The organism is Rhizobacter sp. P2_H3, from assembly GCF_056403355.1.
This window is the reverse complement of the sequence record NZ_JBFUFQ010000003.1, coordinates 1-85,884: the sequence shown is the minus strand read 5'-3', so window position 1 is coordinate 85,884 and position 85,884 is coordinate 1. Positions and strand designations below refer to the sequence as shown.

Sequence of the window (85,884 nt, the reverse complement as noted above, 5' to 3'; positions counted from 1 at the left end):
GCGCCGTGCGCACCGAACCGGCCTCGGCCGGGCTGCTGCTCGCGAGCCTCGGCCGCTGGTCCGACGGCGCGCGCGGGCTGGGGCCTTTGCAGGCCTGGCTGTGGCGCGACGGCATGCCTGCGCTCGCGCTCGAATGCGCCGGTGACGCGCCGTGTGCGCTGCTGGTGCAGCTGGAGCCCGCGGCATGAGCGCGTCCGAGACCCCGACCGGATCGCTGTTCGCGCACCACGCGCTGCTGCCGCAGGGCTGGGCCGACAACGTGCTGCTGCAGTGGGACGACGCCGGCACGCTGACCTGCGTCGAGGCCGGCCTGTCGCCGCCAGCCGGCACCCGGCGCGTCGACGGCGTGCTGCTGCCCGGCCTGCCGAACCTGCATTCGCACGCGTTCCAGCGCGCCTTCGCCGGCCTCACCGAACACCGCAGCGCCGAGCAGGACAGCTTCTGGAGCTGGCGTGCGCTGATGTACGGCTTCGCGCAATCGCTGACGCCCGATGCGCTGCAGGCCATCGCGACGCAGCTCTACATCGAGATGCTGCAGGCCGGCTACACGGCGGTCTGCGAATTCCACTACGTGCACCACCAGCCCGACGGCCGCGTGCACGCCGATGCGGCTGAGATGTCGCTGCGCCTCGCGGCCGCCGCGCGCGAGGCCGGCATCGGCCTGACGATGCTGCCGGTGCTGTACCAGGCGAGCGGCTTCGGCGGCAAGCCGCCACTGGCGGAGCAGCGCCGCTTCCTGAACAGCGTCGACGGCCTGCTGTCGCTGATCGGCCGGCTGCGCCACGACGGCGTGCGCGTCGGCGCGGCGCCGCATTCGCTGCGCGCGGTGTCGCCCGAGGCGCTGCGCGACCTGCTCGGCGGCCTGCATGGCGCCGACGCCAGCGCGCCGGTGCACATCCACGTGGCCGAGCAGCAGCGCGAGGTCGACGACTGCCTCGCGTGGAGCGGACAGAGGCCGGTGCAGTGGCTGCTGGCGCATGCGGCGGTCGACGCACGCTGGTGCCTGGTGCACGCCACCCACCTCGATGCCGCCGAGCGGCGCGCGCTGGCACGCAGCGGCGCGGTGGCCGGCCTGTGCCCGAGCACCGAAGCCAACCTCGGAGACGGCGTGTTCGATGCCGAGTCCTTCATCGCCGATGGCGGGCCGTGGGGCATCGGCTCCGACAGCCACGCCTGCGTCGACGCGGCCGAGGAGCTGCGGCTGCTCGAGTACGGCCAGCGGCTGACGAAGCAGCGCCGCAACGTGCTCGCGAGCGCCGCGCACCCGCAGGTGGCCGATGCGATGTGGCTGTCGGCGGTGGCCGGCGGTGCACGCGCCAGCGGCCGCTCGATCGGCGGCCTGCGCGTGGGCCAGCAGGCCGACCTGGTGCACCTCAGCGCGTTCGACGACGCCGGCCTGAGCGCCTCGCAGCGTCTCGCGAGCCACGTGTTCGCGACGCATGGCGCCCGTGGCGTGCGCGACGTGTGGGTGGCCGGACAGCGCCGCGTGCACGAGGGGCAGCATGCAGGCGCCGGGCGCGCCGCCGAGGCCTTCATCGCCGCGCGCACCCACCTGCTGGAGAACCGATGACCGACCTGCTGCTGACCAACGCACGCATCGTCGACGGGCTGGACGAATCCTGCACGCCGTCGGCGCCGGGCTTCGTCGCGATCGCGAACGGGCGCATCGAGCGCGTCGGCCCGATGTCCGCGCTGCCGGCCGGGCTGCGGCCGCGCGCCGAACGCGATGCCGGCGGCGCCTTGCTGACGGCCGGCCTGATCGATTGCCACACCCACCTCGTCTACGCCGGCGACCGCGCGCGCGAGTTCGAGCTGCGGCTGCAGGGCGCGAGCTACGAGGAGATCGCGCGCGCCGGCGGCGGCATCCGCTCCACCGTGCGCCAGACGCGCGATGCGACGCCCGAGGCGCTGTTCGACGCCTCGGCCCGCCGGCTGCGCGAGCTGATGCGCCACGGCGTGACGACCGTCGAGATCAAGTCCGGCTACGGGCTGTCGCTCGATGCCGAGCGCAAGTGCCTGCAGGTGGCGCGCCGGCTCGGCGAGCGCTTCCCGATCGACGTGCGCACCACCTTGCTGGCCGCACACGCGCTGCCGCCGGAGTTCGAGGGCCGCGCCGATGCGTACATCGACGAGATCGTCGAGCGTCTGCTGCCGGCCATCGCGCGCGACGGCCTGGCCGATGCGGTCGATGCGTTCTGCGAGACGATCGGCTTCACGCCCGGCCAGACGCAGCGCGTGTTCGAAGCGGCGCAGCGCCATGGCCTGCCGGTCAAGCTGCACGCCGAGCAGCTGTCGAACCAGCACGGCGCTACGCTGGCGGCCGACTTCGGCGCGCTGTCGGCCGACCACCTGGAGCATGTCGACGAGGCGGGCGTGATCGCGATGGCGCGCGCCGGCACGGTCGCCGTGATGCTGCCGGGCGCGTACTACTTCCTGCGCGACACGGTGGCGCCACCGATCGCGCTGTTCCGCCGGCACCGCGTGCCGATGGCGGTGGCCACCGACTGCAACCCGGGCACCAGCCCCGGCACCCACCTGCCGCTGATGATGAACATGGCCTGCACGCTGTTCCGCATGACGCCGGCCGAGGCGCTGCTCGGTGTCACCCGTCATGCGGCGCGGGCGCTGGGCCTGGCGGCCACGCATGGCTGCATCGAGGTCGGCAAGCAGGCCGACCTGTGCCTGTGGGACGTCGATCACCCGGCCGCGCTGAGCTATGCGATCGGCGCGAGCCCGCTACGCGCCTGCTTCCACCGCGGTGTCGAGCGCGGCCTGCAGCATCCGCTGTAGCAGCGGCCGCACGCCGGCCGCGAGATCGGGACGGAAGCCGAACGGCGCCGGCTCGTCCATGTAGGTGGCGTGGCACATCTCCATCTGCAGCGCATGCACGCCGCGCGCCGGCTCGCCGTAGTGGCGCGTGATGTAGCCGCCCTTGAAGCGGCCGTTGCTGACCTGCGTGTAGTCGCGCTGCCCGGCGAGCACCGCCTCGACCGCCGCCTGCACGCGCGGTGCGCAGGCGCGCCCCTCGTCGGTGCCGAGGTTCAGGTCAGGCAGCTTGCCTTCGAAGAAGCGCGGCAGCCTGCTGGCGATCGAATGCGCATCCCACAGCACCGCCACGCCATGCAGGTCGCGCAGCCGCTCCAGCTCGCCGCGCAGCGCGACGTGGTACGGGCGCCAGAAGCGCTCGCGCCGCGCCTCGACCTCGGCCGCGTCGGGCTCCTGCCCCGCGCGGTACAGCGGCTGCTTGCGGAAGGTGTCGCGCGGCACCAGGCCGGTCGTGTCCTGCCCGGGGTAGAGGTTGGTGTCTTCAGGCGGCCGGTTCAGGTCGATCACGTAGCGCGACATCCGCGGCACCAGCGTGCTGGCGCCGATCTGCGCGACGAAGTCGTAGAGCTCCGGCAGGTGCCAGTCGGTGTCGGCGCGCAGCAGCGCCTCGGGCGTCATGCGGGCCGCGATGTCGGCAGGGATCTCCGTGCCGGCGTGCGGGAACGAGACGAGCAGCGGAACGCTGCCCCGCGTCAGTGCGTGCGTGCTGGATTCCATGGGTGCAAGTGGCCTAGACAACCGGGGAACCGAGTGTAGACTGCCCGGCACAGGGCTTGCATCATGTCCGACACCTTTCCCCTTCTCGCAGGAGCAGTGATGAATCCAGTGCGTGCCTTGGTCGGTTTGTGGGTGTCGGCGGCGATGGTCGGGCCTGCCGCGGCGCAGGAGACGCCGGTCGCGATCGCGATCTCCGGCTGGACCGGCTTCGCACCGCTGACGCTCGCGAAGGAGGCCGGCATCTACAAGAAGCACGGCCTGGACGTGTCGATCAAGAAGATCCCTCAGAAAGACCGCCACCTCGCGATCGCCTCGGGCGACGTGCAGTGCGCGGCCACCACCGTCGAGACCTGGGTGGTGTGGAATGCCAACGGCGTCGCGACCACGCAGATCTTCCAGCTCGACAAGAGCTTCGGTGCCGACGGCATGGTGGTGCGCAACCACATCGCGAAGATCTCCGACCTGAAGGGCAAGACGGTGGCCGCGTCGGCACCGGGCACCGCGCCGTACTTCGGCCTCGCGTGGATGCTGAAGAAGAACGGGCTGTCGGTGAAGGACGTGAAGGTCGTCACGCTGGAGCCGCAGGCGGCCGCGAATGCCTTCGTCGCGAACGCCGGCGACCTGGATGCCGCGATGACCTACGAGCCCTACCTGTCGACGGTGCGCGCCAAGCCCGAGGCCGGCAAGATCATCGCAACCACGCTCGACTACCCGATGGTGATGGACACCTTCGGCTGCACACCGAAGTTCCTGAAAGAGAACCCGAAGGCCGCGAAGGCGCTGGCCGACAGCTACTTCGACGCGCTGGAGATGATCCGCAACGAGCCGAAGAAGTCGTTCGAGATCATGGGCGCCGACGTGAAGCAGAGCGGCGAGGCCTTCGAGAAATCGCAGGCCTACCTGCGCTGGCAGGACCGCGCGGCGAACCAGCGCTTCTTCACCAGCGTGCTGCAGCCGTTCAGCAAGGAGGCGGCCGAGCTGCTGCTGGAGATCGGCAGCATCAAGCAGATTCCCGACCTGAAGACGCTGTCGGACACCAGCTTCATCCAGTGAAGCCGCTGCAATCGGTGGAGCCCGGGCGGCGCATCGCGCTCGGGGTCGCGTTCTTCGTGCTGTTCGTCGCCGGATGGGCGATCGCGACGCTGGGCGGCTTCGTCTCGAAGACGTTTCTCGCCGACCCGCTGACGATGGTCCGCTCGGGCTGGGACCTGCTCGCGCAGCAGGGCTTCGCGCACGACATCGGCATGACGATGTGGCGCGTGATCGGCGGCTTCGTGATCGCGGCGGTGCTCGCGTTGCCGCTGGGCATCGCAATGGGGGCGTACAAGCCGGTCGAGGCGTTCTTCGAGCCGTTCGTGTCGTTCGCGCGCTACCTGCCGGCCTCGGCCTTCATCCCGCTGCTGATCCTGTGGGCCGGCATCGGCGAGGCGCAGAAGCTCGCGGTGATCTTTCTCGGCTCGTTCTTCCAGCTGGTGCTGATGATCGCGGTCAGCGTCGGCAACACGCGGCGCGACCTGGTGGAGGCCGCCTACACGCTGGGCGCGCGCGACTGGGGCGTGGTGCGCCGCGTGCTGCTCCCCTCTGCCGCGCCGCAGGTGGCCGAGACGCTGCGTCTGGTGCTCGGCTGGGCCTGGACCTATGTGATCGTGGCCGAGCTGATCGGCGCGTCGAGCGGCATCGGCCACATGATCACCGACAGCCAGGCGCTGCTCGCAACCGACCAGATCATCTTCGGCATCATCACGATCGGCGTGATCGGGCTGGTGTCCGACCTCGGGTTCAAGCGGCTGAACCGCCGACTCTTCCGGTGGGCCGCGCTGTGAGCCGGCTGTCGATCCGCGGCGTGGGCCGCAGCTTCCCCGGTGTGCATGGCGGCACCCCGACGCTCGCGCTGCAACCGACCGACCTGGAGGTCGCCGACAACGACTTCATCACCGTGCTGGGGCCCTCGGGCTGCGGCAAGTCGACACTGCTGCGCATCGTGGCCGGCCTCGACGAGCCGAGCACCGGCCAGGTGCTGCTCGACGGCGCGCCGGTGCGCGGCCCGGGCGCCGACCGCGGCATGGTGTTCCAGAGCTACACGCTGTTCCCGTGGCTGACGGTGCGGCAGAACATCTGCTTCGGGCTGCGCGAGAAGGGCCTGCCCGACACGCAGCAGCGCGAGATCGCGCAACGCTTCATCGCGGAGGTGGGGCTCACGGGCTTCGAATCGCACTACCCGAAGCAGCTGTCGGGCGGCATGCAGCAGCGCGTCGCGCTGGCGCGGGCGCTGGCCAACGATCCGAAGATCCTGCTGCTCGACGAACCCTTCGGCGCGCTCGACCACCAGACGCGCGCGCTGATGCAGGAGCTGCTGCTGTCGATCTGGCAGCAGCACCGCAAGACGGTGCTGTTCGTCACGCACGACATCGACGAGGCGATCTTCATGGGCAACCGCTGTGCGGTGTTCAGCGCGCGGCCGGGCCGCATCAAGACCGAGCTGGCGATCGACCTGCCGTACCCGCGGCACTACACGGTGAAGACGACGCCGCGGTTCTCGGAGCTGAAGGCGCAGCTGACGGAGGACATCCGGGCCGAGAGCATCAAGGCGGCCGCGATGGCCCCGTAAGCCCGGATGCCGGTCAAAAGTAGGCCGTTGCGTGGCGAAGCACGCCGTATCGGTCTATTTTTAGGCCGACATCGACCCGGCATGCTCCAGCATGTCGACAGCCGCCTCGATGTCCGGCGCCATCAGCCGGTCTTCCTTCAGGAACGGCACCCGCTCGCGCAGCCGCGCATGCAGGCACTCCAGCGCCGGCGACGAGCGCAGCGGCCGGTGGAAATCGAGCGCCTGGGCCGAGGCCAGCCATTCGATCGCGACGATGCCGGCGGTGTTGTCCAGCATCTGGTGCAGGCGCCGCGCGGCGTAGGTCGCCATCGACACATGGTCTTCCTGGTTCGCCGAAGTGGGCAGCGAGTCGACGCTGGCCGGGTGCGCGAGCGACTTGTTCTCGGAGGCGAGCGCCGCCGCCGTCACCTGCGCGATCATGAAGCCGGAGTTCAGCCCGCCGTTCTCGACCAGGAAGGCCGGCAGCCCCGAGATGCCCGGGTCCATCAGCATCGCGGTGCGGCGCTCGGACAGCGCGCCGATCTCGGCGATCGCCAGCGCCAGGTTGTCGGCCGCGAAGGCCACCGGCTCCGCATGGAAGTTGCCGCCCGACAGCGCCTCCAGCGTGTCGGCGAACACCAGCGGGTTGTCGGAGACGCCGTTCGCCTCGGTCAGCAGCACGTTCCACGCATGCTGCATCTGGTCGAGGCAGGCGCCCATCACCTGCGGCTGGCAGCGCAGGCAGTACGGGTCCTGCACCTTGTCGCAATCGAGGTGCGACTGGCGCAGCGCGCTGCCGGCCAGCCAGCTGCGGAAACTTGCCGCCACCTTGCGCTGCCCGGGCTGGCCGCGCACCTTGTGGATGCGGTCGTCGAACGGCGTGTCGGCGCCCTTGGCCGCATCGACCGTCATCGCACCGATGCCGATCGCCGCATCGAAGATGCGCTCGAGCCGCTGCACCGCGACGAGCGCGAGCGCGGTCGACGCCTGCGTGCCGTTCAGCAGCGCGAGGCCCTCCTTCGGGCCGAGCACCAGCGGCTCGATGCCGGCGCGTGCGAGCGCCTGCAGTGCGGGCACCCGCTTGCCGTCGACGAAGGCCTCGCCGATGCCGATCAGCACGCCGCTCAGGTGGGCCAGCGGTGCGAGGTCGCCCGACGCGCCGACCGAGCCCTTCTCCGGCACCACCGGCAGCACATCGGCCGCCAGCAGCGCGAGCAGCGCATCGATCACCTGCGGCCGCACGCCCGACACGCCGTGCGCGAGGCTGGCGGCCTTCAGCAGCAGCATCAGCCGCACCACCRGCGCCGCCATCGGCGCACCGATCCCGGCGCTGTGCGACAGCACCAGGTTCTTCTGCAGCTGCGCCAGCTGGTCGTCGGGGATGCGCGTCTGCGCCAATTTGCCGAAGCCGGTGTTGATGCCGTAGACCGGCTCGTGGCGCGACATCAGCGTCGCGACCGCCTGCACGCTCGCCTCGATGCCAGCCCGCGCCGACGGTGCGATCGTGAAGCGGGCCCCGCCGGCGGCCGCATCGAGCAGCATCGCCTTGTCGAGCTGGCCGGGGGTGATCAGGTGCGCAGGCGTCGTCATGGGGGTCCTCGCTGGCGCGGCGGCGGGCCGCAAAGTGGTCTAGACAACTTTAGCACAGGGGTAAGATCGGCCCCATGAAATCCGGCGACAAGACGCTGCCCTACGAAGCAGTCAAGCACTCGATCCGACACCGCATCGCCGAGGGCGGCTGGCAGCCGGGCGTGCGATTGCCGTCGGAACGCGAGCTGGTGCAGGAGTTCGGCTGCGCGCGCATGACGGTGCACCGCGCGTTGCGCGAGCTGGAAGACGAGGGCCTGATCGAGCGCCGCCAGGGTTCGGGCTCGTACGTGGCCGAGCTGCACCCGATCTCCAACCTGCTGCAGGTGCGCGACATCCACGACGAGATCGTCGAGCGCGGCCACCGGCATACGACGCGGGTGTGCGGCGTCGAGCGCGTGAAGGCGGGCGCCGAGATCGCCACCGCGATGCGCCTGCGCAAGGGCGCGGCGGTGATCCGCTGCCGGCTGGTGCACCTGGAGAACGGCGTGCCGATCCAGTATGAAGACCGGCACGTCAACCCGGCCCTCGCGCCCGACCTGCTGGCGCAGGACTTCACGCAGGTCACGCCGTCGCACGTGCTGTTCGAGCACGCGCCGCTGACCGAGGCCGAGCAGGTGGTCGAGGCGGTGCTCGCGACCGACGAACAGGCGCGTCTGCTCGACGTGCTGCCCGGCAGCGCGCTGCTGCAGGTGTCGCGGCGCACGCTGTCGCAGGGCATCGTCGCGTCGGTCGCGCGGCTGGTGCATCCCGGGGCGCGCTACCGGCTGATCGGCAGTTTCTCGGCCGGCAAGTCGTGATCGCCTGCTGATCAGACGACAATCCCGGCTCGATCGTTTGTTCAAGAGACCCGCCATGCCCGCTCCCACCGCCCTGCCCGCTTCGCTGCCGCCCGCCCACGACCTGACCGATGCCGAGTTCGCCGAACTCGACGACCTGCTGGCGGCCACGCCCGAGCCGCTGCAGCCGGTCGATGCGGTGATGCTCGACGGCTTCCTGTGCGGCGTGCTGGTGCAGCCGGTGCTGCTGGAGCCGGCGACCTGGCTGCCGCATGTGTTCGATTTCGACGGCCAGCCGCTGCCCGACGACGTCGACGCCGCCTGGCTGGAGCGCACCAGCGCCCTGGTGCTGCGCCGCTATGCCGCGCTGAACCGCGCGATCGTCGAGGACGGCTGGTTCAACCCGCTGGTGCTGGAGTTCGACGACGAGCACCCGCCGGCCCCGCTGGCCGAGGGCGAGGTCGATCCGATGGAAGGGCTGGCCGAGGTGTCGCAGCCGCTGATGCCGTGGGTGGCCGGCTTCCAGCACGCTGCCATCTGCTTCCCCGACCTGATGGAGCTGCCCCAGGACGAGGTGATGACCGCGCTGGCGCGGCTGTACCGCCACCTGCCGGCCGAGACCGACGAGGAGCGCGAGGTCGTCGCGACGCTGGACCGCGAGTACCCGCTGTCGACGCTGGACGACGCGATCGAGGAGATGGTCACGACCGTCGCCGAGCTGTCCGACCTGACGCGCGATGCGCGCTACAAGGTCGAGACGGTCAAGCGCGAGACGCCGAAGGTCGGCCGCAACGACCCGTGCCCGTGCGGCAGCGGCAAGAAGTTCAAGCAGTGCCACGGCGCCACCTGAGTCAGTGAAGTTCCAGCTGCTGTCCGACCTGCACCAGGAAACCGAGACCTTCACGCCCGAACCGGCGCCCGGCGCCGAGTTGCTGGTGCTGGCCGGCGACATCGACAGCACCTGGAAGGCGTTCGACGCCTTCCGCGGCTGGCCGGTGCCGATCGTCTTCGTCGCCGGCAACCATGAGTTCGACGGCCGCGAGCTGAACGACACCTGGCCGGCCCTGCGCGCACGCTGCGAAGCGCTCGGCATCACGATGCTGGAGCGCGAAACCTGCATCCGCACCGGCGCCGACGGCCGGCGCATCCGCTTCGCCGGCACGGTGCGCTGGTGCGACTTCGACCTGTTCGGGCCCGCGCAGCGCGAGAAATCGATGCGCGCCGGCTCGTACTTCATGAAGGTGCAGCGCTCGACGCTGAACGGCGAGGTCTTCGCCGCGCCCCAGGTGCGCGAGGAGGCGCTGGCCTGCCGTGCGTGGCTGGCCGCCGCGCTCGCCGAGCCGAACGATGCCGACGCGACGGTCGTCATCACCCACTTCGGCCCCAGCCTGCGCAGCGGCGACCCGCGCTACGGCAGCCAGGCCGGCACCGCGAGCTTCTGCAATGCCGACGATGACCTGCTGCCCGCTGCCGACCTGTGGATCCACGGTCATGTGCACTGCCGGCACGACTACGAGGTGGCGCATGCAGGTGGCGTCACACGTGTCGTCTGCAATGCACGCGGGCACACGAAGCGCGGCGAGAGTGCCGGGTATGACGGGCTGCGGGTGATCGACGTCTGACTCGGCGACGCCTCACTGCGTCTTGACGCCGAAGGCGGCAAGATGGGTCAGAAAATTGCGTGCGGCCAAGAACTGCATGTGCGGATCCGTTGCGTTGAGGATTGCGTTGGTATCCGTTTCAATGCATTGCTTGAGTACCACCGAGGCATCGGGACTGCTCGATATCTTTTTGGCAATGCGCACGATAAGCGCTGGCGCCTCCGGGTCGCCCGTCGACAGGTCCTTGACGGCCTGTAGAAACTTCTCCATCTTGGACTTCAACTTGGGGGCTCGATCGAGAATTTGCTCGATCTCTTTCGCCGTGTCCATGTCAATGTCAATGCCGAAGTCCTGGATGAATTTGGCCTTGCTGGCGAAACCGATGATTTCGTCTCGCAGTTCTTTCGGAAGACATGGACTCGTTTTCCACAAGACCATCGCCATGGGCCCGCGCTCTTGCCCACTCCAGCGAAGAGCAAAAGGATTCACCCCGACTCCCAGTGCGGCCGATCGTTGCTGTTCGACCCGGGACTGCAAGTCGGGCTCATCCCCTCTGGGCTTGAGTTTCTTGCGGAGTCTTTGGAGTATTTTGCGGGGTTGGAGTTTGCGGGGGTCCATGGCTCCGGCCTGGGAAGTGGAAGGGCGCCATTGAGTGGCTCGCCTCCACAACAAGGTTCCGCACCCTCTGGTGCAGATCCGGGCAACAAGCGGTCAGAGTCAATACGAGTTCATCGGCCGCGGGACGTGATGCGGCTCATCCACTGCAGCGGTGCCGGGGCGCTCGCGCCATGCTCGAAAGCGTCGAGTTCGGTGTCGCGCAGCGGGGACAGGCTCATGTCCAGCCCGAACGCGGTGCCGTAGTCGGCGGCCTCGGGTTCCACCTGGCGCGGTGCGCGGCGCGTGGTCAGCGACGCCAGCCAGGACCATCCGGATGCCAGGTTCATGATGTCGCTCCACGAGTGCTTGTGACATTCAGTGTCGGATGCAAGCGGGTGGTGCTGAAGCCCGAAATGAGGCACGCGAACGGTGCAGTTCGCGCCGCCGTGGTTCAAGTCACATCCAGTGCGGTGCGCGCGCCCGCCAGCAGCGCGTCGCCGACCCGGTCGAGCAAGCCGACGCGCGCCGACGGCGCCGCGCCGTCCGGCCCGAGCTTCCACTGGTGCCAGTGCAGCCGCACCGGCAGGCGGTCGTCCGGCCGCACCGCCACCAGCGCACCGCTGTCGAGCAGCGCCCGCGCCTGCAGCTCCGGCACGACACCGATCCCCCAGCCCATCGCCGCCGCCCGCAGGTAGGCCTCGGACGACGGCACGTGGCGCTCGCGCAGCCGCGGCTCGCGCACGCCGAAGGCCTGGGCCACCCACTGCTGCTGCATGTCGTCCTTGCGGTTGAAGATCAGGAACGGCACCTGCGCGAAGTTGGCCCGCGTCAGCCCCTGCGGCAGCATCTCGGTGATGAAGCCGGGGCTCGCGACCGCGGTGTAGTGCATCGCGCCCAGCGGCACCACGCGGCAGCCGCGCAGCGCCTCGCTGACGCTGGTGACGCAGCCGAGCACCGCGCCCTGGCGCAGCCAGTCGTGCGTGAAGTCCTGGTCGTCGACCACCAGTTCCAGCGACACGCCCTCGTGCACCAGCGCGTCGAGCGCCGGCAGCACCCAGGTCGCCAGGCTGTCGGCATTCACCGCGATCGGCAGGCGCTGGTCGGTGGGCGGCGCGTCGCCCAGCTCGTGCGCCAGGTCGGCGCGCATGGCCTGCATCTGCCGGGCGAAGCGCAGCAGCAGCTTGCCGGGCTCGGTCAGCCGCAGCGGGCGCGAGCGCACCACCAGCGGCTGGCCGACCTGCAGTTCCAGCGTGCGCAGGCGCTGCGACACGGCCGATTGCGTGATCGACAGCCGCTGCGCGGCACGCTCGAAGCTCGCCGCATCGGCCAGCGCAGCCAGCGCATCGAGCGCGGCGGGGTCCAGGTCTTTCATAAGCCATCCTAATGCAAGCCGAGAAATATGAATCCTTCTTCATGACTTCGCCCACCGTGCCGACAATCCGACGGCCGGCTTTTGCCGACGTCCTGACACCCGGATTCCATGACCCCCGACCTCTCCGCCGCATTCGCCCAAGGCTGGTTGATGACCGCCGGCCTGATCGTCGCGATCGGCGCGCAGAACGCACTGGTGCTGCGCCAGGGGCTGGCGCGCACGCACGTCGGCCCGGTGGTCGCGCTGTGCACCGCATCCGACTGGCTGCTGATCGTGCTGGGCGTGTTCGGGCTGGGTGCCGCCGTGCAGTCGGCGCCGGTGCTGCTGCAGGTGCTGCGCTATGGGGGTGCGGCCTTCCTGTTCCTGTACGGCCTGCGCTCGGCGCGCCAGGCCTGGCGCGGCGTCGATGCCGGCCTGCAGACGCGCGCCGGTGCCGCCAGCCTGGGCGCCACGGTGGCCAGCGTGCTGGCGATGACCTACCTGAACCCGCATGTCTACCTCGACACGGTGCTGCTGCTCGGCACGGTCGGTGCACAGCAGCCGGGCGACGGCCGCTTCGCATTCGCGGCCGGTGCGGGTCTTGCGTCGCTGATGTGGTTCGTGACGCTCGGCTACGGCGCCGCGGCCGCCTCGCGCTGGCTGCAGCGCCCGGCGGTGTGGCGGGCGATCGACGCCAGCGTCGCGGTGGTGATGTTCTGCGTGGCCGCCCAGTTGTTGTGGCGCCCGCTCTGAAGGAGCTTCAATGAAAGTCGTCGTGTTGGGAGCCGGGATCATCGGCGTGAGCACCGCCTGGTACCTGCTGGAGCAGGGCCACGAGGTCACCGTGGTCGATCGCCAGAAAGATGCGGCGCTGGAGACCAGCTTCGCCAACGGCGCGCAGATCTCGGTCAGCTTCTGCGAGCCGTGGGCCAATGCCGGCGCGCCGCTGAAGGTGCTGAAGTGGCTGGCGCGCGACGACGCGCCGCTGCTGTTCCGCCCCAAGCTCGACCCGCACCAGTGGCGCTGGGGCCTGAGCTTCCTGCTGCAGTGCAACGACGCCGCGTTCGAGCGCAACGTGGCGCAGCTGGTGGCGCTGGGCCGCTACAGCCACGAGTCGCTGAAGGCGCTGGTCGCGCAGACCGGCATCCAGTACGACCGGCTGGAGCGCGGCATCCTGCACTTCTTCTCGACGCAGCAGGAGTTCGACGAGGGTGCGGCCGGTGCCGAGCTGATGCGCCACCACGGCGTCGATCGCCGCGTGCTGTCGCGCGACGAGGTGCTGAAGGTCGAGCCGGCGCTGCAGGGCTTCGCGAACGGCATCGCCGGCGGCACCTTCACGCCCAGCGACGAATCGGGCGACGCTCGCATCTTCACGCAGAAGCTGGCGCAGCTGTGCCAGCAGCGCGGCGCGACCTTCCTGTACGAACACGACATCGCCGGCATCGATGCGGCGGGCGGTGCGGTGCAATCGGTGCGGCTGCGCCACCTGCAGACCGGCGAGCCGCGCACGCTGACGGCCGACACCTTCGTCGCCGCGATGGGCAGCTTCACTGCGCCGCTGCTGCGGCCGCTCGGCATCTACCTGAACATCTACCCCGCCAAGGGCTACTCGGCGACGCTGAAGCTGAAGCGGCCGGAAGCCGCCAGCGTCGCGAGCCTGCTCGACGATTCGCGCAAGATCGCGATCAGCCGGCTCGGCGACCACGTGCGCATCGCCGGCACGGCCGAGATGGCCGGCTACGACACCAGCCTCGACAGCGCGACCTCGCGCGTGCGCTGCCAGGCGCTGATCGACCGCTACGAAGAGGTGTTCCCGGGCGTCGCCGACACCCGCGAGCCGAACTTCTGGACCGGCCTGCGGCCCAGTACGCCGACCAACGTGCCGTACATCGGGCGCAGCGGCAAGCTCGCCAACCTGTGGATCAACGCCGGACACGGCACGCTGGGCTGGACGCACGGCGCCGGCTCGGGCCGTGCGCTTGCCGAGCTGATGAGCGGCCTGCGCCCGGCGCTCGACTTCGGGTTCTGCGGCGAGGTGCCGCAGGCCGGCACGCCACGCGTGGCCGCGGCCTGACCCGATCGAGTTACCAGCTGGCCGAGACGTACTTGTTGCCCGCGGCCTTGTAGCGCTCGATCGCCTTCTTCAGCTCGACCGTCTCGCTGCAGCTCGCGCCGCAGACCTTGTCCAGCGTGGCCAGGCGCTGCTCGGCGTTCGGCAGGTCGCCCTTCATCAGGAACAGCTCGCCGGAGTACTCGAGCGTGCCCTTGTGCTTCGGGTCGATGCGCAGCGCTTCGTTGTAGAACTTCTCCGAGCCGGCCAGGTCGGGCGTCTTCGCCTTGCGCAGGCTGTAGCCCATCAGGTTGTTCCAGTCGGCGCTGCCGGCATCGTTGACCTTCTTCAGCTCGTCGATGGCACCGGCCCAGTTCTTCGCGGCGATCTGCGCGCGCGCCGCGCCCAGCTTGTCGGCGGCGGCGGCGGCTGCGGCCGGGGTCGGGGCCGGCGGTGCGCTGTCGGCGGCGAAGGCGCTGCCCAGGGCCAGGGCGAGCGTCGAGAGGGTCAGCACGCGGGCGAAAGTGGTGTTCATGATCGTCAGGTCCTTCGGGTGGGTTGGCAGACACCATCCTCGGTGTCTTGCCGGTACTTACGGAGCGGATGGCGCCGACGGACGCATCCGCGATTGAAAGAAATTGCTACCAGAGCTTCACGCACGGGCCGATCAGCACGAACGGTCCCGCCGGCGCCGCACCGGCCAGCGCCGGCGCCACCTCCAGGGTGACTGCCAGCCGTGTCACGTTGAAGAAGAGCTTCTCGGAGCTGTCCGGGAGCGCCAGCACCGCGCTGCCATGGTCGGGCACCACGCCGAGCGGGAAGGGCTCGCCGCCGTCGCGCGGCAGCGCCCACAGCTGCGCGACGCGGCCGGCCGGCACCGCCACCGGCTGCAGCAGCTTCACGCTGAGCTGCCGGCCGTGGCGCAGCGAGCTCGCGAGCACGGCCGGACGGCCTTCGCCATCGCTGAGCAGGCCGACATAGCTTTGCGGCAGCGCCTCGGACGGCGGCTGCAGCCCGATCAGCCCCGGCTGCAGCCGCAGCACCGCCAGGCACAGCAGCACGCCGGCCAGCGCACCGCCGAGCGAGCGCGCGGACAGCAGGTTCGCAAGCCACGCCCCGAAGCCCGAGGCGGCCTTCGGCGCCACCGGGAACAGCCGGCGCTCGAGCTGCTGCCACGCCGCCTCGCGCGGCTGCATCGGCGGCACGCTGGCGGCAAGCACCGAGAAGCGCTGCTGCCACGCGCCGACCGCCAGCGACGCCGCCGGGCTGGCGGCCAGCACGCGCTCGAAGCGGCGCCGTGCGCCGCCGGTCAGCGTGCCCAGCACGTATTCGCGCGCCAGCCGGTCCAGGCGCTCGGGCTTCAGGTAGTTCATGCGCCGACCCCCGCCGCGACCAGGCAATCCTTCAGCTTGTCGAGGCCGCGTCGCACCCAGGCCTTCGCGGTGCCGACCGGCGCGTTCAGCGCGAGCGCGATGTCGGTGTGCACCATGCCGCGGTAGTACGCGAGCGCCAGCGCCTGCCGCTGCGAGGCGTTCAGCGCCGCCATGCAGCCGTCGATGCGCGCCTTGGTCAGCCCATCGTCCAGCAGCCGCTGCGGCTCCAGCGCGGGGTCGCCGGCGACGGCCATGGCCTCGTCGTCGAGCGCGGTGGTCGAAGCCCGCTCGGTCTTGCCCGAGCGCAGCGCATCGATCGCCTTGTTGCGCACGATGTTGATCAGCCAGGTCATCGGGGCCGCCACGTCGGGCCGGTAGCTCGCCGCGTTGTGCCAGACATTCATGAACGCCTCCTGGAGCACCTCTTCGGCGCGGTCCCTGTCGTTCAAGATACGGAACGCGACGCCCAACAGATGCGCGCAGGTGGCGCGGTACAGCGGCTCGAAGGCAGCACGCTCGCGCAGCGCGATGCGCGCGAGCAGCGCGGGCAGGTCGTTGGAAGGGGCACTCGTCGGATTCATCGCGCGGCAGTGTGCCCTACAATCCGCGCCCCCCACCCGTTGTGCCCTTCGCCGCCATCATGTATTGCGCCATCGACTTCGGCACGTCCAATTCGGCCATCGCGATTCCCGATGGATCAGCCCCCGGCCAAGCTGCCAGCGCGATGCGCCTGGTCGAACTCGAGCCCGGCCAGCGGACGATGCCGACCGCGGTCTTCTACTTCGTCGAAGGCGCCGAGACCAACGGCCCGCCGCGCGCGTTCGGCCGGGCGGCGCTGGCCGCCTACGTCGACGGCCTCGACGGCCGGCTGATGCGCTCGATGAAGAGCATCCTCGGCAGCAGCCTGGCCGAGCAGACCACCGATGTCGGCGGCGGGCGCGGCGTGAAGTACCTCGACATCATCGCCGGCTACCTGAAGCACCTGAAGACGCTGGCCGAGACCGAGGCGCAGTCGCCGATCCACCGCGCGGTGCTGGGCCGGCCGGTGTTCTTCGTCGACGACGACCCGGTGCGCGATGCGCAGGCGCAGGCCACGCTCGCCTCGGCCGCGGCCATGGTCGGCTTCGACGAGGTGCACTTCCAGTACGAGCCGATCGCCGCGGCCTTCGACTTCGAGAGCAGCGTCGACCGCGAGCAGCTGGTGCTGGTGGCCGACATCGGCGGCGGCACCTCGGACTTCTCGCTGGTGCGCGTCGGGCCCGAGCGCGCGCCGCGGCTGGAGCGCAAGGACGACATCCTCGCCAACCACGGCGTGCACATCGCCGGCACCGACTTCGACCGCCGCGTCGAGCTGGCCAGCATCCTGCGCGAGTTCGGCTACGGCGCGATGGGCCCGAGCGTGGCCGGCGCGCCGGCGCGCGAGGTGCCGACCGGCGTGTACTTCGACCTCGCGACCTGGCACCTGATCAACTCGGTGTACAGCCCGCAGCGCGTCGCGGAGCTGCGCAGCATGCGCGGCTTCTACGGCAACCCGCTGCACCACCAGCGGTTGATGACGGTGGTGACCGAGCGGCTGGGGCACGAGCTGGCATCGCGCGCCGAGGCCGCCAAGATCAGCGTCGCCGAGGGCGGCGACACGGTGATCGACCTGTCGCACGTCGAGCGGCGGCTGGAGGTGCTGCTGACCGAGCGCGAGGCGGTGCAGGCGATCGAGGGCGACATCGCGCGCATCGTCGGCGCGGCGCGCGAGACGGTGCTGCAGGCCGGGCTGCGGCCGGAGCAGGTCGATGCGCTGTACTTCACCGGCGGCTCGACCGGGCTGCGGCTGCTGGCCCAGCAGATCGCGGCAGAGTTTCCGCAGGCGCGCGCGGTGCGCGGCGACCGGTTCGCGAGCGTGGCCACCGGGCTCGCGCTGCACGCCCGGCGCTGGTTCGAAAGAAGTTAACGCCGCGGGCGGTGCGGCGGCCGCTGTTGCGGCCGAGGCGCCGCGGGCTGCGCTTGCAGCGGCCGCCCGACATCGGCCAGCAGCAGCGTCGCGCGCACCAGGCCCTCGACCGCCTCGCTCAGGTCGGCCGGCGGCTCCAGCGATTCGATCTCCTCGAGCAGGTCGTCGGCGTCCTCCAGGTCCTCGGGATCGAGGTGGCGGTACAGCAGCGCGAGCGGCTCGGTCAGCGCCTGCGCGTCGCCGTTCATCAGCTCGGGAAACGCCTCCATCGCGGTCGCGAAGCCGGCCACCCAGGGCAGCACTGCCTCGATGCTCGCGTCATCTTCGTCCGAGCCGTCGTCGAGTTCGAACACCCACGGGTCGAACCACTGGCGGCGCGTGATCGCGTCGTTCAGCTCGGCATGGCGGCGCTGCGCCAGCTCGTGCAGGCGGCGGGCGTCGAAGTTCGCCGGCAGTGGGCGACCGTCGACATCGGTCAGCAGCGGCAGCCAGCGCTGTGCCGGCACGCGCACCGGCTGCACCAGCACGCCGCACAGGAAGCCGTCGACCATGCTGGCGTCCAGCGGATCGAGCGGCGCCGGCACCGCATCGAGGCGGGCCTGCAGTTCGTCGATCTCCGACTCGCTCAGCGGAGGGGCGGGCGCATGCGTGCGCGCGGGCGGACGGCGGTGGGAGGGCGGGTGCATCGGCGGATTGTCGCGCCGCGCGGTGTGCACGTCGCGCCACAGCGTCATTCGCGATGCGAACGCATGAAAACGCATGCGAACTTCTGTGGGGAAATTCGACATCACTTCGGTCACTTGCCGCGGCGCCTCGCGCACCGTTGAGCGCATGGACCGATCAGCGCCAAGCCGCGCCAATGCTGGGTTTGCGGCCGATGACGAGGTCTGGCCGCGGAGCCTGTGCCACAGGTGCGATGAAATCGTTTCCCCCGTATTGGGGATGGCCCAAACGTTTTCGTCCTCCTACAGTGCACCCATGCTGTCACACGGGTTTGAAATCCAAACCACGCGATACCAACGATTGCACTGAGCCGGGGCCCTCACCAGAACAACAGGCGACCGGCCGCAACGATCCCAACGACGTCCTCTCTCTTGAGGACTTCCAGCCCACCCTTCACAGGGTGGGCTTTTTTTTGATCAGGTCAGGATGATCTGGGTGCAGCGGAACAGCGCCATCTTCTTGCCTTGCGGGCTGAAGACGGTGGCGGACCAGACCTGCGTCGAGCGGCCGAGGTGGTCGGCGCGGGCCTCGCAGCGGATCAGGCCTTCCTTCGCGGTGCTGAAGAAGTTGCTCTTCAGCTCGATCGTCGTGAAGTTCTTCGATCCCTCGGGCAGGTGCGCGATGGTCGCGTAGCCGGCGCTGGTGTCGGCCAGCATGATCACGCTGGCCGCGTGCAGGAAGCCGTTCGGCGCCAGCATCCACGGCTGTACCTGCATCTGCGAATCGAGGTGGCCCTCGGCGATGGCAGTGATCTGCACGCCGAAGCGGTCGGGTGCGAAGCCCGCCTGGCGTTCGTGGAATCCTTCGATGGTGATGTCAGGGCGCAGCATGGTTTCCCTCCGGTGATGCAGATGGCGACTGTAGCGAGGCTTCGCCGAAGCCGCCGGCCAGTGCCGCGCGCAGGTGCGCGACCAGCGCCTGCACCGCCTTCGGCGTGCTCGGGCTCCACGGCCGCATCGCGTAGACCGCATCGCCGAAGAAGCCGACCGGCCGCCATTGCGGCAGCACCTCGCGCAGCTTGCCGGCCCGCAGCGCCGCCGCCGCGCTGAAATCCGGCACCAGCGCGATGCCGAGGCCGGCCAGCGCCGCGTCGCGCAGCACCTCGCTGTTGCCGGCCCGCAGCGGCCCCTGCGCGACGACGCTCAACCGCTGCGGCTCGGGCTCATCGCCCAGCGCGTCGCGCTCGAACTGCCACACCGCCGGACCCGGCCGCAGGTAGGTCAGGCAGGCATGGCCGGCCAGGTCGGCCGGCGTCTTCGGCGTGCCCTGCCGTTTCAGGTACGCGCGCGTCGCCACCAGCAGCGCGCGCGACGCGCAGAGCTTCCAGGCCACGTGGTTCTCCGGCGGCGCGCTGGTGTGGCGCACCGCCAGGTCGAAGCCCTCATGGGCCAGCGTGACGAGCCGGTCCGACAGGTCGAGCTCGACACGGATGTCGGGATGCGCACGCACGAAGGCCTCGAGGTGCGGTGCCACATGCTGCCGCCCGAGCGCCACCGGCGCGGTGATGCGCACCAGCCCGCGCGGCTGCGCCGCCTGGTCGCGCGCCTCGACCACGCTGCGCGCGATCAGCTCGAAGGCCTCGCCGGTCTGCTCGACCAGCCGCCGCCCCGCATCGGTCAGCCGCACCGAGCGCGTCGTGCGCTGCACCAGCGGCTGGCCGACCGCGCGCTCCAGCTCGGTGATGCGCTGGCTGACCGCCGCCTTCGACAGCCCGAGCCGCTGCGCCACCTGCGTGAAGCTCGCCAGCTGCCCCAGCAGCGTCAGCGTGTGCACCTGCGGCCAGAGCAGGTCGATGCGTTGGTCCACGGTCGTCATTGTTCAGATTATCGAACAATGAAGTCACCGTGATCGCATTGGCAAGCGGCGAACCGGCTCCTAGACTGGATCGGTACCCCCACAGCTCCAGGAGACCACGCCATGGGCGCCCACGATCCGTTCACCGCCACCGCCGAGGTCGGCCACTTCATCCAGGGCGCGCCGGTCGCGAGCCGCAGCGGGCGCCGCCAGCCGGTCTGGAACCCGGCGACCGGCGCGGTCGCGCGGCAGGTGGTGCTGGGCAGCGCGGACGACGTGAACGCCGCGGTGGCCGCCGCGCAAGCCGCGTTCGACGGCTGGGCGCAGACGCCGCCGATCCGCCGCGCGCGCGTGATGTTCAAGTTCCTCGAGCTGATGAACCAGCAGCGCGACACGCTGGCCGCGATGATCACCGCCGAGCACGGCAAGGTGTTCACCGATGCGCAGGGCGAGGTCTCGCGCGGCATCGACATCATCGAGTTCGCCTGCGGCATCCCGCAGCTGCTGAAGGGCGACTTCACCGACCAGGTCTCGACAGGCATCGACAACTGGACACTGCGCCAGCCGCTGGGCGTGGTGGCCGGCATCACGCCGTTCAACTTCCCGTGCATGGTGCCCTGCTGGATGTTCCCGGTGGCGCTGGCCGCGGGCAACAGCTTCATCCTGAAGCCGAGCGAGCGCGACCCGTCGCCCTCGCTGTTCATGGCCGAGCTGCTGAAGCAGGCCGGGCTGCCCGACGGCGTGTTCAACGTCGTGCAGGGCGACAAGGTCGTGGTGGACGCGCTGCTGACGCACCCCGACGTGAAGGCGCTCAGCTTCGTCGGCTCGACGCCGATCGCGCAGTACATCTACGAGACCGGCGCGCACCACGGCAAGCGGGTGCAGGCGCTGGGCGGCGCGAAGAACCACATGGTGGTGATGCCCGACGCCGACCTCGACCAGGCGGTCGACGCGCTGATCGGCGCCGGCTACGGTTCGGCCGGCGAGCGCTGCATGGCGATCAGCGTCGCGGTGGTGGTGGGCGACATCGCCGACCGGCTGGTCGATGCGGTGGCGGCGCGCGCGAAGACGCTGAAGGTGAAGAACGGCATGGAGCTCGATGCCGAGATGGGCCCGATCGTCACCGCGCAGGCGCTCGAGCGCATCAGCGGCTACATCGACATCGGCGTGCAGGAAGGCGCGCAGCTGGTGGTCGACGGTCGCGGCTTGCGCGTGCCCGGGCACGACGGCGGCTTCTGGATCGGCGGCACGCTGTTCGACCACGTGACGCCGCAGATGCGCATCTACCGCGAGGAGATCTTCGGGCCGGTGCTGGCCGTCGTGCGGGTGCCGGATTTCGCGGCGGCGCTCGCGCTCGTCAACGCGCACGAGTTCGGCAACGGCGTCGCCTGCTTCACGAGCGACGGCAACGTCGCACGCGAGTTCGCACGGCGCGTGCAGGTCGGCATGGTCGGCATCAACGTGCCGATCCCGGTGCCGATGGCCTGGCACGGCTTCGGCGGCTGGAAGAAAAGCCTGTTCGGCGACATGCACGCCTATGGCGAGGAGGGCGTGCGCTTCTACACAAAGCAGAAGAGCGTGATGCAGCGCTGGCCGTCGAGCATCGCGCGCGGCGCCGAATTCGTGATGCCGACCGCCAAATGAACGCTGCGCTCCCGGGGTAAGTGGTCGTAACATCGCCCGCTTCGCGGCGATGACAGCCGCATCACGACACCATCGGGAGGGCACGCATGCGTGCAATATGGAGGAAGGGCGCGCGCGCCCTGGGCGTGGCGCTGTGCGGCCTGTGCGTCGGCACGGCACTGCAGGCGRCTGAACCGGCGAAGGCGCCTGCGGGCGGACTGCTGCCGATCGAGCAGTTCACCAAGTGGCCGGACATTCAAAGCGTGCGGATCTCGCCGTCCGGGCGGCGACTGGCGCTGATCCTGACCGGCCCGACCGGGCGCTGGCGGCTCGGCGTGATGGACCTCGATCCGGTCGGGCAGATCCGCGTGGTGGCGGACTACACCGATGCCGACGTCAAGAGCGCGGACTGGGTCACCGACGACCGGCTGGTGTACGGGGCCGCCGACCCCGGTGCGGAGGTCCGGCAAGGAGGCTACGGTGTGTTTGCCGTCAACCACGACGGCAGCGGATACAACCAGTTGGTCTCGGCCCGCGACACGACGCAGGACCATGCACTCGTCAAGTCGCGCACTCTCCCGTGGGACTGGTACCTGCACTCGCCGGCCCGCGACGGCAGCAATGATGTCTTCCTCAAACACTATGTCTGGGGCAAGGCCGGTGTGCTGGCCAACATCCAGTTGGCGCGGATGGACACGGTGACGATGAAGCTGACCAACCTGAGCCAGGGCGCGCCCGACGGTGTGCGGGATTGGACACTCGATCGGCAGGGCCAGCCCCGTGTCGTGACGGCACAGAGAGATGGCAAGACGAGCGTTCACTGGCGCAATCCGAAGACGGACCGGTGGGAACAGGTGGCTGAGTTCGATTCGTACGACAGCCACGGTGCATCATTCGACCCGGAGATCATCGATGGCGCAGGCCAGTTGCTGGTCTCGGCGGGTATGAATACCGACACCCGCGGCATGTACCGCTTCGACTTCGCCGCGCGTCGCCTGGATCCGGAGCCGGTGATGAGCGTCAAGGGCTTCGACGTGGATGGCGGCTTCGAGGATGATCCCCGAACCGGTCAAGTCCTGGGCGTTCATTTCAGGGCCGACCGCCCGATCAGCGTCTGGTTCGATCCGGTGATGCAACGCCTGCAGCAGGCCCTCGATGCCGCGCTGCCCGCCGGCCGCAGCAACCGCATCATCTGCGGCGAGTGCGAGTCGACCCGCTTCTACGTCGTCCGCTCCACATCCGACCGCCAGCCAGGCGAGTACTTCCTGTTCGACAAGAAGAAGAACTCGCTGGAAAAGATCGCCTCGCAGCGCCCCTGGATCGACGAATCGACCCAGGGCACCCGCAGCTTTCACCGCGTGAAGATGCGCGACGGCCTCGCCATCCCGGTCTATATCACGAGCCCGAAAGGCGCCTCCGCCACCGAGCCGCTGCCTGCCGTGATGCTGGTCCACGGCGGCCCTTGGATCCGCGGGGCTGACATCAGCTGGCAGGCAGAGGCTCAGTTCCTCGCGTCACGCGGCTACCGTGTGATCCAACCGGAATTCCGTGGCAGCGAAGGTTACGGTGGCAACCTGTTCCGCGCCGGATGGAAGCAATGGGGGCTTGCGATGCAGGACGACCTCGCCGACTCGGTCAAGTGGGCCGCCGAGCAGAAGTTGGTCGACCCCGCGCGAGTGTGCATCTACGGTGGCAGCTATGGCGGCTACGCCGCGCTGATGGGTGCCATTGCCAGCCCCGGCGTCTACAAGTGCGCCGCCAGCTACGCAGGCGTCACCGACATCGACCTGATGCGCAACCTCGACTGGAGCGACATGTTCGATGACTACAAGAAGTACGGCATGCCCGTCCTGGTCGGCGATCCGGTGAAGGACGCCGCCCAGTTCGCGGCCACATCGCCGCTGAAGCGCGCCGGCGAAATCAAGATCCCGATCCTGCTCGCGCACGGCAGCCTGGACCGCCGCGTGCCGATCGAGCATGCGCGCAAGTTCGTCTCGGCTGCACAGGATGCGGGCGTGGACATCGAGATGGTCGATTACTTCGACGAAGGCCACTGCTTCTGCACGCCAACGAACCAGACCGACTTCTACCGCAAGCTCGAAGTCTTCCTCGCGAAATCGTTGAAGCCTGCGCGCTGACCCGCGACGCCCGGCCCATCGCCGGGCGATCCTTTACTTGAGCTGCTGGACCCAGAACGTCGCCGTCGGCACCGTCGGCACCGCGAAGTAGTCGACCTTCAGCGCGGTGATCTTGTCGAGGGTGTCGAACCCGGCGATGACCTTGCCGAACACCGCGTAGCCGTTCTGGTCGCAGTTCGCGCCCGTCGGCCGGATGTCCAGGCAGGCGTGGTTGTCGACCACGTTGAAGAAGAACTCGCTGGTCGCCGTGGCCGTGTTGGTGCTGCTCTGGCGCGCCATCGCGACCGTGCCCTTCACGTTGCTCAGGCCCTTGTCGCTCTCCAGCGCGATCGGGGCGTAGGTCGGGATGTGGGTCCAGTCGCCGCCGTAGCCACCGCCCTGCACGACGAAGCCCGCGACGACGCGGTGCAGCAGCGTGTTGTCGTAGCGCTTCGCGGCGACGTACTGCAGGAAATTCGCGACCGTGATCGGCGCCTTGTCGGCGTACAGCTCCATCACGATCTCGCCGTGCGTGGTGAGCATGCAGACGGTGTTCGTCGCGGTGCTGGCCGCAGCAGCGGCCTTGCCGGCATCGCTGCAGCTGGTCGTGGGCGTGGCCGGGATCGAGACCGGCGCGGGCGGGAAGGTGGGCGCCGCCGGGTACGAGGGACTGCTGCTGCCGCCACCGCCGCAGGCGGTCAGGGCAACCATCGCGAACAACGGGATCAGGCGAGAAGTCGACATGGGATTGAACGGAGGGTGGGCCGCCGATGGCGGCGAAGCCGCGATTCTCGGCGACTTCAGAGCTTCTCGGTCTCGCCGGTCTTCGGCTGCCATTTCATCAGCCGCCGCTCACCCCAGCCGACGGCCGCGTCCAGCAGCAGCGCGAAGGCCGTCAGCACCAGGATGCCGGCCATCACGGTGTTGATGTCGAACGAGCCCTCGGCCTGCAGGATCAGGTAGCCGACGCCCTCGGCCGAGCCGAGGTACTCGCCGACCACCGCACCGACGAAGGCCAGCCCCACGCTCGTGTGCAGCGAGCTGAACACCCAGCTGGTGGCGCTCGGCAGGTACACGTGGCGCAGCAGCTGGCGTCGGCTCGCGCCCAGCATGCGCGCGTTCGCGAGCACCACCGGGCTCACCTCCTTGACGCCCTGGTAGACGTTGAAGAAGACGATGAAGAACACCAGCGTGATGCCCAGCGCGACCTTGCTCGCGACGCCCAGGCCGAACCACACCGCGAAGATCGGCGCGAGGATCACGCGCGGCATCGAGTTCAGCGCCTTGATGTAGGGCTCGCAGATCGCCGCCGCCATCGGGCTGAGCGCGAGCCACAGCCCGCACCCGAGGCCCATCGCGGTGCCGAAGCCGAACGCGAGCACCGTCTCCTGCAGCGTGATCCACAGGTGGTGGTAGATGTCGGCGCCCGTCACGAACCAGGCCCACACGCGCGCGAAGATCTTCAGCGGCTCGCCGAAGAAGAACGCCGCCTGCCGGTCGTTCTCGAACAGGAACGGGCGGACCAGGCCGGGTGCGGTCAGCACGTGCCACAGCACGAAGATCGCGACCAGCAGGCCGAGCTGCCACAGGCGCAGGTTGCCCGGGCGGGGCTTGATGTACTTCCACATGGCGTCAGGCTGCGAGTTGCTGCTGATAACCCTTGACCACCTCGTCGCGCAGCACCGACCAGATCGCCTGGTGCAGCTCGACGAAGCGGGGCGCGGTGCGCACCTCGGCCACGTCGCGCGGCCGCTCGAGGTCGATGCGGAACTCGCCGATCGGGTGCGAGCCCGGCCCGGCGCTCAGGCAGACGACGCGGTCGCTCATCGCGATCGCTTCATCGAGGTCGTGCGTGATGAACAGCACCGCCTTCTTCTTGGCGGCCCACAGTGCCAGCACCTCGTTCTCCATCAGCTGCCGGGTCTGGATGTCGAGCGCCGAGAACGGCTCGTCCATCAGGATGATGTCCGGGTCGAGCGCAAGCGTCTGCGCGAGGCTCACCCGCTTGCGCATGCCGCCCGACAGCTGGTGCGGGTAGCGGTCGCCGAAGCCGCCCAGGCCGACGCGGCGCAGCCACTCGCCGGCCTGCGCCTTCGCATCGGCGACGCCGCGGAACTCCAGCCCGGCCATCACGTTGCGCAGCGCGGTGCGCCACGGCATCAGGCTCTCGGCCTGGAACAGGTAGCCGGCCCGCGCGTTCAATCCCGCCAGCGGGCGCCCGAAGACATGCACCGTGCCGCTGCTCGGCGTCAGCAGCCCGGCGGCCATGTTCAGCAGCGTGCTCTTGCCGCAGCCGGTCGGCCCGACCACCGAGACGAACTCGCCGGCGCCGACGGTCAGCGAGACATCGCGCACCGCGGTGTAGCGCTGGCCCGGGTCGTCGCGCGAGATGAAGGTGCAGCTGACGCCGTCGAACTGCAGTGCGGAGGCCTCGGTCATGCTTTCGGGTACTTCGCGTTGGCCTTCTTCACGAACTCGTTCGTGTAGACCGCCTGCAGGTCCAGCTTCGCCGCGGCGATCTCCGGGTCGACGCTGGCCAGTGCGCGCCGCGCCGTCTCGGGGCCGGCCTCGGGGAACAGCCCGTCCACGGACAGCGCGCCCTTCGCGGCGAGGAAGGCGTCGATGTAGACCGCGCGGTCGCCCAGCAGGTAGCTCTCGGGCACCGCCTTGATGATCTCGCCCGGGCCTGCTGCCTGGATCCACTTGTCGGCCCGCACCAGCGCATTCGCCAGCGCCTGCGTCGCGAGCGGGTTCTTGTCGATGAAGGTCTGCGGCGCGTACAGGCAGCCGGCCGGCATCGGGCCGCCGAACACCTTGTCGGCCTCGGCGACGATGCGGGTGTCGGAGATGATCTTCAGGTCGCCGCTGCGCTGCAGCAGCGTGATCACCGGGTCGAGGTTGCTCATCGCGTCGATCTGGCCGGAGCGCATCGCCGCGACCGCGCCGCTGCCGGCTCCCACGCCGATGATCGACACGTCGCTCGCCTTCAACCCCGCCTTCGCGAGCACGAAGTTTGCGAGCACGTTGGTCGACGACCCGGGCGCGGTGACGCCGATCTTCTTGCCCTTCAGGTCGGCCACGCCCTTGAAGGCGGGCATCGTCTTCGGGTTGATGCCGAGCACGATCTGCGGCGCCCGGCCCTGCAGCGCGAAGGCGCGCATGCGCTGGCCCTTGACCTGCATGTTCAGCGTGTGTTCGAACGCACCCGACACGACGTCGGCGCTGCCGCCCACCACCGCCTGCAGCGCGCGCGAGCCGCCGGCGAAGTCGGCGATCGTCACCTCCAGCCCCTCGGCCTTGAAGTAGCCGAGGCTCTCGGCGATGGTCAGCGGCAGGTAGTACAGCAGGTTCTTGCCGCCGACCGCGATGGTCAGCTTCGGCTTGTCGAGCGCCTGCGCGTGCAGCAGGGCAGGAAAGGCGGCCACCGCGCCGGCGGCGGCGCTGCGCAGGAGGATGTCACGACGTTGCATGGTGCGAGATCCGGGGGTCCGAGGAAGCGGCAACTTTAGCCCCGATGACCGGTCGGGCCGTGAGGGTTGCTGCGTAGGCGCTGCCGCGTCACGAAGTCACGTTCGCGCGGGAAGCCCCGGCTCAAGGCGGCAGTGCCCCCGCCGAAGACTGTTCACCACGGGCCGCCGGAAACCGATTCCGGGATGGCGCCGTGCGGTATTGCCGGTCGCGAAGGAGCGCCATGAACCTCGGATCCCCCCGTTTCGCCCTCTCCGTTCTGGCCGTGCTCGCACTGGCCGCCTGCGGCGGCTCGCCGTCGTCGCAGAGCGCCGCGCCGGTGAACGTCACCCCGACCACGCAGCTCGCCGGCTCGGTCGCGGTCGGCGCCCCGATCACCGGCGGCACGCTGCGCATCCTGGACGCCGACGGCGTGCTCGTCGCGCACGACATCGCAGTCGCGGCCGACGGCAGCTTCACGGTGCCCGAGCTCACGGGCAAGGCACCGTTCCGCATCGAGGCCTGCGGCTATGCCGGCGCGAACTACCAGTGCCTGTACTCGGTCGCGCAAGGTCCCGGCACCGCCAACGTGACGCCGCTGACCAGCGCCACCGTGCTGCTGGCCACCGGCCAGTCGCCGGTCGAGCTGATGGCGGGCAGCAGCAGCGTGCTCGATGCCAGCGCCGTCGCCGGCGCGCAGACCCAGCTGCGGGCCGGCCTGTCGGGCGTGCTCAGCGGCAACGTCGCGGCGAACTTCGACTTCATCACCGGCGCGCTGTCGGCCGGATCGCGCAGCGGCTACGACAAGGTGCTCGACGCCGTCGGCGTGACGACCGGCGTCGACGACAAGGCCTTCGTGCAGATCACGCCGCGCCTGGGCAGCGGCAACCTCTACCTCGAGCAGGGCTCGACACTCGGCGCGGTGACCGTGGCCAACGGCGCGGGCGAGCTATCGCTCGGCGGGCTCGAGACGCTGTTCGCGAACATGACGCAGGCGCTGGCCAGCGCCCCCGCGTGCAGCAGCGGCCTCGCATCGCAGCTCGCGAGCGGCGCGCGCATGAGCACCGACGACGGTGCCCCGCTGACCGGCGCCGCTGCGGTGGCCGCCGGCCTGTGCGAGATGTTCGCGTCGCAGGAGATGTTCGGCTCGCGGCTGCTGAGCCCGACGCTCGGCCGCTGCGACCTCGACGGCGCGCAGCCGGTGTGCCGCGTCAGCTTCGTGCTGCAGGACCAGGCCGGCGGCGTGCAGCCGGTGGGCAGCGGCATGGGCGTCACGCGCGAGGGCGGCGCGTGGAAATTCCTCGGCGACGTCGACCCGGTGCAGCTGCATGCATCGGCGAAGGCACAGCGCGACGTGCGCATCGACGGCGACACGCCGGTCGTCAGCTACTCGCGTGCGATCGCCTTCGACATCCAGGCCGTCACCGGCCTGCAGTGCGCGCAGGTGGTGCAGCGCAATGCCGACCAGGCGCTGGTGACGATCGCGTACTACAAGCGCTTCGGTGCCGACGTGCCGCGGCTGTCGCTGTGGCAGCAGAACGGGTTCAGCAACGAACGCAGCCTGGACCCCGCCGCGGGCGCACTGCGCAGCGCCGACGACACCTGGGTGGCGCTGCCTGACGGCGATGCCGGCGATGCGGTGGTGCGCAACTTCTTCCGCGGCGGCCGCACCGTCACCGTCAACACCTTCAGCGACGATGCCTGCAGCGCGCCGTTCGCGGTCTCCGGCCGCAGCAGCTTCGAGGTCGACGTCGAAGGCGTGCCGCCGGTCTGGGCCGCGATGCCCAACCTGCCGTGGACAGACCTGACCAGCGCCGGCCGGCAGGCGCTGCTCGACCTCGCGCTCGATGCCAACGCCGGCACCACGCTCAACCTGGCATGGACCTTCAGCCACGGCACGCTCGGCCTCGACAGCGGTTCGATCTGCAGCGACCGTTCGCAATGCGGCCAGGGCGGCAGCGGGCGCATCGCCGATTTCCGGCTGCGCCCGGGCGCGACCTCGGCGGCGATCGCCGTCACCAACGGCGGCACCGCGCTGCCGGCGACGGGCTACAAGATGCTCGCGCTGTACGGCCGCACCGGCGACGGGCTCGACCTGCAGAGCAACGCGATCGCGTGCACGCCCGGCACGACCGAGTGCCACTGAGCGTGTAGCCCGGATGCCAATCCGGGTTCCACGGTCATGAATCCCGGATTGGCATCCGGGCTACGGGGGCCGCCCCCGTAGAATGAATTCGATGAGACTGATTCACGCCCTAGCGTTCGTGCTCTGCGGGGCCGTCACGGCGCCGGTGATGGCACAGACGGCGCCCGCCAAGGCCGCTCCCCCCGACCCGCCGGCCTCCGCGCCGGTGTCGCTGTCGGCCCGCAAGGTCTACGAGCAGGCCCGCTCGCAGCTGGTGCAGATCCGCACCGTGCTGAAGGGCCAGGCGAGCCAGACCTCGGTGGGCTCCGGCTTCCTGGTGTCGGCCCAGGGGCACATGATCACCAACTTCCACGTCGTCGCCGAGGCTGCGCTGCAGCCCGAGCGCCACGACCTGGTGTCGGTCACCGCCGACGGCCGCGAGGCGCCGGTGAAGATCCTGATGCTCGACGTGCTGCACGACCTCGCGCTGCTGAAGATGGCCGATGCCAAGGCCGCCGCCACCTTCGATGCCCTGCCGTTCCGGCCCGAGGGGCAGAAGCTCGCGCAGGGCGAGCGCATGTACTCGCTCGGCAACCCGCTGGACGTCGGCTTCGCGGTGATCGAGGGCAACTACAACGGCCTCGTCGAGCGCTCGTTCTACCCGCAGATCTTCTTCGCCGGCTCGCTGAGCGGCGGCATGAGCGGCGGCCCCGCGCTCGACCAGGAGGGCCGCGTGATCGGCGTCAACGTCGCGCGGCGCGTCGACGGCGAGCAGGTCAGCTTCCTGGTGCCGGCCACCTTCGCGAGCGCGCTGCTGGCCCGCGGGCGCGACGCCGCACCGCTCGCGCTGCCCGCCTGGCCGGTGCTGACCGAGCAGATGATGGCGCACCAGCAGCTGCTGACCGACCGCTTCATCGCGCAGGGCTGGAAGCTCGCGACGCACCCGCGCTACCAGGTGCCGGTGCCGCCCGACCGCTTCATGCGCTGCTGGGGCAGCAGCGAGCCGTCGCGCACCGGCGGGCTCGATTTCGAGCGCTCCGACTGCGTGATGGACACCCGCATCTTCATGGGCGAGTTCACGACCGGCGCGGTCTCGGTGCGCCACGAGAGCTACGACGGCCGCAAGCTCGGCACGCTGCGCTTCTCGGCGCGCTATGCGCAGAGCTTCCGCAACGAGCACTTCGACCGCCGCCGCCCCGACCAGCAGACGCGCCCGCAGTGCCATGAGGATTTCATCGACCGGGGCGGCCTGCCGCTGCGCGCCGTGGTCTGCGTGCGCGCCTACAAGAAGCTGCCGAAGCTGTACGACGTGTCGGTGCTGGTGGCCACGCTCGACGAACCGAAAACCGGCGTGCAGGGCCGCTTCGACGCCCAGGGCGTCAGCTATCCGAACGCGATGAAACTCGCACAGCACTACCTGGAGGCCTACGCATGGGTGCCGTCGCGCTGATCGAAGTGCTGGAACGCGACGGCACGCCGCGCCACGGCGTGGCGGTGCCGCAGTGGCCGTTGCGGGTCGGGCGCGCGCTCGACAACGACCTGGTGCTCGACGACCCGCACGTCGCGCCGCACCACCTGGTGATCGACCGCGACGAGTCCGGCGCGTTCGTGCTGGTGGGCGAGACGATCAACGGCGCGCTGCTCGGCACGCAGCGGGTGGAGGCCGGCGCGCGCGGCGCGGTCGGCGATGCGCCGCTCGCGATCACGATCGGCCGCGTGCACCTGCGGCTGCGCCTGGCCGAGCATGCGCTCGCCCCCGAGCTGCGGCTGGACCCGACGCGTTCGCTCGCGCAGGGCCTGCCGCTGCTCGCGCTGCTGCTGGTGCTGGTCGGCGCGATGCAGGTGTTCAACATCTACCTCGACACCGACCCCGACGGCTTCGTGCGCGCCCTCGGCAGCAGCGCGATCTCGGCGATCGTCGGGCTGCTGGGCTGGTGCGGCGTGTGGACGCTGCTGTCCAAGCTGTTCACGCGCCAGGGGCATTTCGGCTGGCACCTGCGCGTGGTGCTGATCGCGGTGCTGGCGTGGGAGCTGATCAGCGGCGCGACGCAGCTGCTGTCGTTCTCGCTGTCGTGGCCGTGGCTGAGCGACTTCAGGTTCGTGCTCGGCTATGCGGTGGGCGCCACGCTGCTGTACTTCCACATGCTGGCGGTCGAGCCCTACCGGCACCGCCGCGTGCGGCAGGCGGCGGTCGCGATGGCGCTGGTCGGCACGGCGCTCAGCCTGTGGTTCAACTGGCAGGGCGGCGACCGCCTGGGCAGCGAGCTCTACATGAGCCACCTGTTCCCGCCGGCGCTGCGCGTCGCGAAGCCGGTCGACACCGCCACCTTCATGAAGGGCGTGGCGGAACTGCAGGCCACGCTCGACGCGAAGGCCAAGCGCAAGGAGGATGCAGGCGATGACGACAACGGCGAAGGTGGCGGCGACGACGAGTGACCTGGCCAATGCGGCGCGCGGCCGCACGGTGCTGGTGACCGGCGGCAGCCGCGGCATCGGCGCCGCGGCCGCCGTGTGCTGCGCGGAGCTGGGTTTCGACGTGGTGGTGAACTACACCCGCGATGCGGCCGCGGCGCAGGCGGTGGTCGACCGCGTGCTCGCGCTCGGCCGGCGCGCGATCGCGGTGCAGGCCGACGTGTCGGTCGAGGCGCAGGTGATCTCGATGTTCGGGCAGGTCGATGCGGCAGGGCGCGACGGCCAGGTGGCGGCGCTGCACGGCCTGGTCAACAACGCCGGTGTCGTCGACCGGGCGACCCGCGTCGAACAGATCGACGGCGCGCGCCTGCAGCGCATGTTCGCGATCAACGTGTTCGGCAGCTTCCTGTGCGCGCGCGAGGCGGTGAAGCGGCTGTCGACACGCCACGGCGGGCCGGGCGGCGCGATCGTCAACCTGTCGTCGGCTGCGGCGCGGCTGGGCGGCCCGGGGCAGTACGTCGACTATGCCGCCGCGAAGGGCGCGATCGACACCTTCACGATCGGCCTGGCGCGCGAGGTGGCCACCGAAGGCATCCGCGTGAACGCGGTGCGGCCGGGAATCATCGAGACCGACATCCACGCCTCCGGCGGACAGCCCGACCGGGTGCAGCAGCTGGCGCCGCAGGTGCCGATGCAGCGCGCCGGCACGGCCGACGAAGTGGGGCGCGCGATCGCGTGGCTGCTGTCCGATGCGGCGAGCTACACCACCGGCAGCCTGCTGGACGTGACCGGCGGCCGCTGAGGCCGACGGCTCCGTTCAGCGGCGCTCGACGATCAACGGCACCAGCTTCAACGCCTCGCGGATGCGGGCGGCGGCATCCTGCGCCTCGCCGCGGCTCGGGTAGGGCCCGGCCTGCAACCGGAAGATCGACGGCTCGCTGAACACCGCGAGCAAGGGCGCCAGCCAGTCGAGTTCGCCGGACACGCGGCGCTGGAACTCCTCGGCGCCATCGCGCTGCTTGAACGCGCCGAGTTGCACCCAGAAGCCTTGTGCCGCGGTCGTGAAGGCGCGGCTGGGCTTCGGGTCGACCGGCGCATCGGGGGCCGATGCAGCCGGCAGCTCGGGGATCGGTACGGCGGCGACCGGCACCGGCAAGGGGGTCGACACGGCAGCCGGCAATGGCGAGGGCAATGGCGCAGGGGTCGGCGCAGGCGCAGGCGCCGCAGCCACCTCCGTCGCGCCCCCATCGCGCCGCCACGACCCGGCGCGGATCTGCTCGAACGTGATGCGCTCGACCTCGACCGGCGCAACGCCGTTCAGCACGCCGAGCTTCAGCGCCGCGGTGTAGCTCAGGTCGATCACGCGGCCCGGGTGGAACGGGCCGCGGTCATTGACGCGCACGATCACCTCGCGCCCGTTGGCCGGGTTGCGCACCCGGGCGTAGCTCGGGATCGGCATCGTCTTGTGCGCGGCCGTCATCGTGTACATGTTGTAGACCTCGCCGCTCGCGGTGCGCTTGCCGTGGAACTTGCGGCCGTACCACGAGGCGAGCCCCTTCTCGGTCAACGGGCTGTCGTCGCGCTGCGGCGTGTAGTCCTTGCCGAGCACCTCGTAGGGCTTGTTCGGCCCGCCCGGGCGGATCGGTTCGACCTGCGGTTGCGCATCGGGCACGCGCGCGAGGTCGGGGGGCGGCTTCGCTTCGGGTCCGTCGCGGGACGACGATTTCGGCGGGCCCGAGGCGCACGCCGCCAGCAACGCCGCGACGCACAGCATCGAGAGGTGGTGCCTGTGCTCGCGCAGCTCGCGGGCGATCGCATCGAACTTCGTCATTTCTCCTCAATTGGAGGCCACGATGCCGCGTATTGAACACCAGATCTGCCATGTGTCAGCTACTCGGGATGAGCTCCAGCGCGAATGCCGCGATCACTTTCTCGTTCACCGGCTTCGCGCAACGCGGCGGCCGCACCGGCGACCATGCCGACGGCTGGGGCATCGCTTTCTACGAGCGATCCGGCTGCCGCATCTTTCTCGACGATCAGCCGGCCTGCGATTCGCCGCTGGCCGAATTCGTCAGCCGCTACCCGATCAAGTCGAAGATCGTGCTGGCCCACCTCCGCAAGGCCACGCAGGGCGAGCCGATGCTGTCGAACAGCCACCCGTTCCAGCGCGAGTGGGGCGGCCAGTCCTGGATCTTCGCGACCAACGGCGACCTGCGCGATTTCCACCCGCCGCTGCGCGGGCCCTTCCTGCCGATCGGCAGCACCGACAGCGAGAAGGCCTTCTGCTGGCTGCTGCAGCAGCTGCGCGAGCGCTTCGGCAACCGGCCGCAACCGCCGGGCTGGCTCGAGATGGCGCCGTGCGTGGCCGAGCTGTGCGCCTCGATTGCGCGGCACGGCAACTTCAACATCCTGCTGTCCAACGGCCAGGGCTTGTACGCGCACTGCTCCAGCCGGCTGGTGGTGCTGGAGCGCCGCCACCCGTTCCCGACCGCCCGCCTGGTCGACTGCGACGTGTCGCTCGACCTGGGCGTGCTGAACCGGCGCGACGACCGCATGGTCGTCATCGCGACCGCGCCGCTCACGGTCGACGAACCCTGGTCGCCGCTGAAGACCGGCGAATCGCGGCTGTTCGTCGACGGCGAAGCGGTCTGGCGCCACACGCACCCCGACACCCGGATGTTCCCGGCTCCGACGACGCACAGCGGCCGGGAAGGCAACGATGCCGATGGACGTCCGATGGCTCGATGATTTCCAGGCGGTGATCGACTGCGGCAGCTTCACGCACGCGGCGCAGCGCCGCGGCGTCTCGCAGTCGGGGCTGTCGCGGCGCATCCAGGCACTGGAGCAGTGGGTCGGCGCGCCGTTGTTCGATCGCCTGGCGCAGCCGCTGCTGCTGACGGCGGCGGGGCGCCGCTTCGCGCCGCTGGCGATCGGCTTGCATTCGATGCTCGATGCCGCGCAAGGGCAGGATCCATGGCGCATCCGCCGCAATCCCCATGCCGTGACGATCGCCGTCGCCGACGGACTCGAGGCCGGCCTGCTGCCGCTGCTGCTCGGGCGCATCCGGCGCAGCTGCCCCGACACGGCGTTGCGCGTCGTCAGCCACGACGAGCGCCACGCGCGCGCCTCGCTGCTGTCGGGCCGCGCGCTGCTGTGGGTGGTGGCCCAGGATCCACAAGCGGCGGTCGACCTCGCCCCGGAGTTGTTCCACGCCAAGCTGGTCGCGCGCGACCGCCTGATGCCGGTGGTGGGCGCGCGCGGCGGCCAGCCGCTGTTCGAGCTGCCGGGCACGCCGCAGCGGCCGGTGCCGGTCGTCGACTATGCGGTTGCGCATCCGCTGGCGAGCTTCCTGAACCGGCGCCTGGCGCGTGAGCGCACGCTGCCCCACCTGCGCGTGGCCGGCGTCGCGCAGAGCATGTCCGGCCTGCACGCGCTGGTGGCGCAGGGGCTCGGGCTCGGCATGGTCTACGAGTCGATGGTGAGCCACGAACTGCGGGCCGGCGAGCTGCTGTGCGCCCAGCCGCGCTGGACCGCGCCGGTCGAGGTGTTGATGGTGCGGCCGCGCCACGTCCTGCGCGGCAGCCCGGCGGCCGTGCTGGCGCACGCGATCTGGGAGCAGACCGCCGAGCTGCCCGAAGAGCCGCGCCATCCGCCGGCGACCTCGGCGGCGCGCACTGCGCTGCTCGTCAGCGACGTCGTGAGCTGAGCGTCGCGATGTTCAGAGCGACAGCGCCGACAGCTCGGCCTGGCGGATGAGGCGGCGCGTCGCGGCCTCGTCGGCATCCAGCTGGCGCAGCTGCCGCCGGGCGGTGTCGCGCTGGTCGGCGCTCGACTTGTCGTCGGCCAGCACCTTCCGCTGCTCGGTCGCATCGCGCAGGATGCCGTCGAGCCGGTTGTTCAGCGCGCGCAGTTCGGTGCCCATGCGCAGGCCGGCGTTGAACGGCCCCGCGAGATCCGCCGGACAGGTGTTGCGGTAGGTGCCGCCGAGCCGCGCGAACTCGTAGCCGCTGCGCGCGGTGCAGAAGCTGATCAGGCCCATCTCGTAGCCGGTCTGGTAGGCGTTGCCGACCGGCACCGGCGCGCACAGCGGCGCCGACACCTTGCCGAGCGTCGCATCGTTCTCGCCGAGTTCACCGGTGCAGTAGGCGCGCTGCCCGTCGGCATGGCCCGCGGCATAGGCGCTGCGGTCGGCGCCGATGTCGTTCTTGCGGCAGGCGTCGGCACGCGCGGTGAAGCGCTCGATCGTCAGGCCTTGCGAAGCATCGCGGCGGCCGAGTTCGCGCCAGTCGGCCTTCAGGCAATCGTCCTTGCTCATCACCGAGCAGCCGGCGAGGAAGGTGGCGCAGAGGGCGGCGAGGGTCAGGGTGCGCAGCGTGGGGGTCATGGATGAACTCGCGATCAGGCCATCGACAGCGCCAGGATGGCGGCCAGGAACAGCAGCAAGGCCGCCAGGCACACGCACAGCAGCACGCCGGTGCGCCACACGGTCGACGACCACGTCAGGCCATGGGTTTCGCGCAGGTGCACGGCCAGGTGCACCGGCGGCACGAGGATCAGCAGCGGCGCGACGAAGCCCCGGGCAGGGGTGCCGTACAGCAGCGCCGCGACCGTCACCAGCAGCGACATGAAGGTCAGCGAGTAGAGCGAGAAGACGGCATGGTCGTACATCGCGATGCCGCGCCGCCAGAAGAACATCAGCCACAGGAACGGCAGCGAGATCGGCACCAGCAGGAACGAGAACTTGTAGGCCGTGCCCTTGAGCTTGTAGAGCGCCAGTTCCGGGTTGTCGATGGCGTGGCGGATCGCGGCATCGAGCTGCGCGTTGCCGGTGTCGACGCGGGTCCGGTGCTGTCCGTCGACCGGGCTCGAGGCCGGCGCGGCAGTCGCCCTCGGCGAGGCGTCGAAGGCCTGGAGGGCCTCGCCTTGCATGCGGGCCTCCTGGCGGGCTTCGGCCAGTTCGGCGAGTGCGTCGGTGATGTCTGCTCCCTGCGCCCGGATCCGGGCGAGTTCCTGCTCTGCCTTGGCGACCGCCGCATCGGCGTCCTTCACCTCGGCCAGCAGGTCGGCCCGTTCGGACGCGGCACCGGCAAGACGGTCCGGCGTTCCCTTGGGCCCGAGCGACACCACGAAGAACATCAGGAACACCGTGAACAGGAAGAGCGCCAGCGGCGACACGTAGCGCACGCGCTGGCCGTCGATGTAGCGGCGCGTCAGCAGGCCGGGCCGCGCCACCAGCAGCGGCAGCGTGCGCCAGCCCTTGGCCTCGAAGTGCAGCAGGCCGTGCAGGACCTCCTCGCCCAGGTGCAGCAGCGAGCGGTGCAGGTGGCCGCTCTGGCCGCAGGCGTGGCACCAGGCACCGCGCAGTGTCTCGCCGCAGTTGCGGCACGCCTTGTGTGCATCGTCGCTCACCGAAGCAGCGCGCATGGGGATCGTTCTTCCGTGAAGTGAAGCGATGGTGCTGCGGTGCCGTGGCCGTGGTGTGCCGGTCGTGCGGAAATGGTGCGCCCGGCTGGGATCGAACCAGCAACCCCTGCCTTCGGAGGGCAGTACTCTATCCATTGAGCTACGGGCGCGAAGTGCGGGATTCTACAGTGGCCGCCGCCGACCCCGGGTGAGCCCGGTGGCGCGCCGGGAGGGGCCCTCTATAATCCCGCGGTTTTGCCAGTATCGCCAGCCAACGGATACGCCTCGAGGAACTCCATGAGCGACGCCCACAGCACTCCCGAACACGACGCCCCGCACGAGGGTCCGATCAAGACGCCCAAGCAGCTGATCCTCGCGGTGTTCTTCGCCTTCGTGATCCCGATCGTGGCCATCATCCTGCTCGTCAGCTACGTCGAGGCCGATCACCAGCCCGCCGCCGGCAGCGATGGCCTGAAGGCCGAGGCCGTCGCCAAGCGCATCCAGCCGATCGCCGGCTACGAGGTCAAGGACCTGTCCGATCCCGCCTCGCTGAAGAGCGGCGAGCAGGTCTTCGCCGCCCAGTGCACCGCCTGCCACACCGCCGGCGTCGCCGGCGCGCCGAAGTTCGGCGACACCGCGGCCTGGGCACCGCGCATCCCGCAGGGCTACGACGTGTTGCTGACCCACGCGCTGAAGGGCAAGGGCGCGATGGGCCCGCAGGGCGGCGGCGATTTCAGCGATGTCGAGATCGGCCGCGCCGTCGTCTACATGGCCAACAAGGGCGGCGCCAAGTTCGCCGAACCTGCGGCCGCGCCGGCCTCCGGTGCTGCGCCCGCGGGTGCAGCTTCCGCCGCCGAAGCCGCCCCGGCCGCATCGGCCGCCGCCTCCGCCGTGAAGTAGATCAAGCGGGACGCAAGTCCACGCCCGCCCGACGAAGCCGGCCTCGCGCCGGCTTTTTCATGCCAGGCGCTGCGGACTCAGGCAGACACCGAACTGCTGCAGCAAGGCCGCCTGCTCGACCGGCTGCGGCACCCACCAGCCGCGCTCGACGGCATCGGCCGCGGCCTCCATGTCGAGCGTGTGCACGATGCCCAGGCCCAGCTCGGTGCCGAGGTACAGCCGCCCCGCTTCGTCCAGCCAGGCGCTCTCCATGCGCGCCGCGCGGCCGGTGTGCGATTCGAGCTGCGGCGGCGCCTCCGGTTGCGCGGCCAGCCGCCACACCCAGGGCGCCGCCTCCAGCTCGACGAACACCTGCTGCGGCCCGTTCTGGAAGAACCAGCGGCCGCGCGCATCGCCCTCGTAGTTGCGCCCGATGAACTCGCGCAGCTTGTCATGCCGGATCACGCTGCCCTTGACCTGCGGGAACGCACCCGCCGCCTGCACGCGGTCGTCGCGCATGTACCACTCGCCGCGCGCATCGAGCGCGAGCCAGCCGACGCAGGCCGGCACGTTGGGCCACTTCTTCAGTGCAGCCTTGACCATCTCGTCCATCGCGGCTCCTTTCGGGTCGGTCAGCGCGCAGGCGGATGGCCCGCATGCGGAGCCAGCCATCCCATGACCTGCTCCGGCAATGTCATCACATGCCCGGGCCAAGCCCCCGCCGGGAATCCCACGTGGCCGCCATGGTGCGGCTGCCACAGCGTGACGAACGGGCCGACATCGGCCTGCCTCGGCAGGCTGTGCGCCGGCACGAACGGGTCGTTGCGCGCATTCAGCACCAGCGCCGGCACGCGGATGCGGTGCAGGTGCGGCTTGGCCGAACCCCGCTTCCAGTAGTCGTCGGTGTCGCGAAAGCCGTGCAGCGGCGCGGTGAACACGTTGTCGAACGCGTACAGGTCGCGCACCGCGCGCAGCCGCTCGCGGTCGAACAGGCCGGGGTGCTGATCCCACTTGCGCAGCGCCTTCGGGATCATCGTGCGCAGGAACATGCGCGTGTAGACATGCCGGTTGAAGCCGCGCCCGATCGCCTGCCCGCCGGCCGCCAGGTCGATCGGCGACGAGATCGCGCAGACCCCGCGCACCACCGCCGAGGCCGTGTCGCCCGCCTCCTCGGCCCAGCGCAGCAGCGCATTGCCGCCGAGCGACACGCCCACCGCGACCATCGGCCCGGCGTGGCCCGCGCGCAGCGTCTGCAGCACCCAGCCGATCTCCTCGAAATCGCCGGAGTGGTACGCACGCGGCGCGAGGTTGATCTCGCCCGAGCAGCCGCGGAAGTGCGGCACCACGTAGCGCCAGCCGCGCTCGCGCGCCCAGTGCGCGAAGGCCTGCGCGTAGTGGCTCGCGGAAGACCCTTCGAGGCCGTGGAACAGCACCAGCATCGGCGCATCGGCCGACTCGTCACCCACCTGGAAATCCACGTCGATGAAATCGCCGTCGGGCGTCGGCCAGCGCTCGCGCCGGTAGACCGGCGCCGGCCCGTGGTAGCGCTTCGAGTACAGCGCCGGCCAGATCGTCTGCAGGTTGCCGCCGACGGCACCGCGGCCACCGAGCCAGCGTGGGGACCGGAAGTCCATGACGGTCACCTCAGTGCAAGACCGCCGGCGTTTCGCCGACCTCCTGCACCTCGCCGACGGAACCGGGGCTCGCATGGTGCGCGACCATGCGCCAGCCGAGCGCCGTCTTCACGTACACGTTGGTCGCGACGACCGAGGCCGCCTGCGGGCCCTCGTTGGTCATCACCTGCACCCGCTCGAGCACGCTGTGCACCGACGTCGATTCGCTGTCGAGCCGCCGCACCTTCTCGGGGTGCGCATCGATCGTGCCGTTCGAGAACATCGACTCGAACGCGGCGCGGATCGCCGCCGGCCCGACCACCCGCGGCCCACCCGGGTGCACGCAGGTGATGTCGTCGTCGTCGGACCAGACCGCCATCAGCTTCTCGATATCGCCGCGCTGCAGCGCCTCGTAGAACTGCTGCTCGGTGTCATCGGCCGAGGACAGCAGCGCGGCGGCGGGCGGTTTGGGACGGGCCATCGGCAGGGTTCCTTATCGGAAGACGACGGTCTTCTGACCGTTCAGCAGCACACGGTGCTCGACATGCCAGCGCACCGCGCGCGCCAGCACCATGCATTCGACATCGCGGCCGACCGCGGTGAAGTCCTGCGCGCTCAGCGAATGGTCGACGCGGGCCACGTCCTGCTCGATGATCGGCCCCTCGTCGAGGTCGGCGGTCACGTAGTGCGCGGTCGCGCCGATCAGCTTGACGCCGCGGTCGTGCGCCTGGAAGTACGGCTTCGCGCCCTTGAAGCTCGGCAGGAAGCTGTGGTGGATGTTGATCGCCCGGCCCTTCATGAAGCCGCAGAAGCCGGCACTCAGGATCTGCATGTAGCGCGCGAGCACGGTCAGGTCGACCTGCTCGCGCTCGATCAGCGCCTCGACCTGCTGCTCCTGCGCGCGCTTCGCCTCGGGGCTGCTGCCGGCCGGCAGCGGCAGGTGGTGGAACGGGATCTGGTAGCGCTCGGCGAGGCCGGCGAAATCGGGGTGGTTCGACACGACGGCCGCGATGTCGACATTCAGCTGCTGCGAATGCCAGCGGTACAGCAGGTCGTTCAGGCAGTGGCCGTGCTGGCTCACCATCAGCAGCAGGCGCGGGCGGCGCGACAGGTCGTGGAAGGTCGCGTCCATGCCGTACTGCTCGCGCACGCTGGTGAACAGCTTGTCGAGCGTGGCGACCTCGGCCAGGTGCGCCGGCGCCTCGAAGTGCACGCGCATGAAGAAGAGGCCGGTCGCCGACGCTTCGCCGATGTCGCCGAACTGCTGCGAATCCAGGATGTTGCAGCCGGCCTGGTACAGCAGGCCGGAGACGGTGTAGACGATGCCCTTGGTGTCACGGCACGACAGGGTGAGGACGAATTCACGGACAGGCTGCATGGGCGCAGATTGTACGGACGGGGTGGATGCCCCCGGCGGAGCGCCGCACAAGGATGCACGGGATGCCCAGGGATGCATGGGGATGCATAAAATCGCCGCCACGTGAACCACGTCACGCCCCCGTGACTTCCAGCGCCATGGCCGCAGCACCCGCCGAATGGAGTGATCGCAGCAAGGAACTGTCGCAGCTGCTGGCGCGCAGCGGGCTCGGCGACCGCCAGGCCTTCGCGGCGCTGTACGAGCGCACCAGCGCGCATCTGTTCGCCGTCGTGCTGCGTATCAACCGGGACCGGGCGCAGGCGGAAGACGTGCTGCAGGAGGTGTATGTCAACGTCTGGCGTGCCGCGCAGAGCTTCGATGCGGCGCAGAGCCAGCCGCTGACCTGGCTGACCAGCGTCGCACGCAACCGCGCGATCGACAGCCTGCGCCGCAAGCAGACCGAGCCGCAGACGCAGCCGGCGCAGTTCCACGACGACGAGGACAAGGACGTGTACGACGATGTGCCAGACGACGCGCCGACGCCGCTCGAGATGCTGAGCCGGGCCTCGGACGCCCGCGCGCTCGCGCAGTGCATGGACGGCTTGAGCGCGCCGCAGCGGCAGAGCGTGGCGCTCGCGTTCTACGACGGCCTGAGCCATGCCGAGGTGGCCGACCAGATGCGCCAGCCGCTCGGCACCGTGAAATCGTGGGTGCGGCGCGCGCTGCTGTCGCTGAAGGCCTGCCTCGACCATGCCGTGCTGCGCGATGGCCGTGCGCGGGGTGCCTGATGGACTACAGCCGGCCTGAACTGGCCGATCGCCTCGGCGCCGAATACGTCGCCGGCACGCTGCGCGGCCCGGCGCGGCGCCGCTTCGAATCGCTGTTGCCCGGCCACCCAGCGCTGCGCGGTGCGGTGCAGCGCTGGCAGGACCGCCTGATGCCGCTGACCATCACGCTCGCCCCGGTGAAGCCGCCGGCGCGCGTGTGGCGGCGCATCGAGACCCGGCTCGGACTGCGACCCACTGAGGCACCGTCGCAGGCCTGGTGGGCGCGCCTCGCGTTCTGGCGCGTGTTGAGCGGTGTCGCCACCGCCGCAACGCTGGCGCTCGCGTTCATCGTCGCGAGCCCGCCGCCGGCCCAAGCGCCGATCGTCGTGGTGCTGTCGGCCGCTGCGCCGGCCGACCAGCCGAATGCGGTGACGCCGGCCAGCTTCGTCGCGAGCATCAGCGCCGATGGCCGCGCGATGGTGACGCGGCCGCTGACCCCCGTCAGCGTGCGGCCCGACCGCTCGCTCGAACTGTGGGCGCTGCCGCCGAGCGGCGCGCCACGCTCGCTGGGCGTGATCTCGGCCAGCGGGTCGACGGTGGTGCGCCGCGGCCAGGTGCTGCAGGGCACCGCGGCACTGGCCGTCACGCTGGAACCGCCGGGCGGATCGCCGTCGGGCGCGCCGACCGGCCCGGTGCTCTACGCCGGCAAATTGACGCTCTGATCGGCGCTGCGCGGCAGCATCACGCTGAACGTCGAGCCCGCGCCCGGCGTGCTCTCGACCTCGATGCGCCCGCCCATCAGCACGATCAGCGCGCGCGTGATCGCGAGGCCGATGCCGGTGCCCTGGATGCCGCTGCGCGCCTGCGCGAGCCGGTTGAACGGCTCGAACAGCTGCGGCAGGTCCTTCTGCGCGATGCCGATGCCGTCGTCGATCACCTGCAGCAGCACCGCGCCGTCGCGGGCCTCGGCACGCACCCGCACCGAGCCGCCGGCGCGGTTGTACTTCACCGCATTGCTCAGCAGGTTCAGCACCACCTGGCGCAGCCGCGTCGGGTCGGCGCGCACCTGCAGCGCCCGCGCGCCTTCGATCGGCCGCAGCGTCACGCCCGCCTCGCCGGCCTGTGGCGCCAGCATGTCGAGGCATTCGCCGAGCAGCGGGCCGAGCGCGATGTCGGCCGACTCCACCGAGAGCTGGCCGGCCTCGATGCGGCTGTGGTCGAGCAGGTCGCCGATCATGCGCAGCAGGTGCTCACCCGATTCGCGGATCAGCGCGACGCGGCGGTGCTGCGCCACGCTGAGCGGCTCTTCGTCGAGCTCCAGCAGCTGCGCGAAGCCGAGCACCGCGTTCAGCGGCGTGCGCAGCTCGTGGCTCATGCGCGACAGGAACTCGGTCTTCGCGCGGTTCGCCGCATCGGCCGTCGCGGCGGCGGCGCGCGCCTTCTCGAGCTCGCGGTACTCGGTGATGTCCTCCAGGTAGCCGTGCCACAGGATCGAGCCGTCGGGCGCACGCCGCGGCGACGACACCGCCTGCATCCAGCGCAGGCTGCCGTCGGGGTGGTGGTAGCGGTATTCGGTGCGCTGCGTCGCCTTGCTGCGGGCCCAGTTCGACACTGCGGCCATCAGTTCCTCGCGGTCGCTGCGCGCGATGCGGCGGAACATCTCCAGCGCATCGGCCATCAGCTGCTGCGGCGTCAGCCCCAGCACCTCGGTGCAGCGGTCGCTGACGAAAGGGATCTCGGCCCGCCCGTCCGGCCACAGCCGGTACTGGTACAGCACGCCGGGCACGTGGCGCATGATCTGCTGCAGCCGCTCGTCGCGCTCGGCGGCCTCGCCCTGCGCCTGGCGGCGCAGCGTCACGTCGCTCAGCGTGCCGACCATGCGGCGCGGCCGGCCGTCGGGCCACCACTCGACGATGCGGCCGCGCTCGGACAGCCAGCGCCAGCTGCCGTCCTTGTGGCGCGCGCGGTACTCGCTCTCGTAGGCCGGGATCTCGCCGCGCGCATGGCGCAGGTACGCGGCGTGGTTCAGCGGCCGGTCGTCGGGGTGGATCACGCTGTCCCAGCCGGCCTGGGTCGGCAGCATCTCGCCGACCGCGTAGCCGAGCAGCGCGACGCTGCCGTCCATGCCGCTGAGCGCGTCGGCCTCCATGTCCCAGGCCCAGACCGAGGTGCCGGCGCCGACCAGCGCCTCGCGCATCAAGCGATCCTGCTGCAGGTCGGTGGGCATCGTGCGATGTGGCGTTGCGGCCGGTGTCAGGCGGCGCGTAACCGCTCGGCGAGCGCGGCTTCCACCCGCTGCGCACTGACGCCGGTCAGGCAGCGGGTGTGGCCGAAGCGGCAGGTGCGGTCGAAGCAGGGGGCGCAGTCGAGCTGCAGCTCCTCCTTCAGCCAGATCACCTGCGCGCGCGGGTTCAACGGCGGCGTGTGCTCCGGGCTGGTCGAGCCGAACACGGCGACCTGCGGGATGCCGAACGCCGCCGCGACGTGCATCAGCCCGGAATCGTTGCTGACGACACCGCGGGCGCCGGCGATCAGCACCATCGCGTCGATCAGCGTGGTCTTGCCAGCCAGCACGTGGCAGGCGCCGGGCGCGGCCGCGGCGATCTCGTCGCACAGCGCGACTTCCTTGCCCGAGCCGAGCAGCACGATCGGCAGCCCGTGGGCGGCCTGCAGCGAGCGTGCGAGTTCGGCGTAGTGCGAGGCCGGCCAGCATTTGGCGGGACCGTATTCGGCGCCGGGCGCGAAAGCCCAGTACTGCTGCGGCGCCAGGTCGGCCGCGCGGGTCACGCGCTCGAGCGTTGCCGCATCGAACTGCAGGCGGGGCCGTTCACTCTCGGCGGGGCCGCCCGCCAGCGCGCTGTAGAACGCCACCATCGGCGGGCGCCCGCCGGGGTTCGGCAGCCGCTTGTTCAGCAGCAGCGGCCGGCCTTCGCCCTGGTAGCCGATGCGCTGCGCAATGCCGGCGAAGAACGGAATCAGCGCCGACTTGATCGAGTTCGGCAGCACGTAGGCGGTGTCGAAGCGGCCGCGCAGCGTGGCCGCGACACGGCGCCGCGCCGACCAGTCGAGCCGCCCGTGCGCGAACGGCAGCTCGATCACCTCGCGCACGCCGGCCATCGCCCGGTACACCGGCGCGACCCACGGCAGCGCGGCGACCGTCACCTCGTCACCGCGCGCCGCCAGCCGGCCGACCAGCGGCTGCGACATCACCGCGTCGCCGATCCACTGCGGGGCGATCAGCAAGGCGCGGTTCATCGCGTCGGGTCAGTGCGAGTGGAGTTTTTCGCCGGCCTTCAGGCGATACACGGTGCCGCAGTACGGGCACTTGCCTTCGCCGGTCGTCGCGACGTCGATGAACACCTTCGGGTGGGTGCTCCACAGCGCCATCTTCGGGTTCGGGCAGAACACCACGCCGGGGCCCTGCACGTCGTGCGCGGTGACCTCGACCACTTCCTGTTGTTTGCTTGTGCTCATGGGGTCCTCAGACGGCGGTCAGCCATTCGGCGTACTTGGGGTTGCGGCCGTTCACGATGTCGAAGAACGCGCTCTGGATCTTCTCGGTGATGGGCCCGCGCGAGCCGCTGCCGAGCTCGATGCGGTCGAGCTCGCGGATCGGCGTCACCTCGGCGGCGGTGCCGGTGAAGAAGGCCTCGTCGCTGATGTAGACCTCGTCGCGGGTGATGCGCTTCTCGACCAGCTTCAGGCCCAGGTCGTTGCAGATCGCGAAGATCGTGTTGCGGGTGATGCCGTTCAGCGCCCCGGCCGACAGGTCGGGCGTGTAGACCACGCCGTTCTTGATCACGAAGATGTTCTCGCCGGCGCCTTCGCTGACGAAGCCGGAGGCATCGAGCAGCAGCGCCTCGTCGTAGCCGTCCTCGGTGGCTTCCATGTTCGCGAGGATCGAGTTCGTGTAGTTGCTGACCGCCTTGGCCTGCGTCATCGTGATGTTGACGTGGTGGCGGGTGTAGCTGCTGGTCTTCACGCGGATGCCGCGCTTCAGGCCTTCTTCGCCCAGGTAGGCGCCCCAGGACCAGGCGGCGACCATCAGGTGGATCTGGTTGCCCTTCGGGCTCACGCCCAGCTTCTCGGAGCCGATCCAGGTCAGCGGGCGCAGGTAGCAGCTCTCGAGCTGGTTCTCACGCACCACGGTGCGCTGCGCGTCCATCACCTCCTGCAGCGAGAACGGGATCTTCATGCGCAGGATCTTCGCGCTGTTGAAGAGCCGCTCGGTGTGCTCGCGCAGCCGGAAGATCGCCGTGCCGTTGGCCGTCTTGTAGGCGCGCACGCCCTCGAAGGCACCGCACCCGTAGTGCAGCGTGTGGCTGAGCACGTGGATCTTGGCGTCGCGCCAGTCCACCAGTTGCCCGTCCATCCAGATTTTTCCGTCGCGATCGGCCATCGACATGGCAGGCTCCTGTGTGGGGAATGAGGCTGAGGAAATCAGACTGAAAGCAGGCGATTTTACGGATTGGCCGGATCGACCGGGTCCGCGGGGTCCGCCGCAGCCTCGGGAGCGGGCCGCACCAGCGTCCACTTCGCGAGCTTGCCGCCCTTGAACTCCAGCGTGACCTCGCTGCCGCCGTCGTCGGCCCAGGCCCAGGTGTCGCCGTCGGGATCGATCCTGCGGCCGAGGCTGCGCGTCATCGTCACCACCTGCATCATCGTCAGGCCCGCACTCAGCTTCGAGTTCAGCATCACGGTGCTGCCGACGTGGCCGACCGGCGCCTCGCCGGCGTTCTTCATCACGCGCAGCGCGCGGCTGAACTGGATCAGCAGCCAGAACACGATGACCGACGCAGCCATCACGACGCCCTGCCAGCCATAGGCCTGCCACGCTGCCGCCACCGCGATCACCGCGAGGCCCCACCCGACGATTGGATTCATGCGCGCGATGTTACGGGGCGGATCGGGGCACTCGCCTGTGCAGTTTCCACAACGAAGCCGGTTCGCAGCGCGGCGGCCCAGTCCGGGCGGCCGTGTCGATCGGCCCGCTGCGCGGCCGGTTCGGCGTCGTAGGGCACGGCGCGCCATTCGACCTGCCAGCCGGCGGGGCGGCGCGTCAGCAGCGCATAGCGGGCGTGCGGCGTGCCGTTCTCGACGACGTGCGGGTGCGGATGGTCGTCGTCGTAGGCCTGCAGGCCGACGCTGCCGGGGTTGACGACGAGCCGCCCATCCGCCAGCCGCAGCCCACGCGGCACATGGGTGTGGCCGCACAGGATCACACCGTGCGCCACGCCTTGCTGGGCAGCGCCGGCGCGCGCTGTCGCCTCGGCGAGCGTGGCCGGCCGCAGGCCGCCGGGATCGACCGATTCGAGGAAGTAGACGAGGTCGCTGCCGGGCGTGCCGTGGCAGCAGAACACCTCGTCCGACAGCTGCAGCGTGGCCGGCAACCCGGCGAGCCACGCCCGGTGCTGCGGCAGCAGGCGTTCGGCGGCGAACGCATCGGAAGCCCCCATCGCCGCGACATCCGGCACCAGCACCTGGCGCTCATGGTTGCCGCGGATCGTCGGCAGGCCGAGCGCCATCAGCCGCTCGGCGGTCTCGGTGATCCACAGCGGGCCGGACAGGATGTCGCCGAGGTTGACCGCCAGGTCGGCGCCGGTGGTGGCGATGTCGGCCAGCACCGCATCGAGCGCGGGCAGGTTGCCGTGGATGTCGGAGAGGGCGGCCAGTCGCATGCCGCCATTGGACTACGAACCGCTCAGGAACGCCGGTGGATGCGGATCGTCTGCGCCTTGCCGGCCTGCGCCGCCGCGGCCGTCTTCGCGGGCACGTCGCAGCCGTCGCAGCCGCAACCGGCCGGCACCTGCGCGGCGCGCTGCAGGCGTTGCGCGATCGGCGCCGGCCACGACGGCCAGCGGGCGAGGCGCCCGGCGACCGTGCGGCGCAGCGCCGCCGGCATCAGCGCGTTGACCGCGTAGCCGAAGCAGCCGAGGACGATCAATCCGACGATCAGGTCTTGCATGGCGGACCTCCCGGTTCAGGCACCGAGCCACAAGGTGGCGCGGTAGGTGATGAACGATGCGACGTAGGCGAGCGCGAACAGGTAGCCCGCCATGATCAGCGGGTAGCGCCACGAGTTGGTCTCGCGGCGCACCACCGCGAGCGTCGACATGCACTGCGGCGCGAACACGTACCAGGCGAGCAGCGAGTAGGCGGTCGCGATCGACCAGCTCTGCGCGATGACCGGCGCCAGCGAATCGGCCACCTCGCCGGCCGCCGACATCGCATACACCGTGCCGAGCGCACCGACCGCCACTTCGCGTGCGGCCAGTCCCGGCACCAGCGCGATCGAGATCTGCCAGTTGAAGCCGATCGGCGCGAAGATCACTTCGAGCGCGCGACCGAGGTAACCCGCCAGGCTGTACTGGATGGCCGGGCCGGTGGCGCCATCGGGCGGCCCGGGGAAGCTCGACAGGAACCACAGCACCACCGTCAGCGCGAAGATGATCGTGCCGACGCGGCGCAGGAAGATGCGCGCCCGCTCCCACAGGCCGATCGCGAGGTTGCGGACGTTCGGCACCCGGTACGGCGGCAGTTCCAGCATCAGCGGCTGGTAGCTGCTCTTCATCCAGGTGCGCTTGAGCACCCAGGCCACCGCCATCGCCGACAGCACGCCGGCCACGTACAGCACGAACAGCGTCACGCCCTGCAGGTTGAACCAGCCGACGCTGCGCTTCGGCACGAAGGCGCCGATCAGCAGCGCGTAGACCGGCAGCCGGGCCGAGCAGGTCATCAGCGGCGCGACCATGATGGTGGCGAGCCGGTCGCGCCAGTTCGGAATGGTGCGCGTGGCCATGATGCCGGGGATCGCGCAGGCGAAGCTCGACAGCAGCGGGATGAAGGCGCGGCCCGACAGGCCGACCTTGCCCATCACGGTGTCGAGCAGGAACGCGGCGCGCGGCAGGTAGCCCGAGTCTTCCAGCACCAGGATGAACAGGAACAGGATCAGGATCTGCGGCAGGAACACCAGCACGCTGCCGGCGCCCGCGATCACGCCGTCGACCAGCAGGCTGCGCAACGGGCCGTCGGCCATGTGCGCGCTCAGGAACTCGCCGGCCGCGGCCATGCCGTCCTTGATGGCGTCCATCGGCACGTTGGCCCACGAGAACACCGCCTGGAACATCAGGAACAGCAGCGCCGCCAGCAGCACCAGGCCCCACACCGGGTGCATCACCACCGCGTCGATGCGGTGGTTGAAGCGCTTGAACTGCATCGCGCCGGGCACCGCGACCGCCAGGATGCGGCGCACCTCGCGCTGCAGCTCGGGCAGCGTCGGCGTGTCGGCGACGGCCGGCGGCGTCGGCCATTCGGCCTGTTTCTCGAGCTGGGCCAGCAGCGCCTCGTGGCCGCGGCTCTGCACCGCGACGGTCTCGACGACCGGCACGCCGAGCTCGGCCGACAGCTTCGCCACGTCGATCTGCAGCCCGCGCGCGCGCGCCACGTCGGCCATGTTCAGCGAGACGATCATCGGCCGGCCGAGGCGGCGCAGCTCGAGCACCAGGCGCAGGTTCATCGGCAGGTTGGTGGCGTCGACCACCGCGACCAGCGCATCGGGCGCGGCCTCGCCGGCGCGCAGGCCCATCACCATCTCGCGGGTGACCTCTTCGTCGGGCGTGGCCGGCGTCAGGCTGTACGCCCCGGGCAGGTCGATCACCGACACCGTGCGGCCGTTGCGCAGCGTCGCGCTGCCGACCTTGCGCTCGACGGTGACGCCGGCGTAGTTCGCGACCTTCTGGCGCGCGCCGGTCAGCAGGTTGAAGAGGGCCGTCTTGCCGCAGTTCGGGTTGCCGACGAGGGCGATGCGAAGGGCCTCGGCGCTCATGTCGGCAGCCCTTCGACGTTCACCTCGACGCACTGCGCCTCGATCTTGCGCAGCGCGAAGAAGGTCTCGCCGATCTGCACCGCGAGCGGCTCGCGCCCGCCGGGACCGCGGCGCAGCAGTTGCACCGGCTCACCGGGCAGGAAGCCCAGCTCGCTCAGGCGGTGCAGCATCTGCGGATCGGGCGAGCCCTCGGCGCGCAGGCCGATGACGGTGCCACGGGCACCGGCGGGCAGGTCGGAAAGTCGGGGAGCGGTCATACGGGCGGGGGCGGACAAACCAGAGGACGATCACGGCAGGGCGACAGCCGCCCGATGCAAATGATAATAGCTCTTGTTTGGCCCCACGGCGGCCGAGCCCCGTGAGAGGCCTTGCGCAGCGTCAGCTCAAGCTGCGCAGCAGGTCGATCGCCTCCTCGATGCGCTCGACCGGGTGGATGGTCAACCCCTCGATCGCCTTCTTCGGCGCATTGGCCTTCGGCACGACGGCCACGCTGAAGCCGAGCTTCGCCGCCTCCTTCAGGCGCTCCTGGCCGCGCGGCGCCGGCCGCACCTCGCCGGCCAGCCCGACCTCGCCGAACGCGATGAAGCCGCGCGGCAGCGGCCGCCCGCGCAGGCTGCTCTGGATCGCGAGCATCACCGCCAGGTCGGCGGCCGGCTCGCTGATGCGCACGCCGCCCACCGCATTGACGAACACGTCCTGGTCGAGGCAGGCGATGCCGGCGTGGCGGTGCAGCACCGCCAGCATCATCGCGAGGCGGTCGCGGTCGAGGCCGACGCTCAGGCGCCGCGGGCTCGGGCCGCCGGAGTCGACCAGCGCCTGGATCTCGACCAGCAGCGGCCGCGTGCCCTCCAGCGTGACCAGCACGCAGGAGCCGGCCACCGGCTCGCCGTGCGTCGACAGGAAGATCGCGCTCGGGTTCGCGACGCCCTTCAGCCCCTTCTCGGTCATCGCGAACACGCCGATCTCGTTGACCGCGCCGAAGCGGTTCTTGATCGCGCGCACCAGCCGGAAGCTGCTGTGGGTGTCGCCCTCGAAATACAGCACCGTGTCGACGATGTGCTCCAGCACGCGCGGGCCGGCGAGCGCGCCTTCCTTCGTCACGTGGCCGACCAGGATGATCGTGGTGCCGCTGCTCTTGGCCACGCGGGTCAGCTGCGCGGCGCATTCGCGCACCTGGGCCACCGAGCCGGGCGCCGAGGTGAGCTGCTCGCTGTAGACGGTCTGGATCGAGTCGATCACGCAGATCGCCGGCTGCTCGGCATCGATGGTGGCGGTGATCTTCTCGAGCTGGATCTCGGCGACCACGCGCACCTGCGAGCCGTCGAGCCCGAGCCGGCGCGAGCGCAGCGCGACCTGCGCGCCGGATTCTTCGCCGGTGACGTACAGCGCCCGCATGTTGCGCGACAGCGCATCGAGCGCCTGCAGCAGCAGCGTGGACTTGCCGATGCCGGGGTCGCCGCCGATCAGCACGACGCCGCCGGCGACGATGCCGCCGCCGAGCACGCGGTCGAGTTCATCGATGCCGGTGGGCTGGCGATCGACATCGGAGGCCTCGATCTCGGACAGCGTGGCGACCGGCTGCGCGCCGGCCAGCGATTGGTAGCGGTGCTTCGACGGCGCCTCGGCGACGCCTTCGACCAGCGTGTTCCAGGCGTTGCAGTGCGGGCACTTGCCCAGCCACTTGGGGCTGGTGCCACCGCACTCGCTGCAGGTGTAGACGGATTTGGGTTTGCTCACCCCGCGACTGTAGCGGGGGGCCGGCGGCGGCCCGCGAGGCGCTGCCACCACGGAGCCGACGGCAGCGCCGCCGCGGGCGCGAACAGGCGCAGGTTCGCGCCCGACTCCGCCTCGATCAGCGCCAGCGCCCCACGGCGCAGCGCGAGCGTGTCGCCGGCCGCCAGGAAGTGGTCGTCCGCGTCGCCGCTCTGCGTGACCCACACGCGGCCGGCCAGCACCTGCAACTCGACCGTGCGGGCCGAGCGCCAGCGGTGCAGTTCGCCGGCGGCGAGTTGCAGATCGAGGGTGTGGAGTGGGGTGGTCATGGGGGTCCTGCCGTGAATTCCTCAGGGCACCAGTGTTCCGGCAAGCCCCGTCGCCCACCACATCCAGAACAGCGTGAACTGCACCGTCACAGATGCCCGCTGCGTCGACTGTGCTGGTGACAACTGCCCGGATCTGTACCTGTGCCGTCCCACCGGCCACGGCGACAATCGTCTCCCATGGAAGAGGCCCTGCTCGACGCCGACGCGCTGCTGACGCTGTTGCCACAGTCACCGCTGTACCAGGCAGTGGCCGGCGGGCTGGAGAAGGCCATCACCTGCGGCAGCCTGCGCAGCGGCGACCGGCTGCCGTCGGTGCGGCAGCTGTGCCAGCAGCACGGCGTCAGCGCCTCCACCGCGACGCTCGCCTACCGCTGGCTCGAGAACCGCGGGCTGGTCGAGGCCCGGCCCAAGTCGGGCTACTTCGTCGCGCCGCGCCCGCAGCCGCTGCCCGAACCCGAACTCGACGCCCGCATGAGCAAGGCCGATTTCGTCACGCCCGACGGGCTGACGCGCCAGTTCCTGCTCGTCGCGAACGAGCCCGGCGCGATGCCGTCGTTCCGCGTGCAGGCCGGCCGCAGCCTGCTGCCCGAAGCCAAGCTGCGCCAGCTGACGGCCAGCATCAACCGCCGCCACCCCGAATACGCCTCGCGCGTCGAAAGCAGCGGCAGCCCGGCGCTGCGCCGCGAGATCGCCCGCCGCGCGATCCACAGCGGCGTGCGCCTGCACCCCGACGAGATCCTGCTGACCAACGGCGGCATGGAAGCGATGCACCTCGCGCTGCGCGCGGTGGCGAAGGCCGGCGACACGATCGCGATCGAGTCGCCGACCTATTTCATGCTGCTCGACGTGATCGAGAGCCTGGGCATGCGTTCGATCGAGATCCCGTCGCACCCGCGCGACGGCCTGTCGATCGAGGCGCTGGACCTCGCCACGCGCACGCCCGGTGCGGTGCGCGCCTGCGTCGTGATCCCGAACTTCCAGAACCCGGTCGGCAGCCTGATGCCGACCGAGAACAAGCGCCGCCTGGTCGCGCTGGCCGCCGAGCGCGGCTTTCCGGTGATCGAGAGCGACATCTACGGCGAGCTGCACTTCGGCGACGAACGCCCGCCGGTGCTGAAGAGCTTCGACACACGCGACGACGTGATCCTGTGCTCGGCCTTCACGAAGGCGGTGGCGCCCGGCTACCGCGTCGGCTGGATGGCGCCGGGCCGGCACCTGCGCGAATGCCAGTCGATCAAGTTCCGCACCTCGTCGCCCGGCGTGCAACTGCAGCAGGAGGTGATCGCCGAGTTCCTCGCCGACGGCGGCTACGACCACCACATGCGCCGGCTGCGCGCGTCGCTGAAAACCCAGGCGCAGGCGATGGCCGATGCGATCGCGCGATACTTCCCGCCCGGCTGCCGGCTGAGCCGGCCGCGCGGCGGGCTCGCCCTGTGGATCGAGCTGCCGCCGCAGGTGGATTCGCGCAAGGTCTTCGAGCTGGCGTGCCGCGAACTGATCGGCGTGGCGCCGGGGGCCACCTTCACCTGCAGCGCGCGCTTCAACCATTTCATCCGGCTGCACTACGGCGACCCGTGGACGCCGCTGCTCGAGACACGCCTGAAACGGCTCGGGCAGATCATCATCGAACAACTCTGACGCCTCTTTCGCGCTTTTCCCCCGAGACACACGACATGGACTTCTCCCTCTGGCTCGCCTTCTTCGCCGCCGCCTGGGCCATCAGCCTGTCGCCGGGGGCCGGCGCCGTCGCCGCGATGAGCGCCGGCGTCAACCACGGCTTTGCGCGCGGCTACTTCATGACCTTCGGCCTCGTGATGGGCATCTGGACCCAGGTGCTGGTGGTGGGCCTCGGGCTCGGCGCGCTGATCGCGGCCTCGAGCCTCGCCTTCGCGGCGGTGAAGTGGCTCGGCGTCGGCTACCTGCTGTGGCTGGGCATCAAGCAATGGCGCGCGCCGGCGCAGCCGATGGTCGCGGCCACCGGCGAGGCGCAGGTGACGCGGCGCACCCTGGTGCTGCGCGGCTGGATGGTCAACGCGGTGAACCCGAAGGGCACGGTGTTCCTGCTGGCCGTGGTGCCGTCGTTCCTCGACATCACCCGGCCGCTCACCCTGCAATATGCCGTGATCGGCGCGACGCTGATGTTCACCGACCTGGTCGTGATGGCCGGCTACACGGCGCTGGCCGCACGGCTGCTGCGGCTGCTGAAGTCGCCGACGCAGATCCGCGCGCTGAACCGCCTGTTCGGCAGCCTGTTCGTCGCCGCTGCGGCGTTGTTGGCACTCTTCAAGCGCGCCTGATCCCCCGCGGTTTGCACGCGGCGCGGCGCGGCCTGTACGATCGCCCGACCGCCCGGGCCGACCGGGTGGCAACACCACGAACACCACGGGGGGCGGATGGACGTGCATCGCAGTGGGGGGCCGATGGGCCTGGGGATCGCCGCATTCGGCAGGCTGGGGCTCGGCGCGAAGCTCTCGCTGCTGGCCGTCGGCTGTGCGCTGCTGGGGGCCGCCGCACTCGGCGCCTGGGTGCAGCAGCACGGCTGGACGCACTGGGGCAGCCTCGCGCTGATCACCGTGGCGCTGCTGCTGGCCTACGTGCTGATGGCGCTGTACCTGCAGATGGCCGGTGCGCTGGGCGCGCTCGAATCCGCCGTGTCGCGCATGAAGCAGGGCGACCTGTCGCGCCGGATCGAGATCCGCGGCGAGGATGAATTCGCCCGCATCGGCGCCGCGCTCGATGCCGTCAACGAGACGATCTCCGGGCTGGTGGCCGACATCCGCAGCAGCTCGCTGCTGGTCACGGCGGCCACCACCGAGCTGACGACCGACACGGCCGACCTGTCGAGCCGCACCGAGCAGCAGTCGGCCAACCTGGAGCAGACCTCGGCCAGCGTGCAGCAGCTCGATGCCACGGTGCGCCAGAACGCGAGCGATGCCCGCGAGGCCGAGGCGCTGGCCGCGCGCGTGCACGGCCTGGCCGGCTCGGGCGGCGGCGCGATGCGCGAGGCGGTCGACTCGATGCATGCCATCAAGGCCGGCTCCGAGAAGGTCGGCGACATCATCGGCGTGATCGACTCGATCGCGTTCCAGACCAACATCCTCGCGCTGAATGCCGCCGTCGAGGCGGCACGCGCCGGCGAGCAGGGCCGCGGCTTCGCGGTCGTCGCGGCCGAGGTGCGCGCGCTCGCACAGCGCAGCGGCGAGGCGGCGCGCGAGATCAAGGCGCTGATCGAGCAGTCGGGCGCCGAGACCGCGAGCGGCGTCGGCCACATCGACCGGGTGAGCGGCGTGCTTTCGGAGATCGTCGGCGGCATCGCCGAACTCACCGGGCGGATGGGGCGCATCACGTCGGCCGTCGGCGAGCAGAGCGACGGCCTCGCGCAGGTCTCGCAGGCGATGACGCAGCTCGACACGCTGACGCACCAGAACGCGCAGATGGTCGGGCAGACCTCGCGCGCCTGCGCCAGCCTGGTCGAGCGGGCGCGCCAGCTGTCGGCGGCGGCGGGCGGTTTCCAGCTGCGCCAGGGCACGGCGGACGAGGCGCAGGCGCTGGTGCAGCGGGCGATCGCGTACTACAACGAACGCGGCGGTGCGGCGGCGCTGCCCGGCATCACCGAACCGGGCAACGGGTTCTCGGACCGCGACATGTACGTCTTCGCGTGGGACCGGCAGCTCGTGTACCACGCGTTCGGCGGCAAGCCGGCCAACGTCGGCAAGAGCGCCAAGCAGATCATCGGCACCGACGTGACGAAGCTGACGCAGGACGTGTGGGCCGCTGCCGCGGCCGGCGGCGGCTGGGTCGACTACGACTTCCTGAACCCGGCCAACGGGCAAGTGCTGCCGAAGACCTCGTACATCGTGCCGGTGGCGCAGGACCTGGTGCTGGGGTGCGGGATCTACAAGACCCGGCGTGCCTGATTGGATTCCCGTCGCATTCCTTACGGCATTAGAATGTAAGGAATCATCGACGACCGAGGTTCTCCGTCATGTATGCCACGCTCACCAGCAAAGGTCAGGTCACGGTCCCGAAGGAGATTCGTGACCGGCTCGGCCTCGATGCCGGCTCGACCCTGGATTTCCAGGTGCTGCCGGACAACACGATCACCGCTCGGCACGTAACGGCCGACGCCCGTCGGGTCCGCGGCATCCTGAAGTCGCCGCATGCCGGACCCCTGACCGTCGAGGAGATGGACGACGGCATTGCGAAGCACCTGCGCGACAAGCACGCGCCTGCAGTGGGTCGCCCCAAGACGCCTCGTTGATGATCGGCATCGACACGAACATCCTCTTGCGGCTGTGGCTCAACGACGATCCGGTGCAGGGCGAGCGGATCGACGCGCTGCTGGCCGAGCACGGCAGCGTTCCGGGTTCGCTGCTGGTGACCGACGTCGTGCTGGCCGAAGCGGTGTGGACGTTGCGAACAGCGTATTCGCAGGACAAGGCGGCGCAATTGACGGCCGTGCGCAGCTTGCTGGACGAACCGGCTTTCGCATTCGAAGACCGCGACACGATCGGGCGCGCGGTGACGCTGTTCGAGAGCGCACCCTGCGGCTTTGCGGATTGCCTGGTGGTCGCCAGGCATGCGCATCACGGCTGTGACTTCACGGCCACCTTCGACCGCGGCATGCGCAAGCTGCCCGGCGTGCGCGTGCCGTGATGCGGACATGTCGTCAGACATCGCGCACTTTCCCCCGCGAGCTTTTCAAGTCGCCGCGCTGAGACTTCCCCTCGAGCCGCCGCTTCTGCGACCCGCGCGTCGGCTTGGTCGCTCGCCGCGGCGGCGCCACCACGGCCACGCTGTCGACCAGCTGCTGCAGGCGCTGCAGTGCATCCTGGCGGTTCATGTCCTGGCTGCGCGAGGTCTGCGCCTTGATCACGACGACGCCGTCGCCGGTGATGCGCTGGTCGGACAGCGCGAGCAGCCGCTCCTTCAGCGGCTCGGGCAGCGACGACGCACGGATGTCGAAGCGCAGGTGCACCGCGCTCGACACCTTGTTGACGTTCTGCCCGCCCGCCCCCTGGGCGCGGATCGCGCTGAACTCGACCTCGGCGGGATCGACCTGGGGCGTCACGGCATCAGGGCACGGCGTGCGTCGGCACCCGCTGCGCGAGCGCGCACATCAGCTCGTAGCCGATCGTGCCGGCCGGCCGCGCGACCTCGTCGATCGACAGCACGCTGCCATGCGGGCCGCGCCCCCACAGCGTGACCTCGCTGCCGACGCCCGCTTGCGGCAGCGGCGTCAGGTCGATCGTCAGCATGTCCATCGACACCCGGCCGACCAGCGCGCAGCGCACGCCATCGACCAGCACCGGCGTGCCGGCCGGCGCGACGCGCGGGTAGCCGTCGGCATAGCCGCAGGCGGCCACGCCGATGCGCATCTCGCGCTCGGCGGTGAACGCGCTGCCGTAGCCGACGGTGTCGCCGGGCTTCAGCGCCTGCACGCCGATCAGCCGCGAGCGCAGCGTCATCGCCGGGCGCAAGTCCCAGTCGGCGATCGTCTTCTCGGGGTGGTCGGGCGACGAGCCGTACACCATGATGCCGGGGCGCACCCAGTCGGCCCGCACGCCCGGCTGCGTCGCCGCGAAGCGCAGCGTGGCCGCACTGTTGCTCAGCGAACGTTCGCCATCGAGGTCGGCGGTGGCGGCGTTGAACACCGCCACCTGCGCCTCGATGCCGCGCGGCCCGTCGGCATCGGAGAAGTGCGTCATCAGCGTGATCGCGTCGACCTGCGGCAGGTTCGACAGCCGCAGCCACGCGGTGCGGAACGCCGCAGGCGTGAAGCCGAGCCGGTTCATGCCGGTGTTCATCTTCAGGAAGACATGGTGCGGCCAGGTCGTCTTGTGCATCGCGAGCCAGTCGATCTGCGCCTCGTGGTGCACCGTGTGCCACAGGTTCAGGCGCGAGCACAGCTCCAGGTCGCGCGCTTCGAAACAGCCCTCGAGCAGCAGGATCGGCCCGCGCCAGCCCATCGCGCGCACCCGCTCGGCCTCGGCCAGGTCGAGCAGCGCGAAGCCGTCGGCGGCCTGCAGCGCGCCGTACACCCGCTCGACGCCGTGCCCGTAGGCGTTCGCCTTGACGATCGCCCAGACGCGCGCATCGGGCGCGCAGGCACGGGCGCGCTGCAGGTTGTGGCTCAGGGCATCGCTGTGGATCAGCGCTTCGATCGGACGCGGCATGCGCCGATTCTGCCAGCGGCGCGCGGGCCTGCCGGCTACCAGCGCGCGGGCAGCGGCCGCTTCAGCACGATCTGCGTGCGGCTGACCGCGATGTGCCCGCCGGCGTCCAGGTCCTTCAGCAGGCGGCTCACCATCTCGCGCGAGCAGCCGACGCGGCTCGCGATCTCCTGGTGCGTCAGCCGTTCGCGGATCACGTGCGTGCCGTCGGGCTGCACCTCCGCCAGGTCGGTCAGCAGCTGCGCGACGCGGCCGTAGACGTCGAGCAGGGCCAGGCTGCGCGCACTGTGGGTCGCCAGGCGCGCGCGGTGGATCACGCGCGAGATCAGCTCGAACGCGAACTCCGGCCGCTCGGCGATGTGCTGGCGCAGCGTGTGCCGCGTGACGACCGAGCACACCGTGGGTTCGAGCGTGATGACCGAGGCCGAGCGCGGCCCGCCGTCGAGCGACATCTCGCCGAGGTACTCGCCCGGGCCGTAGACGCCGTAGACGATCTCGCGGTCGCGCTCGTCGATCGAGAACGCCTTCACGCGGCCCGACAGCAGGATGAACAAGGTGTCGCCGTGATCGCCTTCCTGGATCAGCAGCACGCCCTTGCGATAGCGTCGCTGCTCGCCCCGGGCCGAGAGCAGGCCCAGGGATTCGGACAGCAGGGGGGAGGATGCTGGGCCGGTGACGGCGTCCATGGAGAAGCGGCGGCGAATGGGGAAAGCCCGGGCGGGTAGCCCAGGAGCCCATCCAATCTAGCACGCCGCCCCTGGCGCGTCCGTGACGGTGGACGCGCTGCGCGTGACGGAAGTCGGCGCCGATCAGTGCGACAGCGGCATCTTCATGGCCGACGCGATCGGCGGCAGCACCGCCACGCGGTTCAGCAGGTCGCCGATGCTGGCGGTCTGCGTCTTGATGCGGATGCTGCTGATCTGCGAGCGCACCGTCGAGACGGCGACGCTGAAGGCGCGCGCCACTTCCTTCGGCCGCTGGCCGTCGCACAGCGCGCGCAGCACCTTGGTCTCGGCGGCCGTCAGGCCGTGGGTGCGGGCGAAGAACTCGAGGGTCAGCGATTCGCAGCGGTGGCGCTTGCCGAGCACCAGCATGGCCAGCGCGCCGTCCTCGGGCGAGGACATCGGCACGAAGGCCACCGGCATCGCGCCGTCGTCGCGGCTCAGGTTCAGCATGCGGCGCCGCCCGCCGCAGGCGCCGAGCAGCGCGCCGAGGAAGCCGGACAGCTCCTCCGCATGGCGCGGCAGCACCTGGTCCTTGATGAGGCGCAGGCCGTCGCCGGCCTGCAGCAGCTGCCAGCCGAGCTGGTTGGCATGGCGCAGGCTGCAGTTCGCATCGATCAGCAGCAGGCCGTGGTCCATCTCGTCGAGCATCATCGTCAGCCAGCGCGCCATCGCGGAGTGGCCGTGGCGGCGCTCCGGCCCGGGGTACGGCGGCGTGACGGGGTCGGCGACGGGGTGGATCGCGGCCGGGGTGGGCCGCAGGTTCAGGTGGGCGGTCGGACGGGTGTCCGGGGGTGAGAGCAGTTCATCCAACATGGCGCTGTCCTTCTGATGGCAGGCGCAGCAGCAACGCTGTGCACCTTGTTACAGCGTAGGGGCGTCGGATGCCGGCAGGTGGTGAAAACCGCCGGGCGGGTTTGTGATTTATTCACCTCGGCCGGGCGGGGCACCCAGCAGCGTGGTCAGCCAGCGCGTCAGGTGCTCGACCTCCGGGCCGCACACCGAATGCGGCATCGGGTACTCGTGCCACTCGACCGGGTGGCCGAGCGCCAGCAGCGCGTCGCGCGAGGCGAGTGCGCGGGCGATCGGGATCACCGGGTCCTGCCGGCCGTGCGCGAGGAAGACCGGCACGCCGTGGTTCGCGGCATGGCGCTCGGCCGCGGTCTGGGCCGCCAGCGGCAGGTAGCCCGACAGCCCGACCAGGCCGGCCAGCCGCTCGCCGTGGCGCAGCCCGGTCAGCAGCGTCATCGCGCAGCCCTGCGAGAAGCCGCCGAGCACGATGCGCGCGCTGGGGATGCCGCGCTCGTTCTCGCGCGCGATCAGCGCCTGCACCAGCGCCTGCGATTCGCGCAGGCCGGTCTCGTCCTCGCGCCGCACCAGGTCGGCGCCGAGGATGTCGTACCAGGCGCGCATCACGTAGCCGCCGTTGATCGTGACCGGCCGCGTCGGTGCGTGGGGGAAGATGAACCGCACCGGGCCGGCAGCCGACAGGTCCAGCTCCTGCGCGAAGGGCGCGAAGCCGTGCCCGCTGTCGCCGAGCCCGTGCAGGAAGATGATGGTGGCCGTCGGGTTCGGGCCGGTGTCGGTTTCGATGGTGTCGAGGAGCTGCATGCCGCGATGCTAGCCCGGCGCGGCCCCTCGATCCTTCAGAAGCGGTAGTTCACGCCCAGGCTGAGTTGCGGGATCGCGCGGATCTTGCCGACGCCGTCGCGCAGCTCCTGCGTTTCCTTGTCGACATCGGCGTTCAGCTGGGCGCGCTGGGTCGCATCCATGCTGTCGAAGGTGGGGCCGCTCGCGGCCGACTCGACCTTCGCGCGGCCGATGCTCGCGCCGAGGTCGAAGTGGAAGCCCCAGGCGCCTTCGGTACCGGCCTGGTGGCCGTAGCCGATGCCGAGGAACGGCGTCGTCTTCGGGAACTTCACGTGTGCGTCGAAGCGGTCGCCGTCCTGCGTCGCGTAGGTGGTGTTGCCGATCACGATCTGGTTGTTGGTCGGCTTGCCGGCCAGGTCGAGCTTCATCGCGTTGAAGGTCACCCCGCCAGTCAGGCGCCAGCCGCCGGTGAAGAACCAGTCGGCGAACACGCCGCCGCGGCTCAACTTCAGCTCGGCGTCGTAGTGGATGCTGTTCTCGGTCTTCGTGGTGCTGTGCTTGCCGAGCGACGCGACATCGCCGCGCAGCGTCACCGACGGCGCGACCGGTTGTGCATAGCCGAGCATCAGGCCGTGCGTGCCGATGCCGGTGTAGACCTCGCCGGCGTGGGCGCCGGCGGCCAGTGCCAGCGTGGCGGCCAGGGTGGTCAGCGTCTTGATCATGGGAAGCTCCTCGTACTGCGTCTCGAATGAAAGCCTGCCCGCGGCTGCGGGTGAGCGCTCATTCTTCAGCGGGACGGGGCCGGACCAAACGCCGAACAGCGCGGGCCGGGCCGTGCTGTTCAGCGCTTCGGGCGCCGGATCAGAGCGTGAAGTCGTAGTCGATGATCAGCGGCGCGTGGTCCGAGAAGCGCTGCTCGATGTAGATGTGCTCGCGCAGCGCCGTGGCGGCCAGTGCCGGCGTGGCCAGGTGGTAGTCGAGCCGCCAGCCGACGTTCTTCGCCCAGGCCTGACCGCGGTTGCTCCACCAGGTGTATTGCTCGGCCTTCGGGTTCAGCGTGCGGAACACGTCGACCAGGCCCAGCTCGTCCAGCGTGTGCGTCATCCAGGCCCGCTCCTCGGGCAGGAAGCCGCTGTTCTTCTGGTTGCTGCGCCAGTTCTTCAGGTCGATCTCCTTGTGCGCGATGTTCACGTCGCCCACCAGGATGAACTCGCGCTCGGCCTTCAGCTGCTGCAGGTACGGCGTCATCAGCGCCAGGAAGCGGAACTTCGCGAGCTGCCGCTCCTCGCCGCTGGAGCCGCTCGGGAAGTAGCAGCTGATGATGCTGAGCTTGCGCTTCGGTGTATCGAAGCGAAGCTCGATGTAACGGCCCTCGGCGTCGAACTCTGGCGATCCGAAGCCCACCACCACGTCGCTCGGCGTCTTGCGGCTGTACAGGCCGACGCCCGAGTAGCCCTTCTTCTCGGCGAAATGGAAATGGCCGTGCATGTCGTGCACCCGCTCGAAGCGGCCGGCGATGTCGGCCGCCTGGGCCTTGACCTCCTGCACCCCCATACAATCGGCGCCGATGCTTTCCGCCCACGGCACCAGCCCCTTCGTGGCAGCCGAGCGGATGCCGTTCAGATTCAAAGACACCAGACGGAACACGAAAGACCTCCGATGAGCCCCACCGCTGACACCCTGGCCAAAGACTTCGTCAGCTTCTCGGTGGAAGCCGGCGTGTTGCGGTTCGGGGAGTTCAAGACCAAGGCCGGGCGGCTGTCGCCCTATTTCTTCAATTCCGGCCTGTTCGACGACGGCGCCAAGCTGGGCCGCCTCGCGGAATTCTATGCGCGCCGCCTGCTCGCCTCGGGCGTCGAGTTCGACATGCTGTTCGGCCCCGCCTACAAGGGCATCACGCTGGCGTCGGCCACTGCGGTGGCGCTGGCCGGCCTGGGCCGCAACGTGCCGTTCTGCCACAACCGCAAGGAAGCCAAGGACCACGGCGAAGGCGGGCTGATGGTCGGCGCGCCGTTGAAGGGCCGCGTCGTCATCATCGACGACGTGATCACCGACGGCGCTTCCAAGCGCGAATCGGTCGACATGATCCGTGCGGCCGGGGCGGAACCGGTGTCGGTGCTGATCGCGATGGACCGCATGGAACGCAAGGGTTCCGATGACAACCTGAGCGCCCGCTCGTCCGTTGAGGAGTTCGAAGCGGCGTACGGCATGCCGGTGCTTGCCATTGCGACGCTGGCGGACTTGCTGCAGTATCTGCAGACGAATGACGATCCGGCCCTGCGCAGCCACCTGGCGCGCGTGACCGCCTACCGGGACCGTTACGGGGTGTAAATGACGAGCCTGCTTGTGGTGAATCGACCGATGCGAACCTGGCGATGCCTTGCCGTGCTGGCGGGGTTGGTGGCCGCCTCCTCGGCCCACGCCGCGATCTACAGCTGCGTCGACGGCAACGGCCGGCGCCTGACCTCCGACCGCCCGATCGTCGAATGCGCGACCCGCGAGCAGCGCATGCTCAACACCGACGGTTCGGTGCGCCAGATCGTGCCGCCGACGATGACCGCCGACGAGCGCGCCGAGGCCGAGGCGAAGGAGCGGCAAGCCGCCGCCGACCGCGTGGCGCAGCAGGATGCGATCCGCCGCGACCGCAACCTGGTGAACCGCTTTCCCAACGACGCTGCCCACATGAAGGCGCGCGAGGCCGCGCTCGACGATGTGCGCAAGGGCGTCGCGTTCTCGCAGGGGCGGCTGGCCGAACTCGAACGCGAGCGCAAGCCGCTGATCGACGAGCAGGAGTTCTACAAGGGCAAGAAGCCGCCGGCCAAGCTGCGCCAGCAGCTCGACGCGAACGACGCCGCGGTGGCGGCGCAGAAATCGCTGGTGCAGAACCAGGAAGACGAGATCGTGCGCATCAACAACCTCTACGACGTCGAGCTCGAACGGCTGAAGAAGCTGTGGGCCGGCGCGTCGCCGGGGTCGATGGGGGCGCTGCCGGCCGCTTCCGCGCCGGCACCCCGCAAGGCAGCGGGGAAGTAAGACTCGCCGAACGACCTTCCGCGCCCGCGCGTGCCTGGCTTCGCGGCGTCTGGCGCGATCGAGCTTCGCAGGTCAGCTCGCTCCGAGTTTCTTCTTGAGAAGCTCGTTCACCTGCGACGGGTTCGCCTTGCCCTTGGTGGCCTTCATCGCCTGGCCGACCAGCGCGTTGAACGCCTTGTCCTTGCCGGCACGGAACTCCTCCACCGACTTCGCGTTCGCCGCCAGCACCTCGTCGAGGATGCGCTCCAGCTCGCCGCTGTCGCTCATCTGCTTCAGGCCCTTGGCCTCGATGATGGCGTCGACCGCGCCTCCCGCTGTCCACAGCTGATCGAACACCTGGCGTGCGCCGCTGTTCGAGACCGTGCCGTCGGCAATGCGCCCGATCAGCGCGGCCAGCGTCGCCGCGCTCACCGGGCTCTGCGCGATGTCCTTCTCCTCGGCATTCAGCCGCCGCGACACCTCGCCCATCAGCCAGTTGGCCGCCAGCTTCGGCTGGCCGCAGGCCTTCGCCGTGTCCTCGAAGAACGCGCCGAACGCCTTGCCCTGCGTCATCATCGACGCGTCGTAGGCCGGTAGCCCGTACTCCTTCTGGAAGCGCTCGGCCATCAGGCGCGGCAGCTCCGGCATCGCGGCGCGCACCTGCTCGATCCACTCGGGCGCGATCACCAGCGGCGGCAGGTCCGGGTCGGGGAAATAGCGGTAGTCGTGCGCGTCTTCCTTCGTGCGCATCGCCCGCGTCTCGCCGGTGTCGGGGTTGAACAGCACGGTCGCCTGCTGCACCTTGCCGCCGTCCTCGATCAGGTCGATCTGCCACTGGATCTCGTAGTCGATCGCCTGCTGCAGGTACTTGAAGCTGTTCAGGTTCTTGATCTCGCGGCGCGTGCCGAACTCGGCCCCGGGCCGGCGCACCGACACGTTGGCATCGCAGCGGAAGCTGCCTTCCTGCATGTTGCCGTCGCAGATGTCGAGCCACACCACCAGCGAATGCAGCGCCTTCGCGTACTCCACCGCCTCGGTGCTCGCGCGCATGTCGGGCTCGGTGACGATCTCCAGCAGCGGCGTGCCGGCACGGTTCAGGTCGATGCCGGTCTGGCCGGCGTAGTCCTCGTGCAGCGACTTGCCGGCGTCTTCTTCCAGGTGGGCGCGCGTCAGCTGCACCCTGTGCTTCACGTCGCCGACGAAGAACTCCAGCGAGCCGCCCTGCACCACCGGCGTCTCGTACTGGCTGATCTGGTAGCCCTTCGGCAGGTCCGGGTAGAAGTAGTTCTTGCGCGCGAAGATCGACAGCGGCGCCACCGTCGCGCCGACCGCCAGCCCGAAGCGGATCGCCCGCTCCACCGCGCCGCGGTTCATCACCGGCAGCGTGCCCGGCAGCGCCAGGTCGACCGGCGAGGCCTGCGTGTTCGGCGCGGCACCGAACTGCGTGCTCGAGCCGCTGAAGATCTTGCTGCGCGTGGACAGCTGGGCGTGCGTCTCGAGGCCGATGACGACCTCGTAGCCGCGGATCAGTTGGGGGGTGCTTGCCATGGTCAGGGGGAGGGGGCTTGGGCGTGCCAGTCGGTCGCCTGCTGGAAGGCATGGGCCGCGTGCAGCAGCGTGCCCTCCTGGAAATAGTTGCCGATCAGCTGCAGGCCGACCGGCATGCCGCCTTCGCCGGTGCCGGCCGGCAGGCTCATGCCCGGCAGGCCGGCCAGGCTCGCAGGCAGCGTGAAGATGTCGGCCAGGTAGTTGGCGACCGGGTCGTCGCTCTTGTCGCCGAGCTTCCAGGCCACCGTCGGCGCGACCGGTCCGGCGATCACGTCGCACTGCGTGAAACAGTGCTGGAAGTCGTCGGCGATCATGCGCCGCAGCTTCTGCGCCTGCAGGTAGTACGCATCGTAGTAGCCGTGGCTCAGCACGTAGGTGCCGATCATGATGCGGCGCTTGACCTCGGCGCCGAAGCCCTCGGCGCGGCTCTTCTTGTACATGTCGAGCAGGTCGGTGTACTTGGCGGCGCGGTGCCCGAAGCGCACGCCGTCGAAGCGGCTCAGGTTCGAGCTGGCCTCGGCCGGCGCGATGATGTAGTACACCGGGATCGACAACTCGGTGCGCGGCAGGCTCACGTCGACCAGCGTCGCGCCGAGCTTCTGCAGCTCGGCCAGCGCCGCGCGCACCGCGCCGTCGACGTCGGCGGCGAGCGCCGCCGGGAAGAACTCCTTCGGCAGGCCGATGCGCAGGCCCTTCAGCGGCTGCGCGGCCGTGGCGCCGGGGCGGGCCGCCGTGAGCGCCGCGGCGTAGTCCTGCGGCGGGCGCTGCGCGCTGGTCGCGTCGCGCTCGTCGAAGCCGCTCATCGCCGACAGCATCAGCGCGCAATCCTCGGCGCTGCGGGCGAACGGGCCGGCCTGGTCCAGGCTGGACGCGAACGCGATCATCCCGTAGCGCGAGCACACGCCGTAGGTCGGCTTGATGCCGGTGATGCCGGTGAAGCTGGCCGGCTGCCGGATCGAGCCGCCGGTGTCGGTGCCGGTGGCCACCGGCACCAGCCGCGCCGCCACCGCGGCGGCCGAGCCGCCCGACGAGCCGCCCGGCACGCGCGAGGCATCCCACGGGTTCTTGACCGGGCCGAAGGCCGAGTTCTCGTTGCTCGAGCCCATCGCGAACTCGTCGCAGTTCAGCTTGCCGAGCGTCACGGTGCCGGCCGCGGCCAGCCGGGTCACGACGGTGGCGTCGAACGGGCTGCGGTAGCCGGCCAGCATCTTCGAGCCGGCGGTGGTGGCCAGCGCTTCGGTGACGAAGATGTCCTTGTGCGCGAGCGGCACGCCGAGCAGCGGGCCGCTCTCGCCGGCGGCGCGGCGCGCGTCGGCCTGCGCGGCCTGGCGCAGCGCCCCATCGGCGTCGACGCTCAGGAAGGCACCCAGGTGCTGATGCGCTGCAACGCGTGCAAGGAGATGTTTCGTCGCTTCGACGCTGGAGACCTGCCGCGCGGCGAGTGCGCGGGCCAGTTCGGCCGCGCCCAGTTGATGCAGGTCCTTCATCCTTCGATCACCTTCGGCACGAGGAACAGGCCGTCCTCGACGGCGGGCGCGCTGCGCTGGTTGGCTGCGCGGCCGTCGGTCTCGGTGACGACGTCGTCACGCAGGCGCAGCGCCACCTCCTGCACCGCCGACAGCGGCGTGTACAGCGGCTCGATGCCGCTGGTGTCGACCGCGCTCATCTGTTCGACGATCGAGAAGAAACCGTTCAGTTGCTGCAGCATCGCCGCCTCTTCGGCGGGCTTCAGTTCGAGGCGCGCGAGGTTCGCGATGCGGCTCACGTCTTTGGAGTCCAGGGCCATTGGAATTTGAGGGGTGATGAGGGTGCCGACGGGGCTGGAATTCAGGGGGCTTGGGGTATTATCCCCGGTTATCCACAAGCCTCTTTCGGCGTGCAAATTCAAGGGTTTGCAGGACTTTCGAGCGGCTCGCGGACCCCCTGCCTGGAATCCAGCCCGGAACCCCCATTCGCGATTGCGCCGATCCGCCCACCCGCCTGGTCGACGCCAACAAGAACCCCGCACATGTTTGCATCCCTGCGCCGCTACTTCTCCACCGACCTGGCCATCGACCTCGGCACCGCCAACACGCTGATCTACGTGCGCGGCAAGGGCATCGTGCTGGACGAGCCCTCGGTCGTCGCGATCCGCCACGAAGGCGGCCCCAACGGCAAGAAGACGATCCAGGCGGTCGGCGCCGAGGCCAAGGCGATGCTCGGCAAGGTGCCGGGCAACATCGAGGCCATCCGGCCGATGAAGGACGGCGTGATCGCCGACTTCACCGTCACCGAGCAGATGCTCAAGCAGTTCATCCGGATGGTCCACGACTCGAAGATGTTCAAGCCGAGTCCGCGCATCATCATCTGCGTGCCCTGCGGCTCCACGCAGGTCGAGCGGCGCGCGATCCGCGAATCGGCGCTCGGCGCCGGCGCGAGCGAGGTCTACCTGATCGAGGAACCGATGGCCGCGGCGATCGGCGCCGGGCTGCCGGTCAGCGAGGCGAGCGGCTCGATGGTGGTCGACATCGGCGGCGGCACCACCGAGGTCGGCGTGATCTCGCTGGGCGGCATGGTCTACAAAGGCAGCGTGCGCGTCGGCGGCGACAAGTTCGACGAAGCGATCATCAACTACATCCGACGCAACTACGGCATGCTGATCGGCGAGCCCACCGCCGAGTCCATCAAGAAGAACATCGGCTCGGCCTTCCCCGGCTCCGAGGTCAAGGAGATGGAAGTCAAGGGCCGCAACCTCTCCGAAGGCGTGCCGCGCAGCTTCACGATCAGCAGCAACGAGATCCTCGAGGCGCTGACCGACCCGCTCAACCAGATCGTCTCCAGCGTCAAGAACGCGCTCGAGCAGACGCCGCCCGAACTGGGCGCCGACATCGCCGAGCGCGGCATGATGCTGACCGGCGGCGGCGCGCTGCTGCGCGACCTCGACCGCCTGCTCGCCGAGGAAACCGGCCTGCCGGTGCTGGTCGCCGAAGACCCGCTGACCTGCGTCGTGCGCGGCTGCGGGATGGCGCTGGAGCGGATGGAGCGCCTCGGATCCATCTTCACCTCCGAGTGAACGTGAACCTTGTCACACGGCCGGCGCGTCGCTGACGCGGCCGGCCTTTTCACTTCAAAGCCCGCCCAAACGCCATGCCGCTCGGGACCCTCGACAGAACCCCACCCCCCTTCTTCCGACAGGGCCCCTCGGCGCTGACGCGGCTGATGTTCTTCTCGGCGCTCGCGCTGTTCCTGATGGTGGCCGACACCCGCTTCAAGCTGACCCAGCCGGTGCGCGCGGTGCTCGCGACGGCGCTGAACCCGGTCGAGCGGGCGCTGCGGGCGCCGGTCGACGCGGTGAGCGCCGCCGGCGACTACGCGATGGGCCTGCAGGATGCGCTGTCGGCCGAGGCCCGCGCGCGGCGCGAGCTGGCCCAGCAGGCGGCGCGCTCGGCCCGCGTCGAGCAGCTGGAGCAGGAGAACCTGCGGCTGCGCGCGCTGCTCGACCTGCGGCCGGGGCTGTCGGTGCGTTCGCAGACGGCCGAGGTGCTGTACGACGCGCCCGATCCGTACTCGCGCAAGGTCATCATCGACCGCGGCACGCAGCAGGGCATCGCGGTCGCGTCGCCCGTCATCAACGAGGCCGGCGTGCTCGGCCAGGTGACGCGGGCCTTCCCGTACAGCGCCGAGGTCACGCTGCTGACCGACAAGGACGCCGCGATCCCGGTACTGAACATGCGCACCCAGGTGCGCAGCGCCGCCTTCGGCAACTCGGCCGGCGCCGGGCTGGAGCTGCGCTTCATGGCCGGCAATGCCGACGTGCAGGTCGGCGACGTGCTCGCGACCTCGGGCGTCGACGGCGTCTATCCGTCAGGCATTCCGGTCGCGAAGGTGGTCAGCGTCGACCGGCGCGTCGACACCGGCTTTGCCCGCATCGCGCTCGCGCCGATCGCGCAGCCCGACGCGGTGCGCCATGTGCTGGTGCTGGAGCCGCTGGGCGTGCAGATGCAGCCCAAGCCCGAGCCGGCGCCCGACGCCAGCACCAAGCCCGGCACGGGCAGCCGCAGGGGGACCCGCCGATGATGCCGCGCGGCTCCGACCAGCTGCTGCTGCCGGCGAACCCGTGGTTCATCTGGGGTTCGCTGCTGCTCGCCTTCCTGTTCAACCTGGTGCCGTTCGGCCGCCTGCCGGCGATTCCCGACCTGCTGGCGCTGGCGCTCGCGTTCTGGAACGTGCACCAGCCGCGGCGCATCGGCGTCGGCATCGCGTTCATGTTCGGGCTGCTGATGGACGTGCACGACAGCGCGGTGCTCGGCCAGCACGCGCTCGCCTACACGCTGCTCAGCTTCTTCGCGATCACGATCCACCGGCGGCTGCTGTGGTTCGGGCTGCCGCAGCAGGCGCTGCAGATCCTGCCGCTGTTCGTCGCCGCGCACGCGGTGTCGCTGGTCGTGCGGATGCTGGTGGGCGGCATGCTGCCGGGCTGGGAACTGTTGCTCGCGCCGGTGTTCGAAAGCCTGCTGTGGCCAGTGGCGTCGTGGGTGCTGCTCGCGCCGCAGCGTCGGCCGCCGGATCCTGATCAAAACAGACCGCTATGAAGTCCGCCACACCGTCAACACCGCGCGGGCCGAGCGCCGGGCCGCCCCAAGCCGGCCCGCAGTCCCCTCGGGGGGCCGGCGGCCGTACTCGGCCGGCGTGGGGCTCCATCCTCTGACATGACAGAGTTGAAGAACGTCGAGCAGGAACTGGGGCGGTTTCGCACCCGGCTGGTCGCGGCCGCACTGTTCGTGCTGTTCGCGTTCGGGCTGCTGGTGTTCCGCCTCGTCGTGCTGCAGGTGATGCGCCACGACGAACTGGCGACGCAGGCCGAGAACAACCGCATCGCCGTCGTGCCGATCGTGCCGAACCGCGGGCTGATCGTCGACCGCAACGGCGTCGTGCTGGCCAACAACTACTCGGCCTACACGCTGGAGATCACCCCGACCAAGGTCGAGGATCTCGACGCCGTCATCGACCAGCTGTCGCAGGTGGTCGAAGTCCAGCCACGCGACCGCAAGCGCTTCAAGCGGCTGATGGAGGAAACCAAGAGCAGCTTCGAGTCGCTGCCGATCCGCACCAAGCTGACCGATGAGGAAGTGGCCCGCTTCACCGCGCAGCGCTTCCGCTTCCCCGGCGTCGACATCAAGGCCCGGCTGTTCCGCAACTACCCGCTCGGCGAGGTCGGCAGCCACCTGATCGGCTACATCGGCCGCATCAACCAGTCCGAGAAGGAGAAGATCGAGGAGTCGGAAGACGAATCGAACTACCGCGGCACCGAGTACATCGGCAAGCTCGGCATCGAGCAGGCCTACGAGGCGCAGCTGCACGGCGCAACCGGCTTCGAGGAGGTCGAGACCAGCGCCGGCGGGCGCGCGGTGCGCCAGCTCAAGAGCAACCCGGCGACCCCCGGCAACACGCTGGTGCTGTCGGTCGACATCCGGCTGCAGGCGCTGGTCGAGCAGCTGTTCGGCGACCGCCGCGGCGCGCTGGTGGCGATCGACCCGCGCAACGGCGAGGTGCTGGCCTTCGTCAGCAAGCCCAATTTCGACCCCAACCTGTTCGTCGACGGCATCGACGCCGAGAACTGGAAGGCGCTCAACGAGTCGGAGGACAAGCCGCTCTTGAACCGCGCGCTGCGCGGCGCCTACCCGCCCGGCTCCACCTACAAGCCGCTGATGGCGCTGGCCGCGCTGACGCTGGGCAAGCGCACGCCGCAGCAGTCGATCAGCGACCCGGGCTTCTTCTGGTTCGGCAACCACAAGTTCCGCGACGACAAGGAAGGCGGCCACGGCGTCGTCGACATGTACCGCTCGATCGTGCAGTCGTGCGACACCTACTACTACATCCTCGCCAACGACATGGGCGTCGATGCGATCCACGACTTCATGGCGCCGCTCGGGCTCGGCCAGATGACCGGCATCGACATGCAGGGCGAGTTGCGCGGCACGCTGCCGTCCACCGAGTGGAAGCGCACCAACTACAAGCGCAAGGAAATGCAGAAGTGGTACCCCGGCGAGACCATCTCGCTGGGCATCGGCCAGGGCTACAACACCTTCACGATGCTGCAGCTCGCGCAGGCCGAGGCGACGCTCGCGGCCGGCGGCAAGCGCTTCAAGCCGCACCTGGTGCGCGCGATCGAGAACGTCGAGACGCGCAGCCAGCAGACGCTGTCGGGCGACCGGCTGGAGCCGCTCGCCTGGAGCCCCGACCATGTCGCGGTGATCCACCAGGCGCTGTACGGCGTCACGCAGGAGGGCACGGCGGCACGCGCGTTCCAGGGCGCTCAGTACCGCTCCGGCGGCAAGACGGGCACGGCGCAGGTCATCCAGATCAAGCAGAACGAGAAGTACGACGCCAGCAAGCTCGACGAGCGGCACCGCGACCATGCGCTGTACACCGCGTTCGCCCCGCTCGAGGAACCGCACATCGCGATCGCGCTGGTGGTCGAGAACGCCGGCTTCGGCGCCGGCGCCGCGGCGCCGATCGCGCGCCGGGTGTTCGACTTCGCGCTCGAAGGCCAGTACCCGAGCGAGGAGGACATCCTCGCGACGCGCGGCGGCCAGACCTACGCGCCGATCGGCAAGCCGCGGCCGGCCACGAGCGTGCCGCTGCAGGGCGTGTCGATCAACAACATCGCGGCGGCCGCCACCGGCGTGCCGCCGGCGCTGGTGGTGCCGGTGGCCGCGTCGGCACCCTCGCTGCTGATCGCGGCGCCTGCGTCCGCCGTGGCGGCCGCAGCTTCCGCCCCTGCCTCATCCGCCCGGGCGACGCGCCGCGCACCATGAGCATCGTCTTCGAGAAACCGTCGTACTGGCAGCGGCTGAAGCCCGTCTTCACCGGCTTCGACGCGCCGCTCGTGATCGGCGTGCTGCTGCTCGGCGCGGCCGGGCTGGTCACGATGTATTCGGCCGGCTTCGACAACGGCTCGCGCTTCGCCGACCACGGCCGCAACATGATCCTCGCGCTGATCATCCTGTTCGTCGTCGCGCAGGTGCCACCGCAGCGGCTGATGCAGCTGGCGGTGCCGCTCTACACGGTGGGCGTGATGCTGCTGATCGCCACCGCGGTGATCGGCGTCACGAAGAAGGGGGCGACGCGCTGGCTGAACGTCGGCATCGTGATCCAGCCGAGCGAGATCATGAAGATCGCGATGCCGCTGATGCTCGCCTGGTGGTTCCAGCGCCGCGAGGGCCAGCTGCGCGTGCTCGACTTCGTCGTCGCGCTCGGGCTGCTGGCGGCGCCGGTCGGCATGATCGTCAAGCAGCCCGACCTGGGCACCGCGATCCTGGTGCTGTCGGCCGGGCTGTACGTGATCTTCTTCGCCGGGCTGTCGTGGAAGCTGATCATCCCGGTGCTGGTGATCGGCGGCGCGGCGATCACCGCGGTGGTGGTGTCGGAAGACCGCATCTGCCAGCCCGAGGTGGTGTGGCCGATGATGCACGACTACCAGAAGAACCGCGTCTGCACGCTGCTCGACCCGACCACCGACCCGCTCGGCAAGGGCTTCCACATCATCCAGGGGATGATCGCGATCGGCTCCGGCGGCGTCGAAGGCAAGGGCTTCATGAAGGGCACGCAGACGCACCTCGAGTTCATCCCGGAGCGCACCACCGACTTCATCTTCGCCGCCTTCTCCGAGGAGTTCGGGCTGGTCGGCTGTGTGTCGCTGATCCTCGGCTTCCTGTTCCTGATCTTCCGCGGGCTGATCATCGCGGCCGATGCGCCGACGGTGTTCACGCGGCTGCTGGCCGGCGCGATCACGCTGAGCTGGTTCACCTACGCGTTCGTCAACATGGGCATGGTCAGCGGCATCCTGCCGGTGGTGGGCGTGCCGCTGCCGTTCATCAGCTACGGCGGCACCGCGATGCTGACGCTCGGGCTCGGGCTGGGCATCCTGATGTCGATCTCGAAGAGCCGGCGGATGATGCAGCGCTGAGACGGCGTTGGAGGCGTCTGCAGGCGCTAAGCTGTGCGCCTCGCCGACACCCCCACGGACGACTTCCATGAGCCTGCAACACCCCGCAGACGCAGTCGGAGCTTCTTCTTCAGCCACTTCCCGCGTCGGCATCGTCGGCGTCGGCAACATGGGCGGCGCGATGGCGGCCCGGCTGCTGTCGCTCGGCTGGCCGGTCGCGGTGCACGACATCGACGACCGCTGCGAGGCGCTGGCGGTGGGCTTCGGCGCGATGGCCTGCGCGACGCCGTCCGGCGTGGCGGCCTCGTGCGAAGTCCTGATCGTCGCCGTCGTCGATGCGGTGCAGACCGAGGCGGTGCTGTTCGGCGCCCACGGCGCGGCGCGCGGCCTGGCCCGCGGCAGCACCGTGCTGCTGTGCCCCACCATCTCGCCGGCCGATGTCGAGCGCTTCGCCGCCGGGCTGCACCGGCAGGGCATCGCCTGCATCGACGCGCCGATGTCCGGCGGCCCCGACCGCGCCCGCGACGGCAGCATGAGCCTGATGCTGGCCGGGCCCGGCGACGCGATCGAACGGCTCGGCGGGCTGCTCGGCGCACTGTCGTCGCGCGTGTTCCGCATCAGCGAGCGGCCGGGCGACGGCGCGCGCACCAAGCTCGTCAACAACCTGCTGGCCGGCATCAACCTGGCCGGCGCGGCCGAGGCGATGGCGCTGGCCGAGCGCATGGGGCTGGACGTGGGGCGCACGCTCGACGTGGTCGAGCAGTCGAGCGGCCAGAGCTGGATCGGCAGCGACCGGCTGCACCGCGCGCTGCGCGGCGACTACCTGCCGCGGGCGCACACCCGATTGCTGAACAAGGACACGCACCTCGCACTCGGCGTGGCGCGCCAGGCCGGCGCGGCCACCGCGCTCGGCGAGGCGGCGGCCGCGCTGTTCGCGCGGGCCTGCGAGCGCGGCTTCGCCGGGCTGGACGACGCCAGCGTGTTCGAACTGCTGCGGCAAGYCCGTTGACCAACCGACGCCAGCCTTCGCCTGATGCGCCCGAGGCGCACCTGCGGCGCATGAACCGCGTGCTCGACCACATCGATGCGCACCTGGCCGACGACCTGCGGCTGGAGACGCTCGCCGACGTGGCGGCGTTCTCGCCGTTCCACTTCCACCGCGTGTTCCGCGCCTGGACCGGCGAGACGCTGCTCGACTTCGTGCGCCGGCGCCGGCTCGAGGCCGCCGGCGGGCGCCTGCGGCATGCGCCGCGCGACAGCATCACGGCCATCGCGTTCGCGGTCGGCTTCGAATCGGGCGAGGCCTTCTCGCGCGCGTTCAAGCGGCATTTCGGCATGACGCCGACCGCCTGGCGGCGCGGCGGGCAGCTGCTGTGGGAGCGGCGCCAGCGCATGGTGCGCACACGGCCCGAGCCGCCCGCCTCCCACTACCCGGTGGTGCTGAAACAGCTGCCCGAGCGCGAGGTGCTGTACTGGCGCGTGCAGGGCCGCTACGACACGATGGTGTCGCAGGCCTGGACCGCGTTCGCGCCGCGCATCGTGGCGCTGGGCCTGGCCGGGCAGCTGCGGTTGGGCATGGGGCTGGACGACCCGGACATCGCGCCGGTGTCGCGCTGCCGCTTCGATGCCTGCGTGGTGCTGCCGCCGAACTGGCACGAGCCGATCAGCGGGCCGGTGTCGCGCAAGCGGGTGGCCGGCGGGCTGCATGCGTGCCTGGGCTACGACGGCCCCGGCCCGCTGATGCAGCATGCCTGGCGGCAGTTGCTCAACGACTGGCTGCCGACTTCGGGGCTGCTGGTCGGCGACACGCCGTTCTTCGAGGTCTATCCGGTGGAGCAGCTTCTGCCCGCCCAGGGGCCCGTCATCTGCGAGCTGTGCATGCCCGTCGCACGTTGACCCCTCGGCCCGGCCCTTCAGGCAGCCGCCAGACCGTGGCGCTGTCGCACGACGCGCCGGTGCGTCGCGCGTGCCGACGGCACCCAGCCGTGCCGGTACCAGCGCGCCGCCATCGTCAGGCCGCGCAGCCACTCGTCGGCCGCGTACGCGATCCACACGCCGACCAGCCCGAGCCCGAAGTACACGCCCAGCAGCCAGGCGCCGCCGGCCATCACGAACACCATGGAAGCCGCGCCGGCCATCACCGGGAACTTCGCGTCGCCGGTCGCGCGCAGCGCGTTGATCACGACCAGGTTGAAGGTGCGCCCCGGCTCCAGCAGCACCGTGATCCACAGCAGCGTCGTCGCCGCCTGGATGATGTGCGGGTCGTGGGTGAAGAGCTGCATCGTCCAGCGCGCCGTCAGCGCGCCGACCAGCGCGAGGCTGGTCGACACCACCAGCCCCCAGCGCAGGCTCTTGCGCACCAGCCGGTGCGCGGCATGCAGCTGGCCGGCACCGATCAGGTGGCCGACCAGGATCTCGCTGGCGAAGCCGATCGCGAGGCCGAACACCAGGATGAAGTACATGATCTGCATCGTGTAGCTGTGCGTCGCGAGCTCGGCCGCGCCCATGCGCGCCACCAGCGCGATCGTCACCAGCAGCGCGAGCCGGTAGGCGACGTTCTCGGCCGCGCCCGGCAGGCCGATGTGCAGCACCGGACCGAGCCGGCGCCAGCGCATCACCCACCAGTCGCGCGCGGTCGGCACCAGGTCGAGCCGGCGCTGCCACAGCCACAGGTGGAAGGCGATGCCGAACGCGCGGCTCAGCGCCATCGCGAGCGCGAAGCCCGGCAGCCCGAGCCCCGGCACCGGCCCGAAGCCGGTCATCAGCGGCGTGCAGATCAGCAGGTGCAGGCTGTGCATCGCGAGCATGTTCATCAGCGTGTCGCGCGCATGCAGGTGCGCCCGCATCACCGACGACATGCTGGCATTGAACGCATCCAGCACCAGCGCGACGGCCAGCACGCGCAGGTAGGGGCCGGCGATCGGCAGCACGTCGGCCGGCGCGTTCAGCAGGTCGAGCAGCGGGTTCGCGCAGGTCGCCACCACCAGCCCGGCGCCCAGGCCCAGCCAGGTGCTCGCGCCGAGCGAGGCGCGCGCGGTCTCGTCGGCACCGAGCCGGTTGCCCGCGCCCAGGTTCTGCGTGATCACCACGCTGACGCCCATGCTGATGATGCGGAACAGCAGGAAGAACGAGGCCTGCACGTTGTTCGCGAGCGCGAAGGCGCCGGACGCGGTGTCCGATTGGCGCGACGCCAGCCACAGCCCCGTCAGGCCGACCAGCAGCCCGAGCACCAGCTCGGCCAGCAGCGGCCAGGTGAGCGCGACCAGGCTCGGGCGGGGCAGGGGAGCATCGTGCGTGGAGGCGGACATGGAGCGATCGGCGCGAAACCGCAATGATCGCCGCAATCGGTTGCGGCGACTGTCCGATCTTGCTCTCAGGCTCGCTTGTGCTTCTTCGGCCCGTGCAGGAACTCGCGGTCGACGTCGAGCGTCGACTTGATGCCGATGTCGGCCCGGTGCTTCTTCAGCCAGTTCGTCGCCGCCGCGCGCCCGAGCGCGAACAGGTCCTCGAGGAACGCCCGGTCGGTGTTGAACTTGCTGTTCGCGCCATAGGGCCCGAGCCCGTCGTCGTCGGCCACCATGTGCAGCCGCAGGTCCTTGTAGCGCCCCGGGTCCAGCTTGCCCTCGCGCACCAGCCGCGAGACGAACGAGATCGCGCGCATCTCCGACATCAGGCTCGCGTTGAACGTGATCTCGCTGAGCCGGTCCATGATCTCCTCGCTGCGCGTCGGCGTGCCTTCGCGCACCAGCGGGTTGATGCGCACCAGCAGGATGTCGAGCGCCGCCGTCTGGTAGATCAGCGGGTAGATCGCCGGGTTGCCGGTGTAGCCGCCGTCCCAGTAGGGCTCGCCGTCGATCTGCACCGCCTGGAACAGGAACGGCAGGCAGGCCGATGCGAGCAGCACGTCGACCGTGATGTCGCGGCCGGTGAACACCCGCGCCTGGCCGGTCGTCACGCTGGTGGCGGTGATGAACAGCCGCAGCCCGCTCGCATGCACCGCGTCCTCGTCGACATGGCGGCGCAGCACGTCGCGCAGCGGGTTCAGGTTCAGCGGGTTGAATTCATACGGGCTGAACGAGCGGAAGAACGAGCTCATCCACTGGTAGCCGGGCAGCTTGTCGAGCTTGAAGTTGTCGTTCAGCGTGTGCGCCTGGCCGGCCGAGAACGGCGAGAAGATCGAGCCGGAGCGGCTCACGTCGCGCCAGAACTCGGTGAGCGCCTCGCGCGCGCCCTCGCGGCCGCCCTTGCGGAAGCCGCTCGCCATCACCGCGGCGTTCAGCGCGCCGGCGCTGGTGCCCGAGACGCCGCTGAAGTGCAGCCCGTCGTCCTCGAGCAGCCGGTCGAGCACGCCCCAGGTGAACGCGCCGTGCGAGCCGCCGCCCTGCAGCGCCAGGTCGAGGCCGAGCGAAGCGGGAGCGTGTGTTTCATGGACTGCCATCGGGAGGTACCTCGGGTTAACCCGGGGCAGTCTAAGTCGGATGGGATGGGCCCGTGTTTCCGCCGGTGTTTCCGTCGGTCACCGTGCCGGTGCCCACCGGGAACTGCACCGGAAAACGCACCGTGAAGCGCGCCCCCGGTCCGAACGCCACGCCGCCCTGGTCGCTCAAGCCCGGGCGGTGCCGCAGGTTGGCGTCTTCCAGCGTGATCTCGGCATCGTGCTGCTGCGCGATCTCGCGCACGATCGCGAGGCCCAGGCCGGAGCCGTCGACATTGGTGCCGAGCGAGCGGTAGAACGGCTGGAACACCTTGTCGCGCTCGGCCGCCGGGATGCCGGGGCCGGAATCCTCCACCTGCACCACCACCACCTGGCCGAACGGGTCGTCGACCACCCGCACCGTGACCGTGCCGCCTTCGGGCGTGTACTGCAGCGCGTTGTCGACCAGGTTGCGGATCAGTTCGCGCAGCAGCACCGGCTGGCCGGAGATCGACAGGCCGGCCGGCCCCTTGGCCGCCACGCTGTCCGCGCCCTCGTAGCCCAGGTCGATGCGCTTCTCCAGCGCACGCGGCACGAAATCGCGCACCGTCTCGGCCGCGAGCCGCGCCAGGTTGACCGGCTGGCGCTGCAGCGCCTGCGAGGCGTCCTCGGCACGCGCCATCGCCAGCAGCTGGTTGACCATGCGCGCCGCGCGCTGGCTGGCGCGGGCGATCTGCTGCAGCGACTTCTTCAGCGCCTGCGGATCGCGCTCGCCGGCGTCGATCTCGCGCTGCGCCAGCTCGGCCTGCGTGCGCAGCCCGGCCAGCGGCGTCTTCAGCTGGTGCGCCGCGTCGGCCAGGAAATGCTTCTGCGTGCCGATGCTGCGGTCGAGCCGGGTCAGCAGGTCGTTGATGGCGCGCACCAGCGGCGACACCTCCTCGGGCGCATCGCGCTCGTCGATCGGGCTCAGGTCGTGGCTCTCGCGGCGGCGGATGCGCTGCTGCAGCTCGTTCAGCGGTGCGATGCCGCGCGCGAGCGCCAGCCACACCAGCAGCACCGCGAGCGGCAGGATCACGAACTGCGGCAGCATCACGCCCTTGATGATCTCGGTGGCCAGGCGCGAGCGCTTGCCCAGCGTCTCGGCCACCTGCACGATCGGCGGCTCGATGCCGCCCGCCGTGCCGCCCGGCAGGCCGATGCGCACATAGGCGATGCGCACCGGCTCGCGGTTGATCTCGTCGTCGCGGAAGCGCACCACGCCGGCGGCGGCACGCTCCTCGTCGTTGGGCATCGGCAGGGCACGATCGCCGCTCAGGTACTGGCCGTCGAGGCCGAGCACCTGGTAATACAGCGTGTCGGTCTCGTCGGTGTGCAGCAGCTCGGCAGCGCTCGCCGGCAGCGCGAAGCTGGCCGACGGCAGCGTGCCGCCGCCGGCATCCTGCACCGTGACCTGCTGCGACAGCACGCGGGCCATCTCGCCGAGCTGGCGGTCGAACGGCTTGTTGGCGATGCCCTGCGCGACCAGCCAGGTCAGCACGACGCTCATCGGCCACAGCAGCAGCAGCGGCGCGAGCATCCAGTCGAGGATCTCGCCGAACAGGGACCGTTGCTCTTTCAAGCCGCGATCTTCTCCAGGCAGTAGCCGAGACCGCGCACGGTGGCGATGCGCACCGGGCCCTGCTCGATCTTCTTGCGCAGCCGGTGGATGTAGACCTCGATCGCGTTGTTGCTGACCTCCTCGCCCCATTCGCACAGCCGCTCGACCAGCTGGTCCTTGCTGACCAGCCGGCCGGCGCGCTGCAGCAGCACCTCGAGCAGGCTCAGCTCGCGCGCCGACAGCTCGACCATCTGGTCGTTCAGGTAGGCGACGCGGCCGGTCGCGTCGAAGGTCAGCGGGCCGTGGCGGATCACGCTCGACGCGGTGCCCAGGCCGCGCCGCGTCAGCGCGCGCACGCGGGCCTCGAGTTCCTGCAGCGAGAACGGCTTGGCCATGTAGTCGTCGGCCCCGAGGTCGAGCCCCTGCACGCGCTGCTCGACGCTGTCGGCCGCGGTCAGGATCAGCACCGGCACCGCCGAGCCGCGGGCGCGCAGCTTGCGCAGCACCTCCAGGCCGTGCAGCTTCGGCAGGCCGAGGTCGAGGATCAGCAGGTCGAATTCATGGGCCGACAAGGCCGCATCGGCCTCGGTGCCGCTCGCGACATGGTCGACCGCATAGCCGCCGTTGCGCAGCGAGCGCAGCAGCCCGTCGGCCAACACCTGGTCGTCTTCGGCGATCAACACGCGCATGGCTGCCTCCTGTGCGGCTCGAGACCCGGCCGCTGCGGGATTGTAGGGAGTGGCCCGGCAGGGATCGGAGATCGGCGTCAGAAAAGACTGTACAAACATCCAGCCTTTGCCATAATCCGCGCAACTCTAGGAGATCGCCCCATGGATGCCCCCGTCAAAGCCGCCACCCTCAACACCGAAAAGGCCAAGGCCCTGCAAGCTGCGCTGGCGCAGATCGAAAAGCAGTTCGGCAAGGGCTCGATCATGCGGCTCGGCGAAGGCGAGGTGATCGAAGACATCGAGGTCGTCTCCACCGGTTCGCTCGGCCTCGATGCCGCGCTGGGCGTCGGCGGCCTGCCGCGCGGCCGGGTGGTCGAGATCTACGGCCCGGAATCGTCGGGCAAGACCACGCTGACGCTGCAGGTCATTTCTGAAATGCAGAAGCTCGGCGGCACCTGCGCCTTCATCGACGCCGAGCACGCGCTCGACACCGCCTACGCGCAGAAGCTGGGCGTCAACCTGCAGGAGCTGCTGATCAGCCAGCCCGACACCGGCGAGCAGGCGCTCGAGATCGTCGACGCGCTGGTGCGCTCCGGCTCGGTCGACCTGGTGGTGATCGACTCGGTCGCGGCGCTCACGCCGAAGGCCGAAATCGAAGGCGAGATGGGCGATTCGCTGCCCGGCCTGCAGGCCCGCCTGATGAGCCAGGCGCTGCGCAAGCTCACCGGCACCATCAAGAAGACCAACACGATGGTCATCTTCATCAACCAGATCCGCATGAAGATCGGCGTGATGTTCGGCAGCCCCGAAACCACCACCGGCGGCAATGCGCTGAAGTTCTACGCCTCGGTGCGGCTCGACATCCGCCGCATCGGCAGCATCAAGAAGGGCGAAGAGGTCATCGGCAACGAGACCAAGGTCAAGGTCGTCAAGAACAAGGTGTCGCCGCCGTTCAAGACCGCCGAGTTCGACATCCTCTACGGCCAGGGCATCAGCCGCGAAGGCGAGGTGATCGACATGGGCGTCGAGGCCAAGGTGCTCGAGAAGTCCGGTGCCTGGTACGCCTACAACGGCGAGAAGATCGGCCAGGGCAAGGACAACGCCCGCGAGTTCCTGCGCGAGAACCCCGACCTCTCGGTCGCGATCGAGAACAAGGTGCGCGAGGCGATGGGCATTCCGCTGCTGCCGACCGCTGGGGGTGCCACGCAGGCGGCTGCCGCCGATGAAGCCAAGCCGGCCAAGAAGGCGCCCAAGGAGCCGAAGGAAGCCCGCAGCGAGTAAGTCGGCGAACAAGTTCGGCAGGCGGGTTGGCGATGCGGCAGCGGCTCTCGCTGCGCGGGCGCGGCGTGCAGTTGCTGTCGCAGCGCGAGCACAGCCGGCAGGAACTGCGGCGCAAGCTGCTGCAGCACCTGCGTGCCGACGATGCGCCGCTGCCGGACGATGCCGACCAGCAGGTCGATGACGTGCTGGCCTGGCTGCAGGACAAGGGCTACTTCAGCGAGCAGCGCTTCGTCGAGAGCCGGGTGCATGTGCGCGAATCGCGCTACGGCAACCTGCGCATCCGCCAGGAGCTGGCGCAGCACGGCGTCACGCTGGACGCCGACCAGGCGCAGCGCCTGAAAGAAACCGAGCTGGCACGTGCCCACGAGGTGTGGGTGCGCAAGTTCGGAGCCGCGGCCATCGATCCGGCCGGCCGCGCGAAGCAGCAGCGGTTTCTCGCAAGCCGGGGTTTCTCGGCCGAGGTGATCCGCCGCGTGGTGAAGGGCGACGTGGACGAAGCCGCCTAGGGTCTGTTGGCACGGCCGTCGTCGCCCCCACGCCGTTCAGAACGCGATCAGGCGGCTGCCTTCTTGCCGGCCGGCTTCGCGGTGGCTGCCGCTTGCACGACGGCCTCACGCGCCAGCCGCGCCTGTTTCTTCGCGTCCTTCGCACGCTTTTGCTTCACACGGCGGATTCCGCGGTCCTTGTCGGCGCTCATGCCAATCTCCAATGGGTTGAAAGAGCCGAGGTTTTACCACCTCCGGGCTGATACAACCGGGGACTTCCCCACTGACGAGGACTTCGCGATGAACTGGGTGATCCTGGTGGCCGCCGGCCTGTTCGAGATCGGCTGGGCGATCGGCCTGAAGTACACCGATGGCTTCACACGCCTGTGGCCGAGCGTCGGCACCGTGGCGGCGATGGTCATCAGCGTGTGCCTGCTCGGCTACGCGATGAAGTCGCTGCCGGTCGGCACGGCCTACGCGGTGTGGGTCGGCGTCGGCGCGGTCGGCACCGCGATCCTCGGCATCGTGCTGTTCGGCGAGCCGGCGTCCACCGCGCGGCTGGCGAGCCTCGCGCTGATCGTGGCCGGCATCGTCGGGCTGAAGCTCGCGAGCCCGGCGTGAGCCCGGGCTCAGCTCAATACAGCAACCGGCACCGGATCGTGTCCGGCAGCGACGCCAGGTCGGCCAGCGCCGCCTCCGGCGCCGCGGTGTCGACGTCGATCACGACATAGCCCACCTCGTCGCGCGTGCTCAGGTACTGCGCCGCGACGTTGATGCCGGCCTTCGACAGCCGCTCGTTCACGCGCGCGATCACGCCCGGCACGTTGCGGTGGATGTGCAGCAACCGGCTGCGCCCGGTGTGCTCGGGAAGCGCCACCTCGGGGAAATTGACCGCCGAGGTCGTCGACCCGTTGTTGCTGTAGCGCACCAGCTTCGCGGCCACTTCCTTGCCGATGTTGGCCTGCGCCTCCAGCGTCGAGCCGCCGATGTGCGGCGTCAGGATCACATTGTCCATGCCGACCAGCGGCGATTCGAAGCGTGCATCGTTGCCCTGCGGCTCCTCGGGGAACACATCGATCGCCGCGCCGAGCAGGTGGCCGTCCTTCAGCGCCTCGGCCAGCGCATCGATGTCGACCACCGTGCCGCGCGAGGCATTGATCAGGTGCGCCCCGCGCTTCATCGCGCGGATCTGCGCGCGCCCGATCAGGCCCTTGGTCGACGGCAGCTCCGGCAGGTGCAGCGTGACCACGTCGGAGGCGGCGAGCACCTCGTCGAGGCTGTCCATCGCACGTGCATTGCCGAGCGGCAGCTTGGCCTCGATGTCGTGGAACACGACGGCCATGCCGAGCTGCTCGGCCAGCACGCCGATCTGCGTGCCGATGTGGCCGTAGCCGACGATGCCCAGCGTCTTGCCGCGCACCTCGAACGAGTTCTCGGCGCTCTTGGTCCAGCCGTTGCGGTGCAGGATCGCGTTCTTCGCCGGGATGCCGCGCATCAGCATGATGACCTCGGCCAGCACCAGCTCGGCCACGCTGCGGGTGTTCGAGAACGGCGCGTTGAAGACCGGCACGCCCAGGTCCATCGCGGCGCGCAGGTCGACCTGGTTGGTGCCGATGCAGAAGCAGCCGACCGCGGCGAGCTTGGGTGCGGCCTTCAGCACCTCGGCCGTCAGCTGGGTGCGCGAGCGGATGCCGAGGAAGTGCGCATCGGCGATCGCATCGTGCAACGCGGCGCCCGCGAGCGCCTTCGCGTGCGTGGCGACCTGCGAGTAGCCGTCGCGCCGCAGCACGTCCACCGCCGAGGCATGGATGCCTTCGAGCAGCACGAACTTGAGCTTGTCCTTCGGGACCGAGAGTCTGTGATTCATCGCCGGATTGTTGAACAGCGGCATCGGCCCCGTCCGGCGCAAGGGCATGCCGGCACGAACCGGTTAGAGTCCCAGGGCTGTCCCTGCTGTATCCCTGCTGTATTTCCTGTCCGTGAGTGCCTCCCCCACCGTGAATCTCCCCAACCCGCGCCATGCGGCGCGCGTGCCTGCGCACGTCTCGCCCGAGCAGCTCGCTCGCATCCGCCAGGCCGCCTATGCGCTGCCGCAGGTGGTCAAGCCTGCCGACTATTTCGACGAGCACGCCTCGGGGCTCGACGAGCGCCTCGACAAGCTCGGCCTCGTGCTGCTGCAGAAGGCAGTGGCCGGCGCCCGGCCGAGCCGCTGGATCGCGCCCGACGTGATGGACTCGGCGCTGCAGCACCTCGATGCGGTCGGCAACGGCCCCGAGGTGCGCACCGTGATGCTGGACCGCACGGCCGCGCTCGATGCGCTGGGCATCGTGCGCGAGGCTGGCCGCTGGACGCGCCTGATCAGCCAGCCGCTGCAGCTGGCCGGCGTGAACTGGCGCGTGCCGGTGATGTTCCGCATCCCGATCGCTTCCGAGCCGGTGTGGGCGTTCTTCCGCGAGGGCGACAAGGCGGCGCTGCTGGCCGCGCTCGGGCCGATCGAAGCCTGGCCACACGCCGGCGAGGTGCAGGCCGCGCTCGAGGCGCTGGTGCAGCGCAGCCGCGCCCACAACCCGCGCCACCTCGACATGCTGCTGCCGCGCCTGCTCGCCGAATGCGCCACCCCGCAGCCGGTGGCCGACCTGCGCGCCGCCTGCGTGCGGGCGCAGGAGCGCTGGGAGCACCAGGTGTCCGAACTCGACACGCTGGCCGGGCTGAACAGCGAGCTGGCGTTCCAGGGCTACCCCGACACCTTCGTGAAGGCGCGCCGCCTGCAGCGCAACGTGACGCTCTACGTCGGCCCGCCCAACAGCGGCAAGACCTACGCCGCGTTCGAGCAGCTGGCGCAGGCGACGGACGGCGCGTACCTGGCCCCGCTGCGCCTGCTGGCGCTCGAAGGCCGCGACCGGCTGGTCGGCCGCGGCGTGGCCTGCTCGCTGCTCACCGGTGAAGAGAACGTGCCGGCCGAGGGCTCCGGGCTGGTGTCGAGCACCATCGAGATGGTCAACACCAACAAGGTGGTCGACGTCGCGGTGATCGACGAAGCCCAGATGATCTTCGACCCGTACCGCGGCTGGGCGTGGACGCAGGCGATCGTCGCGGTACCGGCCAGCGAGGTGATCATCATCTGCTCGGCCTACGCGGTGCCGGCGATCGAGAACCTGCTGGGCCTGTGCGGCGAGCGCTGCAGCGTGCGGCATTTCGAGCGCAAGCAGCATGTGCAGCTGCTCGAGGCACCGGTGCCGATCGGCGCGCTGACGAAGGGTGACGCGGTGGTGGCGTTCAGCCGGCGCGACGTGCTGACGCTGCGCGACCAGATCGCCGCCGGCGGCCACCCGGTGTCGGTGATCTACGGCGCGCTGCCGCCCGAGGTGCGCCGGCGCGAGGCCGAGCGCTTCGCGCTGGGCGAATCGCATGTGCTGGTCGCCACCGACGCGATCGGCATGGGGCTGAACCTGCCGATCCGGCGCGTGCTGTTCAGCACGATGAGCAAGTTCGACGGCCAGGGAGACCGGCCGCTCGACGAATCCGAGGTGCACCAGATCGGCGGCCGCGCCGGCCGTTTCGGCATGCATGAAGAGGGCTTCGTCGGCGTGCTGAAAGAGGCCGAGCCGCAGGCCTTGCGCATGCTGAAGGAGCGCCTGCCGCGCACGCCGCGCGCGCCGCGCGACTTCAAGGCACCGGTGGCGCCGAACGGCTGGCATGTCGACACCATCGCCTCGCGCCTGCGCAAGACGCAGCTGCGCGAGGTGCTGGGCGTCTTCATGGACCAGCTGAAGCTCGACGACGCGCACTTCGCGGTGGCCGAGCTGGAGCAGATGCTGGAGCTGGCCGAGCAGCTCGACCGCAGTGCCGCCAAGCTCACGCTGAAGGAGCGCTTCATCTATGCGCAGGCGCCGGTGGACACGCGCACCGTCTCGCAGGTACAGGAGTTCCTCGACTGGAGCAGCAGCCATGCGCTGACCGGCCGCGCCGGCTCGCCGTGGTTCCTGCAGGACGTGGACGGCCACAGCCGGCTCGACCGCATGGAGCAGGCGCTGCGCTCGTGCACGCTGTGGCTGTGGCTGGACCTGCGCTTCCCCGGTGTCTACGGCAAGGTCGACGAGGTGACCGCGCTGCGCAGCCAGCTGAACGACGGCATCGAGCGCCAGCTGAAGGGCAAGCGGCCGCTCGCGCAGGTGCGCCACCGCACGCGGCGCTGAGCGTTCGCACCCTGACACACCGACTTTGCCGCGCAGCGGCACAATCCCCTCCTTTCCTGCTTGTCGCTTCCCCATGAGTTCAACGCCTCCTTCACCGGCCACGCCCGCCACCGAACTGCCTGTCGACGAGACGCCGGTCGAGTCGGCCCCTGCAGCGACGACCGAGGCTGCGGCCGATGGGGCCGCCGACGCCTCCTCGAAGGCGCCTGCCAAGGCGCCGGGCATGAGCCCCGCGGCCTGCGCGCAGGAGCTGCGCCAGCGCTTCCCGGCGCTGTTCGACGGCCCGCCGAAGCCGCTGAAGCTGCGCACCCACGTCGACATCGAGGCGCGCGCGCCGGGCGTGTTCAGCAAGCAGGTGCTGACGGCGTTCTTCCGCCGCTACACCGGCAGCACCTCGTACCTGCTGTCGGTGGCCCGCGGCCGCCAGCGCTTCGACCTGGACGGCAAACCCGGCGGCGAGATCAGCGACGAGCACCGCCAGATCGCGGTCGACGAGCTGACGCGGCGCGGTGTCAGCCTGCAGTCGCGCCGCGAGCTCGAAGACCAGCAGCGCCGCAACCGGGCCGGGCTGCTGTTCGACTACGAACGCACGACACTGACGCGCGCGAACTTCTGCGTGCTGAAGCAGGTGGCCGAGGAAGAACTCGATGGCCTGCTCGAGATCGCCCGCGCCGAAGCGGCGCAGCAGGCCCAGCAGCAGCCACGGCGCCCGTCGCCCGATGCGCGCACGC

Annotated in this window: 91 protein-coding genes and 1 tRNA gene; 42 read left to right on the top strand and 50 right to left on the bottom strand. The window is 70.2% G+C overall.

The features are described 5' to 3' along the window. The 3 genes from AC1D1T_RS01295 to hutI form a co-directional block, all read left to right on the top strand. Window positions 1-188 (top strand): hypothetical protein (locus tag AC1D1T_RS01295; protein ID WP_477991257.1); only part of this gene is annotated, 188 nt, incomplete at its 5' end. Next, window positions 185-1,570: a formimidoylglutamate deiminase gene (locus AC1D1T_RS01290; RefSeq protein WP_477824661.1), complete on the top strand. Its 1,386-nt coding sequence runs from the start codon at window positions 185-187 to the stop codon at window positions 1,568-1,570. The genes AC1D1T_RS01295 and AC1D1T_RS01290, both read left to right, overlap by 4 nt. Beyond that, window positions 1,567-2,790 carry an imidazolonepropionase gene (gene hutI / locus AC1D1T_RS01285; protein WP_477824660.1) on the top strand — a complete coding sequence of 408 codons (1,224 nt, stop codon included), beginning with the start codon at window positions 1,567-1,569 and terminating at the stop codon, window positions 2,788-2,790. Before AC1D1T_RS01290 ends, hutI begins: the two co-directional genes overlap by 4 nt. Here the strand turns inward: hutI and hutG are convergent. Beyond that, window positions 2,737-3,543: an N-formylglutamate deformylase gene (gene hutG / locus AC1D1T_RS01280; RefSeq protein ID WP_477824659.1), complete on the bottom strand. Its 807-nt coding sequence runs from the start codon at window positions 3,541-3,543 to the stop codon at window positions 2,737-2,739. The genes hutI and hutG overlap by 54 nt on opposite strands. 99 nt (window positions 3,544-3,642) lie before the next feature. Between hutG and AC1D1T_RS01275 the strand changes: the two genes are divergently transcribed. Genes AC1D1T_RS01275 through AC1D1T_RS01265 form a run of 3 tightly spaced genes read left to right on the top strand, consistent with a single transcriptional unit; the run spans window position 3,643 to window position 6,151 of the window. Beyond that, the gene (locus tag AC1D1T_RS01275; RefSeq protein ID WP_477824658.1) at window positions 3,643-4,596 is read left to right on the top strand and encodes an ABC transporter substrate-binding protein; all 954 of its coding nucleotides are present in this window, start codon (window positions 3,643-3,645) and stop codon (window positions 4,594-4,596) included. Next, window positions 4,593-5,366 (top strand): ABC transporter permease, encoded by a 774-nt coding sequence (locus AC1D1T_RS01270; RefSeq protein ID WP_477824657.1) that lies wholly within the window; start codon window positions 4,593-4,595, stop codon window positions 5,364-5,366. The genes AC1D1T_RS01275 and AC1D1T_RS01270 overlap by 4 nt, the downstream gene beginning before the upstream one ends. Further along, entirely contained in the window at window positions 5,363-6,151 is a 789-nt protein-coding gene (locus AC1D1T_RS01265; RefSeq protein WP_477824681.1) for an ABC transporter ATP-binding protein, read from the top strand. The genes AC1D1T_RS01270 and AC1D1T_RS01265 overlap by 4 nt, the downstream gene beginning before the upstream one ends. 60 nt (window positions 6,152-6,211) lie before the next feature. Here the strand turns inward: AC1D1T_RS01265 and hutH are convergent, their stop codons facing one another. After that, on the bottom strand, window positions 6,212-7,720 hold the full coding sequence (gene hutH / locus AC1D1T_RS01260) for a histidine ammonia-lyase (RefSeq protein ID WP_477991255.1): 1,509 nt from the start codon (window positions 7,718-7,720) through the stop codon (window positions 6,212-6,214). Between the two features lie 74 nt (window positions 7,721-7,794). Here hutH and hutC point away from each other — a divergent pair, with 74 nt between their 5' ends. The 3 genes from hutC to AC1D1T_RS01245 are packed head-to-tail and all read left to right on the top strand — an operon-like array spanning window position 7,795 to window position 10,118. Further along, entirely contained in the window at window positions 7,795-8,517 is a 723-nt protein-coding gene (hutC, locus tag AC1D1T_RS01255) for a histidine utilization transcriptional repressor HutC (RefSeq protein WP_465110309.1), read from the top strand. 55 nt (window positions 8,518-8,572) lie between these two features. Then, window positions 8,573-9,346, top strand: coding sequence for a UPF0149 family protein (locus AC1D1T_RS01250; protein WP_477825668.1), 774 nt, complete (start codon window positions 8,573-8,575; stop codon window positions 9,344-9,346). 4 nt (window positions 9,347-9,350) lie between these two features. Further along, window positions 9,351-10,118: a metallophosphoesterase gene (locus AC1D1T_RS01245; RefSeq protein WP_477838854.1), complete on the top strand. Its 768-nt coding sequence runs from the start codon at window positions 9,351-9,353 to the stop codon at window positions 10,116-10,118. A 12-nt stretch (window positions 10,119-10,130) separates the two neighbouring features. Here the strand turns inward: AC1D1T_RS01245 and AC1D1T_RS01240 are convergent, their stop codons facing one another. The 3 genes from AC1D1T_RS01240 to AC1D1T_RS01230 all read right to left on the bottom strand — a co-directional run bounded on the left by AC1D1T_RS01240 (window position 10,131) and on the right by AC1D1T_RS01230 (window position 12,066). Next, entirely contained in the window at window positions 10,131-10,715 is a 585-nt protein-coding gene (locus tag AC1D1T_RS01240) for a hypothetical protein (protein WP_477825670.1), read from the bottom strand. A 110-nt stretch (window positions 10,716-10,825) separates the two neighbouring features. After that, window positions 10,826-11,041: a hypothetical protein gene (locus AC1D1T_RS01235; RefSeq protein ID WP_477825671.1), complete on the bottom strand. Its 216-nt coding sequence runs from the start codon at window positions 11,039-11,041 to the stop codon at window positions 10,826-10,828. Between the two features lie 104 nt (window positions 11,042-11,145). After that, entirely contained in the window at window positions 11,146-12,066 is a 921-nt protein-coding gene (locus AC1D1T_RS01230; RefSeq protein ID WP_477825672.1) for a LysR family transcriptional regulator ArgP, read from the bottom strand. A 108-nt stretch (window positions 12,067-12,174) separates the two neighbouring features. On the opposite strand from AC1D1T_RS01230, the gene AC1D1T_RS01225 reads away from it, so the two are divergent. Further along, window positions 12,175-12,798 (top strand): LysE/ArgO family amino acid transporter, encoded by a 624-nt coding sequence (locus AC1D1T_RS01225; RefSeq protein ID WP_477838856.1) that lies wholly within the window; start codon window positions 12,175-12,177, stop codon window positions 12,796-12,798. Window positions 12,799-12,808: 10 nt separating this feature from the next. Beyond that, a complete protein-coding gene (locus tag AC1D1T_RS01220) occupies window positions 12,809-14,119 on the top strand; it encodes a D-amino acid dehydrogenase (RefSeq protein WP_477825674.1) in 1,311 nt (436 codons plus the stop codon). Between the two features lie 10 nt (window positions 14,120-14,129). On the opposite strand, the gene AC1D1T_RS01215 is transcribed toward AC1D1T_RS01220, so the two are convergent. The 3 genes from AC1D1T_RS01215 to AC1D1T_RS01205 all read right to left on the bottom strand — a co-directional run bounded on the left by AC1D1T_RS01215 (window position 14,130) and on the right by AC1D1T_RS01205 (window position 16,049). Then, complete coding sequence (locus AC1D1T_RS01215) at window positions 14,130-14,630, bottom strand: tetratricopeptide repeat protein (protein WP_477825675.1); 501 nt, start codon at window positions 14,628-14,630, stop codon at window positions 14,130-14,132. A 106-nt stretch (window positions 14,631-14,736) separates the two neighbouring features. Beyond that, the gene (locus AC1D1T_RS01210; protein WP_477825676.1) at window positions 14,737-15,468 is read right to left on the bottom strand and encodes an anti-sigma factor; all 732 of its coding nucleotides are present in this window, start codon (window positions 15,466-15,468) and stop codon (window positions 14,737-14,739) included. Further along, the gene (locus AC1D1T_RS01205; RefSeq protein ID WP_477825677.1) at window positions 15,465-16,049 is read right to left on the bottom strand and encodes a sigma-70 family RNA polymerase sigma factor; all 585 of its coding nucleotides are present in this window, start codon (window positions 16,047-16,049) and stop codon (window positions 15,465-15,467) included. Before AC1D1T_RS01205 ends, AC1D1T_RS01210 begins: the two co-directional genes overlap by 4 nt. Window positions 16,050-16,108: 59 nt before the next feature. On the opposite strand from AC1D1T_RS01205, the gene AC1D1T_RS01200 reads away from it, so the two are divergent. Continuing rightward, entirely contained in the window at window positions 16,109-17,413 is a 1,305-nt protein-coding gene (locus tag AC1D1T_RS01200; protein ID WP_477825678.1) for an Hsp70 family protein, read from the top strand. On the opposite strand, the gene AC1D1T_RS01195 is transcribed toward AC1D1T_RS01200, so the two are convergent. From AC1D1T_RS01195 to AC1D1T_RS01185, 3 genes are all read right to left on the bottom strand, one after another. Then, entirely contained in the window at window positions 17,410-18,147 is a 738-nt protein-coding gene (locus AC1D1T_RS01195) for a YecA/YgfB family protein (RefSeq protein ID WP_477991252.1), read from the bottom strand. The two genes, AC1D1T_RS01200 and AC1D1T_RS01195, sit on opposite strands and share 4 nt — an antisense overlap. 405 nt (window positions 18,148-18,552) lie before the next feature. Next, complete coding sequence (locus tag AC1D1T_RS01190; protein WP_477843652.1) at window positions 18,553-18,966, bottom strand: PaaI family thioesterase; 414 nt, start codon at window positions 18,964-18,966, stop codon at window positions 18,553-18,555. Beyond that, window positions 18,953-19,951 (bottom strand): LysR family transcriptional regulator, encoded by a 999-nt coding sequence (locus AC1D1T_RS01185; protein WP_477826165.1) that lies wholly within the window; start codon window positions 19,949-19,951, stop codon window positions 18,953-18,955. The genes AC1D1T_RS01190 and AC1D1T_RS01185 overlap by 14 nt, the downstream gene beginning before the upstream one ends. Before the next feature lie 102 nt (window positions 19,952-20,053). Here AC1D1T_RS01185 and AC1D1T_RS01180 point away from each other — a divergent pair, with 102 nt between their 5' ends. Both AC1D1T_RS01180 and AC1D1T_RS01175 read left to right on the top strand, forming a co-directional pair. Beyond that, window positions 20,054-21,574: a CoA-acylating methylmalonate-semialdehyde dehydrogenase gene (locus AC1D1T_RS01180; RefSeq protein ID WP_477826166.1), complete on the top strand. Its 1,521-nt coding sequence runs from the start codon at window positions 20,054-20,056 to the stop codon at window positions 21,572-21,574. A gap of 86 nt (window positions 21,575-21,660) precedes the next feature. Further along, on the top strand, window positions 21,661-23,691 hold the full coding sequence (locus AC1D1T_RS01175) for a S9 family peptidase (protein WP_477991250.1): 2,031 nt from the start codon (window positions 21,661-21,663) through the stop codon (window positions 23,689-23,691). Window positions 23,692-23,724: 33 nt separating this feature from the next. On the opposite strand, the gene AC1D1T_RS01170 is transcribed toward AC1D1T_RS01175, so the two are convergent. From AC1D1T_RS01170 to AC1D1T_RS01155, 4 genes are read right to left on the bottom strand one after another with little or no spacing between them, the layout of a single operon-like run. Continuing rightward, window positions 23,725-24,414, bottom strand: a complete 690-nt coding sequence (locus AC1D1T_RS01170) for a peptidylprolyl isomerase (protein ID WP_477826168.1) — start codon at window positions 24,412-24,414, stop codon at window positions 23,725-23,727. A 56-nt stretch (window positions 24,415-24,470) separates the two neighbouring features. Then, complete coding sequence (locus AC1D1T_RS01165) at window positions 24,471-25,298, bottom strand: ABC transporter permease (protein WP_047508314.1); 828 nt, start codon at window positions 25,296-25,298, stop codon at window positions 24,471-24,473. A gap of 4 nt (window positions 25,299-25,302) precedes the next feature. Next, window positions 25,303-26,109: an ABC transporter ATP-binding protein gene (locus AC1D1T_RS01160; RefSeq protein WP_477842290.1), complete on the bottom strand. Its 807-nt coding sequence runs from the start codon at window positions 26,107-26,109 to the stop codon at window positions 25,303-25,305. Further along, complete coding sequence (locus AC1D1T_RS01155) at window positions 26,106-27,140, bottom strand: ABC transporter substrate-binding protein (protein ID WP_465110295.1); 1,035 nt, start codon at window positions 27,138-27,140, stop codon at window positions 26,106-26,108. The genes AC1D1T_RS01160 and AC1D1T_RS01155 overlap by 4 nt, the downstream gene beginning before the upstream one ends. 221 nt (window positions 27,141-27,361) lie before the next feature. Here AC1D1T_RS01155 and AC1D1T_RS01150 point away from each other — a divergent pair, with 221 nt between their 5' ends. The 4 genes from AC1D1T_RS01150 to AC1D1T_RS01135 all read left to right on the top strand — a co-directional run bounded on the left by AC1D1T_RS01150 (window position 27,362) and on the right by AC1D1T_RS01135 (window position 32,456). Continuing rightward, a complete protein-coding gene (locus tag AC1D1T_RS01150; RefSeq protein WP_477825139.1) occupies window positions 27,362-29,263 on the top strand; it encodes a hypothetical protein in 1,902 nt (633 codons plus the stop codon). A 91-nt stretch (window positions 29,264-29,354) separates the two neighbouring features. After that, window positions 29,355-30,692 (top strand): S1 family peptidase, encoded by a 1,338-nt coding sequence (locus tag AC1D1T_RS01145; protein WP_477825138.1) that lies wholly within the window; start codon window positions 29,355-29,357, stop codon window positions 30,690-30,692. Further along, on the top strand, window positions 30,674-31,678 hold the full coding sequence (locus tag AC1D1T_RS01140; RefSeq protein ID WP_477825137.1) for an FHA domain-containing protein: 1,005 nt from the start codon (window positions 30,674-30,676) through the stop codon (window positions 31,676-31,678). Before AC1D1T_RS01145 ends, AC1D1T_RS01140 begins: the two co-directional genes overlap by 19 nt. Then, window positions 31,641-32,456, top strand: a complete 816-nt coding sequence (locus tag AC1D1T_RS01135) for an SDR family oxidoreductase (protein ID WP_477825136.1) — start codon at window positions 31,641-31,643, stop codon at window positions 32,454-32,456. Before AC1D1T_RS01140 ends, AC1D1T_RS01135 begins: the two co-directional genes overlap by 38 nt. A 15-nt stretch (window positions 32,457-32,471) precedes the next feature. On the opposite strand, the gene AC1D1T_RS01130 is transcribed toward AC1D1T_RS01135, so the two are convergent. Further along, the gene (locus tag AC1D1T_RS01130) at window positions 32,472-33,485 is read right to left on the bottom strand and encodes a septal ring lytic transglycosylase RlpA family protein (protein ID WP_477825135.1); all 1,014 of its coding nucleotides are present in this window, start codon (window positions 33,483-33,485) and stop codon (window positions 32,472-32,474) included. Between the two features lie 50 nt (window positions 33,486-33,535). On the opposite strand from AC1D1T_RS01130, the gene AC1D1T_RS01125 reads away from it, so the two are divergent. Beyond that, window positions 33,536-34,402, top strand: a complete 867-nt coding sequence (locus tag AC1D1T_RS01125) for a class II glutamine amidotransferase (RefSeq protein ID WP_477825134.1) — start codon at window positions 33,536-33,538, stop codon at window positions 34,400-34,402. Next, on the top strand, window positions 34,380-35,360 hold the full coding sequence (locus tag AC1D1T_RS01120; RefSeq protein ID WP_477825133.1) for a LysR family transcriptional regulator: 981 nt from the start codon (window positions 34,380-34,382) through the stop codon (window positions 35,358-35,360). Before AC1D1T_RS01125 ends, AC1D1T_RS01120 begins: the two co-directional genes overlap by 23 nt. A 12-nt stretch (window positions 35,361-35,372) precedes the next feature. On the opposite strand, the gene AC1D1T_RS01115 is transcribed toward AC1D1T_RS01120, so the two are convergent. The 3 genes from AC1D1T_RS01115 to AC1D1T_RS01105 all read right to left on the bottom strand — a co-directional run bounded on the left by AC1D1T_RS01115 (window position 35,373) and on the right by AC1D1T_RS01105 (window position 37,227). Next, window positions 35,373-36,038 carry a DUF2799 domain-containing protein gene (locus AC1D1T_RS01115; protein WP_477825132.1) on the bottom strand — a complete coding sequence of 222 codons (666 nt, stop codon included), beginning with the start codon at window positions 36,036-36,038 and terminating at the stop codon, window positions 35,373-35,375. Window positions 36,039-36,052: 14 nt separating this feature from the next. Further along, window positions 36,053-37,078, bottom strand: coding sequence for a DUF3667 domain-containing protein (locus AC1D1T_RS01110; RefSeq protein WP_477825131.1), 1,026 nt, complete (start codon window positions 37,076-37,078; stop codon window positions 36,053-36,055). 73 nt (window positions 37,079-37,151) lie between these two features. Next, window positions 37,152-37,227: transfer RNA gene (locus AC1D1T_RS01105), tRNA-Arg, on the bottom strand. 127 nt (window positions 37,228-37,354) lie between these two features. On the opposite strand from AC1D1T_RS01105, the gene AC1D1T_RS01100 reads away from it, so the two are divergent. Continuing rightward, on the top strand, window positions 37,355-37,957 hold the full coding sequence (locus AC1D1T_RS01100; protein WP_477825130.1) for a c-type cytochrome: 603 nt from the start codon (window positions 37,355-37,357) through the stop codon (window positions 37,955-37,957). A gap of 57 nt (window positions 37,958-38,014) precedes the next feature. On the opposite strand, the gene AC1D1T_RS01095 is transcribed toward AC1D1T_RS01100, so the two are convergent. From AC1D1T_RS01095 to purU, 4 genes are read right to left on the bottom strand one after another with little or no spacing between them, the layout of a single operon-like run. Beyond that, on the bottom strand, window positions 38,015-38,548 hold the full coding sequence (locus AC1D1T_RS01095) for a DUF2946 family protein (RefSeq protein WP_477825129.1): 534 nt from the start codon (window positions 38,546-38,548) through the stop codon (window positions 38,015-38,017). A 20-nt stretch (window positions 38,549-38,568) separates the two neighbouring features. Then, window positions 38,569-39,570, bottom strand: coding sequence for a YheT family hydrolase (locus tag AC1D1T_RS01090; protein WP_477825128.1), 1,002 nt, complete (start codon window positions 39,568-39,570; stop codon window positions 38,569-38,571). Window positions 39,571-39,580: 10 nt separating this feature from the next. Continuing rightward, window positions 39,581-40,030: a YybH family protein gene (locus tag AC1D1T_RS01085; RefSeq protein ID WP_477825127.1), complete on the bottom strand. Its 450-nt coding sequence runs from the start codon at window positions 40,028-40,030 to the stop codon at window positions 39,581-39,583. Window positions 40,031-40,042: 12 nt separating this feature from the next. After that, the gene (purU, locus tag AC1D1T_RS01080; RefSeq protein WP_047508400.1) at window positions 40,043-40,927 is read right to left on the bottom strand and encodes a formyltetrahydrofolate deformylase; all 885 of its coding nucleotides are present in this window, start codon (window positions 40,925-40,927) and stop codon (window positions 40,043-40,045) included. 122 nt (window positions 40,928-41,049) lie between these two features. Between purU and AC1D1T_RS01075 the strand changes: the two genes are divergently transcribed. After that, window positions 41,050-41,694, top strand: coding sequence for a sigma-70 family RNA polymerase sigma factor (locus tag AC1D1T_RS01075; protein WP_477842893.1), 645 nt, complete (start codon window positions 41,050-41,052; stop codon window positions 41,692-41,694). After that, complete coding sequence (locus AC1D1T_RS01070; protein WP_477991248.1) at window positions 41,694-42,395, top strand: anti-sigma factor; 702 nt, start codon at window positions 41,694-41,696, stop codon at window positions 42,393-42,395. The genes AC1D1T_RS01075 and AC1D1T_RS01070 overlap by 1 nt, the downstream gene beginning before the upstream one ends. On the opposite strand, the gene AC1D1T_RS01065 is transcribed toward AC1D1T_RS01070, so the two are convergent. From AC1D1T_RS01065 to AC1D1T_RS01015, 11 genes are all read right to left on the bottom strand, one after another. Further along, complete coding sequence (locus AC1D1T_RS01065; RefSeq protein WP_477991246.1) at window positions 42,371-43,900, bottom strand: sensor histidine kinase; 1,530 nt, start codon at window positions 43,898-43,900, stop codon at window positions 42,371-42,373. The two genes, AC1D1T_RS01070 and AC1D1T_RS01065, sit on opposite strands and share 25 nt — an antisense overlap. 26 nt (window positions 43,901-43,926) lie before the next feature. Then, entirely contained in the window at window positions 43,927-44,928 is a 1,002-nt protein-coding gene (gene waaF / locus AC1D1T_RS01060; RefSeq protein WP_477824591.1) for a lipopolysaccharide heptosyltransferase II, read from the bottom strand. A 9-nt stretch (window positions 44,929-44,937) separates the two neighbouring features. Next, window positions 44,938-45,147 (bottom strand): zinc-finger domain-containing protein, encoded by a 210-nt coding sequence (locus AC1D1T_RS01055; protein WP_465110256.1) that lies wholly within the window; start codon window positions 45,145-45,147, stop codon window positions 44,938-44,940. A gap of 7 nt (window positions 45,148-45,154) precedes the next feature. After that, window positions 45,155-46,078, bottom strand: coding sequence for a branched-chain amino acid transaminase (locus AC1D1T_RS01050; protein WP_047508415.1), 924 nt, complete (start codon window positions 46,076-46,078; stop codon window positions 45,155-45,157). Window positions 46,079-46,134: 56 nt separating this feature from the next. Beyond that, window positions 46,135-46,557 (bottom strand): hypothetical protein, encoded by a 423-nt coding sequence (locus tag AC1D1T_RS01045; protein ID WP_477824590.1) that lies wholly within the window; start codon window positions 46,555-46,557, stop codon window positions 46,135-46,137. Then, the gene (locus AC1D1T_RS01040) at window positions 46,554-47,351 is read right to left on the bottom strand and encodes a metallophosphoesterase family protein (protein ID WP_477824589.1); all 798 of its coding nucleotides are present in this window, start codon (window positions 47,349-47,351) and stop codon (window positions 46,554-46,556) included. Before AC1D1T_RS01040 ends, AC1D1T_RS01045 begins: the two co-directional genes overlap by 4 nt. A gap of 23 nt (window positions 47,352-47,374) precedes the next feature. Continuing rightward, a complete protein-coding gene (locus AC1D1T_RS01035; protein ID WP_465110252.1) occupies window positions 47,375-47,638 on the bottom strand; it encodes a DUF6587 family protein in 264 nt (87 codons plus the stop codon). A 15-nt stretch (window positions 47,639-47,653) separates the two neighbouring features. Continuing rightward, a complete protein-coding gene (gene feoB / locus AC1D1T_RS01030; protein ID WP_052212607.1) occupies window positions 47,654-49,498 on the bottom strand; it encodes a ferrous iron transporter B in 1,845 nt (614 codons plus the stop codon). Beyond that, window positions 49,495-49,755, bottom strand: a complete 261-nt coding sequence (locus AC1D1T_RS01025; protein ID WP_047508431.1) for a FeoA family protein — start codon at window positions 49,753-49,755, stop codon at window positions 49,495-49,497. The genes feoB and AC1D1T_RS01025 overlap by 4 nt, the downstream gene beginning before the upstream one ends. A 121-nt stretch (window positions 49,756-49,876) precedes the next feature. Further along, entirely contained in the window at window positions 49,877-51,235 is a 1,359-nt protein-coding gene (gene radA, locus AC1D1T_RS01020; protein WP_047508433.1) for a DNA repair protein RadA, read from the bottom strand. Then, a complete protein-coding gene (locus tag AC1D1T_RS01015; protein WP_477824588.1) occupies window positions 51,232-51,540 on the bottom strand; it encodes a DUF2917 domain-containing protein in 309 nt (102 codons plus the stop codon). The genes radA and AC1D1T_RS01015 overlap by 4 nt, the downstream gene beginning before the upstream one ends. A 177-nt stretch (window positions 51,541-51,717) precedes the next feature. Between AC1D1T_RS01015 and AC1D1T_RS01010 the strand changes: the two genes are divergently transcribed. The 5 genes from AC1D1T_RS01010 to AC1D1T_RS00990 all read left to right on the top strand — a co-directional run bounded on the left by AC1D1T_RS01010 (window position 51,718) and on the right by AC1D1T_RS00990 (window position 56,196). Further along, window positions 51,718-53,178 carry an aminotransferase-like domain-containing protein gene (locus AC1D1T_RS01010; RefSeq protein WP_477824587.1) on the top strand — a complete coding sequence of 487 codons (1,461 nt, stop codon included), beginning with the start codon at window positions 51,718-51,720 and terminating at the stop codon, window positions 53,176-53,178. A gap of 35 nt (window positions 53,179-53,213) precedes the next feature. Beyond that, window positions 53,214-53,837, top strand: coding sequence for a LysE family transporter (locus tag AC1D1T_RS01005; RefSeq protein WP_477824586.1), 624 nt, complete (start codon window positions 53,214-53,216; stop codon window positions 53,835-53,837). Between the two features lie 123 nt (window positions 53,838-53,960). Further along, window positions 53,961-55,457, top strand: a complete 1,497-nt coding sequence (locus AC1D1T_RS01000; protein ID WP_477840378.1) for a methyl-accepting chemotaxis protein — start codon at window positions 53,961-53,963, stop codon at window positions 55,455-55,457. A gap of 68 nt (window positions 55,458-55,525) precedes the next feature. Continuing rightward, window positions 55,526-55,801 (top strand): AbrB/MazE/SpoVT family DNA-binding domain-containing protein, encoded by a 276-nt coding sequence (locus tag AC1D1T_RS00995; RefSeq protein ID WP_477824584.1) that lies wholly within the window; start codon window positions 55,526-55,528, stop codon window positions 55,799-55,801. Further along, window positions 55,801-56,196, top strand: coding sequence for a type II toxin-antitoxin system VapC family toxin (locus AC1D1T_RS00990; RefSeq protein ID WP_477824583.1), 396 nt, complete (start codon window positions 55,801-55,803; stop codon window positions 56,194-56,196). Before AC1D1T_RS00995 ends, AC1D1T_RS00990 begins: the two co-directional genes overlap by 1 nt. Before the next feature lie 13 nt (window positions 56,197-56,209). On the opposite strand, the gene arfB is transcribed toward AC1D1T_RS00990, so the two are convergent. From arfB to AC1D1T_RS00955, 7 genes are all read right to left on the bottom strand, one after another. Then, window positions 56,210-56,611, bottom strand: a complete 402-nt coding sequence (arfB, locus tag AC1D1T_RS00985; protein WP_477824582.1) for an alternative ribosome rescue aminoacyl-tRNA hydrolase ArfB — start codon at window positions 56,609-56,611, stop codon at window positions 56,210-56,212. A 4-nt stretch (window positions 56,612-56,615) separates the two neighbouring features. Then, window positions 56,616-57,716, bottom strand: a complete 1,101-nt coding sequence (gene alr, locus AC1D1T_RS00980; protein ID WP_477824581.1) for an alanine racemase — start codon at window positions 57,714-57,716, stop codon at window positions 56,616-56,618. 35 nt (window positions 57,717-57,751) lie between these two features. Then, the gene (locus AC1D1T_RS00975; RefSeq protein ID WP_477824580.1) at window positions 57,752-58,399 is read right to left on the bottom strand and encodes a Crp/Fnr family transcriptional regulator; all 648 of its coding nucleotides are present in this window, start codon (window positions 58,397-58,399) and stop codon (window positions 57,752-57,754) included. A gap of 123 nt (window positions 58,400-58,522) precedes the next feature. Beyond that, complete coding sequence (locus AC1D1T_RS00970; protein ID WP_052212621.1) at window positions 58,523-59,251, bottom strand: helix-turn-helix transcriptional regulator; 729 nt, start codon at window positions 59,249-59,251, stop codon at window positions 58,523-58,525. 108 nt (window positions 59,252-59,359) lie between these two features. After that, complete coding sequence (locus AC1D1T_RS00965) at window positions 59,360-60,046, bottom strand: alpha/beta hydrolase (RefSeq protein ID WP_477824579.1); 687 nt, start codon at window positions 60,044-60,046, stop codon at window positions 59,360-59,362. Window positions 60,047-60,081: 35 nt separating this feature from the next. Then, a complete protein-coding gene (locus AC1D1T_RS00960) occupies window positions 60,082-60,747 on the bottom strand; it encodes a hypothetical protein (protein ID WP_047508454.1) in 666 nt (221 codons plus the stop codon). Window positions 60,748-60,886: 139 nt separating this feature from the next. Next, the gene (locus AC1D1T_RS00955; RefSeq protein WP_477824578.1) at window positions 60,887-61,672 is read right to left on the bottom strand and encodes an exodeoxyribonuclease III; all 786 of its coding nucleotides are present in this window, start codon (window positions 61,670-61,672) and stop codon (window positions 60,887-60,889) included. Between the two features lie 12 nt (window positions 61,673-61,684). Here AC1D1T_RS00955 and pyrE point away from each other — a divergent pair, with 12 nt between their 5' ends. Both pyrE and AC1D1T_RS00945 read left to right on the top strand, forming a co-directional pair. After that, window positions 61,685-62,356 carry an orotate phosphoribosyltransferase gene (gene pyrE / locus AC1D1T_RS00950; RefSeq protein ID WP_477824577.1) on the top strand — a complete coding sequence of 224 codons (672 nt, stop codon included), beginning with the start codon at window positions 61,685-61,687 and terminating at the stop codon, window positions 62,354-62,356. A gap of 30 nt (window positions 62,357-62,386) precedes the next feature. Then, complete coding sequence (locus AC1D1T_RS00945) at window positions 62,387-63,058, top strand: DUF4124 domain-containing protein (RefSeq protein WP_047508460.1); 672 nt, start codon at window positions 62,387-62,389, stop codon at window positions 63,056-63,058. 72 nt (window positions 63,059-63,130) lie between these two features. On the opposite strand, the gene gatB is transcribed toward AC1D1T_RS00945, so the two are convergent. Genes gatB through gatC form a run of 3 tightly spaced genes read right to left on the bottom strand, consistent with a single transcriptional unit; the run spans window position 63,131 to window position 66,371 of the window. Further along, window positions 63,131-64,585, bottom strand: a complete 1,455-nt coding sequence (gene gatB / locus AC1D1T_RS00940) for an Asp-tRNA(Asn)/Glu-tRNA(Gln) amidotransferase subunit GatB (RefSeq protein WP_477991243.1) — start codon at window positions 64,583-64,585, stop codon at window positions 63,131-63,133. Between the two features lie 2 nt (window positions 64,586-64,587). Then, window positions 64,588-66,072, bottom strand: coding sequence for an Asp-tRNA(Asn)/Glu-tRNA(Gln) amidotransferase subunit GatA (gatA, locus tag AC1D1T_RS00935; protein ID WP_477824575.1), 1,485 nt, complete (start codon window positions 66,070-66,072; stop codon window positions 64,588-64,590). Beyond that, window positions 66,069-66,371: an Asp-tRNA(Asn)/Glu-tRNA(Gln) amidotransferase subunit GatC gene (gene gatC / locus AC1D1T_RS00930; RefSeq protein ID WP_477824574.1), complete on the bottom strand. Its 303-nt coding sequence runs from the start codon at window positions 66,369-66,371 to the stop codon at window positions 66,069-66,071. The genes gatA and gatC overlap by 4 nt, the downstream gene beginning before the upstream one ends. A 222-nt stretch (window positions 66,372-66,593) precedes the next feature. On the opposite strand from gatC, the gene AC1D1T_RS00925 reads away from it, so the two are divergent. The 7 genes from AC1D1T_RS00925 (at window position 66,594) to AC1D1T_RS00895 (ending at window position 74,408) form a co-directional block, all read left to right on the top strand. Then, complete coding sequence (locus AC1D1T_RS00925; protein WP_047508465.1) at window positions 66,594-67,637, top strand: rod shape-determining protein; 1,044 nt, start codon at window positions 66,594-66,596, stop codon at window positions 67,635-67,637. Between the two features lie 74 nt (window positions 67,638-67,711). Next, window positions 67,712-68,641 (top strand): rod shape-determining protein MreC, encoded by a 930-nt coding sequence (gene mreC / locus AC1D1T_RS00920; RefSeq protein ID WP_047508467.1) that lies wholly within the window; start codon window positions 67,712-67,714, stop codon window positions 68,639-68,641. Beyond that, on the top strand, window positions 68,638-69,156 hold the full coding sequence (mreD, locus tag AC1D1T_RS00915) for a rod shape-determining protein MreD (RefSeq protein WP_047508468.1): 519 nt from the start codon (window positions 68,638-68,640) through the stop codon (window positions 69,154-69,156). The genes mreC and mreD overlap by 4 nt, the downstream gene beginning before the upstream one ends. A gap of 117 nt (window positions 69,157-69,273) precedes the next feature. Continuing rightward, the gene (gene mrdA, locus AC1D1T_RS00910; protein WP_465110241.1) at window positions 69,274-71,382 is read left to right on the top strand and encodes a penicillin-binding protein 2; all 2,109 of its coding nucleotides are present in this window, start codon (window positions 69,274-69,276) and stop codon (window positions 71,380-71,382) included. Next, complete coding sequence (rodA, locus tag AC1D1T_RS00905; protein ID WP_047508472.1) at window positions 71,379-72,533, top strand: rod shape-determining protein RodA; 1,155 nt, start codon at window positions 71,379-71,381, stop codon at window positions 72,531-72,533. Before mrdA ends, rodA begins: the two co-directional genes overlap by 4 nt. Before the next feature lie 67 nt (window positions 72,534-72,600). Then, on the top strand, window positions 72,601-73,521 hold the full coding sequence (locus AC1D1T_RS00900) for an NAD(P)-dependent oxidoreductase (protein WP_477991241.1): 921 nt from the start codon (window positions 72,601-72,603) through the stop codon (window positions 73,519-73,521). Continuing rightward, a complete protein-coding gene (locus tag AC1D1T_RS00895) occupies window positions 73,518-74,408 on the top strand; it encodes an AraC family transcriptional regulator (RefSeq protein WP_477824572.1) in 891 nt (296 codons plus the stop codon). The genes AC1D1T_RS00900 and AC1D1T_RS00895 overlap by 4 nt, the downstream gene beginning before the upstream one ends. Window positions 74,409-74,425: 17 nt before the next feature. Here the strand turns inward: AC1D1T_RS00895 and AC1D1T_RS00890 are convergent, their stop codons facing one another. From AC1D1T_RS00890 to AC1D1T_RS00875, 4 genes are all read right to left on the bottom strand, one after another. Further along, window positions 74,426-75,820: an MATE family efflux transporter gene (locus tag AC1D1T_RS00890; protein ID WP_477824571.1), complete on the bottom strand. Its 1,395-nt coding sequence runs from the start codon at window positions 75,818-75,820 to the stop codon at window positions 74,426-74,428. A gap of 65 nt (window positions 75,821-75,885) precedes the next feature. Beyond that, window positions 75,886-76,950 (bottom strand): patatin-like phospholipase family protein, encoded by a 1,065-nt coding sequence (locus tag AC1D1T_RS00885; protein ID WP_477824570.1) that lies wholly within the window; start codon window positions 76,948-76,950, stop codon window positions 75,886-75,888. A 31-nt stretch (window positions 76,951-76,981) separates the two neighbouring features. Next, window positions 76,982-78,502 (bottom strand): sensor histidine kinase, encoded by a 1,521-nt coding sequence (locus tag AC1D1T_RS00880; protein ID WP_477824594.1) that lies wholly within the window; start codon window positions 78,500-78,502, stop codon window positions 76,982-76,984. Window positions 78,503-78,540: 38 nt separating this feature from the next. Continuing rightward, on the bottom strand, window positions 78,541-79,212 hold the full coding sequence (locus AC1D1T_RS00875) for a response regulator (RefSeq protein WP_047508488.1): 672 nt from the start codon (window positions 79,210-79,212) through the stop codon (window positions 78,541-78,543). A 141-nt stretch (window positions 79,213-79,353) separates the two neighbouring features. Between AC1D1T_RS00875 and recA the strand changes: the two genes are divergently transcribed. Together recA and recX are read left to right on the top strand one after the other, a co-directional pair. Then, window positions 79,354-80,472: a recombinase RecA gene (recA, locus tag AC1D1T_RS00870; protein WP_477824568.1), complete on the top strand. Its 1,119-nt coding sequence runs from the start codon at window positions 79,354-79,356 to the stop codon at window positions 80,470-80,472. Window positions 80,473-80,504: 32 nt separating this feature from the next. Continuing rightward, entirely contained in the window at window positions 80,505-80,978 is a 474-nt protein-coding gene (gene recX / locus AC1D1T_RS00865; protein WP_052212636.1) for a recombination regulator RecX, read from the top strand. A 47-nt stretch (window positions 80,979-81,025) separates the two neighbouring features. On the opposite strand, the gene AC1D1T_RS00860 is transcribed toward recX, so the two are convergent. Further along, complete coding sequence (locus AC1D1T_RS00860; RefSeq protein ID WP_156151822.1) at window positions 81,026-81,169, bottom strand: hypothetical protein; 144 nt, start codon at window positions 81,167-81,169, stop codon at window positions 81,026-81,028. An 88-nt stretch (window positions 81,170-81,257) separates the two neighbouring features. On the opposite strand from AC1D1T_RS00860, the gene sugE reads away from it, so the two are divergent. Beyond that, window positions 81,258-81,578 carry a quaternary ammonium compound efflux SMR transporter SugE gene (gene sugE / locus AC1D1T_RS00855; RefSeq protein ID WP_169667977.1) on the top strand — a complete coding sequence of 107 codons (321 nt, stop codon included), beginning with the start codon at window positions 81,258-81,260 and terminating at the stop codon, window positions 81,576-81,578. Between the two features lie 13 nt (window positions 81,579-81,591). On the opposite strand, the gene serA is transcribed toward sugE, so the two are convergent. Continuing rightward, a complete protein-coding gene (gene serA / locus AC1D1T_RS00850; RefSeq protein ID WP_477824566.1) occupies window positions 81,592-82,824 on the bottom strand; it encodes a phosphoglycerate dehydrogenase in 1,233 nt (410 codons plus the stop codon). 130 nt (window positions 82,825-82,954) lie between these two features. Between serA and AC1D1T_RS00845 the strand changes: the two genes are divergently transcribed. Both AC1D1T_RS00845 and AC1D1T_RS00840 read left to right on the top strand, forming a co-directional pair. Beyond that, window positions 82,955-85,153: a helicase-related protein gene (locus AC1D1T_RS00845; RefSeq protein ID WP_477824565.1), complete on the top strand. Its 2,199-nt coding sequence runs from the start codon at window positions 82,955-82,957 to the stop codon at window positions 85,151-85,153. A gap of 73 nt (window positions 85,154-85,226) precedes the next feature. Next, a partial coding sequence (locus tag AC1D1T_RS00840) for a ProQ/FINO family protein (RefSeq protein ID WP_477991239.1) occupies window positions 85,227-85,884 on the top strand: 658 nt, incomplete at its 3' end.

What these genes read in the sequence shown, in the direction of transcription:
- AC1D1T_RS01115 (WP_477825132.1), bottom strand. Translation starts at nt 36,038, where the DNA reads ATGACCCCCACGCTGCGCACCCTGACCCTCGCCGCCCTCTGCGCCACC.
- AC1D1T_RS01215 (WP_477825675.1), bottom strand. Translation starts at nt 14,630, where the DNA reads ATGAACACCACTTTCGCCCGCGTGCTGACCCTCTCGACGCTCGCCCTG.
- AC1D1T_RS01110 (WP_477825131.1), bottom strand. Translation starts at nt 37,078, where the DNA reads ATGCGCGCTGCTTCGGTGAGCGACGATGCACACAAGGCGTGCCGCAAC.
- serA (WP_477824566.1), bottom strand. Translation starts at nt 82,824, where the DNA reads ATGAATCACAGACTCTCGGTCCCGAAGGACAAGCTCAAGTTCGTGCTG.
- sugE (WP_169667977.1), top strand. Translation starts at nt 81,258, where the DNA reads ATGAACTGGGTGATCCTGGTGGCCGCCGGCCTGTTCGAGATCGGCTGG.
- AC1D1T_RS01140 (WP_477825137.1), top strand. Translation starts at nt 30,674, where the DNA reads ATGGGTGCCGTCGCGCTGATCGAAGTGCTGGAACGCGACGGCACGCCG.
- AC1D1T_RS00945 (WP_047508460.1), top strand. Translation starts at nt 62,387, where the DNA reads ATGCGAACCTGGCGATGCCTTGCCGTGCTGGCGGGGTTGGTGGCCGCC.
- mreC (WP_047508467.1), top strand. Translation starts at nt 67,712, where the DNA reads ATGCCGCTCGGGACCCTCGACAGAACCCCACCCCCCTTCTTCCGACAG.
- AC1D1T_RS00960 (WP_047508454.1), bottom strand. Translation starts at nt 60,747, where the DNA reads ATGATCAAGACGCTGACCACCCTGGCCGCCACGCTGGCACTGGCCGCC.
- AC1D1T_RS00890 (WP_477824571.1), bottom strand. Translation starts at nt 75,820, where the DNA reads ATGTCCGCCTCCACGCACGATGCTCCCCTGCCCCGCCCGAGCCTGGTC.
- AC1D1T_RS01155 (WP_465110295.1), bottom strand. Translation starts at nt 27,140, where the DNA reads ATGCAACGTCGTGACATCCTCCTGCGCAGCGCCGCCGCCGGCGCGGTG.
- AC1D1T_RS01085 (WP_477825127.1), bottom strand. Translation starts at nt 40,030, where the DNA reads ATGGCCCGTCCCAAACCGCCCGCCGCCGCGCTGCTGTCCTCGGCCGAT.
- AC1D1T_RS00925 (WP_047508465.1), top strand. Translation starts at nt 66,594, where the DNA reads ATGTTTGCATCCCTGCGCCGCTACTTCTCCACCGACCTGGCCATCGAC.
- AC1D1T_RS00885 (WP_477824570.1), bottom strand. Translation starts at nt 76,950, where the DNA reads ATGGCAGTCCATGAAACACACGCTCCCGCTTCGCTCGGCCTCGACCTG.
- AC1D1T_RS01045 (WP_477824590.1), bottom strand. Translation starts at nt 46,557, where the DNA reads ATGAATCCAATCGTCGGGTGGGGCCTCGCGGTGATCGCGGTGGCGGCA.
- recA (WP_477824568.1), top strand. Translation starts at nt 79,354, where the DNA reads ATGGATGCCCCCGTCAAAGCCGCCACCCTCAACACCGAAAAGGCCAAG.
- AC1D1T_RS01240 (WP_477825670.1), bottom strand. Translation starts at nt 10,715, where the DNA reads ATGGACCCCCGCAAACTCCAACCCCGCAAAATACTCCAAAGACTCCGC.
- hutC (WP_465110309.1), top strand. Translation starts at nt 7,795, where the DNA reads ATGAAATCCGGCGACAAGACGCTGCCCTACGAAGCAGTCAAGCACTCG.
- AC1D1T_RS01165 (WP_047508314.1), bottom strand. Translation starts at nt 25,298, where the DNA reads ATGTGGAAGTACATCAAGCCCCGCCCGGGCAACCTGCGCCTGTGGCAG.
- AC1D1T_RS01250 (WP_477825668.1), top strand. Translation starts at nt 8,573, where the DNA reads ATGCCCGCTCCCACCGCCCTGCCCGCTTCGCTGCCGCCCGCCCACGAC.
- AC1D1T_RS01005 (WP_477824586.1), top strand. Translation starts at nt 53,214, where the DNA reads ATGGACTTCTCCCTCTGGCTCGCCTTCTTCGCCGCCGCCTGGGCCATC.
- AC1D1T_RS00970 (WP_052212621.1), bottom strand. Translation starts at nt 59,251, where the DNA reads ATGTTGGATGAACTGCTCTCACCCCCGGACACCCGTCCGACCGCCCAC.
- waaF (WP_477824591.1), bottom strand. Translation starts at nt 44,928, where the DNA reads ATGAACCGCGCCTTGCTGATCGCCCCGCAGTGGATCGGCGACGCGGTG.
- AC1D1T_RS01025 (WP_047508431.1), bottom strand. Translation starts at nt 49,755, where the DNA reads ATGACCGCTCCCCGACTTTCCGACCTGCCCGCCGGTGCCCGTGGCACC.
- gatB (WP_477991243.1), bottom strand. Translation starts at nt 64,585, where the DNA reads ATGGCAAGCACCCCCCAACTGATCCGCGGCTACGAGGTCGTCATCGGC.
- AC1D1T_RS01230 (WP_477825672.1), bottom strand. Translation starts at nt 12,066, where the DNA reads ATGAAAGACCTGGACCCCGCCGCGCTCGATGCGCTGGCTGCGCTGGCC.
- AC1D1T_RS01225 (WP_477838856.1), top strand. Translation starts at nt 12,175, where the DNA reads ATGACCCCCGACCTCTCCGCCGCATTCGCCCAAGGCTGGTTGATGACC.
- AC1D1T_RS01145 (WP_477825138.1), top strand. Translation starts at nt 29,355, where the DNA reads ATGAGACTGATTCACGCCCTAGCGTTCGTGCTCTGCGGGGCCGTCACG.
- AC1D1T_RS01190 (WP_477843652.1), bottom strand. Translation starts at nt 18,966, where the DNA reads ATGCTGCGCCCTGACATCACCATCGAAGGATTCCACGAACGCCAGGCG.
- AC1D1T_RS01070 (WP_477991248.1), top strand. Translation starts at nt 41,694, where the DNA reads ATGGACTACAGCCGGCCTGAACTGGCCGATCGCCTCGGCGCCGAATAC.
- AC1D1T_RS01195 (WP_477991252.1), bottom strand. Translation starts at nt 18,147, where the DNA reads ATGACGCTGTGGCGCGACGTGCACACCGCGCGGCGCGACAATCCGCCG.
- AC1D1T_RS01095 (WP_477825129.1), bottom strand. Translation starts at nt 38,548, where the DNA reads ATGGACGAGATGGTCAAGGCTGCACTGAAGAAGTGGCCCAACGTGCCG.
- AC1D1T_RS00975 (WP_477824580.1), bottom strand. Translation starts at nt 58,399, where the DNA reads ATGGACGCCGTCACCGGCCCAGCATCCTCCCCCCTGCTGTCCGAATCC.
- mreD (WP_047508468.1), top strand. Translation starts at nt 68,638, where the DNA reads ATGATGCCGCGCGGCTCCGACCAGCTGCTGCTGCCGGCGAACCCGTGG.
- AC1D1T_RS01130 (WP_477825135.1), bottom strand. Translation starts at nt 33,485, where the DNA reads ATGACGAAGTTCGATGCGATCGCCCGCGAGCTGCGCGAGCACAGGCAC.
- AC1D1T_RS01090 (WP_477825128.1), bottom strand. Translation starts at nt 39,570, where the DNA reads ATGGACTTCCGGTCCCCACGCTGGCTCGGTGGCCGCGGTGCCGTCGGC.
- AC1D1T_RS01000 (WP_477840378.1), top strand. Translation starts at nt 53,961, where the DNA reads ATGGGCCTGGGGATCGCCGCATTCGGCAGGCTGGGGCTCGGCGCGAAG.
- AC1D1T_RS01040 (WP_477824589.1), bottom strand. Translation starts at nt 47,351, where the DNA reads ATGCGACTGGCCGCCCTCTCCGACATCCACGGCAACCTGCCCGCGCTC.
- AC1D1T_RS01290 (WP_477824661.1), top strand. Translation starts at nt 185, where the DNA reads ATGAGCGCGTCCGAGACCCCGACCGGATCGCTGTTCGCGCACCACGCG.
- AC1D1T_RS01055 (WP_465110256.1), bottom strand. Translation starts at nt 45,147, where the DNA reads ATGAGCACAAGCAAACAACAGGAAGTGGTCGAGGTCACCGCGCACGAC.
- AC1D1T_RS01160 (WP_477842290.1), bottom strand. Translation starts at nt 26,109, where the DNA reads ATGACCGAGGCCTCCGCACTGCAGTTCGACGGCGTCAGCTGCACCTTC.
- feoB (WP_052212607.1), bottom strand. Translation starts at nt 49,498, where the DNA reads ATGAGCGCCGAGGCCCTTCGCATCGCCCTCGTCGGCAACCCGAACTGC.
- AC1D1T_RS01150 (WP_477825139.1), top strand. Translation starts at nt 27,362, where the DNA reads ATGAACCTCGGATCCCCCCGTTTCGCCCTCTCCGTTCTGGCCGTGCTC.
- AC1D1T_RS01010 (WP_477824587.1), top strand. Translation starts at nt 51,718, where the DNA reads ATGGAAGAGGCCCTGCTCGACGCCGACGCGCTGCTGACGCTGTTGCCA.
- AC1D1T_RS01235 (WP_477825671.1), bottom strand. Translation starts at nt 11,041, where the DNA reads ATGAACCTGGCATCCGGATGGTCCTGGCTGGCGTCGCTGACCACGCGC.
- AC1D1T_RS01050 (WP_047508415.1), bottom strand. Translation starts at nt 46,078, where the DNA reads ATGTCGATGGCCGATCGCGACGGAAAAATCTGGATGGACGGGCAACTG.
- AC1D1T_RS01065 (WP_477991246.1), bottom strand. Translation starts at nt 43,900, where the DNA reads ATGCCCACCGACCTGCAGCAGGATCGCTTGATGCGCGAGGCGCTGGTC.
- AC1D1T_RS01200 (WP_477825678.1), top strand. Translation starts at nt 16,109, where the DNA reads ATGTATTGCGCCATCGACTTCGGCACGTCCAATTCGGCCATCGCGATT.
- AC1D1T_RS00990 (WP_477824583.1), top strand. Translation starts at nt 55,801, where the DNA reads ATGATCGGCATCGACACGAACATCCTCTTGCGGCTGTGGCTCAACGAC.
- hutI (WP_477824660.1), top strand. Translation starts at nt 1,567, where the DNA reads ATGACCGACCTGCTGCTGACCAACGCACGCATCGTCGACGGGCTGGAC.
- gatC (WP_477824574.1), bottom strand. Translation starts at nt 66,371, where the DNA reads ATGGCCCTGGACTCCAAAGACGTGAGCCGCATCGCGAACCTCGCGCGC.
- purU (WP_047508400.1), bottom strand. Translation starts at nt 40,927, where the DNA reads ATGCAGCCTGTCCGTGAATTCGTCCTCACCCTGTCGTGCCGTGACACC.
- AC1D1T_RS00995 (WP_477824584.1), top strand. Translation starts at nt 55,526, where the DNA reads ATGTATGCCACGCTCACCAGCAAAGGTCAGGTCACGGTCCCGAAGGAG.
- AC1D1T_RS01275 (WP_477824658.1), top strand. Translation starts at nt 3,643, where the DNA reads ATGAATCCAGTGCGTGCCTTGGTCGGTTTGTGGGTGTCGGCGGCGATG.
- AC1D1T_RS01210 (WP_477825676.1), bottom strand. Translation starts at nt 15,468, where the DNA reads ATGAACTACCTGAAGCCCGAGCGCCTGGACCGGCTGGCGCGCGAATAC.
- recX (WP_052212636.1), top strand. Translation starts at nt 80,505, where the DNA reads ATGCGGCAGCGGCTCTCGCTGCGCGGGCGCGGCGTGCAGTTGCTGTCG.
- alr (WP_477824581.1), bottom strand. Translation starts at nt 57,716, where the DNA reads ATGCCGCGTCCGATCGAAGCGCTGATCCACAGCGATGCCCTGAGCCAC.
- AC1D1T_RS00860 (WP_156151822.1), bottom strand. Translation starts at nt 81,169, where the DNA reads ATGAGCGCCGACAAGGACCGCGGAATCCGCCGTGTGAAGCAAAAGCGT.
- AC1D1T_RS01185 (WP_477826165.1), bottom strand. Translation starts at nt 19,951, where the DNA reads ATGACGACCGTGGACCAACGCATCGACCTGCTCTGGCCGCAGGTGCAC.
- AC1D1T_RS01015 (WP_477824588.1), bottom strand. Translation starts at nt 51,540, where the DNA reads ATGACCACCCCACTCCACACCCTCGATCTGCAACTCGCCGCCGGCGAA.
- AC1D1T_RS01125 (WP_477825134.1), top strand. Translation starts at nt 33,536, where the DNA reads ATGTGTCAGCTACTCGGGATGAGCTCCAGCGCGAATGCCGCGATCACT.
- AC1D1T_RS00875 (WP_047508488.1), bottom strand. Translation starts at nt 79,212, where the DNA reads ATGCGCGTGTTGATCGCCGAAGACGACCAGGTGTTGGCCGACGGGCTG.
- AC1D1T_RS01035 (WP_465110252.1), bottom strand. Translation starts at nt 47,638, where the DNA reads ATGCAAGACCTGATCGTCGGATTGATCGTCCTCGGCTGCTTCGGCTAC.
- AC1D1T_RS01220 (WP_477825674.1), top strand. Translation starts at nt 12,809, where the DNA reads ATGAAAGTCGTCGTGTTGGGAGCCGGGATCATCGGCGTGAGCACCGCC.
- AC1D1T_RS00965 (WP_477824579.1), bottom strand. Translation starts at nt 60,046, where the DNA reads ATGCAGCTCCTCGACACCATCGAAACCGACACCGGCCCGAACCCGACG.
- AC1D1T_RS01170 (WP_477826168.1), bottom strand. Translation starts at nt 24,414, where the DNA reads ATGTCGACTTCTCGCCTGATCCCGTTGTTCGCGATGGTTGCCCTGACC.
- gatA (WP_477824575.1), bottom strand. Translation starts at nt 66,072, where the DNA reads ATGAAGGACCTGCATCAACTGGGCGCGGCCGAACTGGCCCGCGCACTC.
- rodA (WP_047508472.1), top strand. Translation starts at nt 71,379, where the DNA reads ATGAGCATCGTCTTCGAGAAACCGTCGTACTGGCAGCGGCTGAAGCCC.
- AC1D1T_RS01100 (WP_477825130.1), top strand. Translation starts at nt 37,355, where the DNA reads ATGAGCGACGCCCACAGCACTCCCGAACACGACGCCCCGCACGAGGGT.
- AC1D1T_RS01205 (WP_477825677.1), bottom strand. Translation starts at nt 16,049, where the DNA reads ATGAATCCGACGAGTGCCCCTTCCAACGACCTGCCCGCGCTGCTCGCG.
- AC1D1T_RS00880 (WP_477824594.1), bottom strand. Translation starts at nt 78,502, where the DNA reads ATGCTCGCGCCGCTGCTGCTGCTGTGGCCGATGAGCGTCGTGCTGACC.
- mrdA (WP_465110241.1), top strand. Translation starts at nt 69,274, where the DNA reads ATGACAGAGTTGAAGAACGTCGAGCAGGAACTGGGGCGGTTTCGCACC.
- hutG (WP_477824659.1), bottom strand. Translation starts at nt 3,543, where the DNA reads ATGGAATCCAGCACGCACGCACTGACGCGGGGCAGCGTTCCGCTGCTC.
- AC1D1T_RS01135 (WP_477825136.1), top strand. Translation starts at nt 31,641, where the DNA reads ATGACGACAACGGCGAAGGTGGCGGCGACGACGAGTGACCTGGCCAAT.
- AC1D1T_RS01120 (WP_477825133.1), top strand. Translation starts at nt 34,380, where the DNA reads ATGGACGTCCGATGGCTCGATGATTTCCAGGCGGTGATCGACTGCGGC.
- pyrE (WP_477824577.1), top strand. Translation starts at nt 61,685, where the DNA reads ATGAGCCCCACCGCTGACACCCTGGCCAAAGACTTCGTCAGCTTCTCG.
- AC1D1T_RS01180 (WP_477826166.1), top strand. Translation starts at nt 20,054, where the DNA reads ATGGGCGCCCACGATCCGTTCACCGCCACCGCCGAGGTCGGCCACTTC.